This window comes from Shimia sp. (assembly GCF_049116215.1).
In the GTDB taxonomy this organism is placed as follows: domain Bacteria; phylum Pseudomonadota; class Alphaproteobacteria; order Rhodobacterales; family Rhodobacteraceae; genus Shimia.
The window spans coordinates 54,098-163,234 of record NZ_JAGDZB010000006.1; the positions used below are offsets into that span (position 1 = coordinate 54,098).

A 109,137-nucleotide genomic window follows, 5' to 3' on the forward strand; every position below is an offset into this window, starting at 1 on the left:
AATCCAGGTGTCCGGGATCGATTTTCGTACGCGGATTGGCGGGGTGCGCGGCCAGAGATCGTATGGTTCGTCAATGGCTTGCGCCTTGGCGGGCTTGGTCAGCCCGTCTTTGAGTTTCACCCCTTTACGCAATGCCTCCAGTGCGGCATCGTCTGGCGTGCCTTCAACCTGAACCCAGTAAGTCTTTGCCATTTTGTGGCGTGGATCCGCGATACGGGCCTGTAATTTCCCGTCGTCGGTAAGCACCATCAAGCCTTCGCTGTCGCGGTCTAAACGGCCGGCCGGATAGACTTTGGGCACGTCAATGAAATCCGACAGGGTGCGGCGTTTGCTGCCCTCAAGGCCTTTGTCGGTGAATTGCGACAGCACATCGAAGGGTTTGTTGAAGAGTATCACGCGGGTCATGATGACCTCCTACACGGGCGTGCGCAGGGGTTGCAAGTTTACCGTCGCTGCGATTTTGTGCGCGCAAAGACGCGAGGGAAGATCAATGGATTTCAAAGATATGTTGCCGGAAACACTGTTGGCGCAGGCTGGTGGGGCGATAGATCAGCAAAGCGGAGGCGTGGTGCCGCCAATCCAGCCTGCCACCACCTTTGCGCGGGATGAAAATTACAACCCTTTGAATGAGAACAACATTTATGCGCGCCCGCACAATGATGTGGCGCGGCAGGCCGAGGCGGTTTTGGCGCAGTTGGAAGGAGGCGTGGCGGCGTTGTTGTTCCCTTCCGGGATGGCGGCGATTGCGGCGCTGTTTCGCACCGTGCCGAGTGGCGGGCGGGTGATTGTGCAGGGTGGTATTTACTGGAACACCACCAAGTGGATTCGCGAATTTTGCGAGCGTCGTCAGATCGTTATCGACGAAGTGGATGCAAGCGACAACGACGCATTGGTGGCGGTATGTGCCAAGGGACCGGCCAATGTGGTTTGGGTGGAGACGCCTTCCAACCCGTGGCTTAAAGTCACCGATGTGGCAGCAGCCAAACAGGCGGCGGAAAGCTGTGGTGCGCTGTTGGCGGTGGACAGCACGGCGGCATCGCCGATTCTGACCAACCCTTTGAAATTGGGCGCAGATATTGTGATGCACTCGACCACCAAAGTGATCAACGGGCATTCCGATGTGTTGGGTGGCGTGCTGGTCACAAAAGAGGTCACATCGGTCTGGGAAGAGATCGAAGTGGACCGGGCCAGTGCCGGGGCAGTGATGGGTCCGTTTGAGGCCTGGCTGCTGTTGCGTGGCATGCGCACGATGGCGTTGCGGGTGGATCGCATGGTGGATAACGCTATGAAAATAGCGCGGTTTTTAGAGGATCACCCGAAGGTGGATAGCGTGCTGTTTCCCGGATTGGAAAGCCATCCGCAGCATGATCTGGCCAAGGCGCAGATGCCCGGTGGGGCGGGGTTCCTGATGTCGTTTCTAGTCAAAGGGGATAAGGATGTGGCGCTACAAGTGGCTGGAAAGATGAAGCTTTTTCATCGCGCCACGTCGCTTGGCGGGGTCGAGAGCCTTGTAGAGCACCGCCACACCATTGAACCGCACACCGGTATTCCGGAAACGTTGTTGCGGATCTCGGTTGGGACGGAAAATGCGGATGATCTGATCGCGGATCTGGGGCAGGCGTTGGGGCAGTAAAGGCCCCGATTTGCACGTCGGTATTACGTCTGTATCGCGGCTGTATTGCGACTGTGGCGATTTGGAGAGGCTGGCGCCCAAAGCTGTGCATCGACGCACCAAAAACTGCGTCGATCTGCCTCGGTCGCCAACAAATTGTTAAGGCGTTTGGAAGATTATTGGCGCAGCACGAACGGGCACAGGCCCCACGCAGCAGCGGACCAAGACCTTGAAGAAACGCATCGAAAGCCCCTCTCTGATCACTCCTGCTTATGAGGACAGTGGTCTGTTCAAGAAGCCGCCAACCGAGCTGGTGGTGAATTTGATTCCGAAGTTTTCCAAAAACTCTCGGGATGATGTGATCATCAAAGGTTTGGTTCAGAACGACGTGGAGATTGATGTGATCTTTGCTGGTCGTCGCAAGCGGGAGGCGGCGGAGTTGGTGGCGCTGCTTAAGCGGAAGTGGGAGAATGCCAATTACCGCGTGACCAAAGCGCCAAAGCGCAAAGATGTGCGGTTGCCAACGCGGGTGCAGGGCTCTTGGCGCATGCGTGTGGCCGAAGATGAGCATGAGCAGGATCTCTACACCAAGGAGTATCAACTTTTGGTCGCGCGATGGGCGTTTAACGCTGACAATGGCGAGTTTCGCAGCTTTGGCGAGCCGCCGTTTCAGCAACAGGTGAATCAAGCCGTTGGTGACACCAACGGCTAAGCCTGCTGGCGGGTGTCTGCGCCGCGCCCTTTCCTTCAAATATTTGTGTCATGCAGCGGCGTCTTAAGACGTGACCCTGCATTTTGCGGTTTGGCGACTCGCTTGACGTATCGAGTTCGGTACCGTATCTAACGATTGTTAGATGAAATCTCCCACTTGAAAGATGAACGCCATGCCCTCGAAAAATTCTATCACTGTGAAAGCCCCTGCCGCCGCTGCGTGGAAGCTGATTGGCGACGAATTTGTCGCCGTGGATCTCTGGATGGCGGCCATTCCTCGCGCAGAAGCCATTGCAGGTCCCGCGCTGCCGGGCGCGCCTGCCAAAGGGCGTAACTCCTATTTGGTGCAGAAGTTTGCGCCGATGTATCAAGAAGAGGTGCTGACCAAGTTTGATCCGGAGGCGATGACCATCTGCGTGGATGTGACCCTGCATCACGGTCCCAAGGCGATGCCGATGAAAGGCTATACGTCGACTGTGATTGTGCGGGCGATCAATGACGCGACCTGTGAGGTGACCTGGATTGGGGAGGCGACGCCGAAGTGGTTTGCCAAACCGATGCGCCGGATGTTGACGAACAGCATGGACGCCGGGTTCATTCGCAGCCTTGAGGAAATCCAGCACATTGTGGAGACTGGTCAACCGCATCCGAGGAAGGTAGAAAAAATCAGATCCGAGGCGGCATTGGCGGCCTGAGACGCGCACCAGGCGCGCAGGAGTGGGAGGTCAGATGCAGGACACATCCATCAAGGCGCGCTTGATTGACGCTGGCAAAACGCTGTTTGCGGACCGGGGCTATGCCGGGGCCTCGGTGCGTGAAATTTGCAAGGCGGCGGACGCCAGCTCGACAATGATCCACCACTACTTTGGCAACAAAGAAGGCTTGTTCAACGCCATCATCGATGAATTCACCGCCGCCACGTTTGACGTACCGCTGCGCTTGATTTCCAAACCACCCAAGACGGCGGAGGAAATGCGGCTGCGTCTCGAGATGTTTATTTCCGAGACCTTCCGGGCGTTGATCGCACAAGCGCCGGTGTTTCGCATTCTTGTGCGGGAGAGCCGCGGGTTTGTCGGCGGCGCGCGCTATCATGAAGGCTTCGCAGGCTATTTGCGCGCGGCGCAGGAGGCGGGCTTTGTGGATGCGGAGCTGGAAGTTGAGTTGATCACCGGCATGGTGTTGGACCGGCTGGGCAACCAGATTATGTATGCGGCGACGTTGAAGGGGGACGGCAAGACCGTGCTCAATGATGCGGCTTATGCGGAAGAGTGGTTGGCGGCAAATACGCGGGTGTTGCTGTTTGGTTTGGCGGGGCGGTTAGCTTAGTGGCGCGTTGATCGCTTGAAGCTGGGCCGAGTTCTGGTCTTTATGAGCGCAAAGACATTTTGTGCAGGAGCCACCCATGAAACTCGAATTTCACCACATCAATTTTGTCTCCAAAGATGTGGGCCGGCTGCACGACTTCTACACCCAAGTGTTGGGGCTGGATGACATTCCGCAAGAAGAGTTTCCGCGCACGGAGGCGGACAACGAGAGTGGCTATGACGGGCAGATCCGTTTTGCCACCGATGGGGATATGCAGATGCATCTGGCGGAGCGGCGGCTGGATGTGGCCTTTGTCAACGGGCAGGTGATCAATCCGGTGGACCGTGGGCATATTGCCTTTCGCACCGATGATCTGCCGGCGTTTCTGAAGGTGCTTGAGGAGAACGGCGTGCCGTATTCGGATTACGGCACAGCCTTTGCCAAAGAGTGGCATCAGGTGTTTTTTCAGGACCCTGAAGGCAATGTGATCGAGGTGCATCAGCAGGTGGGCGGCGCGTAAAAAGCACCGCCCGGTTGGCTCAGGTCAGCAACGCCAAGTCCGCTTGATTGGTGGGGCGACGCGTGGGCATGGTTTTGGCGTCCTTGCCAGCCATGGTGAGGGCGAGGTCTTTGTAGAAGCCGTCGTTGTCAAACCACCAGCGGTGGGAATAGACCATGGTTTGCTGTGCGTCGGGGACGTGCTTTTTGTATTGTTCGTTGCAGTAGATGTCCCAGTGTCCTTTGGTGACGGGGGACGGCATGCCAACGTGGCCCGCGCGCTCGCGGCCGCCGTTGATCAGACCTCCGGCCAAGGCGAGGACGCGGTCTCGTCCGCTGTAGTAGTTGGTGAAGCGTTTGCTGCGTTCATCCAGCACCAGCCCGCCCCAGGCGCCTCTTTCGAGCCAGGTGGCGTCGATGTCGGCAGAGCAGAACATGACCTGATCTATGCCCCAATGGCCGACGGAGTCGCCAAAGTCGGAGAAGCCGCGCAACGCAACCAGCCCGCCCATGGAGTGGGCGATGAGGTGGATTTTGGGGCGCGGCGTGAGGGCCAGTAGCGGTAAGATGCCGTCATCCACAAGATGCGGGGCGGTCTTTTTGGCGTCGCTGCGGTCTGAATTGTAGGCCAACACCGTGCCGTCACTTGGCCAGTCAAAGGCAATCACCGCGCCCTGAAAACCGTGGGCTTTCACGCCGGTTTCAATTTTTCCCAGACGGTCGAGCATGTCCTTTTGTGAAGTGTTGAAACCGTGCACGTAAACTAGGATCTCTTTGGTCCCGCCCGCCTGTTGCACCAGCTTGAGCCAGTCCGCTTTGGGGATTATGCCGCCTTTGCGCACCGCGCCATCGTTGCTTTCTTCGGTGATTGAAACATAGCGGGTGAGGGCGGCGGGGTTGTCGGTAAATTTCTTCTTTTGCGCGTTATATGTGCGGCGCGAGAAAAACAGAGCCATCGTTAATCCTTTCACTCAAAAGCCTGAGTGTGGCACGGAAGCGTGGTTTCGCAAAATGACGGTGGGACCTGGCCGAGGTGACGTGGCACTCTGGCCCTATACACTTGTGCGCGTCACCCCTAGCGTGGCGCCATGACACATCCCATTCTTGATAGCCGCTACAGTTGGATCCGCCTCGCCATCACACTTTTGATTGGCGTGTTTGCCAATGTCGGCATGTGGGCGGTGATTGTGGTGATGCCGGCAGTGCAGGAGGAGTTTGGCATCGATCGGGCCGATGCCTCATTGCCCTATGTGCTCACCATGGTTGGCTTTGCGCTGGGCAACTTTGTCATTGGGCAGGCCGTGGACCGTTGGGGAGTGACCAAAGCGTTGATTGGCGCGGCGGTGCTGAGCGCGGTGAGCTATGGCGCGGCGGCACTGAGCGGCTCGGTGCTGATGCTGTCGTTCGTGCACCTGTTTTTGGGCTTTGGTACGGCGGTGGGCTTTGGGCCGCTGATTGCGGATGTGTCGCTGTGGTTTCAGAAGCGGCGCGGGATTGCGGTGGCGGTTGCGGCGAGCGGCAATTACCTGTCCGGTGCGATCTGGCCGGTCTTGCTGAGTGGCGTGTTGAGTACCCATGGGTGGCGGGCGGTGTTTGTGGTGCTGGCCGTGATGACAGTCGCGGCGGTGGTGCCTTTGGCGTTCCTGTTGCGCCACAAGGTGCCAGCGGAGGCTTTGGCGGCACAGGACAGCGCGGCGCGGGCGCGGCAGGCCGGGGCGCCGTTCAAGCCCGCACCGTTGATGTGGATTTTGGGACTGGCAGGGATTGGCTGTTGTGTGGCGATGAGCATGCCGCAGGTCCACATCGTGAGTTTCTGTGTCGATCTTGGCTATGGTGCTGCTGTGGGCGCGGAGATGTTGGCGCTGATGTTGATGGGCGGCGTGGTGAGCCGGCTGATCAGCGGATTGGTGGCGGACAAGCTTGGCGGCGTGCTGACGCTTTTGATTGGGTCGGTGCTGCAGATGGGCGCGCTGTTTTTATTTCTGCCGTTTGACGGGTTGGTGCCATTGTATCTGGTCAGCCTGGCATTTGGGTTGGCCCAAGGCGGCATTGTGCCAGCTTATGCGCTGGTCGTGCGGGAATACATGCCTTCCAAAGAGGCAGGAAGCCGGGTGGGCTTTGTGATGATGGCCACCATTTTGGGCATGGCATTGGGCGGCTGGATGTCGGGTTGGATCTACGACGTGAGCGGCAGTTATGAACTGGCCTTTGTGAACGGCATTGCCTGGAATGCGTTGAACATTGCCATCATGGGCGTGATTTTGCTGCGCACACGAGGCGCGCGGGTGGCGGCGGCCTAGAGGGCGTTGACAGGACTCCGCTTCGCCCTGCAGACTGTCGCGCAGGAGCAGTAAGCCTGTAAAGACGCCGTGGGGGCACCTACAGAGCAGGATATTGAAGACAAATGACAAGGCTGATCAGGCATCACATCGCGCTGGCGGTTTTCTTTTTGAGCTTGGTGGTCGCCTGGGCGGCGTTTCCTGTGTGGCGCGGGTTTTGGATGAACGAAGACCAGTGGATTGAGTGGGCCTCGTTCCTGTTCTTTGCCGCTGCCGCCTTTGGGCTGTTGCTGCGCGTCAGTCCGCGCACCACCAAGGACATTTCTGTCGGCGCGCTGTGTCTGTTGGCGGCGTTGGATGAGATCAGTTTTGGCGAACGGATTTTTGGCTTTGTTGCGCCAAGTGTGGGCGGGGTGAAAATCGACGGGGCGCATGACCTGATCGAGTTCTTACGGATTGTGCCCAAAGAGGTGCTTGGCCTCGGCAAGGTCGCGCATTTGGCGCTGTTGTTGGTGTTTGTCGGACTGGCGCTCTGGGGCATTTACCACATGGCGCGCAGGTTCTCCTGGCGCTGGGACGCGGAGGACAGCCTTGGGGTTGTCGCCTGTCTGGCGGTGGCCGTGGCGATGATGATTGACGCGCATGTCTTGGGGTTCAAGCACTTGGCGGTGGAGATGGAGGAAATCCTCGAGACAAGCGCGGGGTTTGGCATGTTCCTTTATGCACGGTATCGGGCGGGGCGCACGGCGCCGGAGACGGTAGGGGCCTAACCTCTGAGGTTCACCCAACAAAAAACGCCGCCCCGAGGGAGGCGGCGTTTCTGTAACAAAGGAGAGGGTTCTTAGAAGCCCAGGCCTTCGTATTTCTTTTTGAACTTGGACACGCGGCCACCGGCATCCATCAGGCGGGTGGAGCCGCCGTTCCATGCTGGGTGCACAGATGGGTCCACGTCGAGCGCCAGTGTGTCGCCTTCGTTGCCGTAGGTGGAACGCATCTTGACGATGGTGCCGTCGGTCATTTTCACGTCGATGAAGTGGTAGTCGGGATGAGTGTCTTTTTTCATGATACCGCTCCTTACGCTTTTTTGGCTTTGTAGGTGGTGTCTTCTGCGATACGCGCGGATTTACCACGACGGGTGCGCAGATAGTACAGTTTGGCGCGACGTACACGACCGCGACGCACTACAGTGATGCTGTCGATGTTGGTCGAGAACAGTGGGAACACACGCTCCACACCTTCGCCAAAGGAAATCTTGCGAACAGTGAACGAGCCAGCGATGCCGTGGCCGTTTTTACGGCTGATGCAAACACCTTCGTAGTTCTGCACACGGGTGCGCGAACCTTCGGTCACTTTAAAGCCAACACGGATGGTGTCACCGGCTTTGAAATCGGGGATGTCTTTCCCCAGCGCAGCAATCTGCTCCGCTTCGAGCTGTGCGATCAGATCCATTGGATCATCTCCTAAATGTTGCTTGTGGTTATATCCACAAAGGTTTGATGCACCTCAGAGCTCTTGGTCTTCTTCCGGGTCCGCCGCAGCGCCCGCCAGAGGGTCAGGTCGTCTTTTCTTGTCGTAGTCTGCTGCTTCTTTGCCAACTCCAACGAAGAAACCGGAGATCATTGCAATGCACAGCAGGCCCGAACGACTCATCAGAGACGCGGACAAGCGGTGTGTAGGGCAGATGGTCCATGCGTGCAAGGGGTTTGACAGTGTGATGCGACTCAAGTAGTTAGCTTAGCGAACTATAAGGTCTCACATGTCTGATCTCGCCAAAAAACTGCAGAAAGTGCATCAATCTTGCCATCGGGCCTGGGCCAAGGCGGGGCGCGATCTCGATCTCAGTTTCAGCGAGTTTGAGTATTTGAGCGCGGTGCAAGAACAGGCGGATTTGCAGCGGTACGAGGACAAGCACGGTCAACACCTGCAGGATATTGTGGAGGCTTTGGGCGTGACCAAAGCCAGTGCCAGCACAATGGTCTCCAAGCTGGAAGCGCGGGGCTGGGTGACGCGGTTTCAATGCATGATGGACGCGCGGGCACAGCACATTGTGCTCTCGCCGGAGGGGCAGGTGAAGCTGGCCCGGGGCGCGCGGGTCTATGAGCAGATTGCGACCCGCTTGGAAAAGGATCTCGGGGACGTGCCAAGCCTGTAGTAGGGCGGAGTGTTGGCTGGTTGGACATTTTAGCCTTTTAGGTAAGTTAGCCTAACTAAATAAATGAAGAAAGGAAACTGATATGGCGATAGAAAATCTTTTGTTGGGGATCGCGATCCACCAATTGTTCTGGGAGCACCTGCCGCATTGGGGCACGTGGTTTATGCGCGCGCTCAAGTTGCTGCCGCAACCCTTCCAGACGCTTTATGAGCAGTGGCGCTGCCCCTATTGCGCTGGGTTCTGGATTGGGCTGGCCGTGCATGGAACCACGGGCAATTATCTGTTTGCAGGCTTTGCCGAGTTGCCGGCGTTCTGGGGCAGTTTGGGCACGCCGTTGGCTTGGTTCATGGATGCACTGGTGTTTGCGGCATTGAACAAACTGGGCGTCTTGACAGTGCACGCGATTGGATTGCCCGCGCTGAAAGGCCATCAAGCGAAGGAAGCGTTTTTGGCGGCAAAGAAAGCAGCATAGGCGGGGCTTTGCCTTTCAAAAAAGCTTTGCTTGCAATGAGATGCGCTCTCTCGGTTTACTGAGGGAGCGCAACAGTTTGGTTCGGGTGTGATATGCGAGTTTTTAAGACAGGTCTGTTGGCTCTACTGCTGGTGGCGGGTTGTGGCCGGTCGGTGCCGGAGGATCCGGCGGCGGCTCAAGCCGCAGCGGTTGAGGCGGCGCGGGTGCAGAGCTTGGCATCACAAGTTGTGACCTATCCCAAGTATGGCGATGCCGATCCACATGAGTGGGACCGGCGACCTCCGGAAAGTTATCCGGTGCATGGCATTGACGTGTCGCGTTGGCAGACCAGCATCAATTGGCAGGAAGCGCGGCGGTCTGGCGTCAGTTTTGCGTTTTTGAAAGCCACCGAGGGCGGCGATCTCGCGGACCCGCTGTTTGACACACATCGCGCCGGGGCGGCGAGCGCGGGTATTCCTTGGGGTGGGTACCACTATTATTATTTCTGCCGTCCGGCGGAGGAGCAGGCGGCGTGGTTCATCAAAAACGTGCCGCGTGGCGCGCCGTTGCCACATGTGTTGGACATGGAGTGGACGCCGCAGTCGCGCACATGCCGGTTGCGGCCAAGTGGCAGCAAGGTGCGCAGCGAGGCACGGAAGTTTCTGTCGATTTTGGAAGCGCACTACGGGCGGCGGCCGATTGTCTACACCACCGTGGATTTTTTCCAGGACACCGGTATTGGCTCCTTGGGCGGCACGGAGTTCTGGCTGCGTTCGGTCGCAGGGCACCCGCAAAAGGTCTATCCCGGCGCGCGCTGGACGTTCTGGCAATATACGGGGACGGGGCTGGTGCCCGGGATTGCAGGCAAGGTGGACATCAACGTATTTCGTGGCAGTCCGGAAGCCTGGGTGCGGTGGCGAGAGGGCCGGTGACCCGCTCGCCGTCTCTGTGCCTTAGTCGTCGAGTTCGACCACAGAGGCTTCTGGTGCGTTGCGCATGACGCTTTCGATGCCGTTGTCGCGGCCGGATGCGCTGGTGTAGCTTTGTGAGGTGCCGATGACCTGACCGTTGGTGGCTTTCAGGTTGAACATGAACTTGCCGGAGGCGGTTTCTTTGCGCTCGTAGCGCGCGTCGTCAGCGGCGTTTTTCTGCACCGATGCAATGCCGTTTTCACAGCTGGCTTTCTGTTTATAGCCTTCGGAAGCGAGGATGTTCTCGCCGTTGCCTGCTTTCAGGCGGAAACGGAATTCACCAGCTTTGTCGGTGTAGAGCTCGAATTTGGCGGCCATGTCTGTGGTCCCTGTTCAGAATTGTGATGCGGGAACAAAAACATGGGTTGGGGCCGGGGCGCAAGGACTTGGTTAATTGTCCTTGTCGGCCTCATAAGCGGCCCACATGTCCGGGCGGCGGGTCTTGGTGATGTCTTCGGCCATCTGATGGCGCCATTTTTCGATGTTGGCGTGGTGGCCGGACATCAGCGTGTCGGGAATTTTGAGGCCGTTCCACTCCGCAGGCTTGGTGTATTGCGGATGTTCCAGCAGGCCGTTGGAGTGGCTTTCGTCCTCGATGCTGACGGCGTTACCAAGTACGGATGGTAGCAGCCGCACGGTGGCGTCGATCATGGCTTGCGCGGCAATTTCCCCGCCGGTGAGGACAAAGTCGCCAAGACTGACTTCTTGAATATTGTAATGGTCCAGCACGCGCTGATCGACGCCTTCAAAGCGGCCGCAAAGCATGGTGATGCCGTCCGCTTCGGACCAGTCGCGGGCCATTTTTTGGTCAAACCGACGCCCACGCGGAGAGAGGTAGACCAGCGGCCAGTTGCCACGTGCGCCGCGCATGGTGTGTTCAATCGCGGGGCCAAGAACGTCGGGACGCAGCACCATGCCTGCGCCGCCACCTGCGGGGGTGTCGTCCACATTTCGGTGTTTGGTCAGGCCGAAGTCGCGCAGGTTGGTGGTTTCGATTTGCCACTTTCCGTCTTTGAGCGCCTTGCCGGTGAGGCTTTCGCCTAAGACACCGGGAAAGGCGTCGGGAAAAAGAGTGATGATCCGAGCGGACCAGACTTTGGACAGGCGGGGATTGTGGGTGACCAGCTCGCGCGGTTTGAGCGAGGCAGAGATGGACAGGCGGCCATGAGATTTGGGTTTGGAGGCATCGGTCATCAGTCAAACAAGCCTTCGGGGGGATCGGCGATGATGCGGCCTGCAGCAATGTCCACGGTGGGGACATTGGCCATGGTGAAAGGCAAAAACACGGTTTCTGAAGAATTTGGCGGCAGAACCTCCAATAGGTCCGCGGCGCCGTGGTTGAGCACGTTTTTCACTTTGCCAAGCAGGTTGCCGCCGGTGTCGCGCACCTCAAGGCCGACCAGATCGGTGTAGTAGTATTCATCGTCCTCAGTTTCTGGCAGGCGGTCACGGGGCACAAAGAGCTTCACGCCTTTCAGCGCGTCAGCCTGTTCTTTGGTCTCGATACCGGACAGTCGCGCGGCGAGGCCGTTTTTGATGGACCGCGTGATGGCGATGTCAAATTCAAATGCGCCGTCTTCGGTGAGCAGGGGGGCGTAATCCTCCAACGCGTCCGCTTCGGCGGTAAAGCTTTTGAGGCGAACGTCGCCGTGGACGCCGTAAGCGCCGCCAATGGCACCAACGCAGATGAGATCAGATGGGGTGTCGCTCATGGGACGGCCTTTGCTTTGCTTGCGCCTGTTTTCTCCGATTGCGGGCTGAGGTGCAAGGGAGTGGCACTTGTCGAGGGCCGTGATTGACCCTGGTTGGGGGTTGAAAGCGCCCTCTCGTGAGGAGGGTCGGGCGTGGGCCGGTCCAAAATCAGCGAGACTGGATGGGCAACGTGCTGTCACGCTCTTCCCAGCCAACCTTGGAGAGCTCGGGTGTGTCAGACAGCTCTTCGGGCCAACCGACACAAAGGTAGGCGACAAGCGACCACTCGGCGGGTACATCTAAATCGCGGTTCAGTTGGTCGGGATCCAAGATTGACACCCAGCCAACCCCCAGGCCAAAGCTGCGGGCGGTGAGCCAGAATTGGGTGATGGCGCCAACAACGGAATAGCGGCGCATTTCGGGCATGGTGGCGGCGCCCAGGCCTTGGCCTTTGGCGGTGGCATCGTCGCAGTAGATTGCCAGTTGCACAGGCGATTCCTGCATGCCGGAGAGTTTGAGATTGGCATACATGGCTGCGCGGTCACCATCGTAGCCTTTGAGGGCTTCAGTGTTGGCGGCTTGGAAATTTTGAAGGGCGGCGGCGCGGGCTTGGTCGCTTTCCACGCGGATCACGCGCCAGGGTTCTGACAGGCCTACGGACGGGGCCAGCAGAAACGTGTCGAGGCACTCCCGAAGAAGTGCCTCGTCCACCGGATCGGTGCGGAAGCGGCGCACGTCGCGGCGCCACCGCATGAGCCGTTGCAGATCGTCCCGGAAGGCAGAAGTGAATTCGGTCATCCCGGGACAGTCCGTCTTACTCTTCAGAAGCATCAGCTGCTTTTGCAGCTTTCTCTTCCGCGCGGTCCTTGGCTTTCTGGCCAGGCTCAGCTTTCTTAGGGTTGGAGCGCTCTTTCTTGGCAACAACACCGGCAGCTTCCAGGAAGCGGGAAACACGGTCAGTTGGCTGTGCGCCTTCGTTCAGCCAGTACTGAACACGCTCCATGTCCAGCTTAACGCGGTCTTCGCTGTCTTTTGGCAGCAGTGGGTTGTAGGTGCCGAGCTTCTCGATGAAGCGGCCGTCACGTGGCATGCGGGAGTCCGCTGCTACAACACGGTAGAAAGGGCGTTTTTTGGAACCGCCGCGGGCGAGACGAATTTTCATAGCCATGGGTGTATCTCCTATAATGGCGTGTGCACCGGGGTGCATGAGTGTTGCACCAGTGCGGTGCGGGTTGGTGTCGAAGAACAGAGGCAGCTCTGCTCAACGGTTTGTTATTCCTGATGTTTCTTGTGGTGCTGAATGACCTCAGCGATGATGAAATTCAGGAAATTCTTGGCGAATTCAGGGTCCAGATCGGCCTTCTTCGCAAGATCTTCAAGACGTGCGATCTGGTTCGCTTCGCGATCCGGATCAGACGGGGGAAGGTCGTGGGTGGCTTTTAATTTGCCAACAGCCTGGGTGTGTTTAAACCGCTCGCCCAACGTGTAGACGAGGATCGCGTCGAGGCGGTCGATGCTGTCGCGGTAGCCTTTCAGCAGGTCGGCGGCGCGTTGGGTGTCGTCAGTCAAGTGCGTAGCCTTTCGGTTTGAACATCGGGTCGGCGTAGTGGCTTATTTCCATCTCGATGGCGTCGCCAATCTGAGAGGAGGCCAGGGTTTCGGGCGAGGGGTGGCGGTAGACCACATCATGCCCGTCCACCGACGGAGCGGATTTGTCTTTCACGGCGCCGAGGCGCTCGGCCAGGCGGATCGAGTCGAGGTTTTTCGGGTCGATGTAGGACACAGCCCCGTCCCAGCCGAGCTCGTTGTAGAAATACCGGCGCACGGCGTGGGTGGATTCCAGCGCGTAGCCGTGACCGGCTTTCTCAGGCCAGATGATCCAGGCGATTTCGCGTTCTGGCCATTTGGCAGGGAACCAGCCGCCCGCCATGCCCAGGGTTTCGTCGGTCTCTTTGTCGTGGATCATCCACATGCCGTAGCCGCGGATGTTCCAGTGGCCGATTTCAGCCGCATAGAGCATCCAAGTCTCGTAAGCATTCAGCGGACCGCCCATAAACCGGGAGCGGTAGGAGGCGAAGGTGGCCTTGAAGTTCGGGTAATCTTCGGGCTCCGGGCCGCGCAAGATCAGGCGTTTGGTTTCAAGGATTGGAATGGTTTTGGTGGGCATCAGGCGGCCTCCACTTTTGGATGGCGGTAGACATGGCAGGATTTGCCATGCAGCTGATGTTCGCGCTCATATGTTGCGCCAAGGCGTTTGGCCATGGCGATGGACCGGGCGTTGGCCGGGGCCAGGTAGCTCATCAACTGGGGCATGCCGAAGTGTGCGGTTGCGTATGCGCGCGCGGCAATTGCGGCCTCAGAGGCGTAACCCTTGCCTTCGCCCGCTTCCATCACGCTCCAGCCGAGTTCTGGCTCATGCCAGCCGGGGGCGTTGATGACGCCGGTCCAGCCCATGAAGGTGCCGGTGGCTTTGTCTTCGAAGTGCCAAAGGCCGTACTCGCGCACAACCCAGTGGCCGATCCGGCTGGTCAGGCTCATGAAGGTTGTGGCTTCGTCGCGTGGGCCGCCAACATATTGGCTGCGGTCAGACGCGAAGAATTTGGTCATGGCGTCTAGATCAGAAAGCTGTGGCGCACGTAGGCGCAGGCGTTCGGTTTCGATCACAGGGATGTTCACGGAAAGACTCATGCGTAGGCCTCCATGCCGCCGTTGACGAGTTCGTCTGGAGAAAGGTGACGCCAGATTTGCACGGTGCCAAAACGCTCATGCGTGAAGTTGCCGTCATGACGTGCGCCCATGCGTTGCGCCAGCTTACGTGAGGCGGTGTTCTCTGGGTCTACCAAGCTGATGGCTGTGTTCCACCCGAGCACGTCATAGGCGTAGCTGCGGGCAGCGGCGGCAGCCTCGGTAGCGTAGCCTTTGCCTTCAAAACCTTCAAACAGGTCCCAGCCGATTTCCGGCTCAGGCCAGCCGTGCGGGAACCACAGGCCGATATTGCCAACCGGCGCGTTTGTGTCGCGCTCCGCCACAATCCAGCGGCCATAGCCGCGAAGAGCCCAATGGCCAGCTTCCAAAGCCAAGGTGCGCCAGGCTTGTTCCGCCGACATAGGGCCGCCGACAAATTTGGAGCGGTCAGAGGCAAAGAAAGCCGCAATGGCGTCAAAGTCAGACAACTGCGGGCCGCGCAGGATCAGACGGTCGGTTTCAAGCTGGGGGATCTCAATGCGCATCATGCGTAGGCCTCCAGCTGATGGCGCCAGACTTGGACCGGCTCCGGGAATATCGCTTCGGCCTGCGCATCGCGTTTGGCACCGAGGCGTTTGGCGACGGCGGCAGACTGCGTGTTGGGCAGATCGACGTAACTGACCAAGGAAGGCAGTTCCAACTGGCCCAGACCAAAGTCGCGCACGGCTTCGGCGGCTTCGGTGGCATAGCCAAAACCCTCGGCGTCCTTGGTGAGGAAATAGCCCAGCTCATGCTCCCGGTCGCCAAATTCCATGCCGAGGCCAACGAAACCAAGGATCGCACCGGTGTCGCCTTTCACGATGGCGAAGTAGCCGACGCCGCGCAGCATCCAGCCGCTTACACATTGGGTGAACTCGGCCCAGGCTGCGTCACGGTCAAACGGGCCGTCCATAAAGAGGGCTCGGTCGCTTGAGAGAATGGCGTGGAAGGTGGAGAAATCCGTCAGGCGCATCGGGCGCAGAGTCAGACGTGGGGTCTCAAGAGTGGGCACACACATTTCCACCTGCGTCGCCAGTGCGGCGGCAGGTCCGGTGGCTGGCGCCTCCCAGGGATATGTGGTGTGCAAGGTCATCAGAACGCGTCCAGAGCCTCAATCGGCGCGGCGTCCAGCACCGGGCGGGTGAAGGTGCGGTCATAGCGGCGGATGCAGCCGGTTTTCTGTGCGAAAGCAAAGGCTTTCTGGCACTCCGGGTCTTCCATCGACGCGGTGCGATAGGCTTCGTAAGCCGCCAGAGACGGATAAGAGAACATCGCATAGGCCACGTCATTGGCCCCCTCAGATGGCAGCCAATAGCCGTGATGGGTGCCGCCCATCCGGTTGACCAGACCAATCCAAACCTTGGCGTAGGCCTCAAAGGCCGCGACCTGATTTGGGTCGATCTCATATGTGAGGGTGCAGGTGATCATTACTTTTTCTTCCCAAAGCCCGACAGGCCAGGGGGCAGGCCCATGCCGCCACCCAAACCACCAAGACCGCCCGGCAGGCCGCCTTTGCCACCAAGCGCTTTGGCGGCGGCTTCAAGCTGTTTCGGGTCCATCTGGGACGGGTCCATGTTGGCCATGTCCGCGCCGCCTTTGCCAACCATGCCTTTCATGGCTTGCTTCAGCATGCCGCCTTTGCCCATTTTGCCCATCTTCTTCATCATGTCGCCCATCTGGCGCTGCATCTTCAGAAGTTTGTTGAGATCGGAGACCTCCATGCCGGAGCCTTTGGCGATCCGCTTTTTGCGCGAGGCTTGCAGCAGCTGCGGGTTGGCGCGTTCCAGCTTGGTCATGGATTGGATCATGGCGATCTGGCGCAGGATCATTTTGTCGTCAAAACCGGCGTCCTGAACGCCTTTGGCCATTTTGGCCATGCCGGGAAGCATGCCCATCATGCCTTCCATGCCGCCCATTTTCTGCATCTGCTCGAGCTGCATTTTCATGTCGTTCATGTTGAAGCGGCCTTTTTGGAAGCGCTTCATCATTTTTTCGGCTTGCTCAGCCTCGATGGTTTCCTGAGCTTTTTCTACCAGCGCAACGATGTCGCCCATACCCAGAATACGGCCTGCGATCCGGTCCGCCTCGAAGGTTTCGAGCGCATCCATCTTTTCGCCCAAGCCGACAAATTTGATCGGTTTGCCGGTTACCGCGCGCATAGACAGCGCCGCACCGCCACGGCCGTCACCGTCCATACGGGTCAGGACGACGCCGGAGATGCCGATTTTGCCGTCAAACTCTTCGGCCACTTCCACAGCGACTTGACCGGTGAGGCCATCGACCACGAGGAGCGTTTCGCGTGGGTTGACCACGTCGCGCACGTCCTCGACCTCTTTCATCAAGACTTCGTCGATCTGCAAACGACCGGCGGTGTCGAGCATGTATACGTCGTAGCCACCCAAGGTGGCCTGCTGTTTGGCACGTTTGGCAATCTGTACGGCGGACTCACCCGCCACAATCGGGAGCGTGTCGACGCCGATTTGGGTGCCGAGTACTTGCAGCTGTTGCATCGCGGCCGGGCGATAGATGTCCAAAGAGGCCATCAGCACGCGTTTGCCGTCTTTTTCGGTCAGGCGTTTGGCGAGCTTACCGGTGGTGGTGGTTTTACCAGAACCCTGCAGACCGACCATCAGGATGGGCGCGGGCGGGCTGTCAATTTTGAGCGCGCCAGTTTCGGCGTTTTCATCCCCTGCCAACACGTCTTTCAACGCGTCGTGGACAATTTTCACAACCTGCTGGCCTGGGGTCACGGATTTTGTGACGGCCTGGCCGGTGGCTTTTTCCTGTACCGCTTTGACAAAGTCACGGGCGACGGGCAGCGAAACGTCAGCTTCCAGAAGGGCAACGCGCACCTCGCGCAGGGCGGTTTTGACGTCGTCCTCAGACAGGGCACCTTGCTTGGTGAGACGATCAAAGACTCCAGAGAGGCGTTCGCTTAGATTTTCAAACATCGCTGCCGGTTCCTTTCACCGTTTCAAACATGGCCCGAACATAGGTGCGAACCGCCCATACGCCAATGTCCCCCATGGGCGCGACGCGCTGATGGGGGGCGATCCCGGCATGATGCCTGGGACCGGAAGTTTGACGGACTCCCGGAAGTGCTGCGCGTTTACGCCTGTGGGGGGGCAGAGTCAACAGGGGCGTGGTTTGCGAGCCAGGTGTTGATGGTCGCGGTGATCTCTTCGTGCAGCTTTTCTTCTGCGCCACTGAGCGCCAGGCGAAGGTAGGCTGGTGCGTGGTTGTGAAAATACAGATGAAGAAGATAGCGGCTACCGTCCTCAGTTTCCTTTCTTGAAAACTTCGCGACTTTAAGGTCCGGTAAAGGGTATTCTTCCTTTCGTTCGCCAAGCAGCGTTTTCCTTCGTAGAGCAATTTTGCCGGCATTCGGGACCAGAGACAGCGTCTTGTGTTGCAGAGCACTATAGGCACTGTGCACACCCATCGCTGAAAAAGTGAAAGCAAACCAATAGAAGGTAAGAGTCCGTTCTTCGAAGAGGCTTTTGTCAAAAGCCAGACCATCGCGAACCAAAACCCGCAAATTGGAAGGGCGCTCCAGGAAGGGCCAGCTTCAAAGCTCAAACCTTCAGAGGAATTACGGGTCACTCTCATAGGTGTAGTGTTCGCATTGAGGTTGCGGAAAATTCAAGGGTTTAGTGCGCACTGGGTTGCAAAGAAATGGAATGCGTGTTCGGACGAGAGAAGCAAATACAGCAAGGGCTTCAAAACAATGGATGCATCATCACAGTTTCAGGACAGCTTGCCGGTGAGTTCGGATGCGCTTTTGGCGCAGCTTCAGGACTGGGGGCTGGGCTATGTGCTGCACGAGCATGTGCCATTGCGCACTGTGGAGGACGCTAAGTCTGTCGAGGATGCGATGGAGGTGCCTGGCGAGGCGGCGTTTCGGGTCAAAAACCTGTATCTGCGCGACAAGAAGAAGCGTAGTTATCTGGTGACGCTGGAGCAGGACCGAGAGATTGATCTGAAGGCGCTTGGTAAGCAGCTGGATGTCGGCGGTTTGTCGTTTGGATCAGCAGACCGGTTGATGCAGAATCTGGGGGTGCGGCCCGGCGCGGTGACGCCTTTGGCGATGGTCAATGGGGCCGAAAACGGCGTGCGGTTCTTTATTGATGCTGCTGTGAAAGATGCCGAGAAGATCTACATGCATCCGCTGGTGAATGACCGCACGGTGGCGATGGATGTCAGCGATCTATGGGTGTTTTTTGTGAAACTGGATGTGGCGCCAGAGATGGTGGAGCTGGGGTAGGGGGCTTTTGCCCCCGTCACATCCAAGATGTAACTCCCCCAAGGATATTTTTGGCAAGAAGAAGTTTAGGCGGCTTTGGTAGCCACTTCTGCACCGTCTTTGTTCAGGACGGTCACATCTGTGATGCCCAGGAAACCCAGCACAAAGCGCAGGTAGTTGGAGGCGAAGTCGATGTCGGAGCCAATTTCCGTTCCGCCGGAGGCAAAGGTGACGATGACTTTTTTGCCTTCGAGCAGACCTTTGGGGCCGGTGTCGGAATAGGCAAAAGTCACACCTGCGCGGGCCACCTGGTCGATCCAGGCCTTCAGCGATGCCGGGATGGAAAAGTTGTAGATGGCGGCGCCGATGATGATGGTGTCGGCCGCTTGAAGCTCCGCAACCAATGTGTCGGAGATTTCCAGCGCGGCTTTTTGGGCGTCGGTGCGGGCTTCTGGCGGGGTGAAGGTGGCCTGGGTGAAGGCCTCGTCCAAAAATGGCAGCGTGGTTTCCGCCAGATCGCGGCGGATGACGTGGCTGGCGTCTTGCTCAGCGACCAGCGCCGCAGAGGCGGTGCGGGAGGCGGAATCGGTGAAGCGTGCGGAGCTGTCGATGTGCAGAACGGTGTGGGTCATTGTGGTTCTCCATGGGTGCGTGTCTGTGATTGAGGAGAAGATGGGGTATTGCAATTTCACACGCAATCGCAGCAAATGCGCATGAGGTGTTTGAATTTGCACAAAGCGCAGTGAGGTCAGAACATGAAGAATTGGGATGAGGTGCGCACGGCGTTTCAGGTGGCACGGCTGGGCACGGTGAGCGGCGCAGCGGAGGTTTTGGGCGTGCACCATGCCACGGTGATCCGCCACATTGATGCGCTGGAGACGCAGCTGGGGGTGAAGTTGTTTCAGCGCCATGCGCGGGGCTATACGCCAACGGAAGCGGGCGAAGACCTGATGCGTGTGGCGCAAACCACGGACGATCAGCTGGGACAATTGGAAGGCCGTATCAAAGGTCGGGGCGCGGATGTGTCCGGTGAATTGGTGGTCACAGCCTTGGGCGGGTTTGCGCCTCTGGTGGCACCGATTCTGGCAGAGTTTCAGGCTGCACATCCAGATCTGATGGTTCGGTTTTTGACTGGCGATCGTGTGTTCCGGCTGGAATATGGTGAAGCGCATGTGGCGATCCGGGCTGGAGATGGCGAGGTGCAGCCGGACAATGTGGTACAGAAACTGGCGCAATTGCCTGCCGCGCTTTATGCCGCAGATCGTTACATCGCGCAGCATGGAGCGCCCAAAGATGAAGCGGATCTTGTGAACCATCGCTTCGTTGGGCATGATAATCCAGACAGCCGTGCGCCATTTTATCGCTGGCTGAAGACGCAGGTGCCGCGGGAAAACGTGGTGTTCCGCTCAACGTCGGATCGGGCGATTGCAGCGGCCATCCGCTCTGGCGCCGGATTGGGGTTCCTGCCGGTGTGGGATGTGGATGCGGCTGAGCCGATAAAGCAGGTGTTGGCGCCCAAGCCGGAATGGGACATCAATGTGCGCCTTATCACCCATGTGGATTTGCACCGAACCATCAAAGTGCAGACGTTTTTGACGTTCCTGAAAGAGCGGTCGCAGGATTGGGTCAGCGCACGATGACGCTGCACCTGCGGGGCCATTTGGCCATGTTGCTGTTCTCCGCATTGGTGGCCGGCTCGTTTTCGCTAGGATCAATGAGCGCCAATGCAGTGGAGCCTGCGGCGCTCAATGCGGTGCGGTTTCTGATTGCAGCGGGGGTGATAGGGGTGGCGGCTCTGGTGACCAAAGGGCTGCCTAAATCCGCGTGGCAGGCGCCCTGGCGCTACCTGATTTTGGGCGGGCTGTTTGCGGGGTATTTTGTGCTGATGTTTGAGGGGTTGAAGACCGCGCATCCGGTGAGCACAGCGGCGGTGTTCACTTTGACACCTTTGATGTCGGCTGGCTTTGGCTGGGTGCTGCTGCGTCAGATCACCACCCAACGTATGTTTGTCGCGCTGGGCATTGGCGGCATTGGTGCGTTGTGGGTGATTTTTCGGGCCGACTGGCACGCGTTTCTGCGGTTTGAAGTGGGCCAGGGGGAAATCTACTATTTCTGGGGCTGCATGTTGCACGCGCTCTATACGCCGATGGTGCGTAAGCTGAACCGTGGTGAGGCGCCGGTGGTGTTCACATTTGGTACCTTGATTGCCGGGTTGGTGATCCTGACCGGTTTTGGCTGGCGAGATCTTTGGACAACAGAGTGGCTGGCGCTGGAACCACTTGTGTGGGGGACCATTGTCTATTTGGCGGTGTTTGCCTCCGCCGCAACCTTTGTGTTGTTGCAGTTTGCGACGTTGCATCTGCCCAGTGCCAAGGTCATGGCCTACACTTATTTGGTGCCCAGCTGGGTGATCTTGTGGGAGATTGGCCTGAGCCACGGCGCGCCCAGTGGCTTTGTGCTGGTCGGGATTGGCCTGACCTGTGTTGCGCTTTGGATGTTGCTTGAAAATGAAGGGTAGCGCGCTGTTTTTAGAGCGATTTTTAGGGCGCTAACACGATCTGCTTGGCAGATTTGCCTGAGAGCTGCCTTGACTCACGTCAAAGATGAAGGTGTGGCTGGCAAGTATCTTTGAGCGGGAGGTGCATTATGCCTGCAGCTACGACCAAAGCGGAATTGTTGGCCGTTGCCGACTTGGAATTTAAGAAACTTCAGAATGTGATTGCGACTGTGCCGCCGGACTTGGCGCTGTGTCAGCACGAAGACAATTGGAGTATGCGCGATGTTCTGGTGCATCGAGCGCATTGGATTGATTTGTTTTTGGGCTGGTATGCCGACGGGCAAGCGGGCAAAGCCGTGGCCTTTCCGGCGCCGGGCTATAAGTGGAACCAGCTTAAAGCGTATAACGCGGACGTGTTGGCCAAGCATAAGGATGTGGATTGGGACAGCGCTAAGACAGAATTTGAGGCTGCGCATTTGCGGTGGCATCACTTGATCGAGGGGCTGGACCAAGAGGCGCTTTATGGCAAGCCGATGAAGGGTGGCAACAACAACTGGACCACCGGGCGCTGGGCCGAGGCGGCGGCCTCGTCGCACTACCGCTCTGCGGCGAAGTTTATTCGGGCGTGTCTGCGCCAGGTGGCGTCGTAAGCTCGGTTTCCAGGAACCGTTCAAAGGCGTCCAGATTGACGGGCTCGAATTGGCCAAATCCCTGCATCCAGACAGAGGCAGCGCGCAAGGCGTCCGGCTCCAGCTTGCACCATTTTACCCGACCGCGCTTTTCCTGAGAGATCAAGCCTGCCTTGGTCAGGATCATCAGGTGTTTGGAAATCGCGGCAAGGGATATGTCAAACGGCTCCGCCACATCGGTCACAGCCATATCATCCTCAAGCAACATGTTGAGAATCTCGCGCCGTGTCGGGTCGGCGAGGGCAGAGAAGACGGTGTCTAGCGTGTTTGACATGTGTACTCTCCTAGCGGTTTGGGGGCGCAGGGGGAAGAGATCACAGATAGGGGTGTCTTTGGCGTTGGACATCAGGCGCAGTAAGATCTGCTGGCCATTGGTCTATCCCTGCGTCGCGTGCAAGGCGGGCATTGGGGATAGTCCCTTGGGGCGTCTGCGCGACCACCAGCTTTTGCATCAAGACGGCCCTAACGCGCTCCCAAAATCGAGGGGCGGGAGTTGGGGATGTGTTCGATATAGTCATGAATGCAGCTCCCAGAATGACAACTTCTTCAAATTATCTGGGACATTGACCCGAAAAAATTGCCAAGAGCGCACCAGATGTGTGCCAAAAAGGCACAGGTTTTCCTGCGAGAACCCTGTAGGGTGGTTTGGTCGCGCTGAAGCGCTGCGAGTTTGGAGTTGGGGGAGTTTAAGATGTCAGCGCGTTTGCCACCATTAAATGCACTAAAAGCGTTTGAAGTTGCGGGGCGGCACGAAAATTTCAGTCAGGCGGCCAAAGAGCTTGGTGTCAGCCATTCCGCGATCAGTCGGCATGTGCGGGGGTTGGAGCACCAATTGGGGGTGGCGCTGTTTCGCGATCTGCCGAGGGGGGTGGAATTGACCGCGGCCGGGCGGGCGTATCTGGATAAGGCAAGCGCAGGGTTGGAGTTGATTGCGCAAGCAACGGAGGAACTGGCAGGGCCGGTGCGTGGGCGCATTGTGGTGAGCTGTGAGCCTCGGTTTGCCAGATCCGTGCTGGTGCCACTGCTGTCAGAGTTTTACGCCCGCCATCCAGAGGTGGATGTGCGGTTGGAGTCTTCGCGCACACTTGTGGATGTGGAGCACTATGAGGCGGACATTGCTTTGCGGTTTGCCAAGCAGGGTCAGTTGGACGTGCCGTCTGATTTGGTGAGCAACTTGCCGATGTATGTCTATGCCGCGCCGTCCTTGCGGCCAGAAGGTTGGACAGAGGTCTCTCAATTGATGGAGTATCGTCGCTTTCGCGATCGCAATGCGGATGTTTGGCGTCTATGGGCGGAAACACAGGGGCTGGACGGCGAGCTTTGGAGCCTGACCGGCTGGCGCTTGCAGGCGGAGCTGGCGTATGAGGCATGCCTGTGCGGGCAGGGTGTGTACCTTGGCGGCTCTGACTGTGCGCAGCGGGATGTCGCGGCGGGGCGTCTGATCCGGTGCTTTGATCATGCGCTTTATGATGGTGCGATATGCCTGATCATGGGGTCACAGGCGGAGCGAAAGAAGGCGGCACGCTTGTTCCGGAGCTGGTTGTTGGAGGCAACGGAAAACCTGCGGGTGCCGGTCGAGAAAGCGAAACATCAACCAATTGGTTGAATATGTTGTTTGCCGATCTCACACCGGTCTTTCGGTATTTTGGGTGTCCGCCGAAAATTCTGAAACCAAACACTTATTTTTATTTTCAACGGCTTATGGTGTTTTTGGCATGACGCTTTCGGCTGTTGACTCAAGTCGTGCTGCACCGTAGCAATGCGCCAACGTTAGCGAGGGGTAAATTGCGCGTGAGCGAGGCCGACCACAAAGACCAAATGAAGCGTCTGGAGGAACGGATCGCAGGAGCTAAAAAAGCTCTGGACCCAAAACCCCGTGCTGATGAGCACTATTCGGCGGCCAATTTGGCCTGGCGCATGGTCATCGAAATGGTTTCCGGTCTTGGGATCGGATTTGGCATCGGATACGGGCTGGACAGCCTGTTCGGGACAATCCCGATCTTTCTGGTGCTGTTTACAATGCTTGGTCTGGCCGCTGGCGTCAAAACGATGCTGAACAGCGCCAAAGAGATCGAAAAGAAACAAGTGGCTGAGGCCACTGAGAGAGACGAGAGGGACTGAACGTGGCAAGCGAAGCACACGGCGCAGAACAAGGCGGCCTAGAATTCCACCCAATGGATCAGTTTCTGGTGAAGCCTTTGTTTGGCGGCACTGAGGTTGGTCTGTTCACCATCACCAACGTCACCCTGTGGATGGCGCTGGCTGTTGTGGCGGTTGTTGCCATGATGGTTGTGGGCACCCGTCGTCGCGCGATTATCCCAAGCCGCGGACAGTCCATCGGTGAGCTGGCGTATGGCTTCATCTACAAAATGGTCGAAGATGTGGCCGGCAAAGACGCCGTCAAGTTCTTCCCATATATCATGACCCTGTTCATGTTCATCGTGATGTCCAACTTCCTGGGTCTGATCCCTGGCTCCTTCACAACCACATCCCACTTTGCCGTGACCATCGTACTGGCGCTGCTGGTGTTTGTGACCGTGACTGTTGTTGGCTTTGTGAAAAACGGCGCTAGCTTCCTTGGCCTGTTCTGGGTGTCCAGCGCGCCGCTGGCGCTGCGTCCGGTGCTGGCCGTGATCGAAGTGATTTCCTACTTTGTTCGTCCGGTGAGCCACAGCGTTCGTCTGGCAGGCAACGTGATGGCCGGTCACGCCGTGATCAAAGTGTTCGCAGGCTTTGCCGCTGTGGCTGTGATCAGCCCGGTGTCCGTTGTCGCGATCACCGCAATGTATGGCCTTGAGGTGCTTGTTGCCTTCATCCAGGCCTACGTCTTTACCATTCTGACCTGTGTGTATCTGAAAGATGCGCTGCATCCTTCGCACTAACGGTCCCAGAACTCGAACTCTATCTATTAACTTCCAATCGTAAGGAGATACACTCATGGAAGGTCAACTCGCACACATCGGCGCAGGTCTCGCAGGCATGGGTACAGGCATCGCAGCACTTGGTGTTGGTAACGTTGCTGCCAACTTCCTGGCCGGCGCTCTGCGCAACCCATCCGCAGCTGCTTCCCAGACTGCAACTCTCTTCATCGGCATCGCGTTTGCAGAAGCACTGGGCATCTTCTCGTTCCTGATCGCTCTGCTGCTGATGTTCGCCGTCTAAGCCTAGCGGAATACATCCTTACGGCTGGGTGGGCGCCACGCGCTCACCCAGTGTAACCAGGAAGTTCCCAAGGAGGACGCTATGGCGACCAATACCAACGCCGCTGAAGCGGTACATCCAATGCCGCAGCTGGAACCCTCGTTTTGGGGCAACCAGGTGGTCTGGCTCCTGATCACACTTGTTGTGATCTACCTCGTCCTGTCGCGCATTGCGCTGCCGCGCATCGCTGCGGTTCTGGCAGAGCGTCAGGGGACCATTACAAATGACATCGCCGCAGCTGAAGAGCTGAAGGCGAAAGCCGTGGAAGCGGAAGAGGCTTACAACAAAGCTCTCGCCGACGCCAAAGCCGAAGCAGCACGTATCGTTGCCGAAGCCAAAGCGGAGATCCAGGCTGACCTGAACGCGGCCACCGAAAAGGCGGACGCAGATATTGCAGCGAAGGCTGCCGAGTCGGAGAAGGCCATTGCCGATATCCGTGCCGGTGCGCTGGAAAGCATCAAAGACGTGGCCAACACCACCACTGTTGAATTGGTTTCCGCTCTTGGCGGCAAAGCTGAAGATGCGGATGTGGCAAAAGCCGTTGATGCGCAGATGAAGGGCTAAGACACATGCGTAAACTGACCACAGTTGCAGCTGTCATGGCGCTGAGCGCCACCCCGGCGCTGGCCGCAAGCGGTCCATTCTTCTCGCTGCGCAACACAGACTTTATTGTGACACTGGGTTTCATCCTGTTTGTCGCAATCCTGATGTACTTCAAAGTGCCATCCATTCTGGGCGGCCTTCTGGACAAACGTGCAGATGACATCAAATCCGAGCTGGACGAAGCCCGCGCCCTGCGTGAGGAAGCCCAGACGGTTCTGGCGTCTTATGAGCGCAAACAGAAAGAAGTTCAGGAGCAAGCTGCACGCATCGTAGAGCACGCCAAGAGCGAAGCTCAGGCGGCAGCAGATCAGGCAAAAGTTGATCTGGAAGCCTCCATCGCGCGCCGTCTGGCTGCGGCGGAAGACCAGATTGCTTCGGCAGAAGCTGCGGCTGTCAAAGAAGTGCGGGACCAAGCGGTTGTTGTCGCTATCAGCGCAGCCCGCGACGTGATTTCCCAGCAGATGACAGCGGCGCAAGCCAACAAGCTGATCGACGCTGGTATCTCTGAAGTAGACGCCAAGCTGCACTAAGCCTGCTGACTGTCTGAACAAGTTTAAGAAAACCCGGTCCTGAATGGGCCGGGTTTTCTGCATTTTTGCCGCCTTTCAGCCGCATTCTCGTGGTGTTTCTCAGGTCAACAGAGGCACGTCCTGGGAGTTTAGGTATGCATAAAGTGGCAATTTTTCTGGTGATCGCAGCGGCGACGGGCTGTTCCGGCGGCACCACCAAAGTGTCCACCAAATCCGCGCCGTTGGAGCCGGGCGAGGTGTATTGGGCCAAAAACCAGCTGGCGGTCCAGACGGACCTCCCTGGTGAGGCACGGTTTCAGAATTTTGAGATCATGGCGCTGAGCAATGGCGATCGGGTCTATTGTGGCGAGATGAATGCCATGGCGCGCTCCGGCATCTCAGAGGGCTTTGTGCCGTTTTACATGCGCCGCAGCGCGGGGACGGTGAAAGCTGTGAACACTGGCGCAGACAGCGCGGAGTTCTCCGCACAAAAATGCGCAGAGGCCCGCAATGGCGCCCTGCGCATCAATAAGGTCTAAGGCTTAGCGGACGGGATCAAAGCGCGCGTTAGGAAGCGTGCAGTCTTTGATCACGTCGCGGCCGCAGGGCACTGGTTCCAGGTCTTTGGACAGGCACACGCGGGCTTCCTGAATGAAGCTGTCGCGGCAGGTGATGGTCAGCATGTCCGGCTCAAGCTGTGGGTTCGCTTTCAAGAAGGCGTCCTCCACCACGGAGGCAGGCAGTTTCACGGTTTTGTCGAGTTTACGGAAAACGGCCGGACGTGTGACGCTTTCATAAGCTTTGCGGGCGGTGGCGAAATAGTCTTCGCCGGACAGGCCGGAACATTTGCCGTGTTTCTTCCACTGGTACCAAGCCAGACCGGAGGTGCCCATAATATCGGCCATAGCGTTGGTCACATGGCGGGGTGGATTGCGTTCTGATGTGACGCAGTGAGACGGCCAGCCGCGGTGATATTGCGGCCAGAGGCCGTGCATGACCCAGCCGAAGTCTTCGCTGTCGTCACATTGCGGGCTGCCTTTGGCGTCACCTTCGATGGCGCACCAGTTCGGGGACCAGCTCAACGCCAGCACGTAATAGTCAAACTCTCTGGCTTTGTCGCCGTCGGCAATTGCCTGCCCAGAAACCAACAGGGCAAGGGCCATACCCAGCAATGAACGCATTCACTCTTTCCTTTTTTGTTCAGCCGCACTATATCGGGCTCAAGTTCCCCTACAACGGAAACCCGCGCCAGACCATCGGTGCCGTCTGACAAAAGTCAGACGACGGGAAATCTGTATCTTTTTTCAGGGGAAAAACGTCGTAAGGAGTAGAGATATGGCCAAGCTGCTGCACCCCAAAGCCACTGCCGTCTGGCTGGTGGACAACACCACGATCAGCTTCAAACAGATCGCGGATTTTGTTGGCATGCACGAGCTGGAAATTCAGGGCATCGCAGATGGCGATGTGGCTGCAGGCGTGAAGGGCTTTGACCCGATCACCAACAACCAGCTGGTTCAGGCGGACATCGATGCGGCGGAGAAAAACCCGCTGGCAAAGCTGAAGCTCAAGTTCAACGCTGCGGCGTCTGGTGAAGAGAAGCGCCGTGGCCCACGTTACACCCCGCTGTCCAAGCGTCAGGATCGCCCAGCGTCTATCTTGTGGCTGGTGAAGTTCCACCCGGAACTGTCTGACGGTCAGGTGAGCAAGCTGGTGGGCACCACCAAGCCAACCATCCAGGCGATTCGGGAGCGTACTCACTGGAACATTGCCAACATCCAGCCGATTGACCCGGTGGCTCTGGGCCTGTGTAAACAGTCTGAGCTTGATGCCGCGGTTCAGAAAGCCGCAGCGAAGCGCGCTGCCGAAGGCGTTGTGATGTCGGATGACGAGCGTCGCAAGCTGGTGTCCACCGAGCAATCGCTGGAGATGGACGCGGAGCCGAAGATGCCAACCTCGATTGAAGGTCTGGAGACTTTCTCCCTGGCGGATGACGACGAAGACGACAGCGACAAGCGTTCGGACGATGACTTCGCGGACGCGGACAGCTTCTTCAACCTGCCGGGTGGTGATGAGGAAGAACAGCCGCGGTAAGCGCTGCAACACAATTCAAGATTGGAAGGCCGTGCTTACCCAGCGCGGCCTTTTGCATTTTGGTGGTGGTCAGAGAGTTTTGCGGGCCATCAGAGCTGCGCTGATGGTGCCTTCGTCGAGGTAGTCCAGCTCGCCCCCTACCGGGACGCCCTGCGCCAGCGATGTCAGGCGCACCTGCTCCTCCAATTGGTCGGCAATGTAGTGTGCGGTGGTCTGACCATCCACGGTGGCATTGAGTGCGAGAATAACCTCAGAGATGCCTTCGCTGACGACACGGTCCATCAAGCGGGGGATAGAGAGCTCTTCTGGGCCGACGCCCTCCAGAGCGGAGAGGGTGCCGCCCAGCACGTGGTAGCGGCCGTCAAACACTTGCGCGCGTTCCATGGCCCAGAGGTCAGCGACGTCTTCGACCACGCAGAGCACACCGGTGGCGCGTTTCTCAGACGCGCAGATGTCACAGATATCCGAGGTGCCCACGTTGCCGCAGTTCAGGCACTCACGTGCGGTGGCAGCGACTTGTAGCATGGCGTCTGACAGCGGCGTGAGCAGCAGCGCGCGTTTGCGGATCAGGTGCAACACCGCGCGCCGCGCAGAGCGCGGGCCAAGCCCGGGGAGCTTGGCCATCATGTCAATTAAGGTATCAATTTCGGAACTGCTCATGTCCGGGCCTTTTCTGGCAACCATTTAGACTGGTTATAGCAAGAACCAACCCGGAACACACGTTTCTTAAAACGGCAGTTTCATGTCCGCTGGCAGGCCAAGCTCGGAAGTGATTTTGCCCAGCTCTTCCTGTGCGCGGTCGCTGGCTTTGGTCTGGGCGTCTTTGATGGCTGCGAGGATCAGGTCTTCGACCACTTCTTTGTCGTCGCCATTGAAGATCGACGGATCGATGTCCAATGCTTTCAGCTCACCTTTGGCAGAGGCGGTGGCCTTCACGAGGCCTGCGCCACTTTCGCCGACAACCATGATGTTGTGCAGCTCGTCCTGCATCTCGGTCATCTTGGATTGCATTTCCTGGGCTTTTTTCATCATGCCGGCCATGTCGCCGAGGTTGCCGAGTCCTTTGAGCATTGGGTCTCTCCTGAGTGTGATTGCTTGCCGCCTAGATACGGATCAGGTGGCTTATAAACAAGGGTTTGATGGCAAATAGCGTTAAGCGCCAGAGTGGCTCACTCCTCAAACGGATCCCATTCGTCTTCGACCTCGGGCAGCGCTTCTGCGAGGGCTTCGTTGGCCAACTCGCGCCGGGATTTGATCTCTTTGATCTTGGATTTGGGAAAAGCTTCCATCACGGCCTGTACCAACGGATGAGCCAGAGCCTGTTCGCGCATTTCGTTTTTCGCGGCGTCGCGGATTTCGGCAATCGAAGGCGCACCGCCTTCGTTCACCAAAATCACCGCCCAGCGGGTGCCGGTCCAGCGTTGCAGCTGGCTGCCGAGTTTTTGCGCCAGATCGTTGGGGGCACCGGGCGCGGGCTGAAACTCGATACGGCCAGGTTGGTAGTTGGCGAGGCGCACGTATTCTTCGACATGCACGCGCAGCACGCCGTCTCGGCGCTGACGGATCAGTTCTACCACGTGTTCGAAAGTTGGATATTTGGCCAGAGCGGCATCGTTCTGCACGGCCAGGGCTGTGACGGTACCGCCGCCGGCGCGAGCTGTTGGCGCACCATGCATGGGGCCATTGCCACCGCCCATTGGTCCACCCTGTGCATTGGTGCTGACCGCGCCTGGTCCACCACCGTAGCCGCCGCCACCACCGTTGGGTGGTGCGGGGGGAGGGGGCGTGTCTTGCAGTTTGCGCACCAGTTCTTCGGGGCTGGGCAGGTCGGCGACATGGGTCAGGCGGATGATGGCCATTTCTGCGGCCATCATGGCGTTCGGGGCTGCGGCCACTTCTTCCAGTGCTTTCAGCAGCATCTGCCACATGCGGGTGAGCACACGCATCGGCAGGTCAGTGGCCATGGACTGACCGCGGGCGCGTTCATCCGGGCTGACGGTGGGGTCTTCCGCGGCTTCCGGTGTGATCTTCACAACAGAGACCCAATGGGTGATCTCCGCCAAGTCGCGCAGGATGGCCATGGGATCGGCCCCGGCGGCGTATTGAGCGGAGAGTTCGTTGAGTGCCCCACCGGCATCGCCGCGCAAGATCATGTCAAACAGATCAAGCACGCGGCCCCGGTCCGCCAGCCCCAGCATGGCGCGGACCTGATCGGCGGTGGTTTCCCCAGCACCGTGAGAGATGGCCTGGTCCAGTAGAGAGGTTGCGTCTCGAGCGGAGCCTTCGGCAGCACGGGTGATCAACGCCAGCGCATCATCTGCAATTTCAGCACCTTCGGAGCTGGCAATGCGGTTGAGCAGACCAATCATGTCTTCCGGTTCAATCCGGCGCAGATCAAAGCGTTGGCAGCGTGAGAGCACGGTCACCGGAACCTTGCGGATCTCGGTGGTGGCGAAGATGAACTTCACATGGGCTGGCGGTTCTTCCAGCGTTTTCAGCAGCGCGTTGAACGCGCTGGTGGACAACATGTGCACCTCATCGATGATGTAGATTTTGTAGCGCGCAGAAGCCGCCCGGTAGTGCACAGAATCGATGATTTCGCGGATGTCGTTCACGCCGGTGCGGGAGGCGGCGTCCATCTCCATCACGTCAACGTGGCGGCCTTCCATAATGGCGGTGCAGTGCTCACAGACGCCGCAAGGCTCGGTGGTGGGGCCGGAGCCGCCATCGGGGCCAATGCAGTTCATGCCTTTGGCGATGATCCGTGCTGTGGTGGTTTTGCCGGTGCCGCGGATGCCGGTCATGACAAAGGCCTGCGCAATTCGATCGGCCTCAAAGGCGTTTTTCAGGGTGCGAACCATGGCGTCCTGTCCCACGAGATCCGCAAAGGTTTCGGGGCGATATTTGCGCGCGAGAACCTGATAGGCGGTGTCGGGAGTGTCAGTCATGGCCGTCCTGAAAGTTGCGGGGTCGCAGATTCGACTGGCCCCTGTGCGTGGTCTGGCGCAGGTTATGCGGGCGAAGGCGGCGCGTCCACCGGATATGCGGGTGGACAGGCTGGGTTGCGGGCCGCAAACAGCGCTCTGGCGCTTGAAAATGGGGGGAAGACATGGGGTTTGAGGTTTTCGCGGTGGATGTCGGTGGCGGTAAGTTGGCGTTGGCGTTGGCGCCGGTGCCGGGTGCCGCGGGCGATTTGCAGGCCGATGTGGATGCGATTGCCCAGTGGGGCGCGTCGTTGGTGATCAGCGCCACAGAGGGCGCGGAAATGCAGAATTTGGGGGCTGGAGAGCTACCAGACCTTCTCAAACAAGCAGGTATCGCGTGGGAGCATTTCCCGATCCAGGATTTTGGGGTGCCCGACAGTGCCGTCGCGCCACAGTGGGCCGTGCTGTCACAGGTTGCTCATCAGACGTTGCAAGCTGGAGGACGTGTGTTGGTGCATTGTCGTGGCGGCTGTGGGCGATCTGGGATGCTGGTGTTGCGCTTGATGCTGGAGGCGGGAGGTGCGGCTGACGAGGCACTGGCACAGCTACGTGCCGTGCGGCCCTGCGCCGTCGAGACGGATGCACAATTGGCCTGGGCGACCAAAGACTTTTAGCCTTTGGTGGTTTCTGCGGCTTTGGCGCGGCGAGCCGCTTGTTGCAGGGCGAACACCTCTCCAACCTCGGTTTTGTGGCTTTGCGCCCATCCGTGTAGGAGCGCAATTGGCTCCACGAAGGTCTGGCCCAGCGGCGTCAAAGAATACTCCACATGTGGCGGGATCACGTCGAAGACTTGCCTGTGCACGACGCCCCATTGTTCCAGATTGCGTAGCGTTTGGGTCAGCATTTTTTTGGAAAGTCCATCCAGCCTACGCAGCAACTCGCCGGGACGGTGCGAGCCGCGCGACAGCAGGTAGATCAGGCCTGGAACCCATTTGTCAGATAGGATTTCGAAGGTCTGACGGGTGGCGCACTTCAGGTCATATTCATCTCGGCTGATGGTGAAAGACGAAGTTTTTTCCATGGTTACCTCAAGGTGCCTAATTGCCATCTGGTTCCTAGATAACACATTGGTTGTGAGACTGACAAACACCAGAAAAGGAACAGATCATGCCAGCTTACCTGCTTACATTTTTGCGAGTGGAAGACGCCGAGGCCCACGCAAAGGACTACTTACCCGGTGCACATCAAGTGTTGTTGGATTTTGGCGGGCGTCCCCTTGCCGTGACCGAAGACATCACTGTGAAAGAGGGCGCATTGCCTGAGGGCAAAGTGATTTTGGTGGAGTTTCCCACCAAGGAGGCGGCTCTGTCCTATTACGACAGCCCTGAGCACAAGCCGTATAAGGATATTCTGGATCGGGTGGCCAAAAACGACATGGCGGTGTTTGCCGGGCTGTGAGCAATGGGCAATGTCCGTCGATCAAAAGAAAAGGACCGCAGCCTAAGCTGCGGTCCTAAACAATTTCCAATGTCGGTAAAACTTAGCCGCCGATGGTTGCCAGATAGGCAATCAGGTTGGCGCGGTCGGTGGCCTTCTTCAGACCAGAGAAAGACATCTTGGTGCCCGGAGCAAAGCCTTTTGGGTTGGCCAGGAAGTGATCCAGGTTTTCGTTGGACCACGTGTCGGCAACCGCTTCCAGGGCACCAGAGTAGGCGAAGCCGGGAACCGAATCCACCGCGCGGTCAACCACACCGTAGAGATGAGGGCCGGTGCCGTTCGCACCATCGTCCAGCTTGTGGCAGGCTTTACACTTGCTGAAGACCTTGGCGCCTTTGTCGACGTCCGCAGCGGCCAGCAGTTCTTCCAGAGAAGGACCTTCTTCGACTGCGGCACCGGCATCATCGCCGCCCTCCACTTCGATCACATAGGCCTGTTGGGCGTGATCGTCACCGTGGCCTTTGGGGCCGGTGTGGTACAGGATTTCAGCGGCCCAGCCGCCCAGCAGGAATACCAGCAGAGCCCCACAGAGGGCGCCTACTACCTTGGTCATTGTCATCGTGTCGAACATGCTACGTTTCCGTCTCGTGGCGTTTGTCGGCTATCTATCCGCTTCCCCTAAGCGAACGCAAGGTATAGTTACCGCGACGAAACGCCCTCGGTACAAAAATTGCGCAGAAACCGGGGAGAAGAGGGACAAAATGGACCAATTGACCAATCGGATCGCCTTTCAGGGGGAAGCGGGCGCTTACTCCCACGAAGCCTGCCGCAAAGCGCGGCCGGAGATGGAGGCGATGCCGTGCCGCACCTTTGAGGAGGTGATTGACGCGGTGAAGAGTGGTCAGGCGGATCTGGCCATGTTGCCAATTGAGAACTCGACCTATGGGCGTGTTGCGGACATTCACCGTCTGTTGCCGGAAAGCGGGCTGCACATCATTGATGAGGCCTTTGTGCGGGTGCGGATTAGTCTGATGGGATTGCCGGGCGTGCCGATGGAGGAGATCGACACGGTGCGCGCGCATCTGGTGCTGTTGCCGCAGTCAGCCAATTTCCTGAAGTCGCATGGCATGAAGGGATATTCCGCAGCGGACAGTGCAGGGGCAGCGCGGGAGCTGGCCGAGCATAAGACGCGCAACGAAGGTGTGTTGGCGTCAGAGCTGGCGGCTGAAATCTATGGGCTGGATGTGCTGGCGCGAGATGTGGAAGACCACGGTCACAACACCACGCGATTCTTGATTATGTCGCGTGAGCCGGACTATGCTCGCCGGACAGATCATAAGATGATGACCACTTTTGTGTTTGAAGTGCGCAACATCCCTGCTGCGCTCTATAAAGCGATGGGCGGCTTTGCCACCAACGGCATCAACATGACCAAGCTGGAAAGCTATATGGTCAATGGCAGCTTCACCGCGACACAGTTTTACTCCGATATTGAAGGCCATCCAGAGGATCGCTCTGTGCAGCTGGCAATGGATGAGTTGCGGTATTTCACCAATAACGTGACTGTTCTGGGTGTGTACCCAGCGGAGCGGGACGCGGTTCGGTAGGCTGCCAGCCAAGTAACAAACAAAAGGCGCCCGATGGGCGCCTTTTTCGTTTCCGGATTACATTGGGCTGGCCCTACGCCATGCGCGAGTAGCGGTCTTCCAAATCGTCGCGCATGGTGGCCATACGTTTGACCATGCGTTTGTTCAGAGAGCTGCGGGCCAGTTTCAGCGATTGCAGCAGAAGGCGGGCAGACAGGCTGTTGGCGCGCATACCGGACCAGAATTGAATGCGGGTGCGGGTGCGCGAGAGGGCGACAAGTTCGATTTTGATGTCGGTTTCCAAGCCTTGCAGGATGGCTTTCATCTCGATCTCATTGGGCGCGTCAAATCCGGTCATTTCCAGGTTTAACTCACGGGCCTTGCCGCGGAACTGGAAGCCGACTTCCCATTTGGCGCCCACACCAGGACGGGCGAGAGAGTCGACGCGGGTGACCTCTGCGCCGCGGCGCAGGGCGGAGCGTTCGTACACTTCGACATCCGTCAGCATGTCAAATGCCTGTGCAATTGGGATGTCGACGTCTTCTCTGCCGGTGAGTTCCATGGTGCCTCTGCGTCTGCTGCTGTTTTGCGGCTATAGTCGCGTTATTCGAGCCTGTCCGCAAGCCAGTTCCGCAGAAGGAAGTGTGCGATGGCGCCTTTGCGCGCGGGTTTCAACGTGGGGTGTTGGCCAGAGAACACGGTGAGCATGTCTTCGCGGCTGACCCAAAGCGCATCTTCGATTTCATTTGGGTCCAGCGTGATGTCATCGTTCAGCGCTTCGCCTGCACAGCCAAACATCAGAGACGAGGGAAACGGCCAGGGCTGGCTGGCGAGGTAGGACACGGCGCCGACGCGCACGCCTGCCTCTTCAAAAACCTCGCGTCGGACGGCGGCTTCGAGTGTTTCGCCTGGTTCCACAAACCCTGCGAGCAGGGAGTACATGCCCTCTGGCCACCCCGGAGAGCGGCCCATCAGCACCTTGTTGCCTTTGGTGATGAGCATAATCACCACCGGGTCGGTGCGGGGGAAGTGGGAGGTGTTGCAGGCGGGGCAATCCCGTTGCCAGCCGGATTGCGCCATGCGGCTTTCCTCGCCGCAGTTCGAGCAGAAGCGGTGGGAGCGGTGCCAAGCAAAAATGGAACGTGCAGTGGCCGCCAGTTCGGCGTCGCGTGGCGCGAGATGAGCCATGACACCGCGTAACTCAACAAACAGATGGTCAGCGGGCAGCGATGGATGGTGCTGTTGCGTTGGGTCAAAGAACTGCTGGAGTTGGGTTTCGTCCAGTTCTGGTGGCGTCCAAGCGGAAATGTCGTGGGCGTAGAGCGCGCTGCCGTCCTCTGAGAGGCCCAGAAAAACTGGCGGGACCGGTGGCTCCTTGGCTTCTTGAAGCAGCGGATGGTTGGTGGGGAGGTAGACCAATTGATCGCAGTGTTCGCCGCTAAACAGAGGCTTGCCACGCCAAAGGACGATGCTGCGGCTGTCGGGTTGTGTGACGCGGGCGTTGGCGTCTTCACCGCGGATTTCGGCGGCGCGGTTGAGGGCGGAACCCCCGAAGGTAACGGTTTCGGCGTGTCGCATTATGCTCTCCTGTTGGCACAGAGGTGGCACGTTGCGCGGTGGGCTGCAATCACATCTGTTTGAACAGAACGGTTTGTACTCAAAGCTGTGGTAGTTTGTGATTTACAATCATTCTAGAGTTGCGCACACTGGGCACGACTAGGGCGGCCTGCTGGCTGTGAGACTTGAATTTAGTCCCCCCTAGGCGCCGGAACGAATCTAAGGAACTGTTGTGTCACACACACGCCTGAAAGGGTCTGAAGGAGCGCGTGTTGCTCTGCGCATCATGGCGACCAGTGATGTGCATGCGACGCTGCTTGATTACGATTACAGTAAGGACTGTGCGACAGAGCTGGGGTCTTTGGCGCGAGCTGCAACGGTGATTGAGGTTGCGCGGGATGAGGTTCCGGCGACACTGGTGTTTGACAATGGCGACTTTTTGGAAGGTGCTGCGATTGCAGACCCATATGAAGGCGGTGCGGGTGTTGGGGCGGACAATCCGGTTGTGAAGGCCATGAATGCCTTGCGGTATGATGCCATCGGGTTGGGCAATCACGAGTTCAACATGCCTGCCGAGGATGTGCGGGCGGCGCTTCAGGCGCTTTTGCCCACTGTGCTCTGCGCAAACCTGCACTTGAGCCGAGACCGGGATGCGTCGGTTTACGCGGATTTGTGGCAATCTCATGCGCTGTTGACCCGCCCGGTGACAGATCAGCGCGGGCAAGTGCATGATCTGCGGGTGGGGGTGTTTTCGGTCTTGCCGCCACAAGTGGTGGCTTGGGACGCGTTGCGCATTGCCGGTCGTCTGGTTGCGGAGGACATGATGGCGGCGGCGCGGCGGCAGGTGACCGAGCTGCGCCGGATGGGGGCGGATGTGATTGTGGCCTTGGCGCATAGTGGTATCAGGGATAACCACCATGCTGAGGAGACGGAAAATGTCTCTGTGCCGTTGGCCGGATTGGACGGTGTGGATGCGGTTGTCGCTGGACATGTGCACCGGGTGTTTCCCTCGCCCAGTTTTGGGCTGACTGAGGCAATCGATCCGGTGGCCGGGACGTTGCATGGCACGCCTGCCGTGATGCCGGGCGTCTATGCGACCCACGTGGGGCAGATTGATCTGTCTTTGGTGCGCGGGGTTGAAGGGTGGCGCGTTGAGACACAAGAGGTCCAGGTGCATGACTTGCGCTCTGAAAGCGGCGCCGCGCCAGTGGAATCGCCTCGCATCGTTTCAGCGGTACAGGGGGCGCATAGCCTAACGCTGTCCAATATGCGCCGCACCATTGGTACCGTGACCGGGCCGGTGACAAGCTACTTTTCGATGGTGAAGGACGATTGCGCGTCGCGGTTGGTGGCGGAGGCAAAGCTGGCGTTTGTGCGGCGCGAATTGTCTGGCAGCGGGCTTGAGACCCTGCCGTTGATTGCGTCAGTGGCGCCGTTGAAATGTGGCGGGCGCGCGGGGCCGTTTCACTATGTGGATGTGGCGCCAGGTGCGGTGTCGGCGCGGGTCATTGCGGATATGCAGCCTTATTCTAATCATGTCAGCGTGGTTCAGACGTGTGGGCGGGATATTGTAGAGTGGCTGGAGAAGGGCTGTGCCGTTTACAACCAGTTGTTTGCCGGCGAAGAGGATCAGTTCCTTTATGATCGGGACACGCCAACCTATAATCGCGAGGCGATATACGGGCTGTCTTACACGGTCGATCTGTCGCAACCGGCGCGTTATGCGATGGATGGCAGCCTGATCAACCCGCAGGCCAGGCGGGTTGGAAATATCTGCTGGCGGGGCGTGCAAATTGCGCCTTCACAGGACTTCTTGCTTGTGACCAACGATTATCGCGGCGGCGGCGGCGGGAATTTCCCTGCCATGGGGCAAGGGCAGGTGGTTGAGATTGCGCCTGCACGGGTGCGGGATGTTTTGGCGCAGCACATCGCCGAGACATCGGGGCGGCGCGACGAGACGTTGGAGACCTGGCAGTTGCACCGGATGCAGGGCGTGAAAGCCGTGTTTGATACGGGACCTGGCGCGGCGGCGTATCTAGAGCTGGCCGGGTTGCCAATGCGCCGGCTGGGCGCGGTTGAGGGTGGATTTGCCCGCTTTGAGCTGGATATGGCGCGTCTTTGAAAAGTTAGGCAGCATTTGAGTGGGTTGGCTTGCAACTTCGATCCGTTCCGCCTATATCGCCTCTTGAGAGGTTGGCGCGGGCGAGCGCCTCGCCAACCCGGTCAGATCCGGAAGGAAGCAGCCGTAACGAGCCCCGCTTGGGTCGTTGTCCAGCCTCTCACCCAATCTCCCTGCATTTCAGAACGCGATGGATCGCCGTTTTTACGGTGGGTTTGGTGTTGGCCCACCACAGGGTCCCAGATGCTCAGAGCGTTGAAAGTGTTAAGAAAAGCAAGATTTTGCCGCCTCTGGGCGGAATCACGGCCTGTTGATACATTCCGAACTTGAATGTTGTTGCCCACCCCCTTTAGCTTGAAAGGTAAGAATTCCGCTGACAAGCGCGCGGGCGCAGGAGGGGCCAAATGAAAGAAAAGACATTCAAAATTGCCGGGCCAATGTTTGATCGCCGCGGGGCGCTGCGATTGATGGGCGGGAGTGCATTGTCAATTGGCGCCGGGCTTGGGAGTGGCATGGCATGGGCCAATGAGGATGAACTCATCCGATCCCATGGCTATTCGTTTTTTGGCGATCTGCAGTACCCGGCGGACTATCCGCATTTTGCCTATGTGAACCCCAATGCGCCAAAAGGCGGCACCATCACGATGAGCACACGCGGCACCTTTGATGGGTTCAACCGGTATTCCTGGAAAGGCGGCAACCCGGAAACCAGCGCAGGCGTTGTGGCAGAAAGCATGTTTGCCGAAATGCCTTGGGGTGGCGGCGCACCAGCGGATTCCATCACCGACAGCTATTGTTTGATTGCGAAAGAGGTGGAGTATCCTAAAAGCCAGGAATGGTGTGTGTTCCACATGCGCGATGATGTGGTTTTTAGCGACGGCTCCCCGCTTCGGGCGCAGGACGCGGCGTTTACCCACAACCTGTTTTTGGAGCAGGCCATCCGGTCTTATGCACGGTCTGTGAAAGAACGGATCACCGGCGTTGAAGTGATTGACGATCACACAATCAAATACACTTTCGCCGAGGGCATTTCACGCCGATCGTTGATCAGCCAAGTGGGCGGCACGCCCATTTTCTCAGAAGCCTGGTACAAAGAAACCGGCGAGCGGTTGGATGAACCGTCTATCTTGGCGCCAATGGCCTCCGGGCCCTATCAAGTTGGCGACTACGAGTTTAATCGCTACGTCGAATATGTCCGCAATCCAAACTACTGGGGTTGGGATCACCCGGCCAATGTAGGGCGGTTCAACTTTGACAAAGTCCGGATTGAGTATTTCACCGACGCTACCGCAGAATTTGAAGCCTTCAAGGCTGGCGAGTTCACCTACCGCTCAGAAGGCTCTACCAAGCGGTGGGCGACAGGCTATGACTTCCCTGGCATCCAGAACGGCACCGTGAAGAAAGAGGCGCTGCCCAGCGGGTCTGCGCCGACAAATTTTGGCATGTTGTATAACACGCTGCGCGCGCCGCTTGATAACCGCGATGTCCGTCATGCGCTCTCTTTGGCGTTTAACTTCGAATGGGTGCGCGAGTCGCTTCAGTATGAGCTGACCACGCAACGAAGTTCGTTTGCTGAAGGCCAGGAGTGGGAAGCCAAAGGTGTGCCGGAAGGCGCAGAACTTGAGCTTCTGCAATCACTGGGCGATGCGGTTCCAGCAGAAATGCTGACCGAACCAGCGGTTGTGCCGCACACGTCTAACCCGTCCAATCCAATTGACCGTCGCAACAAGCGTGCGGCGCTGAAGTTGTTTGAGAAAGCCGGTTGGACCGTAAATGACGCCGGTGAAATGGTGGATGGCGACGGCAAACAGATGTCGCTGGATTGTCTTGTGATTGCGACTTGGGATGAAACCCGTCTCGCGCTGATTGAAACCTACGTGAAAACGCTGGCCAACTGGGGCATCAAAGTCAAAGCCGATAAGGTTGACAGCGCGCAGGCGCAGCAGCGGTGGATCGATAAAGACTACGATATGATCTACAACCGCTATCGGTCCTTTGCGGCCGCTGGCACGGGGTTGCACCAGATGTTTGGCTCCAAAACAGCCGAGGTGTCTACCTATAATCCATCTGCACTGCGCAGTTCCGCCGTGGATGCGATCATTGATGCCGCGCTAGCAACCACAACACGCGAAGACGAAGTGGTCGCGTTGACAGCTTTGGACCGGGCTTTGCGCTATGAGCGCATCATGGCACATTCAGGATATGTCGGCGAAAGCTGGGTGTCGTATTTTGATATGTATGAGCGCCCGGAAGAGCTGCCGCCCTATGCGGTCGGTGTGTTGGATTTCTGGTGGTACAACAAAGACAAGCATGAGGCGTTGATCGCCTCTGGCGCGTTGCGGAAGTAATCCGGTGGGCGCTTATATCCTCCGACGACTGTTGCTTGTGATCCCAACCCTGCTTGGGGTCATGATCATCAACTTTACACTGGTGCAATTTGTGCCGGGCGGGCCTGTGGAGCAGGTCCTTGCCAAGATGCAGGGCGAGGGCGATGTGTTCGCGGGCTTTGCCGGTGGTGGCGAAGACATCGCCACGGAGGAGACTTTTGGCTCAGACAGTGAATACTTGGGGGCAAGGGGATTGCCCAAAGAGTTCATTGAGGAGCTGGAGAAAGAGTTTGGCTTTGACAAACCGCCGCTGGAGCGGTTCCTGACGATGATGGGCAACTACCTGCGTCTGGATTTCGGCGAGAGCTATTTCCGCAAAATCAGTGTGACGGATCTGGTGCTGGAGAAAATGCCTGTGTCGATCACGCTGGGGCTTTGGTCAACGCTCATTGCCTACATTGTGTCTATACCGCTGGGCATTCGCAAGGCTGTGAAAGATGGCACGCCATTTGATACCTGGACGTCAGGTGCCATTATTGTGGGTTATGCCATCCCGGGGTTCCTGTTTGCGATCATGTTATTGGTTTTGTTTGCCGGGGGCTCCTATTGGAAGATCTTCCCTTTGCGCGGACTGACTTCGGACAACTTTGAAGACCTGACGATGATTGGCAAAATGCTCGACTATGTCTGGCATATTGCCTTGCCGGTTCTTGCGTCCACCATTGCGGCTTTTGCCACGCTGACATTGCTGACGAAGAATAGCTTTCTGGATGAGATCAAGAAACACTATGTGATGACGGCGCGGGCCAAAGGGCTGACGGAAAAACGGGTGCTCTATGGCCATGTGTTCCGCAACGCGATGCTGATTGTGATCGCGGGCTTTCCGGCGGTGTTTATCAGCGTGTTCTTTGGCGGTTCGGTGTTGATTGAGACCATATTCTCGCTCGATGGACTGGGCAGGCTGGGCTTTGAAGCTGCGGTGGCGCGGGACTATCCAGTGATCTTTGGCACTCTGTTTGTCTTTGGCCTCATTGGGCTCGTGGTCGGGATCCTTTCTGACATGATGTACGTGTTTGTGGATCCACGCATCGATTTTGAGAAGAGGGAAGGCTGATGGCATTGTCTCCTCTGAACCAACGGCGCTTGAGCAACTTCAAGCGCAACCGGCGCGCACTTTGGTCTTTGATCATTTTCTCGGTGGTGTTTGTGCTGTCGCTGTTTGCCGAATTTCTTGCAAATGATCGGCCTATCCTGATCAACTACCGTGGCGAATTCTACACGCCGATCTTCAACTTCTATCCCGAAACCACCTTTGGTGGGGATTTCAAAACTGAGGCGGTTTACAATGATCCGGTGGTGGAGTGTTTGATCACAACCGGTGGTGTGGAAGATTGTTTTGATGTGCCTGAGGACATGTTGGAACAGGTTGCGGCTGGCACATTTGACCATGCAGTTTTCAAAAAAGGTTGGACGCTCTGGCCTCCGATCCCCTACAGCTATGACACTCCCGTGGATCGCGCAGGTGCGGCGCCATTGCCGCCTGACAGCCAGAATTGGCTGGGCACCGATGACCGCAAGCGTGATGTATTGGCGCGGGTGATTTATGGCTTCCGCCTTTCGATTATATTTACCCTTGTGGTGACCACAGCGGCGAGCATCATCGGTATCGTTGCGGGCGCGGTTCAAGGCTACTTTGGCGGTTGGGTGGATCTGATCTTTCAGCGGGTGATCGAGATTTGGGGGGCGACTCCAAGCCTGTATATCATCATCATTATGTTCGCGATTCTGGGGCGCAGCTTCTGGCTTTTGGTCCTGCTGACGGTGTTGTTCAGTTGGACGGCTCTGGTGGGTGTAGTGCGGGCAGAGTTCCTGCGGGCGCGCAACCTCGAGTATGTGCGCGCGGCCAAGGCGTTGGGCGTGAGCAATCGGGTGATTATGTTCCGCCATATGTTGCCAAACGCGATGGTGGCGACCGTGACCATGTTGCCGTTTATCGTGACGGGCACAATCAGCACACTGGCCGGATTGGATTTCCTGGGTTTTGGTTTGCCGTCTTCGGCGCCAAGCCTTGGCGAACTGACACTTCAGGCGAAGCAAAACCTACAGGCGCCGTGGTTGGCATTCACCGCGTTTTTCACCTTTGCCATCATGCTGTCGCTTCTGGTCTTCATCTTTGAAGGCGTGCGCGATGCGTTTGACCCAAGGAAGACTTTTTCATGAGCGTTTTGGAGGTCAAAGGCCTACGCGTGGCATTCCGGCAGGACGGAGAGCGGGTGGAAGCCGTGAAAGGCGTGTCCTTCACCGTGGATCGCGGCGAGACCGTGGCGCTGGTAGGCGAGTCCGGGTCCGGAAAGTCGGTCACGGCTTTGTCTACCGTGTCTTTGTTGCCGGAGAGCGCAGAGGTTGCGGGTTCGGTGACCTATGAGGGTCAGCAGATGGTTGGCGCCTCGGGAAAGCTGCTGCGCAAGGTGCGCGGCAATGACATCAGTTTTATCTTTCAGGAGCCGATGACCTCGTTAAACCCGTTGCACACCATCGATAAGCAACTGGCCGAAAGTCTGGCGCTGCACCAAGGGGTGACCGGCGACAAAGCGCGGGCGCGGGTGTTGGAGTTGCTGGAGAAAGTTGGGCTGCGAGATGCGGAGCAACGGTTGAGCTCTTATCCCCATCAGCTGTCCGGTGGGCAGCGGCAGCGGGTGATGATTGCCATGGCGTTGGCCAATAAGCCCGACATCCTGATTGCGGATGAGCCGACCACAGCACTGGACGTGACCATTCAGGCGCAGATTTTGGAGTTGTTGGCGGAGTTGAAGGCCAGCGAAGGCATGGGGCTGTTGTTCATCACCCATGATCTTGGCGTGGTGCGGCGGATTGCTGACAAAGTCTGCGTCATGAAGGATGGCGAGATTGTCGAGGCCGGACCGGTGTCCGAGATTTTCGACAATCCGCAGCATCCTTACACGCAGCTTCTGTTGAGTGCGCAGGCAAGCGGCATTCCTGAACCGGTGGAAAGCAACGCCGAAGAAATGGTGTCGACTGAGAACTTGCGGGTGTGGTTCCCGATCCAGCAGGGATTGCTCAAGCGTACAGTTGGGCATGTGAAAGCGGTTAATGATTCCAGCCTGTCCGTGCGTGCCGGAGAAACACTTGGCATTGTGGGGGAAAGTGGCTCCGGCAAGACCACGCTGGCCTTGGCGATCATGCGGTTGATTGGCAGTGAGGGCAAAATCACCTTTGACGGCCATGATGTGCGCAAGTGGAGCACCAAAGAGCTGCGAGCGCTGCGCAAAGATATGCAAATTGTGTTTCAAGACCCGTTTGGCAGCCTGAGCCCGCGCATGACCTGCGAGCAGATTATCTCTGAAGGGCTTGGTGTACACGGCAATCCAGATGGGCGCGATACGCGCACCCTGGTTGGCGAGGTCATGGTTGAGGTTGGTCTCGATCCGGCGGCGATGGATCGCTATCCCCATGAGTTTTCTGGCGGTCAACGGCAGAGGATTGCGATTGCGCGAGCGATGATCTTGCGGCCCAAGCTGGTGGTACTGGATGAGCCGACCTCGGCGCTCGACATGACTGTGCAAGTACAAATCGTGGAGTTGCTGCGCAATTTGCAGAAGAAATATGGGTTGGCCTACCTGTTCATCAGCCACGATCTGCATGTGGTGCGGGCGATGAGCCATAAGATCATGGTGATGAAAGCAGGGGATGTGGTGGAGCATGGCGACTCAGAAGCGTTGTTTGACAATCCACAGACCAATTACACCCGTGAATTGCTGGCGGCGGCTCCAGGGTGACCAGTCTGCGTTTTGATGCTGCGAAGCCAACCGATGCAAAGCGTTTGGCCAACCTACGTGTGAAGGCGATGCAGCCAAGTCTTGAAGCTGTGGGCCGGTTCAATCAGGAGCGGGCGCGGCGGCGGTTTTTGGACACGTTTGTACCCGAAGACACCACGATGGTGTTTTCGGGCAAACAATTGTTGGGCTTTTTTGAGCTGCGTGACCGCGAGGATCACCTTTACCTCGATCATTTCTATATCGCGCCTGAGGAGCAAGGGCGTGGGATTGGGAGTATGATCCTGCAATGGATTTTGCGTGATGCGGCCGAGCGAGACCTGCCAGTGCGGTTGATGGCGCTCAAAGGCAGCGCCGCCAACAAGTTCTACCGCCTGCATGGCTTTGAGGTGACGGGTCAAGAAGAGTTCGACACGCGTTATCAGTGGGTGCCAGAACCAGAATAGGCCAGCCCAGAGGGCCGGCCTATTTGTCTTCACACATCGGGGAGATCAGATCGCCGCGCTGTGCTGAGCCTTGCTCATGTCATAGGCGTCAAACGCGCGCGCAATGATGCGGGTCAGCGGGCGTGTTGCCTCAGGGATGACTAAGGCCCCGCTTTCCAGTGCCAGCACGTCCGGAAATTCTGCCATGACTTTGGAGAACATCTCGTTGAGCTCGGCGCGGGAGATGTCAAAACGGTCAACAATCTCATCCGCATCAATACGGAAGTCACACATCAGCGCCTCGATCAGGCGGCCGCGCAGACGGTCATCGTCGGTGAAGGTGTGGCCACGAGAGGTGGAGAATCGACCGTCTCGGATCGCACCGGTGTGGGCCGAGGTGGCCGGGGCGTTCTGCGCGAAGCCTTGTGGGAAACGCGCAATGGAAGACGCGCCCACGGCCAGCAACACATCAGCGGTGTCGTCGGTGTAGCCTTGGAAGTTGCGGCGCAGAGTGCCGTTGCGTTGGGCCACGGACAGGCCGTCGGTTTTGGTGGCGAAGTGGTCGATGCCAATTTCGTCGTAGTCGTCCCACAGGAAGAGTTTGCGCGCCGTTTCATAGAGCGCGAGGCGCTCTTGGGGCGTTGGCAAAGCGTCCGAGGGGATCATCTGTTGACGCTTGGCCATCCACGGCACGTGTGCATACCCATAGAGCGCCACGCGATCCGGGGAGAGCGACAGAAGCTTCTGGACGCTTTCGGTGATGCGGGCCTGGGTCTGATGTGGCAAGCCAAACAGAATATCTGCATTCACGCTTTTGACGCCATGCGCGCGGATCATATCAACCGCATCGCGGGTGATGTCGTAGCCTTGAATACGACCAATGGTTTTTTGGATCTCGTCGTCAAAATCCTGCACGCCAATGGAGGCGCGGTTCATGCCAGCTTTGGCCAGGACTGCCAAACGCGCATTGTCGATCTCATTTGGGTCGATCTCAACCGAAAACTCGCCGTCCGCCGCCATGGGCGCGACGTCGAAGATAGCGCCAGCCAGGTCTTCCATCATGCCGGGATCAAGAAGGGTTGGCGTGCCGCCGCCCCAATGAAGGCGGGAGAGCGTGACGTCTTCAGGCAGCGAAGCCTTTAGGATTTTGAGTTCGCCTTTTAACGTTTCAACATACGTGGCAACCGGGGAGAGCGTGGAAGTGCCTTGGGTGCGGCAGGCGCAGAACCAGCAAAGGCGGCGACAAAACGGCACATGCACGTAAAGTGAGACTTGCGATCCGGTTGGAATCGCTTCAATCCACGCCTTGTAAGTGTCTGGCGTCACGTCGTTGTTAAAGTGCGGGGCTGTCGGATAGCTTGTGTAACGCGGAACTTTCGCGTCAAACAGTCCGAGTTTGGCCAATTGTTTTTCCTGTTCCATAAGCGTACTCATAAAGAAATGGGAAATGCGAACCCTTGACCCAGATCAAGTCTAGGTATGAACAGGTATGAACGAGACATTGGACCTTACGGTTGGTTGTGAAAGCTGCCCGATCAAACATCGGGCCGTATGTGCGCGCTGTGACGCTGACGAACTCGAGACGTTGGATGGCATCAAGTATTACCGCAGCTTTGAAGCCGGTCAGACGGTTATTTGGTCCGGCGACCGCATGGAGTTTGTCGGCTCTGTCGTGTCTGGGATCGCGTCGCTGACACAGACCATGGAAGACGGCCGGACACAGATGGTTGGCCTGCTACTTCCAAGTGACTTTGTTGGCCGTCCGGGGCGTGAGTTTGCGAGTTACGATGTTGTCGCAACCACAGATCTTGTGATGTGCTGCTTCCGACGTAAGCCGTTTGAAAGCATGATGGTGGAAACCCCACATGTGGCGCAGCGTTTGCTTGAAATGACCTTGGATGAGCTGGACGCGGCGCGCGAATGGATGTTGGTGCTGGGCCGCAAGACAGCACGAGAGAAGATTGCCAGCCTGTTGTCGATCATTGGGCGTCGGGATGCCTCACTGAAGTTGGAAGGCACCATTGGCAGGATTGTGTTTGATCTGCCGCTGACCCGTGAGGCGATGGCGGACTACCTTGGGTTGACGCTGGAAACCGTGAGCCGCCAGATGTCTGCTTTGAAGCGGGACGGGGTGATCGAGCTTGAAGGCAAGCGTCATGTCACCGTCCCAAGTTTTGAGCGCCTGATGGACGAAGCGGGTGATGATGCCGACGGTGGGATGATGGCCTAAAGCCAGTGCACCGACAGACATAGAAAAAGGCGGGGTAGTCCCCGCCTTTTGTTTTGCCAAACCGATGCGTGTCCCACGACGCATCGACTGGCAAATAAGTGTGATTAGTGCGACAGGAACACCGGAATATTGGCCTGTTCCAACATGTTGCGGGTAGCGCCGCCCAGAATGGCTTCGCGGAACCGCGAATGGCCGTAGGCGCCCATCACGATCATATCGGTCTTGGTGTCGGTGGCGTGGCGCAGCAGCACGTCGGAAACGCGCGGTTGTGTTTTTGACAGCACGTCAACTTCGACACGCACGCCATGGCGCGACAGGAATTGCGACAGCAGGCCGCCGGGATCGGAGCGGTTTGGGCCGTGAGTTGGCGGATCTATCACCACCACATGCACCAGATCTGCAGCTTTCAGGAAAGGCAGGGCGGCGCGGGTGGCAACCAGTGCTTCGGCACTTTCGTTCCAACCAATGGAAATGTTTTTTGGCGCCGCGATGGGGGCTGCGCTTTCAGGCACCATCAAGACCGGAGCCTGACCTTCAAACAGAGCTGCTTCCAAAGTGGGCTCCAGTTCGGTGCCTTGATTCTTGCCGTAGGGCTTTGGCAGGACCACAAGGTCGGCGAATCGCGAGCGTGCGGCCACATGTCGCCCTAGGTCGGCAATCTGTGTCACGCCAGTATCGCAGGCCCAACGGACCTCGGTGTTGGACAGCGCAGCCTCTGCCGCAGCCTTGATGGCGTCAGCCTCTTCATGGGCGCGTTTGAGCATTTCCTGCATCAAAAGGGCATCTGCACCCGCGTAGAAGTAGCCTGTTTGCGAACGATCAACCCCAAGTGCCAACACGTCAAGGTGGGCATCTTGGGCTTCTGCGAGGGCAATTGCCTGCGCCAAAGGGGCGGCTGTGAAGTCGGAGTCTGTCAGAACGCACAGCAAAGATTTGTAGTTCATTGTCACTCACCCGTGTTATGGAAAGGTGTAAATTACATACGACTTTTCTTTGTAGGTGCAGATAAAGCCGTTTCTCTTGAAGTAGATACAGACAGAGATCCCAGTCAGTTTCCTTGACCCAGATCAAAGCGAAATTTTCGCTGCACCTGCAAAAGACGATTGGTCAAATCCGCCCCAAGCCCGAAGAAGAATCGGGCAGGGCAAGACGAAGGGACGCGAAATGGTAAATTACTTCAAGCTGATCGCGCTAGGCCTCATCACGTTTTTTGCGTTGATAGCGGCCAACTATGCGCGTGATTTAGCTTATATGGTACACGCCCTGATTATTTCGGGCGTGTCCTTTGGGCTGTTTATTTGGGTCCTGCGCGGCATGGGCACCGTGACGGTGCATGCGCAGGATGAATACATGGATGACGTGATCCGCTACGGCGTGATCGCAACCGCTTTTTGGGGGGTTGTTGGGTTTCTGGCAGGCGTGTTTATCGCGTTCCAGCTGGCCTTTCCAGCGCTCAACTTCGAGTGGGCACAGGGCTACGCGAACTTTGGTCGTTTGCGCCCGCTGCACACCTCGGCGGTGATTTTTGCGTTTGGCGGTAACGCGCTGATCGCGACATCCTTCTATGTTGTGCAGCGCACCAGCGCGGCGCGACTGTGGGGTGGCAACCTTGGTTGGTTTGTCTTTTGGGGCTACCAGCTTTTTATCGTTCTGGCAGCGACAGGCTACCTTCTGGGCGGTACACAGTCCAAAGAATACGCGGAACCTGAGTGGTATGTCGACCTGTGGCTGACCGTTGTTTGGGTGGCCTATCTGGCGGTGTTCCTCGGCACAGTGATCAAGCGTAAAGAGCCGCACATCTATGTGGCCAACTGGTTTTTCCTCGCGTTTATCGTCACCGTTGCGATGTTGCACGTGGTCAACAACCTGACCATTCCTGTGTCCATCTTCGGCTCCAAGTCGGTAATCGTCTGGGCCGGTGTGCAAGACGCGATGGTGCAGTGGTGGTACGGCCACAACGCTGTTGGCTTCTTCCTGACCGCGGGCTTCCTGGGCATGATGTACTACTTCATCCCGAAGCAGGCCGAACGTCCGGTGTTCTCCTACAAATTGTCGATCATCCACTTCTGGGCACTGATCTTCCTGTATATCTGGGCTGGTCCGCACCACCTGCACTACACCGCGTTGCCTGACTGGGCTTCGACCCTCGGCATGGTGTTCTCCGTGGTGCTGTGGATGCCGTCCTGGGGTGGCATGATCAACGGTCTGATGACCCTGTCTGGTGCCTGGGACAAGCTGCGTACCGACCCCGTGATCCGCATGATGGTGATCTCGGTGGGTTTCTACGGCATGTCGACTTTCGAAGGTCCTATGATGTCGATCCGCGCTGTGAACTCGCTGTCTCACTACACCGACTGGACCATCGGTCACGTGCATTCCGGTGCACTGGGTTGGAACGGCATGATCACATTCGGCTGTCTCTACTTCTTGGTGCCTGTGCTGTGGAAACGTGAGCGTCTGTACTCGTTGCAGCTCGTGAGCTGGCACTTCTGGCTCGCCACCATCGGCATCGTGCTTTACGCGGCGTCCATGTGGGTGACCGGTATCATGGAAGGCCTGATGTGGCGTGAAGTGGATGCCAATGGCTTCCTGGTGAACTCCTTTGCCGACACTGTGGCTGCGAAGAAACCGATGAACATCGTGCGTGGTCTGGGCGGGGTCATGTTCCTCACCGGTTCCATCATCATGTGCTACAACCTGTGGATGACTGTACGTAAGGCACCGGCCAAAGAAGCCAGCCTGTCCGTCGCAGTCCCGGCTGAATAAGGAGGGCCGGCAGCTATGGCTATTCTCGACAAACATAAGATCCTCGAGACCAACGCGACCCTCCTGCTTGTTTGCAGCTTCCTGGTCGTAACCATCGGTGGCATCGTACAAATCGCGCCTTTGTTCTGGCTCGAAAACACCATTGAGGATGTAGAGGGCATGCGCCCCTACACCCCTCTCGAACTCGCGGGACGCGACATTTATCTGCGTGAAGGCTGCTATGTCTGCCACAGCCAGATGATCCGCCCAATGCGTGACGAGGTGGAGCGCTACGGTCACTACTCGCTGGCAGCGGAATCCAAATACGATCACCCGTTCCAGTGGGGCTCCAAGCGGACAGGTCCTGACCTTGCCCGTGTGGGTGGCCGTTACTCCGATGATTGGCATCTGGACCACATGCGCAACCCGCAGTCCGTGGTACCTGAATCGATCATGCCGAAGTATGGCTTCCTCGAGAAGAAGATGATCGATGGCAAGTACATCGGTGACGTGATGAAAGCGAACGCGATTGTGGGTGTGCCTTACACCGAAGACATGCTGGAAAATGCCCAGTCTGACTTCATGGCGCAGGCCGATCCGGACAGCGATTATGACGGTCTTCTGGAGCGCTACGGCGAAGTGAGCGTGAACGTGCGCAACTTTGACGGTCAGCCTGGTGTGTCCGAAATGGACGCGATGATTGCGTATCTTCAGATGTTGGGCACGTTGGTTGATTTCTCGACCTTCACGCCGGCGGCGTCGCGGTAAGGAGGGGATCTAATGGAAACCTATTCCTTCCTGCGAGAGTTCGCGGACAGCTGGATGCTTCTGTTCCTGTTCTTGTTTTTCCTTGCGATCGTGCTGTGGGTGTTCCGCCCTGGCGCCAGCACAGAGTACAAAGACACGGCCAGCATTCCGTTCCGTCATGAAGATAAACCGGCCACGACTGAGGAGGCACGGACATGAGCAAGCCATCAAAAAAGTTTGACAGCGATCCAAACACCACCGGCCACGTTTGGGATGGGATTGAGGAATTTGACAATCCGATGCCGCGTTGGTGGTTGTGGGTGTTCTACGTCACCATCATCTGGGGCATTGGCTATGTCATTGCGTATCCAGCATGGCCGGGCATCACTGGCGCCACCAAAGGCGTTTTGGGATGGTCGACACGTGCCAATGTTGCAGCGGACATTCAGGCGGCTGAAGACAAGCTGGCGCCAATCAACGCCAAATTGGAAGCTGCTGAGCTGACCCAGATCACCACTGATCCTGAGTTGGGTTCTTATGCAGTGTCTGCGGGCGGCGCGGTGTTCAAGACTTGGTGTGCGCAGTGTCACGGCTCTGGTGCTGCTGGCGCGGTTGGCTATCCCAACCTGCTGGACAACGACTGGCTCTGGGGCGGTGACATCGAGAACATCTACCTGACGGTCAACCATGGTATCCGTAACACGGAAGACGACGATGCGCGGTATTCCGAGATGCCTGCCTTTGGAGATGACTACCTCGAAGACGATCAGATCGATGCGGTTGTGAACTATGTGATGTCGCTGTCCGGTGAGGCAAAAGATGCCTCCGTTGTGGCGGCAGGTGCAGAAGTCTTTGCGGATGAATGCTCCTCTTGTCACATGGAAGATGGCACCGGTGACCGCGCTCAGGGGGCGCCAAACCTTGCGGATGCGATCTGGCTGTTTGGTGGGGACTACGACTCCATCAAAGAGACTGTCACCTACAGCCGCTTTGGGGTGATGCCGTCTTGGGGTAACCGTCTGACCGAAGCACAAGTGCGTGCTGTGTCGGCCTATGTGCACCAGCTGGGTGGCGGCGAATAACTTCGCCCACTTTGGAAACACAGACCGCTCCGGGAAACCGGGGCGGTTTTTTGTGCTTTTGTTCCGGAAAATTTTGCCAATTTGACAAAGATCAAGTTTTAGACCGCGCCGCCCTGGTAAAACTGTTTTAAGGGCAGCACGCCGCAACCGGAGCTGCTCGTTGGGTGTCGATCTTTCCGTCCTGTTCGCGCGTTTCCTGGAAAGATTGGCACCCACAATTATCCCACCTCAAAATCTCTTGCATTTTGCGCCATCTGGTTGGCGAATTGCGCCATCTCACATATGTTGAGTTCACGTAAAGGGAGGCGCAAATGCACAAGCAGGTTCGGTATCCGGTCCACAAATCGACAGGTGGTCTGTTGCGGTCTTCCGGGATTTCTCCGGAACGGGTGCTGCGGCGCGCCCAAATGCCGGTTGATCTCTTCGATACGGAGAACCGTGGTGTCACCGCGCAGCAGTTCTTCACGCTATGGGAAGCGATTTCTGAGGAAATCGACAATCCCAAAGTGGTGGTGGAAATGGCCAAAGCGATGGCGCGTGGACCGTTTATTCCCGCCGCCTTTGCCTTTTCGTGCAGCCCCAACATTGCCACCGGCTTGCGACGCAAAGCGGTTTTTAAGCCCTTGGTCGCGCCGATCAAACTGTTGGTGTCCGAAACCGAGTCGCATCTTGTTTTGGATATCGATGTGGCTGAACCAAATCTGGATGTGCCGAAATGTATGGCGGCGTTTGAGATGGTGTATTTCCTCGAGATGTGCCGCACGTTTACCGGTGTGGATTTTTTACCGGTAGAGGTAGGGGTGCCCGAGTTTATGGAAGACCAGGCGGTCTTTGATCGCCATTACGGGCGCAAAGCGGTGATCACCCCGCGGCCCAGACTGACGATTACACGAGAGGACGCGTACCGACCGCTGATCTCGGAAAACCCACAGTTGTGGGCCGGATTCGAGCGGGAATTGACGCGACAGCTGGCCGAGCATCGCCGGAACTTGACGATGGCGGTGCGGGTGCGCAATGCGCTTTTGGAACTCTTGCCTGCTGGTCAGGCTTCGGTGGATGCGGTGAGTGATCGGCTTGTGACAAGCCGCCGCAGCCTGCAACGACATCTGAGCAAAGAAGGGCAGACCTTCCAATCGGTGCTGGATGACACGCGGTCCGATTTATCCTTACATTACCTGCGCCAAGCGGACATGAGCGTTGAGGAAATCTCTTATTTGCTGGCTTATCGTGACCCAAATTCCTTCTATCGTGCTTTCCAAAATTGGACCGGCCGCACCCCTGCGCAAATGCGCGCAGAGCTACTCTGACGCAGGGAGGTTCCAATCGCGAGGGTGTAAAAGGTGAGTCACAAATGTGAGATTTGACACAGGTCAATGTTCTGGCGTCCAATCGTTGGGACAAGATCGAAAAAATCTCCTCTCCAAACATGTGAGTGATTCCGTGAGCAAAAGTCCTGCACCGTCGCTGTACGAGGCACGCGAGCCAATCTTTCCGAAACGTGTTTACGGGCCGTTTCGCAATCTAAAATGGATCATTATGGCGATCACGTTGGGTATTTATTACCTGACGCCGTTGCTGCGTTGGGACCGAGGACCCAGCTTGCCAGATCAGGCCGTGCTGATTGACATCGCCAACCGCCGGTTCTTCTTTTTCATGATCGAAATCTGGCCACATGAGTTCTACTTTGTGGCTGGCCTTCTGATCATGGCTGGTCTTGGGTTGTTTCTGTTCACCTCTGCCTTGGGGAGGGTGTGGTGTGGCTACGCCTGTCCGCAAACCGTTTGGACAGATTTGTTCATTCTGGTGGAGCGCTGGATCGAAGGGGACCGCAACGCGCGTCTGCGTTTGCATCGGCAGAAGAAGTTGGATTTCCGCAAAATCCGCCTGCGGATCACCAAATGGGTGACCTGGCTTCTGATTGCGATGGCAACCGGCGGAGCGTGGGTTTTCTACTTCGCCGATGCACCGACCCTAGCTGTGGATCTCGTCACCGGAAACGCGCATCCAATTGCGTACACCACTATTGCGGTTTTGACTGGTACCACCTTTCTTTTTGGTGGCTTCGCGCGGGAGCAGATTTGTATCTATGCCTGCCCATGGCCGCGTATCCAAGCCGCGATGATGGACGAGGACACGCTGACCATTGGCTACCGCGATTGGCGGGGAGAAAACCGCGGAAAAGGCAAACGCACCGAAGATTCCGATCTGGGCGACTGCATCGATTGCATGGCATGCGTGAACGTTTGCCCGATGGGGATCGACATCCGTGATGGGCAGCAAATGGAGTGTATCACTTGTGGTCTGTGTATTGATGCCTGTGATGACATCATGGACAAGATCGGCAAGCCACGTGGCCTGATCGATTATCTTGCACTGTCGGATGAAGACAACGAACGTGGTGGCAAGCCGCCAAAAAGCGTCTGGACCCACATCTTCCGTCCGCGCACGATCATGTACACCTCTCTATGGTCGCTGGTTGGCATTGGTTTGGTTGTCGCGCTGTTTATGCGGTCTGATATCGAGGCGACGGTTGCGCCGGTGCGCAACCCAACCTTTGTGACGCTGTCAGATGGCTCTATCCGCAACACCTATGAGGTGCGTCTGCGCAACAAACATGGCGAAGACCGCATGTTCCGGATATCGTTGAAAGGTGAACCTGATCTGCGGGTGCAGCTTGAAGGCACGCCATATGAAGCGGTAAATGTCCCTGCTGACCAAATGAAAAACCAGCGTGTTTACGTCATTGCCCCTCCAGGGTCGGCGCCGGCCAATGGCAGTTTGACCAACTTCCGCTTCTGGTTTGAGGACACAGGCAACGGTGACCGCGTGCACAAAGACACTGTATTTAATGGAAAGGGCCACTGATGGCTGAGAAAAAATTCACCGGCAAACACTTCTTGATGGTGTTTGTAGGAGCGTTCGGCATCATCATCTCCGTGAACCTGTTTTTGGCATGGAATGCGGTGGCAACCTTCCCGGGGTTGGAAGTCAAAAATTCTTACGTCGCCAGCCAGAGTTTTGATGCGCGTCGCGACGCGCAAGAGGCTCTGGGCTGGGACGTCAGTGCCCGGGCCAAAGGCGGCTTGTTGATCCTGTCGATCACCGATGAAGATGGTGCGCCGGTGCAGGTCACCAATCTGGATGCGGTTCTGGGGCGGGCGACCCATGTTCAGGATGACCGCACTCCGGACTTTCAGTTTGATGGCAAAGCTTATGTCGCGCGGGAAGAACTGGCGCCGGGCAATTGGAACATTCGTATGAATGCCACTGCGCTGGACGGCACGCCGTTTGAGCAGCGAGTGATCCTGCGTGTGGAGAAGAGCTAAGCCATGACTGCGGCGATGCGCCCAAATATCTCGGCTTGTCCAGCCTGTGATGCCGCTCCGGCAGCGGAAGCGCTGGCGGAACAGGCGTTGCAGGAAGATGCGCGCATTGCTTTGTCGGTGCCCAGCGTGCACTGCGCGGCGTGTATTTCCACCGTGGAAACTGCGCTGGCTGATCACCCTGGGGTGCATTCGGCGCGGGTGAACTTGACGCTGAAACGTGCGTCGGTGGAAGCGGCGCCTGACGTGACTGCAGAAGAGCTCGCAACGGTTCTGGAAAAAGTGGGCTATGAGGCGCACGAGTTAGATGCAGGCACGTTGAGTGCGACGCAAAACGACAAGGCGGGACGTGATCTGTTGATGCGGCTGGCGGTGGCTGGTTTTGCGTCGATGAACGTGATGCTGCTGTCCGTGTCGGTTTGGTCCGGTGCCGAGGCGGCCACGCGAGATATGTTCCACTGGATCTCTGCGGCCATTGCGCTGCCGACAATTGCCTTTTCCGGCAAGCCGTTTTTTGTACACGCCTGGAGCGCGTTGAAGCACAAGCGTCTGAATATGGATGTGCCAATTGTGCTGGCAATTGTGCTGGCGGTGGCCACGTCGCTTTGGGAGACAACGCTGTCAGGCGAACACGCCTATTTTGATGCGGCTCTGACATTGGTGTTTTTCTTGCTTGCGGGTCGCTATTTGGACCACCGCACACGCGCGGTGGCGCGATCGGCGGCAGAGGAGCTGGCAGCGTTGGAAGTGCCGCGTGCTGTTCGGGTTATAGATGGACAAGACCAGACAGTTGCGGTGAAAGAGCTGGCTGTAGGCGATCTGATCCGAGTGAAGCCGGGTGGGCGTATGCCGGTGGATGGTGAGATTGTTGAGGGACGCTCGGAACTGGACCGGTCTTTGCTAACAGGGGAGACCCTGCCGGTGTTTGCGGAGCCAGGTCAAGATGTGAGTGCGGGGGAAGTGAACCTGACAGGGCCCTTGATGATCCGAGCCACTGCTGTGGGCGAGCAGACAAGTCTACATCGCATGGCGGATTTGGTGGCCGTCGCGGAGTCCGGCCGGTCAAATTACACATCCCTGGCAGACAAAGCGGCAAAGCTCTATGCACCGGGTGTGCATATCTTGTCTGCGCTGAGCTTTCTTGGTTGGTATCTCTTTACATTCGACATGCGCACGGCGCTGAACATTGCGGCGGCTGTGCTGATCATCACCTGTCCCTGTGCGCTTGGTTTGGCCGTACCTGCGGTGACAACCGCCGCCTCAGGACGTCTGTTTCGCAAAGGCATGTTGATCAAACACAGCACTGCGCTGGAGCGTTTGGCGGAGGTCGACACAGTTGTGTTTGACAAAACCGGGACTCTAACAGCGGGCGCGCCGGAGCTGATCAATCTTGAGACACTTGAAGAAAAAGACCTCTCCGTAGCACTCGCTCTGTCCATGGCCTCGGCCCATCCGCTGAGCACGGCGATTACCAAAGCCGCGCAGGCGGCCGGTGTGCGCCCTGCGCGGGTGAGCGAGATTGAAGAGGTGCCGGGCTATGGCACACAAGGAAATCTGGATGGTGTATTGGTGCGGCTGGGACGCCCGGCTTGGGTTGGCGCAGAGGCTGGTGCGCAGACAGCTGCGTTTTTGAGCGTTGGGGAAGAAACACCGGTTGAGTTCATTTTTGCCGACACGTTGCGCGAGGGTGCAGAGGCCTGTGTTGATGCGCTGAAGGCAGCGGGCAAAGAGGTGATCCTGATGTCAGGGGACACCACCGGCGCGGTGGAAAGCCTTGCCAACCGTTTGGGTATTGCCAAATGGGTGGCGGAAGCGCTGCCAGAAGACAAAGCCAAGCGGGTGCAAGCTCTGACCACCGACGGCTGTCACGTGTTGATGGTGGGCGATGGTCTCAATGACACCGCAGCTCTGGCCTCGGCGCATGTGTCGATTTCGCCAGCCTCAGCGCTGGATGCGGCACGTGTGGCATCTGACATTGTGCTATTGGGGGGCGACCTCTCGCCGATCCCGGATGCGGTGGATGTTGCCAAGAGCGCGACCAAACGTATCCGTGAAAACTTCCAGATTGCGACGGTCTACAACATCGTTGCGGTGCCTTTGGCCGTGGCTGGTCTGGCAACGCCGTTGATTGCCGCGTTGGCGATGTCCACGTCTTCCATTACAGTATCCCTAAACGCCCTGCGCCTGAGAGGATGACATGCAAGTTCTGTCTTATCTGATTCCCATCTCTTTATTCCTAGGGGGCATTGGTTTGGTCGCGTTTGTCTATACGGTGCGGTCTGACCAATATGATGATCCGGAAGGAGACGCGCAGCGCATCTTGTCCGGGCAGTATGATGACAAACCGAAGATGTGAGCTCAGCTTACTCCGTGCTCAAAATAAAAGCCCGTCGCAGGAGACTGCGACGGTTTTTTTATTGGAGTGTGTTGCGAGGCTTAGCTAGGGCCAAGCGTGTAACATGTGACTTGCCGCGCTTGCAGGCGACGGCAGGCCAAATCTGCGGTTTCTTTGGACATGCCGAGGAAGTTGGCCTCAAAACCGCGAGAATTTTTAACAACCTTGCGCAAGCTGCCATCCAACGTCGCCATTTCTGCAAGAGCAGTTTTGAGCAACATCTTTTCAGCGGCAAAGCGGCTGTTGTAACGCCCGACGTTGATGCCCCAGTGGCGTCCTCCCGCGGTGGAGATACGGGTCACGACCTTGGGCTGCGGCGGTGGGGTCGGCTCTTCCTTCAGGCTGACCAGAGTCACACCGGTGTTGTCCTGCGCTTGCAACAGTGCGGATTGAATGTCGTGCTCGATGATTGTGGCTTCGGCCACAACCGAGGTTTCTGTGGAGACCGTGGCCTCTGACATGGCCGCAGCCACAACTGTGGAGGGTTGGTCCGCTGTGGCGGCGGTTGGGCGCAGCACGGGGCGCAACGATTTCTTCACGGCGGTTGCCACGCGGATTGTTTTTCCGACAGGTGCTGTTTTGCCTTGGTAGGCAGGCAAGCCTGGCTTGCGCAAAGCGACACGGTTGGCGGAGCGGTTAAATCCTAGATCCAGTAATTCGGCCACTTTGGCATTGCGGGTGGCGGTCGAGCGGCCGCCAAACACAGTGGCAATCACGCGCTTGTTGCCGCGTTCCGCGGAGGCCACTAGGTTGAAACCTGCGGCACGGGTGTAGCCGGTCTTAATACCATCAGCGCCCTTGTAGGCGGCCAGAAGACGGCGATTGGTGTTGTTGACGGTCTTGATGCCAGCACTGGTCGAACGGCGGGAGAAGAGGTTGTAATAGTCCGGGTAGTCATAAAGCACGTGGCGTCCCAGAGTGGTCATGTCACGAGCAGTTGACATGTGCCCGCTTTGGGTCAAGCCATGCATGTTTTTGAACGTGGTGTTGGACATGCCAAGCGCCTTGGCGGTGCGGTTCATGCGACGGGCAAAAGCCGCTTCGGAGCCTTCGATGGCCTCGCCAATGGCCGTGGCAGCATCGTTTGCGGATTTTACTGCAGCCGCACGGATGAGATAGCGCAGTGCGATGCGTTGACCAGCCTGCAAGCCCAGTTTGGAAGGTGGCTCGGCGGCGGCATTCTTGGAGATTTTGACCTTGGTGTCCAAGCTGATCTCACCGTTTTCCACCGCTTCCATGGCAATGTATAGCGTCATCATCTTGGTCAGCGAGGCGGGATGCAATCGGGTGTCGGCATTACGACTGTGCAGGACTTTGCCGTCCCGCGCGTCAATCACCATAGCTGCGTAAGGTGCCGCCAAAGACACCATGGGGGTCAACACCGAACAGAATGCCAGTGTCGCCAAAAATAGCCCGAAACGGGCCGGCTGAATGCGCCGCGCCTTCATATGAACTGCTCTTTTTTCTGCCTCAGGCCGCCGGTTTTCCGGTCTGACCAATTATTATTACAGTGAGCGTAACACAGGGTTGGAAACGAATAAAGCGTGTGTTTCTGGCGATTTGGAAAGGTTTGTTCAGGTCGGGGCGTAGATGTTGTGGCTAAAGTGGGCCTGGCCGCTACACCTGCTTTGTGAGGGGCTCAGCCAATCTCTTCAACCAGTGGCAAAATTTCTGAAAGTGACGAAAGCGCCACAAATCGCGGGTTGTCTGTTGGTGTTTCCGCCTGCTCCAATACCCAAGCAGGGCCATTGGGAACGTGTGCGGCCCAGCTGCCAACAGACAGGGAAGGTACAATATCGGATTTCATTGAGTCGCCAACCATCAGGGCGCGGTCCGGACCGTCGGCGTAGGAGTGAAACGCCTTGGTATAGGTGTCGGAGTTTTTGTGACTGACGATCTCGACCCAGTCAAACAGGTCGCCCAAACCGGATTGGGCAACCTTGCGTTCCTGGTCGAGCAGGTCGCCCTTTGTGATGAGCAGCAATCGATGGGTTTTTGACAGAGTTTCAATTACTTCTCTGGCGTGCGGAAGCAACTCAATGGGATGCTGCAGCATGTCTCGACCACAGGCCATCAGCTCGGCAATCACCGATGCCGGGACACGTTCTTCGGTGACCTCAATGGCGGTTTCGATCATTGAGAGGACAAATCCCTTGGTGCCAAACCCGTAGTGACCCACATTGCGCCGCTCTGCGGCCAAAAGGCGGTCCTCGAGGTGGTCTGGCTCCGTAAAGTCCGCGAGAAGTTCGGCAAACTTGGCTTGGGTCAGGCGGAAAAACCGGTCTGTGTGCCAAAGTGTGTCATCTGCATCAAAGGCAACCGTTGTGAGGGTCTTGGGCATGAAAAAGATCCGATTGTTCCTGACCTCTTTTCTATGGCCAACTTCAGGCTATATAAACAGCAAACCACAAACCGGATTCTTGTGAATATGCCATTGCAGACGATGAACATGAGCATGGGTGACGATGATGGCGGCGACCTGGGTGTCGCGCTGGAAACACGTACCCGCACCAAAAAGCCGCCCCTTTACAAGGTGATGTTGCTCAATGACGATTACACACCAATGGAGTTTGTGGTGCTTGTGCTCGAGCGGTTCTTCTCGATGACCCATGCGCAAGCGTTTGAGATCATGCTCACCGTGCACAAAAAAGGTGTGGCGGTAGTGGGTGTGTTCAGCCACGAAATTGCAGAAACCAAGGTCACACAGGTGATGGATTTGGCGCAGCGCCATCAGCATCCCCTGCAGTGTACGATGGAGAAGGAGTGACCGGGCTGCCCGGTTCACCGCATAAAATGTCCCATTCCCGATTGTCACTGGCTGTAGAAGACTACGGCCTGTCGTTGCCGTCTGACGGGCGGATTGCTGTATTTGCGCCGCGTGTTGGCTTTGACCTGAGCGCTTTACCGCGTGCCCAAGTGCACGTGGTTCAGCACCTGAAGCCAGATTTTGATGCCTTCTCCGACGCAGGCTTTGACGCTGATGTTGTCGAAAGTGGCCGCTACGCGGCGGCTGTCGTTGTGTTGCCACGCGCCAAAGCTCTTGCACGGGACTTGATTGCTCGGGCTTCCAAATGTGCAGATCTGGTCATCGTTGATGGGCAAAAAACCGATGGCATTGATGGACTTTATAAGGAATGCCGCAAGCGGGCCGATGTTTTGGGCAGTTTTGCCAAATCTCATGGGCGCTTGTTTTGGTTTGAAGGTGGTGCGTTTGACGACTGGTTGGCCGGCGCTCCCGCAAGAGTAGAAGATCGCTTTGTCACCCGTCCGGGAGTGTTCAGCGCGGATGGTGTGGACCCTGCATCCAAGATGTTGGCGGAAGCATTGCCGCCAAAACTTGGTCGGGTTGTGGCGGACCTTGGGGCTGGTTGGGGCTACCTCTCCTGTCAGATGGCGGCGCGTCAGGCGTTTGATGTGTTGCACCTGGTTGAGGCGGATCATGTGGCGCTTGAGTGTGCCAAGGAAAACCTGACAGACCCTCGGGCGCAGTTTCATTGGGCGGACGCCACCAATTTCAAGCCGGGCCACCGTGTGGACACGGTTGTGATGAACCCGCCGTTTCACACCGGACGCAAAGCGGAGCCCGCTTTGGGGGAGAGTTTCATTCGGGCTGCGGCCAAGATGCTGGCGCCGTCCGGGCATCTTTGGTTGGTCGCGAACCGGCACCTGCCTTATGAGGCCACGCTTCAGGATGCGTTCCAGTCTGTCGAGGCCGTTGCCGGGGACACCCGTTTCAAGGTATTGCATGCACAGCGCCCGACGCGGGCAAGAGGGTGACACAGAGCTGGTGTAGGCTCACGGACAGTGTGATGGGGATCGTAGATGTCTTTTAATATTGCGGGTAAGACCGCCATAATCACCGGCTCTGCCAACGGCATCGGCCTGGCTGTTGGGCGGCACTTTGCGGATCATGGCGCAAATGTCATGTTTGCCGACGTGGATGAAAAGAGCCTGTGCGCCGAATTTGGAGAGCGCCCGGAAGAGGGCAATGTGCGGTATTTTGCCGGCGACCTGCGCGAAAAGCTCACGATCAACAATCTGATCTCCGCCACGATTGATGCCTTTGATCAGGTCGATATTTTGATCAACGGCTGCCGGCAAGTGACCACCAGTGATCCGCTCAATCCGGATGACACCTCGGTGGATCTGATGATCCAGCAGAACCTGATGACCTCGCTGCGGTTGAGCCAAATTGTGGCCAAGCGTATGATTAAGCAGGCGGAGGGGCGTGAGGAGGGCTCTGCTGGAGCGATTGTGAACCTCAGCTCAATTGCGGCGCAGCGCTCGCAGCCAGATTTGCTGGGTTACTCGATTGCAACGGCAGCCTTGGATCAGATGACCCGTGCGATGGCGGTGGCTTTGGCGCCGGAGCGTATCCGGGTGAACGCGGTGGCGATTGGCTCAGTGATGTCGGCAAGTCTGCAGACCGCGTTAAAAGACAACCGGGATTGCCGCAACGAGATTGAGCAGCATACGCCTTTGGGCCGGATTGCGGCGCCAGGTGAATTGGCGGATGCGGTTCAGTTTTTGGCTTCCGAAGCGTCGGGATTCATGACCGGTCAAATTGTGACTGTGGATGGTGGCCGCTCGCTTCTGGATACGGTGAGCACGCCGGCGCACTAAGCCGCGCTGTTCTGCCGCTGGCGTCTGTTCTGTGCCGATGATAGGCAATGCGGAACACAACGGAGGGGCAGGCATGTCTGATCAGATGGACACCGAAAAGCAACGCGCCAGCGCATGGTTTCGTGAATTGCGGGATCAGATTGTGGCCGCTTTTGAAGGGTTGGAGGACAGCCATTCCGAGGGTCCGTTTGCAGATCAGGACGCTGGCCGATTTGAGGTGACAGAGACCAAGCGCAGCAGTGCCGATGGATCGGATGCTGGCGGTGGGTTGATGTCGGTGATGCGCGGCGGGCGTGTTTTCGAGAAAGTCGGCGTGAATGTGTCCACCGTCTACGGCGAGCTGGGAGAGCGTGCGCAGAACGCCATGGCGGCGCGCAAAGGTCTGCCAGGCATGAAAGAAGATCCGCGATTTTGGGCCTGTGGCATCAGTCTTGTGGCGCATATGCAGAATCCGCATTGCCCGGCCGTGCATATGAACACACGGATGTTCTGGACCCCACATGGTTGGTGGTTTGGCGGCGGGTCTGATTTGAACCCGTGTCTCGAATATGACGAAGACACAGCGCACTTCCACGGTGTGCAAAAAGCGCATTGTGACAGCCATGGGGAAGACCACTACCCACGTCTAAAGGCCTGGGCGGACGAGTATTTTTATATTCCGCACCGCAACCGGGCACGTGGGGTTGGAGGTATTTTCCTGGATGACCACAACACCGGGGATTGGGCGGTGGATTTTGGCTTTATTCAGGACATTGGCAAAGCCTTCCTGCCAGCCTTTGTGCCGTTGGTTGAGAAACGTCGGGTGGATGATTTTGGCGCGGCGGAGAAAGATGCGCAACTGGTGCATCGTGGGCTCTATGCGGAATACAACCTTGTTTATGATCGCGGCACCAAATTTGGGCTGGAAACCGGCCATGATGCCAACGCCGTGCTGATGAGCCTGCCACCCATGGCAAAATGGGTGTAACGGCAGCAGGTTAGCCCTGCTGCGCTTTGCGGATTTTGCTGCAAAGTAAGGCGTGGACAGCTTCAACTTCGGCGAGATCGCCGCGTAGGGCGGTGAGCTCTGCATCGCCGGACTTCAGGCGGATGCGCAGGGCGGCTTTGCCCGTCGCCATGTCGGTGCGCCGCACGTAGATGCTGGTGATGTCACGGAGCGGCAGTTTGCGGGCGCCCTTTTGTTGATCCCGGCGGTTCAGGGCGCAGAGCATTAGGGTGCGTGATTTGGCCTCAAACCGGATTTCGGCGCGATGGCCTTTCATGGCAAAGCGATACGCGGCCATCCCGATCAGCGCACAAGCGATGGAGAGCAGCGATTTGGATATCATCGGGTTGCCAACAAAATTGGCGTCCGGGAAGCTCCATTGCACCAATGAGCTGAGCACAAACACCACGCCGATGAAGCGCAGTAGCGTCTCTTTCAAAGAAGAGTGACGGAAGTCGCCCACGGTTTCCCGGACGCAGTAGCCGGCCTTTGATGGCCGAGGCTGTAAAGTATCCCAGTGATAATCGTCGATAGTGCCCAGTTGTCCCAACGCGTGCATGGCTTGGTCCTCTGATCCCTGTTGATGGGATCAGAGTGTCTTAAAAACATGGCCGAAACATGCCGGGAATGGCACGGTTAAGGGGAAATTAACCGTAAATCGCTGCTAGCTGCGCCAGTCAAAGAAGCCCGCGCCGCCGCGTTCCAGCAAGTATTTGGCCATGCCTTCGCCAAGCGCCGCGCCGTCTTCAATCGGTGCGGTTTGATCGTCACGCAGGCTTTCAGAGCCATCCGGACGCAGCACTTCACCGCGTAGGCGAATGGTGTTGCCGACAAGTTCCGCGAGGCCCGCAATGGGGGTTTCACAAGAGCCGTCCAGAGCTGCAAGAAAAGCGCGCTCGGCATTGAGGCGTTGGCCGGTGGGGCCGTCGTGAATAGCCTCCAATAGGGCAGCAGTGCTCATGTCGTCCGCGCGACGCTCGATGCCGATGGCACCTTGCGCGACTGCCGGCAGCATTTCCTCTGGCGCGATGGCGGAAGAGGCCACATGAGACATTTCCAGGCGGTTTAGGCCAGCCATAGCAAGGAAGGTGCAATCTGCCACCTTGTCTTCCAGCTTTTTCAAGCGGGTTTGCACGTTGCCGCGGAATTCTACCACTTTGAGATCACTGCGGTAATTCAGAAGTTGCGCACGACGGCGCAGGCTGGAGGTGCCTACGGTGGCGCCTTCCGGTAGGTCTGCTAAAGACGCGTGACTTGGCGAGACAAAAGCGTCACGGGTGTCTTCGCGCGGCAAGTAAGTATCGAGCAATAGGCCGTCAGGTTGAAGGACCGGCATGTCTTTCATCGAGTGCACGGCAATGTCAATGCCGCCAACCAGCATGGCCTCTTCAATTTCCTTTGTGAACAGGCCTTTGCCGCCAACTTCCTTGAGAGGCTTGTCCTTGGCAATCAACTGCGCATTGTCACCCGACGTGGTGATCACCACGATCTCGAAGGCTTCTTCTGGCAGATCAAACGCTTCCATCAGACGACGGCGGGTTTCATAGGCCTGCGCAAGTGCGAGCGGAGAGCCACGGGTGCCGATTTTCAGCGGAGAAGCGGGGGTTGGCAAAGTCACTGTCATGGCGACGGTCTAATCCTGAGTGGCGGGTCTGGCAAGCGTCCTAAGGGTTGACAACAGGAGGTGCGCGCGAGACCTAGCGTAGAGAAGCCTCGCCAAATTGGCAGGGCGGGTGAGTTGGGTTGAAAAGGCACGGAAAGCCGGTTGGCTTCCTTGACACAAATCAACGAGCGGCGAATTGGGCAGGACTAAGAGGAACGCATGACACAGACCAAGAAAATTCTGCGGGCTTTGGCCGGCGAGACACTCGACACTCCCCCCATCTGGATGATGCGCCAGGCTGGCCGCTATCTGCCGGAATACCGCGCGACACGTGGCGAAGCGGGTGACTTCCTATCCTTGTGCTACAACAGTGAGCTGGCGGCTGAGGTGACCCTGCAACCGATCCGGCGTTATGGCTTTGATGCGGCCATCTTATTTGCGGATATTTTGCTTTTGCCACAAGCGCTTGGCGCGGATTTGTGGTTTGTCACAGGTGAAGGGCCACGGCTGTCGACCATTGAAAATCAAGCGGATTTTGACAAGCTGAAGCCGGTCAGCGAGATCCATGAAACGCTCAATCCGGTGTATGAAACCGTTCGGATTTTGAGCCGGGAATTGCCGAGCGAGACCACATTGATTGGTTTTGCCGGCATGCCGTGGACCGTGGCGACCTATATGGTGGCTGGGCGTGGGACACCTGATCAGGGGCCAGCACACAAACTGAAGGATGAAAATCCGGAAGTATTCGATCAGATCATTGATATTCTGACCGAAGGTACCGTGGAATATCTGTCCAAACAGATCGAAGCTGGGGCCGAGGTTGTGAAGTTGTTTGACAGCTGGGCAGGTTCGCTTAAAGGCGATGATTTTGATCGTTATGCTGTTGAACCTGCAAAGAAAATTATTGCCGCTTTGAAAGAGCGTCACCCGGATACGCCGATCATCGCCTTCCCGCGTGGTGCAGGTGAGCGCTATGTTGGGTTCGCGGAAGCCACCGGTGCGGATTGCGTCGCGTTGGATGATGGTGTGACGCCGGAGTGGGCTGCCGCCAACGTGCAGACATCTTGCTGTGTTCAGGGCAACTTGAAGTCCAGCCATATGGTGACCGGCGGGCAGGATCTGGTGGATGAGACCCGCAAGATTGTCGCAGCCTTCGGCAAAGGGCCGCATATCTTCAACCTGGGTCATGGAATCACCCCGGACGCCGATCCGGAAAATGTGCAGCTGATGATCGACACGGTGCGCGGCAGTTAACCACCGATTTTGACGTCGGTATTCTGTCGGTATTGCGACTGTTTCACGGAGGTGCGCCTTAGGCGCGCCTCTGTTGCGTTAACGGATCGGGCGTTGCGGGAAGGTTGAGTTCAGACAAGATTTCTTCCGTGTGTTCCCCGCGTCGCGGCGCGGGCTGAATGTCTTCGACAAACCCATCAAAGCGCGGTGCCGGGCTGGCCTGAAGATTGCCGTGGGTGTGGTGCCAGACGTCACGGGCGGTCATGTGCGCCGATCGGGCGCTTTCTTCCGGGGAGAGCACAACCGCGACGCAGGCGTCAGAGCCTGTAAACAGATCATCCCAATGCAGGCGTGGTTCGCGCACAAAGATGTCGGTTAGGCGGGCGGTGAGTTTGGGCCAGAGGGCGCGGTCATGCTGCTTGGCAAATTCGGGGTCGTCGGCCAGTCCAAGTTTATCGAGGAAGGCGGCGTAGAATTGTGGCTCCAGCGCTTGCACGGAGACGTAGCCACCATCGGAGCAGACATAGCTGCGAGACCAATGCGGACCGTCGAGCAGGCTGTGACCGCGCTCCATAGCCAGTCCACCGGCTTGGCGTAGGGCCATCAAGAGCGTCATCATGTGAGCGGAGCCATCGACAATGGCAGCGTCAACCACCGTGCCTTGACCAATTTCTTGCGCGTTGAGGATGCCGGTCAGGATGCCGATCACCAGATAGAGCGCGCCGCCGCCGATGTCGCCCACGAGGGTCGCCGGGGTGATCGGAGGGGAGCCGGGCTCAGAAGCGTACCAGAGCGCGCCGGATTGGGCGATGTAGTTGAGGTCGTGACCGGCTGTTTCTGCGCGAGGCCCGCTTTGGCCCCAACCGGTCATGCGGCCATAGACAAGCCTTGGGTTGGTGGCATGGCAGTCGGCCGGACCAAGGCCGAGCCGCTCCATGACGCCGGGTCGGAAGCCTTCGATCAGCGCATCTGCGGAGTCGATGAGCTTTTTGGCTACGACGAGGTCGTCCGGGTCTTTGAGATCCAGAGCAATGGAGCGTTTGCCGCGGTCGAGCACGGATTGATCGGCGGTGATGGACCCGCCACCTTTGCGATGGATGGTGATCACATCCGCGCCAAGGTCTGCCAGATGCATGGCGGCAAACGGGCCGGGGCCGAGGCCTTCGATTTCTACGATACGGATGCCTTGCAGCATGGGCTTGGTCCTCTGGGTCATCGCAGATGCTCCATCGCGCTAGGGAAGCTACGAATCTGCAAGCCCATACAGCCAGAGTTTTGTGTCAGAATTAACAAGGCGCGGGTGCGCAGTTTGGCGTTTTGGCTTTGCATTGGTTACAGCCCGTTCAACCCGCCGCCGACCGTGAGTACTTGAGCGGAGACGTAATTGCTTTCGGGGCAGCACATCAGATAAACGCCGTCGGCCGCTTCTTCGGGTGTTCCGGGGCGACCAAGGGGCACCATGGCGGCAAAGCCGCCAGCCACTTTGGTTGGGATGCCGATGCCCACGGTGTTGCCGTCCACGGTGATGGATTTCTTGTCGTCTGTGGCCTGGGTCAGACGGGTTTCGATATAGCCAAAGGCGACGCAGTTCACGTTGACCTTGTAGCGGCCCCATTCTTTGGCCAGGGATTTGGTCAGGCCCAGCACGGCGGATTTTGCGGAGGAGTAGTTGGCTTGGCCCACGTTGCCGCCCGTGCCCGCGATGGACGAGATGTTGACCACCTTGCGGAAGACTTCGCGGCCCTCTTCAGCTTCATGCTTGGCATGGCCTTTGATGAAGCCCGAGGCGGCGCGCAGGATTTGGAAGGGCGCTTTGACGTGCACGTCCATCATGGCGTCAAACTGATCGTCGGTCATATGGCCAATCAGGCTGTCCCATGTGTAGCCGGCGTTGTTGACGATGATGTCGATGGCGTTCCATTTTTCAACGCCCGCGCCGATGAAGCGCTCGGCAAAGCCGTTTTCCGTGACAGAGCCGACAACCGCGATGGCGTTGCCTCCAGCGGCGGTGATTTCGTCGACTACAGTTTGGGCGGGGGCGTCCTCGAGGTCGTTGAGCACGATGTTGGCGCCCTCGGAAGCGAGTTTCAGCGCGACGGCACGGCCGATGCCGTTGCCTGCGCCGGTGATGTAGGCGGTTTTTCCAGTGAGTTTCATTGTACGGTCCTCAGTCGATGTCCAGCGAGCGGGCGATCACTTCTTTCATGATCTCGTTGGTGCCGCCGTAGATCTTTTGCACGCGGGCGTCGGTGTAGAGTTCCGAAATTGGATATTCGGACATGTAGCCGTAGCCGCCGTGCAATTGCAGGCATTCGTCGACAATCTCACACTGGGTTTGCGTGCCCCACCATTTCACCATGGCGGCCTTTTCTGCAGTGAGTTGCCCCGCTTCGAGTTCGGTCAGGCAGGTGTCACAGAAGGACGCTAGCAGTTCGATTTTGGTGGCGCATTCGGCGAGTTTGAATCGGGTGTTCTGGAAATCCATCACCCGTTTGCCGAAAGCTTTGCGCTCTTTCACGTAGGCGAGCGTGTGTTCGAGTGCGCATTGGGAGGCGCCAAGGGCCATGTAGCCGAGGATCAAGCGTTCCCAAGGGAGCTGTTTCATCAGTTGGATAAAACCTTGGCCTTCCTCGGTGCCGATGAGATTTGTGAGGGGCACGCGCACATCGGTGAAGCTGAGTTCTGCCGTGTCGTTGCGCTTCATGCCCATTTTCTTGAGGCAGCGGCCCACGGCAAAGCCTTCGAGGTCTTCGGTTTCCACCACAATCAGCGACACACCCCGGCCTTTGGCAGTCGGGTCGGTTTTGGCGACCAATACAATCAGGTCGGCGGAGCCGCCGTTGGTGATGAAGGTTTTGGAGCCGTTGATCAGATATTCGTTGCCGTCGCGGATGGCGGTGGTTTTGACCGCTTGCAAGTCGGAACCAGTGCCGGGTTCGGTCATGGCGATGGCGGCGACTTTCTCGCCGGTGGCCAGATCAGGCAGCCAGCGGGCTTTCTGTTCGTCGGTGCCAAAGGCGGTGATGTAATGCGCGGCGATGTTGTGCACCGAGACGCCCCAGCCGCTGTCACCGGCTTTGCCTTGCTCCAGGAAGGTCACGGCGTCGAAGTGGCGCGAGAGGCCAAGCCCGCCGTGTTCCTCGGGGAAGGTGGCGCCGAGGAGTCCGAGATTTCCCGCCTTTTTCCAAAGGGATTTGGGGATGACGCCCGCTTCAGTCCAGGCGTCTTTGTTGGGGGTGACCTCTTCGTCAAAGAAGCGTTTGACGGTGTCAGCGAAGGCGGTGTGGTCTTCGCTCATCCACATGTGATTGGGCATGGGGTATCCTATTGTGAGGTTAGGGCGTGCCGCAGATTTTGGCTTCGCCGCGCAGGGTTTGGGTGCCGTCGTCTATGTGAGCGGCCAGTTTGATGGTGAGCAGGACACGGCCGTGTTCTTCGTGGCGGTCCACAACCGTGCCGGTGCAGGTGATGGTGGCCCCAACGGGGGTGATCGCGGTGAAACGGGTGGAGAGCGCGCGCATGCGGTCTTGGCCGGCCCAGTCGGTGGCGAGGCGGCCCAGCTGCGCCATGGACAACATGCCGTGGGCAAAGACGTCGTCCATGCCGGCGTTTTTGGCAAAGTCGAGGTCGATGTGGATCGGGTTGTGATCCCCGGAGGCGCCAGAGTAGAGCGCCAATGTGGTGCGGGAAATTGGGCCGAAGGTCAGCTCTGGGAGTGTGTCGCCGACTTGGGCATTGGTAGGTGTGACAGTCATGATCTCTCTCCCTCAGCCCAGACGGTGGATGATGCCGCGGGTGGCCTCAACCAAGAGGCCGCGCGTGGGGTGGGTGATGCGGGTGGTGATGTGAGCGATTTCCAGTTTTCCGCCTTTGGCGTCGGTGAAATCTGTCACCTCGTTTTCGACCGTGACCACATCACCGGCAAACATCGGGCCGTGGTAGGTGTAGGCCTCGGTGCCATGCAGCAGCACACGCAGGTCGCCGTTGATCAGTTCCAAAATGTCGGGCTGACCCTGACGTTTGGCCTGATGGCCTGCGAAGGTGCCGACAACCACGGCAAAGGTGGCGGGCGCCATTATGTCGGGGTGGCCTGCATCTTGGGCGGCGTCGGGATCGAGGTAGGCGGGGTCGGTCTCGCCGATGGTTTCGGAGAAAAACGCCAACGGGCCGCGCTCGATGGTGACCTCGACAGGCGGGGTTATGTGGCCTTTGGTGGATCGGTTGAAGATGCCCATGGAGTTATGCCGCCTGATAGAGGGTCACGACACACGCGCCGCCGAGGCCGAGGTTATGCTGGAGTGCTGTCTTCGCACCTTCTACCTGGCGAGCGTCTGCCGTGCCGCGCAATTGGTGGGTCAGTTCGTAGCACTGGGCAAGACCAGTGGCCCCAAGGGGGTGGCCTTTGGAGAGCAGGCCGCCGGAGGGGTTGGTGACAAACTTGCCGCCGTAGGTGTTGTCGCCGTCGGCAATGAATTTTTGGGCGGTGCCTTCGGGGGTGAGGCCGAGACCTTCGTAGGTGATGAGTTCATTGTGGGCGAAGCAGTCGTGTAATTCGACCACGTCGACATCGTCGATGGCGATGCCGGAGGCTTCCTGCACCTGTTTTGCGGCGGCGGCGGTCATGTCGTAGCCAACCACTTGCATCATGTCTTGGGCGTCAAAAGTGGAGGCGTAGTCGGTGGTCATGGATTGGGCTTTGATTTTCACAGTGGTGTCGATGCCGTGTTTGGCGGCAAAAGCTTCAGAGCAGAGAATGGCGGCGGCACCGCCGCAGGTGGGTGGGCAGGCCATCAGGCGGGTCATCACGCCGTCCCACATGACCGGCGCGGCCATGACTTCTTCGGTGGTGACCTCTGTTGCAAACAGGGCAAGAGGATTCTTGGTGGCATGGCGGGAGGCTTTGGCGCGGATTTTGGCAAAGTCGGCTAGCTCGGTGCCATATTTCTCCATGTGCGATTTGCCAGCGCCGCCAAAATACCGCAGCGCCAGAGGCACTTCTGCATGGCCCACAAGCGTGTCGCAGGCAGTGTCGAAGTCATCAAACGGAGTGGGGCGGTCGGTCCAATGGCTGGTCAGCGCGCCGCGTTGCATTTGTTCAAAGCCAACCGCCAGCACACAGTCGACCATGCCGCTTTCGATGGCCTGGCGCGCCATGTAGAGCGCGGTTGAGCCGGTAGAGCAGTTGTTGTTCACATTGATGATGGGAATGCCAGACATGCCCACATGATAGAGAGCCTTCTGACCACAGGTGCTGTCACCATAGACATAACCTGCGTAGGCCTGTTGCACGTCTTTGTAGCTGAGGCCCGCATCTTTCAACGCGGCCTGCACGGCGGCGGCGCCCATTTGATCATAGCTGTCGGATGCCCCCGGTTTGGCAAATTTGATCATGCCGACGCCGGCAACAATGGTCTCTGTGCTCATGTGAAAATCTCCTCGCTTGCGCGAAGTATCGGATTGACGGAGGTATCTGGCAAATTCAATATTCTCTCAAGCTATTCTTTGGAGGAATGGATGAACCTGACCAAGCTGCGCTATGTGGTGGCGGTGGACCGGCAAGGGGCGATCTCTGCGGCAGCGCGGGCACTCAATGTCACGCAATCGGCGGTGACCAAGGCGGTCGCCGATGTGGAACAGGATGTGGGGGCGGCGTTGTTTGAGCGGCACGCACGGGGGGTGACAGCCACGGCAGAGGGGCGGGCGTTTATTGATCGCGCGGCGCGGATACTGGCGGATGTGGATCAACTGGTTTCGGATGTGGATCAGGGGCGACAAACGCGGGAGCAGGTGTTGCGGATTGGTGTGTCACCCAGTTCGATGGAAGGGCTGATGAGCCGGGCGATCTGGGCTTTGGTGGGGGCGCATCCGGAGGTCCGTATTCATTTGCGTGGCGCCCCGTTTGAGACGGCGGTGCAGCTATTCCGACAAGGCGATTTGGATGCGGTCATTGGCCCGTCGCGGCCTTTGCTGGCCGAGGCTGGGGTGCGCTGTGATCCGTTGCCACCGCTCAATGCACTGTTTTTTGTCCGGCGGGGGCATCCGTTGGTGGGGCGTCCAGTGAGCAGTGAGGATTTGGCTGGGTTGCCGTTGATTGTACCGGAACCCAGCGGACCTTATGCGGAGCCGATCCAGCATTTGGTGCAAGCGGGGGAGGTGGATCCGATGCGACGGCTGCACATCATGCCAAGTTTCACCATGGCCGCCGGAGTGATTGAGCGCAGTGAGGCGGTGGGGGTTGTTGTGGACAGCTATGCTCAGAGTCGCCATTTCCGCAGTCGGTTTGAAATTCTGGACTTCCCGCAGCAGACCTCTTTGCCAATGGCGGTGGCCTATCGCAGTGGCGGGCAACGAGGGCGGGCGCTGGGCTGGTTTTTGAAAGCGGTGCAGGAGTTCCCACCTACGCTGGGGGCGGAGATGCCCTAGCGGTTATTCGGCGGCGTCCGGCGCGTTCAGGTCAATGCGTGTGGCGCGCCACAGGGCGGGAATTTGGGTAATCAGCTCTTCAAACAGGCGTTTGTTGCCCTGTTTGGCGGCGGTGTCGGCCTGCGCCAGAATGTCGTGCAGCGCGTGGGCGCCAAAGATTGCGGCGGCGCCGGAGAGGTCATGGCAGCGTTTGGCCACATCCTGAACATCGCGGTATGGCGCAGTGACCGCGGCTAAAAGAGCGTCGCCTTCGTTAAGAAACCGGGCTTGCAGGCGGTTGTAGGTGTCTTGTGGTAGACCGGCGCGGGTGGTTGGTTCGGGCGTGGACATCTCCGTCGTGCCGAAGCTTTCGTGCAGCATCTGTTGCAATGAGGGGCGGCTGATTGGTTTGGCCAGGAAGGCGCTCATGCCGGCGGAGAGGAAGCGGTCGCGGTCTTCGGGCAGGATGTTGGCGGAGACAGCCACGATCGGTGTGTCCTTGTTGGGGCCTGAGCCTGCGCGAATTTGTTTGGTGGCGGCAAGGCCGTCCATGACAGGCATGGCAATGTCCATCAGGATCATGTCGAAGGCTTTGACCTCCGCCAATTGCACGCCTTCGGCGCCATTGGACGCCAGGGTGACCCAGTGGCCTTCGCGTTGCAGCAGTTCTTGGGCCAGCTCGCGGTTGATCTCGTTGTCTTCGACCACCAGCATGTGCAGGTGGGTGACATCCGGTGTAGGCTCAGTGATTTGGGATGCGGGAGGTTGGCGGCCTTCCTCCATGGGCAGGCGCACCCAGAAGGTGCTGCCGACGTCCGCTGTGCTTTCCACACCAATTTCGCCGCCCAGAGCAGTGACGATGCGGCGCGCGATACCGAGGCCGAGCCCGGTGCCACCGGGGACGCGGCCCAACGTGGGGGCATTGGTGACAAAATCGTCAAATACTTTGGGCAGGCGGTCTTCGGAGATGCCGATGCCAGTGTCGCTGACCCGCAGTTCTACCGCGGGATGGCCGTTGATGGTTTCGGGCAGGGCCTCAGCCTCGATGGTGATGGTGCCGTTGTCGGTGAATTTGATGGCATTGCCCAGGAGGTTGAGCAGTATTTGCTCAAGTGCGGCGCGGTCTGTGCGGACCCAGGCGCGGGCGCGGCCTTCCCAACGCCAACTGAGCGTGGTGCCGTGGCGGTTGGCGGCGGAAAGTTGACTGTCGACCAACTCCTGCAGGAGTTTGGAGAGGTCGGTGCAGGCGATGTTGATATCGAGCTTGCCGGCCTCAAAGCGGGTGATGTCGAGCACCGTGTCGACATGGCGCATCAGCACGCGGCCGGAGATTTCCATATTGCGCACATAGCGGGTCTGGATCGGGCCGAGGGCTGTGTCATTCAACAGGCTGAGATTGCCAAGGATGCCGTTGAGCGGGGTGCGGATTTCGTGGCTCATCACGGCGAGGAACTCGGCCTTGGCACGCTCGCCTGCCAAGGCGCGGTCACGGGTTTCGAGCAGCTCCTTTTCCGCGGCGACACGGTCTGAGATGTCATGTAAAAAGCCGATGAGGATTTGTTCGTCGTTGTCCTCGGCCATTTCGATGGCGATCTCAATGGGAAAGATGGTGCCATCAGAGCGCTTGGCGTCCATGCGCACGCGGCCTTTGCCTGCGGCGTGACGGTCCTGACCGGTGAGGATGCGTTCCATGGCGCGGTAGTGGGAATCGCGCAGGTCAGGGGGGGCAATCAGATCTTGAATGTTCTTGCCGCGGATGTCTTCGTAGCGGTAGCCAAAGATGGCCTCGGACGCCTTGTTGAATTCGAGCACCGCGCCTGTGCCATCGACCACCAGTACCCCGTCCATCGAGGTGGAGAGGATGGTACTCATACGGCGGTTCGCTTGGGACAAGGCGTGCCCTTTCTGGCGGGCGGCGCGGTTGGCGTAAAGCAAGTTGATTAGCAGGCCGATCACGGCGACGATCAGCAAGAGCGCGATGGTGGCCAGTCGATACAGTGTGTTGGTGATGCGCTGACGGGCGGCGTCGTTTTCGGCGGCATAAAGCGCGATGCCGGAGAGCGACATGGCACGGGCATCTGAGCGCAAGTGGGCGGATCGCACAGAGAGCAACGAGAGAGCGTCCGTCAAATCCTCATCGGAGCTGTCGATGAGTGGGATGGCTTCGTCCATAAACGTGTTCATGCGTTTTAGAGCGGCGTCAAAGTCGGGCACCACAGCCAGGCGTAGGTACGCCGGTGCCGTGGCCATGGAGCCGACGCGGCTGTAGAGGATGTCAAACCGCAGGCGGAGGCGGTCAAGATCCGGATCCGGTGTGAGCCTTGCGGCTTCTAGCGCGCCTGCAAAGTCTCGCGTTTCCAATTCGATCTGCGCCAGCGACCATTCCATGTCATTGGAAGCCAATAGCTTGATGTTGCGCAGGTTGGTGAAGACTTGTGACGCGGTGACAAAAGCGAACACCAGCAAGATCGCGATGAGGGCTGTGAGGACGAGGCCGAGAATGCGCAACGGTCGGCTTTTGCGCTGGGAGCTTGGCAGGCCCACTGCAAAGGCGGATGTGGGCAGGCGGTTCACAGCAGCGGGCCGGTGGCACGACATGGCGTCGACAGTCGAGCCGGAACGGCGAAGAGCGAATTGTAAGAAGGTACGCGCATGAGTGTCATGCGCAAACTTTAGTCGACGACTTCGATCCTGTCGAGTTGCCAGACAGCACGGGAGTGCACCTGCGACGTGCGGTATTTAGGATCGGAATCAAAGGGGTAGATCACCCACAGAGGGCCTTTGTCACGGCGGTGCATGGGCACGCCGTTCATTTCGTAGGCCAAGATCGGTGCCTCGCCTTCCAGTGAGTCGACCGGAATTTCAATGGTGTAGTCGTTGATGGCGGAAGCCCGCAGCGTGCTGCCGGAACTCCCCAGAGAATCCAGCAGCGACGCTAGCGGTACACCCGTGAACATAAGAACCCCATCGGTCCATATGGTCGTGGTTGAAATGGAGACTGCGGGTAATGTGCGCAGCATCTCCAAATCGTACTGAGCCGTGTCGTCGACGTTTGTGGCGTCGATCGTGCCCGACACGGTCAGGATGACATCGCCGGACGGTGTGTCCATTGCGTCAGATGCCCAAACTGGGCCTGTGAGTGGTAGCAAAAGCCAAGCAGCAAACGCGAAAACTGATTTGGTGGTTTTTCGCATGTTCTGCCGCCTCGTTATGCTTAACTTCTTTATAAGACCGAACACGTTTGACGCGCATCTGGTCAAGGGGATAAACACCCTATACAAAAGGGTAGGTTTGCCGTTAGGTAAAGCTTGGAATTTGTTTAAAATTTTCCGTATCTTCCTTAGGGGAGGCGGGACAACAGGAGACACTTGGGCCGCAGTGTTGGGTATAAGTCGCCATTGGTATGGTAATATGTGGCCTTAGTAGGGTGCGATTTACGCGCTGATTTCCGGCCCCTTGGAGGACCGCTTTGAAAATTTTGATCGCTGACGACCATGATTTGCTGTTGGACACGGTGACTGCGTTTGTAGATGCCACTGGGACAATGGGGTCCGTGGGAGTGTCTAATTTGGATCAAGCGATGCAGGCGCTGGACAGCAAAGGGCCGTTTGATCTTGTTTTGCTGGATTACAATATGCCGGGGATGCAAGGCGTCGAAGGCGTCAAGCGCGTGTTGGCGCATACATCGTCACCGCGTGTTGCGTTGATCTCCGGGGAAGCCAGCCGTGAGATTGTGCAAAAGGCGATGGCGGTTGGGGCCTCAGGGTTTGTGCCCAAAACATTGCCTGCGTCATCGTTGGTCAATGCCATAAAATTTATGGCGGCCGGTGAGCAGTTTATTCCAGCGGAGTTGATGCAGGCCGCAGAGGCGGTGGAGCCACATCCAATTGCACAAAAGCTGACTCGCCGTGAAATGCAGGTTTTGGAAGGGCTGTCAGTGGGCAAGTCCAATAAGGAAATTGCCCGGGACCTTGATCTGTCAGAGCCGACGATCAAGTTGCACGTGAAAAACCTCTACCGGAAAATTGACGCCGGCAATCGCACCCAAGCGGCGCTGATTGCCAAAGAAGCCGGCCTGTTCTGACCGTATAATATGTCTGGCGTGCGAGGGGCTTGCGGCTGCAGGCCAGCTGCGCGGCGTCGAGCTTTCCCGTCCCTTAATGAATTAAGGACAATTTTTACGGCATTTACCATTATGTCAGTCTTTCGCTGACGCGGGTATCCTGTGCGCGCTATCAGAACCTAGCCGGGGGGCGTTATTGGGGACTGACTATGCTGCGTCGTATTGCTGCTTTGTTTTTTGTTTGGGTGCTTTCCGTTCATGCTGTGGCAGCGGAAGACAGTGACGCGTCTTTCTCGCCATTTGGCGAGCGGGAGTACCTCGGGTTTGGCAGTCTGTTTGTGAATGACTTCCTTGGGGATGGTTATGACCGCTGGCGGTCTGGCTCTTATGGCACCAGCCGTTTCTGGGGTTACGGCTGGAATGGCGCGTTGCCGCAGTCGGCAGGTGACCTTCTGGAGTTGCGTGTCGGCGGCGAGATCATGGCCCCGGCGTGCCTGAGTTCACATATCCCGTTGGACCGCCCCTGGGCTGGCATGTTGACCGCTGGCCTGCACACGCAGTTTCAGCGGCATGGCACCGAGTTTGCCTTTGGTGGCGATGTGTTGATGATTGGTCCGCAGACTGGGCTGAACAGCCTGCAAAAGGCGATCCATGATGTGATAGGCATTGAAGGGCCTTCAGATGAGGTTCTGGCGCATCAGATCCCAAATCAGTGGCGCCTGCGCTTTGTGGGCGAAACCGGGCGTAATTTTGACCTGGGTGGCCAGGCCAGCATGCGTCCCTTTGTGGAAGCCCGCGCGGGCGATGAAAATCTGGTGCGCGCCGGTGTGGATTTCACCTTTGGCCGGTTTGGTCGCGGCGAGTTGGTGTCGCGTGATTGGGTCACTGGCCACCGCTATCGCTCCGGTGCGCGGCAGGAAAAGGGCTTGAGTTTTGTTGTGGGTGCAGACATCGCCAAAGTGTTCAGCAGTATCTATTTGCCCGAAGATCGCGGTTATCGGCTGACCGATACGCGCCGTCGTGTGCGCGCAGGTTTGCACTGGCAAGGCAAGAACCATCACCTGTTTTATGGTCTCACCTATTTGGGTGAAGAGTTCGATATGCAGTACCAGGGACAACTAGTTGGCGCGGTACGATTGGATATTCGCTTTTAAGGTGAGGTGAGGTGTTTTTTGCAACACACTGAGCTGCCACAGTATTTTTGAAACTTCCGGCTAGGCAGCTGAACTTCGCTTTGTTAACCTGTCCGTAATAAAAAAACTACTAGGCAGGTAATCAGGCAATGAAAACGGGCTTTCGTGGCACGTTTGTCATCTCCTGGTCACAGACAGAAATAGATGGTCAGAAGGCCGCACCGTTGCAGGCGCTGGAAACAGGCGTGGTGTGGTCCTGGTCGAGGGACGCCGTCCGTGTGGACGGCCCCAATGGGTTATTGCGTCTGGACCGTGGGGAAGAAGGGGCAAACATCCGCAAGCGTGCGGCGCATATGGTGCGCAAGCTGGTTGGGGCGGCAGTGAATCATCAAACGGGCATTCAGAACTTGGATGCTGTCGATATTGAACTGCCCTTGATGGAGGGCGGTTTTGTGGTGACCGATGGGGCGGAAAGCTACACTGCAACCGTGATTGAGGTGGATGGCAGTGCGCCATTGCTGATGTTTCTGGACGAACTTCCGCCAAAGAATAAGGACTTATGGGTGGTGCATTGTGCCATGAGCACGTTGCAGCGGCCCAAATCAGTACAAGAGGGTAACGGGGTGATTTGTTTTACACCAGGCACGCGGATTGCAACGCCGCAGGGGCCACGTTTGATTGAAGAGCTGCGCGAAGGCGATCAGGTGCAGACGCGGGACAATGGTGCGCAGGAGGTCCAGTGGATCGGGGCGCGGCGTATGACCGGGGCGCGATTGTTTGCGATGCCAAAGTTGCGGCCAATCCGTATTCGTCCCGGGGCGCTGGGCATTGAGCGGCCGGATCAGGAACTGTTGGTCAGCCCGGAGCATCGGATGCTGGTGCGCGGTGCCACGGCGCGGGCGCTGTTTAACGAAGGCGAAGTTCTGGTGGCGGCGCGGGATCTGGTGAACGGCAATAGCATCAGTGTGGATACGGCGCTTAAGGAGGTGACCTATGTGCATCTGCTGTTGCCGTGCCATGAGGTGATCTGGGCCAATGGTGTGGAGACCGAGAGTTTCCATCCGGCCAATGCGGCGCTGGATGCGTTAAAAGAAGAAGATCGGGTGCGTTTGTTTGAGCGCCAGCCAGAGTTGGCGCAGAACCCGCACAGCTACGGGCCGCACGCGCGGCGCAATCTGACTGCCAGCGAGGCGGCGATTTTGATGCACGACGCGGCCTAGTCGGAACGAAATGAAAAAGCCCCGGATGATCTCCGGGGCTTTTGCTTTGTGGGCTACTCGGCAGCGGCGTTGGTGGTTAGGACGTGGGGTAGCCAGTTGGCCAGCTCAGCGCCAATCAGATGCGGGTTGTCCTCCTGCAGGTAGTGGATGCCTGCGCCAATATCGACAGTGGTCAAGTTCTTGATGGTGTTGCGGCACCAAGTTAACTCGTCGGCTTGGATAGTACCGCCCGGCGTCGCATAGAACAGCAGCATGGGCAGATCGGTTTGCCCGAGCCATTGGCTGTAGCTTTGCACGACGTCAAAGACATCCTTGGGGCTGCCGTCGATGGGGATTTCTGTGGGCCACATGCGCAATGGTTTTCGGCTGCGGGCAGTGGGGTAGGGCGCGCGGTAGGCGGCCATTTCTGCTTCTGTCAGTTTGCGGATCATGGCGCTGGGCAGGATCTTGTTCACAAACATATTGGCGGCGGAAACCATCAACCAGCCGAGGACCGGCGTGCGCATCATCTTGAAGCCGATGCGGAAGTCGCGGGAGAAGCTGTCCCAGGTCATCGGGCGGATGACGGCTTCCATGAAGGCGATGCCGCGCACGTTTTCTGGATGGCGGCGGGCGTAATGAAACCCGAGAGCGGAGCCCCAATCGTGGATCACCAGCACCACATCCTTAAGCCTAAGCGCCTCGATGAAGCCGTCAAGATACGGAACGTGATCCTCAAAGCGGTAGGCCAGGTCCGGTTTGTCGGATTTGCCCATGCCGATCAGATCAAGCGCGTGGCGCGGCCGTGCGGCGTGACGTGCGGGATGATGTTGCGCCAGAGATAAGAGCTGGTGGGGTTGCCGTGGATGAAGAGGACGGGCTGACCTTCGCCTTCATCGACGTAGTGGATTTTGTGGCCGTTCACCTCAACAAAGCGGGATTGAAAGGGGAAATCGGCGGAGATCGGTTGGGAGTTTGTCATTTGGGGCCTCTCAGAAGGACTTAGGCGCGGTAGGCGAAAAAGGCGCGCACTGGGGCGGAGAAGGATAGTGCCATGCTGATCGCAAAGGTCAGGAAGCCAATGGGGGCGCCGACGTAAAGCGAGATGCCGAGGTCGGCCAGAAGGGCGACGCACAGGCCAAGCATGTGGCGTTTCAGGATTGAACGGACGAGGCCTGCAAAGGCCAGCACGTAGCCACCAAGCGCGAGCAGCATCAGGGTGGCGGCGCTGTTGCTTTCAAGGCCATGCACGGACAGGCCGTAGAATTTGAAGGCTACGAAGAAACCGACGGTCAGCAGAATTTTCAAAGCGTTCAGGATGAAGATCACCCGAAGCAGGATGGGTTTTGTGGCGCCGAGCTGTGGGTCGAGTGTGGTCATGGTGATCTCCTTTGGGCGTTTGGTGCGGCGCATTGAGGGACGTCGCGGAATATGCTAGTCGTGTGGATAGAAACAAAACTATCCACACGGATAGAAAAGGCATGGAGAATTCTGTGGCGCGCAAACGAAAGGCCGATCACGAGACCGCGATTGCGGGTGCGTTGGCGCTCTTCTGGGAGAAGGGATACACCGGCGCGAGCACGCGGGAGATTGAAGAGAAAACCGGGCTGACGCGGTTTACGTTGCAGACGGCCTATGGTGGCAAGGAGGCGTTTTTCCTCGCAACGTTAGACAGTTACCTCAACAACGCCGAAGCACAGCATTTCCCGGATGCGGAGACGTTTACGTTGTCGGATTTGGCGGAGTGGTTTGAGAGCATTGCCTCGGAGCAGAAAATCCCACGGGTCGAGGACGCGGGGTGTTTGGCGTTTAACTCGATTAGTCAGTTTGACCGCTCTGACCCGGAGGTGAATGCCCGGATTTCCCGTTACCTCGAAACCTTGGAGGGCAGATTCGCAGCGATTCTGACACGGGCGGCGCAGGCTGGAACAGTGCAACTGCCGCAATCCCCGGAAGCAGCGGCGCAGGTTCTGGTGGGGCTTTTGTTGGGGCTACATTCCGTCATAAAGGCGCGCACCGAGGACTCAATGGCGCGGTCTTATGCGGCGGCCGCGGCAGGGCTGATGCGCAGCTGGGAAGTGTCCTAGTGCGGGCTTAAAGCGGCGACAAAAAGAAACCCCGCCGGACTGGCGGGGTTTCTTAGTTTAGCCGGCTAGGTCTTCGGCCAACATGAAGGCGTTGTCGTCCGGATCATAGAAGGTCGCCAGTTTGACCATCTCCGGAATGACTTGTGTCGGGCCGTCGAACTTTACGTTCGCCGCCTCAAGCGCGCTGCGGGCGGTGTCGATGTCGTCGACGCCAAACACCGGGACGCAATTGCCAGGTTTGGGCTCGGATTGCTCGCCCAAGCCAAGGATCACGCCCTCGGTTTTGGTGTCAAGTTCGCTCCAGCCGGCTTCGTCAATGTGATAGCGCAGCTCAAAGCCCAGTTTCTCTTTGAACCAGGCGGCGCTGGCGTGGCGATCACTCACAGAAATTGAGAGCGTGATGATGTTGGTCAATGCGGCAAGAGCCATGATGCGGTCCTTAGTGGTTGTTGTTTTCACAAAATGTAGTTACTATACTTTATGGACATTAAGTTGCTTGTCAAGATCACCTCTCGGGCCTGGGCGCTCGACATTCTGGCGCAGATGCATCGTGGCGTACCGGGGCGGCAGGCGACGTTGATTGCAGCCACAGGGGCGGGGCGCACGGCCTTTGGTGCCAGTCTAGCGCACCTGATGGAGCTGGGGGTGGTGATGCGAAATCCCGGACACGGGCATCCGTTGCGGCCGGAATTTGTTTTGACGGACCTGGGCGCAGTGGCGGCGGCTAAGGCAGATGAGATTTTGCGGGTGGCGGAAGAGAGCGACACCAAGCTGTTGCGCAAAAGCTGGACCGTGCCAGTGTTGGCGTTGGCGACGCGGCCGCAGCGGTTTTCTGGCTTCAAGGCGGGATTGGGCGCGATCACGGATCGGGCGCTCTCCACCTCGTTGCAGAAATTGGAGGCCCAGGAGTGGGTGGCACGGGAGATTGATCTGTCCGAACGGGTGCCGTTTCCGACCTATCAGGCGGTGAACGCCGGGGCGCGGATCAGCCAGGTGATTGGGTTGGCGGGTTAGGTTCCCGGTAGGTGCGGTTCCCGGAAGAAAATGTTATTTGCCGACATGGTGGCGGTGTCGTCGCCTATGGCAGCAGTGCGGGACAGAACGGCCCTTCACTCTGATCGATTCAACTGGCGCATTGGGCCCAAACCGGACATCCTGATTGGAAGGATTGTTCGGCAACGACTCAATCCAGAGATTGGTCGTCTAGGGCTCAGTAGAATAGCGCGTTCCAGGATTGAATGTGTCGGCTTCAAACACCTCTTCGACCACATCAAAAGTGTTATCGTATACAACATCTCCACCGATAACTGTTCTGGCTACATTAGTAGTCCACAATTGCTCAATTGGAGCTTCGAAGGGATTGCGATCAAGAACAATGAAGTCAGCGAGCTTGCCTGCCTCTATCGATCCAAGACGATCTTCCCAACCACTTCCAAGGCAATGCGCTCCACCTTGCGTAAAGCCGTAAATCGCCTCTTCCAGATTTATCGATTGATTAGGGTTCAAAGATGGACCAGTTGGGTTTTCCGGGTCTGTGCGCATGATCCAGGATTGCATTTGATGAAAGCCGTTGGGCTCTGGAATCAGGGCAGAGGCCCAGTCACTGCCGAAGCCCACAGGAATTCCCATGTCGAGGGCGCGGGCGGTTTGAAACGCCTTGATTGAATCGCTGACATTAAAGAAGGACTGATATCGATCACCAACAGGCGGCGCCATGCTGCCTTCGATTTCCGGTGCTGGATATGATAGTGCAGGCGAGAAATCCATGCACAAACCGTCGATCTCTGCCAGGACCTCAAAGTCTTCCTTTCGTGTCATCCATGCGTGAGAGAAATGCAATAACGGGCCATCGGGGCCGATTTCATTGCGCACCCTTTTGAACAGTTGCGCAAGTTCCTTACCGCCTGCGTCCCCTATCACGTGAACGATAACCCCAAGGCCTTTTTGATTAAAGTCTAAAACCTCAGCTTCGAACTGTTCAACCGGCATTGTGGTTTGGCCTCGCTGACCGGGGAGATCTTCGTAATCGTCTAGCAAATACGCGGTAAAGCTGTCGGGTCCGCCGTCAAAGAACATTTTCACAGTGTTTGGCTTTACTAGGCGTGTTTCATAAGACGCCCAGTCAGCAATTGTGACCGCCTGCTCTTCAGCGACCTTTTCCATATAATGACTGCGCCAATCCCAGGATGGAAACAGGCGCATTGTGAGGTCACCTCGTCGGTCAAGAATGTTTGCGGCCTCAACAGGAACTGCGTGCCCTTCCGCAGCTTTGATCGCGGTGAACCCAAAGGAATTCCACTCGGCAAATATCTTGGCTTGCGCAGTGGCCACGGCATCAACAGGTACTTCGGGCAAGGCTTGGGCAATCACGCCCATTGCATATTCTCTAGCTGTTCCACTGGGTTCGTTGGTGATCGGGTCTCTATCAAAAAGAACTTTTTTTGTGTTTTCGTAGTCTGCCGTGACCCCCGCAAGCTCTAATGCCTTTGAATTGACCCAGGCAGAATGTCCGGTTTGGCTGATCAGATATACAGGCCTGTCGGATACGATGGCATCCAAAAGCTCTTTGTTTGGGCTGTCGTTTTCAAAAACCCCCAGATTCCATTGACCACCCCGGATCAGCTCGACATCCGGATTGGCCTCTGCATAGGCCTTGATGTCAGCCAACATTTGGTTGGCATCAGTGGGGTTTGAAAAAATCACGCCTGCGCGGTCAACACCGACTGAAAGCGGGTGTGCGTGGACATCTATCAGGCCCGGCATGACAAATGCGCCTTCCAGATCAATTATTTTTGTGGTCTCTCCGGCGGCGGCCATAGCATCTTCGTTGGAGCCGACTATTTCAAAGCTGCCATTGTTTATGGCGACTGCTTCGGCCCAAGGGTTGGCGCCGTCAACTGTGTAAACCTTACCATTCAAATAGACGGCATCGGCATCCTGAGAGAATGCTGCAGTACCCGCAAGTACAATGGCGAGGCATGATGACGTAAAAAGTTGCATGACCGATCTCCAAAATTCCTATGACCTAGCGATTTTTTTAGCACGGCGCTGGATGAATGTAACGTTACGAGTACTCAAGAATGACCCGAAGGTCGGCTAACCGCCCCAAAAAAACGAATTGTGCTTGCAGCGGCATAAGTCACTATGGGCTCAATGTAGACATAGCCCACTCCTCGCTTGACTCCCCCAGAATCCCCCGTATAAGCGCGGCTTCATTGGTGTTGGTGGCCCTCGCAAGAGGATGCCTGTCATGTCGGCAAAATCCGGCAAGAGGACAACGCCCTTCGAAACCTAAACGAAGGAGATCAGCAGATGACAAAAAGAACTGCTGCCAAGTACAAAATTGACCGCCGGATGGGCGAAAACATCTGGGGTCGTCCAAAATCCCCAGTCAACCGTCGTGACTATGGCCCAGGCCAGCATGGTCAGCGCCGCAAGGGCAAGCTGTCCGACTTCGGTACGCAGCTTCGCGCCAAGCAGAAGCTGAAAGGCTACTACGGCGACATGACCGAGAAAATGTTCCGCCGCATCTATGCGGAAGCGGAGCGTGTTAAAGGCGACACCGGTGAAAACCTGATCGGCCTGCTGGAGCGCCGCCTGGATGCGGTTGTGTACCGCGCCAAGTTTGTGGCCACCGTGTTTGCTGCCCGTCAGTTTGTGAACCACGGCCACGTTCTGGTGAACGGCAAGCGCGTGAACATCGCGTCTTACCGCGTTAAAGAAGGCGACGTGATCGAAGTTCGTGAGAAGTCCAAGCAGCTCGCAGTTCTGCTGGAAGCCACTCAGCTGAACGAGCGCGACGTGCCTGACTACATCGACGCCGACCACAACAAAATGACCGCAACTTTTGTACGCGCACCTGGCCTGTCCGACGTGCCATACCCAGTTGTGATGGAACCAAACCTGGTCGTGGAATTCTACGCGAAGAACTAATCTTCGCCGACCTAGGTTACAGAATACGAAGAGGGCCGCGAGTGTATCGCGGCCCTTTTTATTTGCGCGGGTTTTGGAAGTTGCTGCGGCGCTGGGTGGGCTTAGCCTTTGGCCAGCGTGTCGCCGAGTTTTTCCAGCAGCTTCAGGCAATCGGACAGTTGATCCAGCGCGATGAATTCGTCGGCCTTGTGGGCCTGCTCGATTGAACCGGGGCCGCAGACCACCACGTCCATACCCATCGACTGAAACAGGCCTGCCTCGGTGCCAAAGGGCACAAGGTCTGCGCCGTTGGCGCCGGTGAGCTCCATCAGCAGTTTGCGCGCGGCGTTGTCGTCCACGGGCACAAGGCCTGCGACCTCCCCCACAACTTCGGTGTCGATCTGCGCGTCGGGGAAGACCTTGCGCATGGCGGGCAGCAGCTCGTCTTCGCAGTAGGCTTTCAGGGCCTCTTTTACAAAGCTGGCGTCGCTGGCCTGTACCGGGCGCATTTCCCAATCCACCTGCGCCTTGGGGGCAATGACGTTGTGCACGCTGCCGCCGTGCAGCGCGCCGACGTTCACGGTGGTCCAGGGGGGCTCAAAGCGGCTGGTATCTGGCGCCATGGTGGTGAGCTTGGCTTTCAGTTCCAGCAGGCGGGAGACATAGCGGGCGGCGTATTCGACGGCGTTGACACCCAGATCGGGTGCGGAGCCGTGGCCTTCCAACCCCTGAAAACGGGTGCTGTACTCGTGGCAGCCTTTGTGGCCTTCGATGATGCGCATGGAGGTCGGCTCGCCAATGATGGCCAGCCGGGGATTAATGTTGCGCTCTTTCAGGGCCTCAACCAGATGGCCTGCGCCAATGCAGCCGGTCTCCTCGTCATAGGTGAAGGCAAAATGCACCGGCGTGTCGGTGACTCGCTGGGCAAAGTGGGGCGCCATAGCGACGGTGGCGGCGATGAAGCCTTTCATGTCGCAGGTGCCGCGCCCGTAAAGACGGCCGTCGCGCTGCTCCATGACAAAGGGGTCGGAGGTCCAGTCCTGATCGGTGACCGGCACCACATCGCTGTGACCTGAGAGCACAATGCCGCCGTCGACCGCAGGGCCAAGGGTGGCAAAGAGGTTGGCCTTTTTGCCAGTCTCGTCGTGGAAGATCTCCACCTTGGCGCCGCAGTCTTTTAGACGTGCGGCAAGGTAGGAGATCATGTCGAGGTTGCTGTCGACTGAAACGGTCGGGAAGGCGATTAGGTCGGACAGGATCTGTTTGGTGGTCTCCAGCATGGGTCAGCCTTTGACAATGAGCTTGCGTTCCAGGTCACAAAGCGGCTCAGCGGCCCCATCTGCGCGGATCAGGATGGTTTCGGTGGTCTCCAGCCCCCAGCTGTCCATCCAGAGGGCGGGCATGAAGTGGAAGACCATGCCGGGTTGCAGCACGGTTTCATCTTCAGAGCGGATCGAGGCGGAGCGTTCGCCCCAGTCTGGCGGGTAGCTGAGGCCGATGGGGTAGCCCATGCGGCCGGAGCGTTCGATGCCGTGTTTGGCGAGCACATCCATAAAGGCATCGGCAATGTCGCAGGTGCGGTTGCCAGCGCGTGCGGCTTCCAGACCGGCGGAGATGCCCTCGAGCTGGGCCTCTTCGGCGTGCAGCATGTCATCGGAGGGTGTGCCGAGGAAAACGGTGCGGCTGATCGGAGCATGGTAGCGGCGATAGCAGCCCGAGAGCTCAAAAAACGTCGCTTCGCCTTCGCGCATTGGCGTGCCGTCCCAAGTGAGGTGGGCGGCGGTGGCGTCCAGACCAGACGGCGTGAGAGGCACGATGGCGGGGTAGTCGCCCCAATCGTCGCCGATGCCTTCGATGCCGGCCTTCATGATGTCGGCCACCACATCGTTTTTGCGCACGCCGGGGGCGGCGCGGTCGATGGCGGTCAACATGACCTTTTCGGTGATGCGGGCGGCCTTGCGGATGAACTCCACCTCGACATCGGATTTCACCAGACGCTGCCAGTTCACCAGTGCGGTGGCGTCCACCAGCGTGGCCTCAGGCAGCTCGTCGGTGAGGACAGCATGGGCTTTGGCGGAGTAGTAATAGTTCTCCATTTCCACGCCGATACGCGCGGCCGTGAAGCCGCGCGCTTTGAGTTGTTCTGCCAGGTCCTGCATGGGGTGCACGACCGTGGATTGCACGAAATGATCTGCGTAGCCGAGGATATTGGCGTGATCCATCCAGCAGGTACGGCGACCGCCCATCATGTCCATGTAGCGACCCCACCAAATGGGCTCGCCTTCCATGGTCACAATCACACCTTGGTGGACGTAAAATGACCAGCCGTCATATCCGGTCAACCAGGCCTGGTTAGAGGGGTCGGTGACAAAGAGAACCGCCAGACCCGCCTCTGCCATAGCGGCACGGGTTTTGGAGAGACGGCGTTGATATTCAGCACTGCTGAACGGGGCTTTGGACAGGGTCATCTCATGCTCCTTGGGCTTACGGCAGAACGGTTGCGACGGCGCGCACGGTGGCGGCGACCACCAAATCGGCTTCTTTGCGGGTCAGGCAGAACGGTGGGGCAAAGCCCAGAATGTCGCCTTGTGGCATGGCGCGGGCAATCACATTGTCCTGCTCCAGCAGTTTGGCGGCAATCTGTGGGCCAATCTTGTCCGCAGCGTCAAAGAAGGTGCGGCTGTCTTTGTCGGCGACAAATTCCACGGCACACATCATGCCTTCGCCCCGGATGTCCCCCACATTGGCGTGTGCGCCGAGCGCCTCAGACATGGTTTTGTTGAAGTAAGCGCCTACGGTGCCTGCGTTTTCCACGAGGTTGAGCTCGTCGATCAGCTTGAGGTTGGCCACACCTGCGGCGGCACCAATTGGGTGGGCGGAGTAGGTCCAGCCGTGGCCGATGGGGCCGTTGTCATCGGTGCCTTTTTCCAGCACGGACCACATTTTGTCAGACACAATGGAGCCCGAAAGTGGCGCGTAGGCGGAGGTCAGGCCTTTGGCGATGGTGATCAGGTCCGGCTTCAGGCCGTAGTGGTCGGAGCCAAACATCGAGCCAAGGCGGCCAAAGCCGGTGACAACTTCATCCGCAACCAGCAGGATGTCGTGTTTGTCCAGAACTGCTTGAATGGCAGGCCAGTAGCCAGCAGGGGGCGGCACAATGCCACCGGTGCCCAGAACCGGTTCGCCAATGAAGGCGGCAATGGTGTCAGCGCCTTCGCGGGCAATGGTTTCTTCCAGTGCAGCTACGCAATGGGCGACAAACTGCTCCTCAGACTGGCTCTGATCTTCGCGGCCGAAGTAGTAAGGCGCCTCTGTGTGCACAACTTGGGCCAGCGGCAAGTCAAACTTGTTGTGGAACAGCTCCAGGCCGGTGAGGGAGCCGGTCATCAGGCCGGAGCCGTGGTAGCCGCGCCAGCGCGAGATGATTTTCTTCTTCTCAGGACGACCCAGGATGTTGTTGTAGTACCAGATCAGCTTGATGTTGGTTTCATTGGCGTCTGAGCCGGAGAGTCCGAAATAGACCTTGGACATGTGGTTGGGTGCGCGGTCGAGCACCATTTTGGCCAACGTGATGGAGGCTTCGGTGCCGTGCCCCACGTAGGAGTGGTAGTAGGCCAACTCTTTGGCTTGGTCAGCAATTGCATCCGCAATGTCGTTGCGGCCGTACCCGACGTTGACGCAATAAAGTCCAGCAAAGGCGTCCAGCAGGCGGTTGCCATCGCGGTCTTCGATGTGACAGCCGGTGCCGCCGGTAATCACGCGATGGGGCACATTGCCCCGCGCAAATTCCGCGAGGTGGGTGGATGGGTGGAAGAAGTTTTCACGATCCCATTGTTCAAGTTTGTCGTTATGCAGCATGGCAAAACCCTCGTGCTTGTGGCGGCGCGCCGCCTAAAAAGTGACATGAAGGGAGCCAAATGCACGCGCGAGACCGGCTTAGGTCTCTGATGAGCGAAGTGGCTCCGCTCTCCCAGACAGCAGCGCGCAATGCCTTTATTGCCGGGGTTCGTGACTCGGTTTGAGCATATTTGATCAAACAAAAGCAATACGGATGTTGCGAGCGGTGGCGAAAAAACGCTGCTACGGGCTGCGTTGTGGGCAAGGGGAGTTGGCGGCAAATGTCCAGCACTATTGGGTTAAGAAAGTCAGAATTTTATGAGCAATTTTAGAGGTTTGGTTGCTTTAATGTTAAAAACATGGCAAGCTTTTTGAACCTTGCGCACGGCTGCAATTGGGGGCGGCACCGTTTATGCGGGTAAGTGCAAGAAGGAGACATCGTTATGGTAGAAGCGGTAGGCATATTGGGAGAGACCACCGGGTGGTCTGGATTGAGCGCAACGCAGAACGCGATGTTGCACGCAGCGCTGGCGAAATACGCCGGGCAGGCCGTGCCGGAGCCAAAAGCGGCTCCAAAAACAGAAAAAATCGAACCTGTGCAGGAAGCCTCGCGCAGTCAGTTGCACGGCCATGAGCCGCAGCGGCAGAATGCGATGGATGGCGCAGTGATGAGCGCGATCCGGTCGGCGGTGGCCAGCCATAGGGCGTCTGGCGGGGATGACTTTGCGCAGGTGCTGCGCAGTAAGTTGGATGCGGCGGGCATTGATAGCTCCAAATCCGTGGTGGATTATTACGCATAAGTCGGATGCCTTGCGGGCCTGGGGTAAAAGGCTCGCCTGAAGGCAAGTGAGCAGGGCGCCTGCGGCGTGCTGTTGACATGCAGCCAAAAGGGCTGCGTGGTGCGAGGCGCTGCCTCGCGCTCCGGAGTATTTGAAGTCGGAAGAAACGGGGCGTGCCGGGCATGCCGCCGACGGTACGCGTGAGTGGAGGGTGGACATTTTGTCTACGTGACGCCCGTTTGCAACAGCCTGAGGGGTTTTGTTGAGGCAATTCCCCACGTCACAGGCTTCCTACCTTTCCAAGACCCCGGTGCCTCGCTAAACAGCAGGCAACGAGGGAGTAACGTGATGTCACGAATAGAGCCGCAGCCCGGTGTCATGGATATTGAGTTGTATGTGGGCGGCAGTGCGACAGTGGACGGCGTCAAAGACGTTGTGAAACTGTCGTCAAACGAAAACCCGATGGGATGCAGTGACGTGGTCACCGACATGCATGCCAAGACCGGGTTGAACCTGCATCGCTATCCCAACACCGACCATGCAGACCTGCGCGCGGCGATTGCCGAGGTGCACGGGCTCGACGCCAATCGCATCATTTGTGGTGTGGGCAGCGACGAGGTCTTGCAGTTTATTACCCAGGCCTATGCCGGTGTGGGCGACGAGATTGTCTATCCCGAACACGGCTTCTCGATGTACCCGATCCTGGCCAAGATGGTGGGCGCAACGCCGGTTGTTGCCAAAGAGCGCGAGCGGGTTGTGGATGTGGATGCCATCTTGGCGGCCTGTACCGAGAAAACCAAGATTGTATTTTTGGCCAACCCAGCGAACCCGACCGGCACGATGATTGGCGGCAATGATCTTGCGCGTTTGGCGGATGGTTTGCCTGACGGCTGTATTCTCGTGCATGATGGTGCCTACACAGAATATGTGCAGGGGTTTGATGGGGGCGCGAGCCTGGTGGAAGCGCGTGAGAACGTGGTGATGACGCGGACCTTCTCCAAGATCTACGGTCTTGGCGGATTGCGTGTGGGCTGGGGCTATGCGCCTCAGGCGATCATTGATGTGCTGAACCGCGTGCGCCAGCCGTTTAATCTAAATGACATCCAGATGAAGTTGGCCATGGCTGCTGTGCGTGATCAGGAATGGGTCGCCAAGTGCCGTGCCGATAACACACGTTTGCGGGCCTGGCTGGCGGAAGCGCTGATGGAACATGGCGTGCCGTCTGACACCTCTTGCACCAATTTCATTCTGGCGCGGTTTGCCGATCAGGCGGAAGCAGAAGCCTGCGACGATTACCTGAAGTCCCAAGGGCTGATTGTGCGGCGTGTGGCGGGCTACGGCCTGCCAAATTGTCTGCGGATCACCGTTGGCGATGAGCCAAGCTGTCGTCGGGTGGCACATGCGATTGGTCAGTTCAAAGGCGGCGCGCGATGAGTGCACCGGTCTACAACCGTGTGGCTTTGATTGGCCTCGGGTTGATTGCCTCCTCGATGTTTTGGGCAATGAAACGCGGTGGGCTTGCGGGCGAAGTGACTGGATATGCCAAGTCTGACGCGTCGCGGGAAACTGCGCGCCGGATCGGATTGTGTGATCGGGTGTGTGACAGTGCAGCTGAAGCTGTGGCGGATGCCGATTTGGTGGTGCTCTGTGTGCCGGTGGGCGCAATGGGAGCAGTGGCCAAAGAGATCGCGCCACATCTGAAAGCGGGCGCGACGGTGACCGATGTGGGCTCCGTGAAGCGTGATGTTATTGATACCGTTGGGCCGCATCTGCCGGATGGCGTGCATTTTGTCCCCGCGCACCCTTTGGCGGGCACCGAGCATTCCGGACCGGAAAGTGGGTTTGCGGAGCTGTTTGACAACCGCTGGTGTCTGTTGGTGCCGGTGGAAGGCAGTGACCCAACGGCGGTGGCACAGCTGCGAGCCCTGTGGGAAGGCATGGGCGCCAATGTCGATGAGATGGATGCGGACCACCATGATTTGGTGCTGGCCGTGACCAGCCACACACCCCACTTGATTGCCTATACTATGGTGGGCGTGGCGGATGACCTGCGTCGTGTGACAGACAGCGAAGTGATCAAATATTCGGCGGCGGGTTTTCGGGATTTCACCCGGATTGCGGCGTCTGACCCAACTATGTGGCGCGATGTGTTTTTGACCAACAAAGACGCGACGCTGGAGATTTTGGGGCGGTTCACCGAAGAGCTGTTTGCGCTTCAACGGGCGATCCGCACTGGAGATGGGGAGCATCTGCATCAGTATTTCACCCGCACGCGGGAAATTCGCCGCGGGATTATTGAGGCGGGACAAGATACGGCCGCGCCAAACTTTGGTCGAGAGGCGCCTAAGGCATGAAACGGTCGGCGGCATATTTGGCGATTGCGGTGACGGTCGGGGCGGGTGCGTTGAGCACTGCACTGGCCAATGCACCGGAGCGCAGTCTGCGGCCGGTTTTGCGCGTGGTCTATCCGGTGGCGTTGCCAAGCTTTGCGCCGGACCACTCATTGCGGCCAGTGTTGCGCCCTGGCAGAAATGACGCAACGGTCACCCGTGTGGCCGCCGTGGCACCTGCCACAGCTGCAGACGCGATTGAGATGGCCGAGCCGGAGCCTGTGCGCGTGACACGGGCTGAGCGAAAGGCACGTAAGGCAGCGGGCATTGGCAAAGTGTGTCGCAATAAACGCCTGATTGGCAAAGAGGTGCCGCCGGTGCCCGCCAAACTGCGCGGCTGTGGCATTAAGAAGGGCGCGATCAAGCTTTATGAAGTGGACGGCGTGAAGCTGTCGACACCTGCGGTGATGACCTGTGACACAGCCAAGGCGCTGGAAAAATGGGTTGGCAAAGGCCTGAAGAAATCCGTGCGCAGCTTTGGTGGTGGTGCTAAAGAAATCAAGGTGGCAGCAGGTTATTCCTGCCGCACACGCAACAACCGGCCCGGTGCGAAGATCAGTGAGCACGGCAAAGGCAAAGCAATTGATATCTCTGCGATTACACTGAAGAACGGTGAGAGCATTTCGGTTCTGAAAGACTGGAACAACGGCAAGAAAGGCCGCATTCTGAAGAAGATGCACAAACAGGCTTGTGGGCCGTTTGGCACGGTTTTGGGCCCCAATGCGGATCGCTATCACAAAGATCACTTCCACTTTGACACTGCGAAACATCGCGGCGGGCCGTACTGCCGCTGAGAGCTAAGTTCAGCGAAGAAAAATGCGAGGGGCCGGGCCGATGGGCAGCGGCCCCAATTTTGTTGCGCCGTTTGAAAATGTGAGCGGAATGTCGAGTTCGTTGGCGTTTCCGGACAGTTGGGCAATGAAACCAAGGGCCTGTTCCACTGTGTCGAGCACGTTGGCTGGCAGGTGACCTGATTGACGGGCGACGTTCAGGATGTCACGCCAGTTGACGGCGCGTATGGTGACCTCGCCAGTTGGATAGCCGGAAGTGTCAATGGAGACTTTGCCAGCGGCGTGTAATTGCAAATCGCCCCAGATGACTTCCGCCAATGTGAGATCAAGTGCCGTTGGTTGAGGGCGTGACTGTTCGATGGCTGAGCGGTCCCAGGGGCGGTCAAAGCTGGCAGTTAGATCGGCCCGGAAACTGGAAAAGCTGCGCGGCAGGTCGATGCCATCGGGCAAGGCATATCCGGCAGGCGGCGTGAGGTCGTCCGCTTTGAAGGCAAGGCGGTAAGTGCTGGTGTCAGCGGCATCGCGATGCATGGCGAGGTTCACCGCGCTGGCGGCCAATTGCCAATTGGCGGTGGACGTCACACCAAGGCTCTCAATGGCGACATTTGCGCGATTAAGTGTGAGGTCCGTGCCTGGGTCAAGCACCAGGGAGGCGCGCATGTCGCCGGTGGTGACAGAGAGTTTTTCGCCTGGAATGGCAATGGATTGGCTGTTCGGCCACACGGAAATCACGTGGTTTGGGCGGTAGGTCAGCGCGTGCAGGTTGAAAAACGGTGCGTCCCAGGCGACTCCGGTTTGTGGATCGGCCAGCGTGAGGTTCTCAAAGGTGCTGTCCAGACGTGAGGGGAAGCCGGAAACAGAGAGATCGTCATACTCGGCAACCCAGCCCTCTGCGCGACGGTCTTCGAACCATTGAGGTACGGCCGTTGTGAGCGCCCCGTAACCGAGAAGCCAGAAGCCGGACCACGCCAAAGCGGCCAAAAGCACAAGCAGGGTTAGCAATCTCATCATGGTGGAGCCTTTCTCACAGAGTCAGTTTGGTGTTTAACGGCGCAAAGCCAGCAGGACCAGAGGCAGACTATGTGGGTATTTGGATACGGATCGCTATTGTGGAATCCGGGATTTGAGGTCTCGGAACAGGCGGTTGCACGTCTGGATGGGTGGCATCGCAGCTTTTGTATGCGCTCGATTCACCACCGGGGCACGGTGGAGGATCCGGGGCTTGTTTTGGCACTGGATGCAGAGGTTGGCGCCCATTGTCAGGGGCTGGCGTTGAAGGTGGCTGACGGGCATGAGGCGCGGACCTTGGACTACCTGCGGGAGCGGGAGCTGGTGAGCTCGGCCTACCTGGAAGAGACATTGCCGTTGACCCTGCGCGATGGGCGCGAAGTGGAGGCGGTGACCTATGTGATTGACCCGGATCACGTGCAGTATTGTCATCTGTCGCTGGACGAGCAGGCAAGGATCATTTCAACGGCTGTTGGAGGGCGCGGGCCTAACACAGAGTACTTGCACAACACCGCCAGCCATCTTTTTGAACTGGGCATTGAGGATGCGGATCTGAAGTGGCTGTCTCAAGAAGTGCGCAGATTGACCACTGCCTGAAAGTGGTGGTGTCAAAGGCGGTGAAATTCCTTGGCAGAGCAGGGACATGGCAGTAGGGTGAGCGCAGAAAAACAAAGCGTCAGGACCCATCTGAATGGATCAGCCGGACCGTACAGTCGAGCCGCATTTCTCTAAACCGACCTTCCAGATTCTTCAGATGCTGGTTGTCCTTGGGCTTGTGGCCGCCGTGGGCTATGTGGCCTTGCCGCAGGTGTTGCCGGTGTTCACCGCCAACCCTGAGCTCAACGGCTTTATCTTTTTGGTGTTTTTGGTTGGTGTGGCTGCGACCTTTGCTCAGGTGCTGTCGCTGTTCCGCTCGGTGCGCTGGATCGAAGGTTTTGCCGGAAGGGTGGAAGGCCATGACGCCGCCAATCCGCCGACCTTGTTGGCCCCTCTTGCCAGCCTTTTGCGTGAGCGCGGGATGCATGGGCAAATTTCCTCGACCTCGACGAGTTCCATTTTGGAGTCGGTTGCGACACGGATTGATGAAGGGCGTGAGATCACGCGATATATCGTCAACCTGTTGATTTTCCTCGGACTTTTGGGTACTTTTTATGGTCTAGCGACCACGGTTCCGGCGGTGGTGGACACCATCAAAAGCCTCGATTTGGGCGGCGGTGAATCCAGTATCGACGTGGTGAGCCGGCTGATGGACGGTTTGGAAAGCCAATTGGGCGGCATGGGGGTGGCGTTTGCATCGTCGCTTCTGGGGCTGGCAGGCTCGCTTGTTGTGGGGCTCTTAGAGCTGTTTGCGAGCCACGGACAGAACCGGTTTTACCGTGAATTGGAAGAGTGGTTGAGCTCGTTCACACGTGTTGGCTTTTCCAGCGGAGACGGAGATGGCGGTGACATCTCGGTGCTGGGGGCTGCGTTTGAACATATGTCTGGCCAGTTGGATCAGCTGCGCGAAACCATGGTACAAACGGCGCAAGTGCGCGGCGAAAGCGGTGGTGACATGGCCGCGTTGCTGGAGGCGATGCACCGCATGACCGACCGTCTTGAAACACAGGATGCGGCGACGCAGGCCTTGCTGCGGATTGCGGAAGGGCAGGAAAAACTGGTTGCCCAACTGTCTGATGGCGGTGGCCTGGATGGCGGCATGGATGCGGAAAGCCGGATGCGTCTACGCTCGATTGATGTTCAAATGTTGCGCATTCTGGAAGAGATTTCGGCCGGCCGTCAGGAAAGCATGACCGAGTTGCGCACCGAGCTGAATGGGATTGCCCGGGTGTTGCGCCGGGTTGGTAGCGCGATGGACGGCGAAACCAAGGGGCCTGTGACCAAGGTGCAATTGAAACGTCCACCGGCGCCCAAGGGCGGCAAGGAGGGCTAAACCATGGCCCTGTCCCGACGCACCGGACAACGCTTTCAAGCCAGTATCTGGCCTGGTTTTGTAGACGCAATGACCGGTCTTTTGCTGGTTTTGATGTTTGTACTGACGATCTTTATGATTGTGCAGTTCGTGCTTTCAGAGACCATCACAGAAAAAGACTCGGAGCTGAACACGCTGCAATCTGAGGTGGCGGCTTTGGCGGATGCCTTGGGGCTGGAGAGGACGCGCACGCGGGAGCTTGAAACAGAGCTTGGCGGATTGGCGGCCACCTTGGGAGATCGCGAAACGCAGTTGCGGGAACAGGATGCGTTGATTTCTGCGCTGACAGCCACACGTGATGCGCAAGCCGCGGCGCTGGATGCGGCCCGGACGCAGATCACCAGCTTTGAAGCGCAAGTGGCCACCTTGCTGGCCCAACGGGATGAAGCGCGGGCTGACATTGCCACGTTGGAGGGCGAGCGTGAGACGTTGATTGATGAGCGCGAAGCGTTGAATTTGGCACTTGCGCAGGCGCGCAGTGAAATTGATGCCGGAGCTGAAGCCGCCCGATTGGCGGCGGCAGAAGCAGATGCCATGCAGGCTTTGATTGACAGTTTGCGCACGGAAGCGGCGGCCAACAAACAGCAGATTGATGCGTTGGCAGCAGAAGCGGATCAGTTGGACAAAGCATTGACCGCTGAGGAACAGCGGCGTGTGTTGGAAGCGGCGGCGGCAGAAGAACTGCGCAAGCGGCTTGAGAACGCTGATGCGGAACTGACGGCGATGACGCTGGCGCTTGAGGCGCAGCGCAAAGAGGCCGAGGACACGCTGACCTTGTTGGCGGCTGCCGAGGCAGCGCGGGATGATCTGGACCTGAAGCTGGCGGCGGCGTTGGTGGCGGGGCAAAGCGTGGATGCCAATTTGGAAGAAACCGTGCTTTTGCTGGCCACCGTAGAAGCAGAGCGCGATGCCCGTGAAGGTGAACTTGCCTCTGTGAAAGCGGAACTGGCGGCGGCACTGTTGGGATTGGAAGAAAACCGGCGCACGGTGAGTGAGTTGCAGAGCCAATTGGTCGCTGAGGTGGCCGCGCGCGCAACAGCAGAAGCGCAGGTGGGCGAGCGGCGGTCCGATTTGCAAGAGCTTGAGGCGCAGTTGGCAGAGGCTTTGGCGGCGAAACTTGCGGCGGAAACAGAGGGTGCGGAAGCGGCGGCGAAGGTAGATGGCCTTGCTTTGCAGGTGGCGGACCTGGAAGAACAACTGGCTGCGGCGGTTGCGGCGCAGGTTGAAGCCGCGGAAGGCGGGTCTTCGTTGCGCGAGCGTTTGGCAACCGCGCTGGCGGCTAAGCTGGCGGCGGAGCAGAAGCTGCGTGATACGTTGAACGTGGAAGAAGAGCTTGCCAAGGCTTTGGCGGCGCAGAAGGCGGCGGAGAATGCGCAGGCCGACGCGTTGACCGAAGCGGAGCGGCGGGATGCCTTGTTGGCAGAGGCCAACAAAGCGTTGTCGGAAGAAGAGGCGAAATCGGCAGAGAGCCTGCGCCAGATTGCGGCGCTTAACCAACAGATTGGCGCGTTGCGCACACAGTTGGGGCAATTGCAGACCATTTTGGATGAATATGCGGAGCGGGATGCGGCGGCAAATGTGCAGCTGGAGGCGCTGGGGTCAGACCTCAACGCTGCGTTGGCACGCGCCGCAGCGGAAGAGCGCAAACGCCGTTTGCTTGAAGAGGCCGAACGCATCCGGTTGGAGCAGGAAAAGATTGCGCTGCAAAATCAAACCAAGGATTTGGAACAGTATCGCTCTGAGTTCTTTGGACAGTTGCGGAGCCTGCTTGGGGCGCAGGAAGGTGTGCGCATTGTGGGCGACCGCTTTGTGTTCTCCTCAGAGGTATTGTTCCCGCCCGGTGGCGCGGACCTGTCCTTTGAAGGGCAGGCCGAGGTCGCCAAGGTGGCCGGTATCCTTCAGAGCGTGATTGATGACATCCCGAGCAACATTAATTGGATTTTGCGCGTCGATGGCCACACCGATGACGTGCCGATTTACGGCGGCGCATTTGCGGATAACTGGGAACTGAGCCAGGCGCGGGCACTGTCTGTTGTGCGGTACATGATTGACGTGCTGGGCTTGCCGCCGCAGCGGTTGTCGGCCAATGGGTTTGGGCAGTTTCAGCCGGTTGATCCGGCCGATACGGCCGAGGCGCGGGCGCGCAACCGCCGGATTGAGCTGAAGTTTACCGAAAAATAAGCGCTCTATTCGACCTTCAGGGTGATGACCTCTTGGTCGAGTCGAGCGCCATCGCGGGTGATGGTGACCTCGCCACGATAAGTGCCCTTGGGCCACCCGCCCATCGGAGTGCGCTTGCCACCGGCGCGGAAATACTGCGCCTGGGTCTTCTCCAGGGTGACCGTGTGGTCAAACACTGATCCTTGCGGTCCAGTGATGGTGAGTGTCATTTGGTCGTCAGGCCGGCTGCCAAAGGCGTAGCCAAACAGGACCAAGGCTTTGGCTTGGGACGGCACGCGGACGCGCCCGGCCATGCCGGATTTTACCGAAGCAAATTTGGGCACACCGACGTCAAAACCAACTCGGATCAGTCCGCCGCCAATGTAGTCTATGCCATCGTCCCAGAGCGTGTCTTGGGCTCCACCGCAGATCCCGAATTGGTCGGGAGCAAAGGGATCCACGACGCGATTGCCTTCGCGGATGGAAATGTGAAGATGCGGAAACTGCGTGCGTCCCGAGAGGCCGATTTGCCCCAGCACCTGACCGCGGGCGATTTTATCCCCTTGAGACACCGACACGGAGCCTTGTTTCATGTGGCAATATTGACTGACCCAACCGTCGCCGTGGTCGATAGACACGCCATTACCGCAGTCTTTGCCGTTGAGTTTTGGAATGTCTTTGGTGGCGATCACCTTGTCGATCATGCCGTCCCGCGTGCCAAGCACCACGCCATCTGCCGACGCCAGCACGTTAACACCGGCGTCCATGGCATCGGTGGTGGGCAGGGCAAAATCGGTGCCTTTGTGACCGTCATACGAGAGCGGACCGCATGTGTGGTCGCGGTGACCAACCGTTTCGTCGTGGTCGACGTAGTTTTGAATGAAACAGGTCTCACCCAACTCGCAGTCGACGGGAAGCGAAAACGTCGGCGCGCCCGCAGCCGGGAAAGCTGCGAGCGCGCCAATCAGTGCCAAGCTGTGTGTCCGCATCACTCCGCCGTCAGCAGCGGCGGCTTGTCACCGGTGATGCGCGGGCTGTCAGGTCCGGCCAGATCGAGCAGCAACTCGCCGTTCTTGACCTTCACTTTGACCACGCCGCCTTTGGACAGTTTGCCAAACAGCAGCTCTTCGGCCAGTGGCTTTTTGATGTGCTCCTGGATGACACGGCCAAGTGGACGTGCCCCCATGCGATCATCATAGCCTTTGTCTGCAAGCCATTGTGCGGCTTTGGGGGTCAGCTCAATGGTCACGTTGCGGTCCATAAGCTGTGCTTCAAGCTGCAACACAAACTTCTCGACCACCTGCAAGATGACCTCTTTGGGCAGTGGAGCAAAGGAGATCACAGCGTCCAAACGGTTGCGGAATTCCGGTGTGAAGGTGCGCTCAATCGCGGCGGTGTCTTCGCCTTCGCGGCGGTCACGGCCAAAGCCAATGGCGGCTTTTGCCTGCTCCGATGCGCCCGCGTTGGAGGTCATGATCACAACCACGTTGCGGAAGCTGACGGTGCGGCCGTTGTGATCGGTCAACTCGCCGTTGTCCATCACCTGCAAGAGGATGTTGTAGACGTCGGGATGGGCCTTCTCCATCTCGTCGAGCAACAGCACGCAGTGTGGGTGTTGATCCACGCCATCTGTGAGCAGACCGCCTTGATCAAAGCCAACATAGCCGGGAGGCGCGCCGATCAAACGGGAGACCGCGTGTTTCTCCATGTACTCGGACATGTCAAAGCGCAGCAGTTCCACACCCAGCGTGTCAGCCAGCTGTTTGGCCACTTCGGTTTTGCCTACACCGGTTGGACCGGCGAAAAGGTAGTTGCCGATGGGTTTTTCAGGCTCACGCAGACCGGCGCGGGCCAGTTTGATGGCAGAGCTGAGCGACTCGATGGCGTTGTCCTGACCAAACACCACGCGCTTGAGGGACTTTTCCAGATCCTTGAGCACTTCGGCGTCGTCTTTAGAGACACTTTTGGGTGGGATGCGCGCGATCTTGGCCACGACGGCCTCGATTTCTTTCACGCCAATGGTTTTGCGGCGCTTGGAGGCGGCCACCAGATGCTGCGCGGCGCCAGCCTCGTCGATCACGTCGATGGCTTTGTCTGGCAGCTTGCGGTCATTGATGTAGCGCGCGGAGAGTTCGACGGCGGTTTTGATTGCATCAGCGGTGTATTTCACGCTGTGATGCTCTTCAAAGTACTCTTTGAGACCGCGGAGAATTTTGATGCTGTCCGGCACATTGGGTTCGTTCACGTCGATCTTTTGGAAGCGACGGGCCAATGCGCGGTCTTTCTCAAAGTGCTGACGGAACTCTTTGTAGGTGGTGGAGCCCATGGTGCGCAGCTTGCCACCCTGTAGTGCAGGTTTGAGCAGGTTGGAGGCATCCATCGCGCCGCCGGATGTGGCACCAGCGCCAATCACGGTGTGGATTTCGTCGATAAACAGCACCGCGTCCGGGTGGTCTTCGAGTTCAGTCACGACAGCTTTCAGGCGTTCCTCAAAATCACCGCGATAGCGGGTGCCTGCCAGCAGTGCGCCCATGTCGAGCGAGTAGATTGTGGTTTCAGACAGAACCTCGGGAATGTCACCCTGCACAATTTTGCGCGCGAGACCTTCGGCAATGGCTGTTTTACCCACACCGGGGTCCCCCACCAAAAGCGGGTTGTTTTTGCGGCGGCGGCACAGAACCTGAATACAGCGCTCGACCTCGTGATCGCGGCCAATCAGTGGGTCGACGTCGCCTTTGTTGGCTTTCACGTTCAGATCAACGCAGTATTTTGCCAGCGCACTTTCCTTGGCTTCGCCGCCGTCCGCGGTGCCTTCGATGCGCTGGTCTTGTTCATCGTCCGCGCCGCTTACGGGGCGGGCTTCGCCGAAGGCGGGGTCTTTGGCCACGCCATGGGCAATGAAATTCACCGCATCATAGCGGGTCATGTCCTGTTCTTGCAGGAAGTAAGCGGCGTTGGACTCGCGTTCGGCAAAAATCGCAACCAGCACGTTGGCGCCAGTTACTTCTGTTCGGCCTGAGCTTTGAACATGGATCGCCGCGCGCTGGATCACGCGTTGGAACGCGGCCGTTGGCACGGCCTCGGAGCCTTCGATGTCGGTGACCAGATTGGACAGGTCATCGTCAATGAAGTCTTCAAGATCCTTGCGCAATTCGTCGATGTTCACGCCACAAGCCTGCAACACGCGCAGGGCATCGGGCTCATCCAGCAGCGACAGGAGCAAATGCTCCAGCGTGGCAAATTCATGTTTGCGCTGGTTGGCCTGCGCGAGCGCGGCGTGGATAGCTTGTTCTAGTGAGTTCGAAAATGACGGCACGGTGTGACTGCTCCCTCCGGGTTTCGATGAAGGCGGGTGGCCCTGCCTTCACATTAGGGTCTTATGGTTAAAGTTTGGTCGATTGACGGCGGTCTTCAAGGACTTTCTGCAAAATTTGATACAGATTTCTCTCTATTCAGCCTCTGGTTGGGTCACTCTCTCGTGAGCCGCCGTCCCGTTGGGCACGTGTGTTAAGGGTTTACGCCAGTTTTCTGACAGCGGATCAAAAGGTGTCTTTTCTTTTGCGGACTTCGGTGAAGACGTCCACGGGCGCGGCCCCCTCCATGCCGAGGGCCTTTTGCAGGGCGGGATCAGCGCTGCGCAGGAAAGGGTTGGTTTGTTTTTCCAAACCCAGATGGGACGGCACGGTTGCGATGCCTTTGGCGCGCATATCGGTTATGTCGGCAATGCGTTGGGCCACGGAGGCGTTGTCTTCGCCAAGGGACGTGGCAAAGGCGCAGTTGGCGGCGGTGTATTCGTGACCGGAACACACGGTGGTGGCGTTTGGCAAGTCGGCAAGTTTTGCGAGGCTATCAAACATCTGCGCTGGGGTGCCTTCGAACAGGCGGCCACAGCCCATAGCCATCAGGCTGTCACCGGTGAACACGGCGGCGGTGTCAGGGAAGTGGAAGGCGATGTGCCCAACCGTGTGACCGGACACGTCTAGGACCGAGACGGACTCGCCAGCAAACTCGAAGGTCTCGCCTTCGGTTACGGCCTGATCGAGAGTCGGCAGGCGATGGGCGTCCGCCTTAGCGCCGATGACTTTGGCTGGGTGGGCGGCGAGGATGTCGGGCAGGCCATCAATGTGGTCCCAGTGATGGTGCGTGAGCAACACGTGGGTGAGCGTCCAATTTCGGCGTTGGAGTTCCGCCAAAATCGGGGCAGGCTCCGGTGCATCCACCAGCGCGGTGGCGCCCGAGGCGTCGTCGTGGATCAGAAACGCGTAGTTGTCGGACAGGCAGGGAATGGTGACAATCTGATGGGGCATGGAAATCCGCCTCTGCATTGTTATGTTAGATCTAGATTTGCCGATCGGGGAGCCGGGCGCAATGCATCTTGACGTACAGGATCTTCGAAATTTTTATTATCGCAGCACCTTGGGGCGAGCGGCCCAAAAGGCAGTGCGGGATGAGGTGTTGGAGCTTTGGCCTGAAGCCGAAGTCAAGGGCCAGACCGTGGCGGGGTTTGGCTTTGCCGTGCCTTTGCTGCGGCCCTATTTGTCGGAGGCGCGACGGGTGATTGGCCTGATGCCGGGGCCACAGGGAGTGATGCCCTGGCCGGCGGGGATGGCCAATGTGTCGGTGCTTTGTGAGGAAACGCTTTGGCCGTTAGATACGGGGCGTGTGGACCGGCTGGTGCTGATGCATGGGTTGGAAACCAGTGAGCGGCCCAGTGACGTGTTGGCGGAAGCGCATCGCGTGTTGGGGCCGGGTGGTCGGGCGTTGTTTGTGGTGCCGCACCGCACCGGCATGTGGTCAAGCAGTGACAAAACCCCGTTTGGGTTCGGCCGGCCGTATTCAGCAGGGCAGTTGGAGACACAGCTGCGGGAGCATGGGTTTATGCCAGAGCGTCATCGCGCAACGCTGTATCAACCGCCGAGCCACAAGCGGTTTTGGCGCAAGACTGGCGCGCTTTGGGAAAGCATTGGCAAAACCGTCTCGCCTGTCATGGCAGGCGGGGTGCTGATTGTCGAAGCCAGTAAGCGGGTGCACGCGCCAACCGGACCAGGGGTTTCGGCGCGTGTTAGGAAACCATTAAGTGTGTTAAACCCCAAGCCGGAGGTGGCTCCGGCTTAAGGGGGAACGCCTTAGGCTGCTCGGAGGATCTCCAAGCGGGGATCTTCTTCGGCAATACCAACGCCAGTGGCAAAGTCTTCTTCCATGATTTTCAGGATCGAGACATCACCAACAAAGATCTCGGAGTAGGCCACTTCAAAGCCGTTGCTGTAGGTGTGGTTCACCACGTCCACTTCGCCTTCCAAATCCGCAGGGATGTTGATGGTCAGGTGGTTGCCGGAGAGCTGTTTCAGAACCGCAGGGCCTTGCTCCATTGCGTCTTCATGCAGGTTCAGCACCAGTGTGTCGTTGCCTTCGCCACCTTCGACATAATGGCCCATGCCAAAGGTGATAGTGTCGTCGCCATCGCCGCCTATTAGTGCGGTGTCAGTGTTTTGTACCAGATCGGCGGTCAGTACATCTTCGCCTTCGCCACCAAACAGCTGCGTTACGCCGTCACTGGCTTCGGTGACTTCGATACTGTCGTTGCCTTCTCCGCCGTAGACAAGATGGGATCCACCGGTGATCTCAACGCCGTCATCGCCGTCTTTCAAAACCGTCGCGGAGTTTTCGCTGAGGGTCAGGTTGTCGGCGTTAGCCGTGCCTTCCGTTGGTGTAAATGCCATTGGGCGATGTGCCGATGCCTCTGCGGTGTCCTCTTCGTTGAGATGGCTGTCCGGATCAAATATGCTGGTCAGTTGCACGTCATCGGTGTCGAACTCCGTCAAGCCTTCAAGGCGTACTGTCCGGGTTTCCACATTGTCTTCGTTTAGCGGGTTGGTCCAGCTGAAGTGGACATCCACGTAGCCGCCATCGGGATCTTCGGTGGTGGAAACCTCAGGCAGGGGTAACTCGTCAACGTCGTCAAAGCTGGGTTTTGCACCAATGTCGAGCAGCAGCATGTCTTCGTCGGGATCAAAGTCCGTGATGGTGGCGATGATCTGATTGTCTTCTTCGTCCCCGTCGCGGATCGCGGTGGCACCGTCGATGTCAAAGGCGTAGACGTCTGCGCCTTCGCCACCGGTTAAGACGTGAGACACGGTTTCTTCCGGTAGGCCGGAGAGAGCTTTCATAATGAAGGTGTCATCGCCGTCGCCGCCGTCTGCGGTTGCCGCGCCATCGTCACTTGAGTTGTTGTGCTTCAGGAAGAAGGTGTCATCACCCTCCCCGCCAAAACCGGCGGCCGCGTCGGAGATGTACATGTAGTCTTCGCCTGCGCCGCCTTGGCCTTCGGCCGTGCCGCCCAGGGTAAAGACATCGTTGCCTTCGCCGCCAAGGATCATGCCGTCGCCAAAGGATTTCAGGCTGTCGTTGCCAGCGCCGGCGTCGATGTTTTCTGCGCCGCGTGCATAAAGCGTGTCGGCCTCCTCGGTACCATGGAGAGTGGGCCCGTCTAGCGCGACATTCTCACTGGTCACGTCCGGGTCTTCCAGCGTCTCTGTGTCGCCGGTCTCCGGTGTGCCAAGCATCTCAACCAGGTTGGCGGCTTGTTGCGCCTCGGATTGCGTTTCATCTGTTTCGGAATCGGTGTTGTCGCGCACCGGATCCTCGGCGGTCTCTTCTTCACCTACGTCGACAAAGGCAGTGGCTGCGCCGAGGCCCAGCAATGACAGTAGAATTAATGGTCCCATAATGTCCCCACACTTAGAATCAGGTACTAAACCCCCACATGTCATAAGGGCCGATTTGCATTGAGATTGTGTTGACGAAGTCGGTTCACGGTGCTGAGTGGGCGTGTTTTCAGCCCTTGAAGTAGAAAAAATTGTCTCTACGTCAGGTTTTTGTCAGGTTCGTTTGGCAGGCGGGATTCGACAAAAACGGATGTTTGGGAAACACTTTTTGCCCTAGAGTTAACAGGCAAAGGGTCGCACTTAGACCAAAGCCTTATAAAATAGGCCTTTCCCGCCATGGGCGATTACACCAAACAATGTTGCTAGCTGCGCAAGCCTCTGCTACACCCGCGACGGATTTTAACGCCTCGTTAGTCCCGAGGTAATGAAACGTCCTTACGCGATGCATACAATTGTATGCAGAGTGTGAGGCAAGCAAGCGGAAGGGTGGACGTGTCCGAACCAGCTTCGATCTCCTCCGGCATTGCGGAACGCTATGCCACTGCGGTCTTTGAGATCGCACAAGAGAACAAGGCGCTGACCAAATTGGAAAGCGGTCTTGTAGACCTCAACGCAGCTTTGGGCGAAAGCGCCGAGCTGCGTGATCTGATTCATTCGCCGCTGATCAGCCGCGATGAGCAGGAAGCTGCAATCAGTGCAGTCGCCACCAAGCTTGATTTGCAGCCAGTGCTGAGCAAGTCGTTGGCACTGATGGCGCAGAAGCGCCGTCTGTTTGTGCTGCCGCAGCTGATTGAGCACCTGCAGGCAATGATTGCCGAGAACAAAGGCGAAGTGACCGCAGATGTCACCACCGCCAAAGCTTTGACCAAAACCCAAAGCGACAAGCTGGCCAAAACGCTGGCAGCTCGTGTGGGCAAAGACGTCAAAATCAACGCGACCGTCGACGAGAGCCTCGTCGGTGGTCTTGTAGTTAAAGTGGGCTCGAAGATGATCGACACGTCGATCCGCTCCAAGCTTGCTTCCCTCCAGAATGCAATGAAAGAGGTCGGATAATGGGTATCCAAGCAGCCGAAATCTCTGCGATCCTTAAGGAGCAGATTAAAAACTTTGGCCAGGAGGCCGAAGTGGCCGAAGTCGGCCGTGTGCTTTCCGTCGGTGACGGTATTGCGCGCGTCTACGGTCTGGACAATGTTCAAGCCGGTGAGATGGTTGAATTCCCTGGTGGTATTCAAGGCATGGCGCTGAACCTTGAGAATGACAACGTTGGTGTTGTTATCTTTGGTTCTGACCGTGACATCAAAGAAGGTGACACAGTTAAGCGCACCAACTCCATCGTGGACGTGCCAACCGGTGACGGCCTGCTGGGCCGCGTTGTTGACGGTCTGGGCAACCCGCTGGACGGCAAGGGCCCGATCAAATCGGACACCCGTGGCGTTGCGGACGTAAAAGCGCCGGGCATTATCCCACGTAAATCCGTTCACGAGCCAATGGCCACCGGCCTGAAGTCCGTTGACGCGATGATCCCAATTGGTCGTGGCCAGCGTGAGCTGATCATTGGTGACCGTCAGACCGGTAAAACTGCCGTTGCTCTGGATGCGATCCTGAACCAGAAATCCTACAACGACGCCGCCGGCGACGATGAGAGCAAGAAGCTGTACTGCGTATACGTTGCGGTTGGCCAGAAGCGCTCCACTGTTGCTCAGCTGGTGAAAAAGCTGGAAGAAACCGGTGCGATTGAATACTCGATCGTTGTGGCCGCAACCGCGTCCGACCCGGCTCCAATGCAGTTCCTGGCGCCATACGCCGCGACCGCGATGGCAGAGCACTTCCGCGACAACGGCCGTCACGCGCTGATCATCTATGATGATCTCTCCAAGCAAGCTGTGGCTTACCGTCAGATGTCCCTGCTGCTGCGTCGTCCACCCGGACGTGAAGCGTACCCAGGTGACGTTTTCTACCTTCACTCCCGTCTGCTCGAGCGTTCCGCGAAGCTGAACGAAGACAACGGTTCCGGCTCGCTGACCGCGCTGCCGATCATTGAAACCCAAGGTGGCGACGTTTCCGCGTTTATTCCAACCAACGTGATTTCGATCACCGACGGTCAGATCTTCCTGGAAACCGAACTGTTCTACCAAGGTATCCGTCCAGCGGTGAACACCGGTCTGTCGGTTTCCCGTGTGGGTTCCTCGGCGCAAACCAAAGCGATGTCTTCGGTTGCCGGTCCGGTTAAGCTGTCTCTGGCTCAGTACCGCGAAATGGCTGCGTTTGCGCAGTTTGGTTCCGACCTTGATGCCGCAACCCAGCAGCTGCTGAACCGTGGTGCGCGTCTGACCGAGCTGATGAAACAGCCTCAGTACTCGCCGCTGACCAACGCCGAAATCGTCTGCGTGATCTTCGCCGGTGTGAACGGATACCTCGACAAGATCGACGTGTCCGAAGTTGGCCGCTACGAAGAAGCAATGCTGACACACCTGCGCACCAAAAACGCTGACCTGCTTGAGTGGATCACCAACGAAGATCCGAAAATCAAGGGCGACGCCGCAGACAAAGTGAAAGCCGCGCTGGACGCATTCGCCGCTGACTTCGCATAAGGGGTTCGGACCATGCCTAGTCTGAAGGACCTAAAAAATCGGATCGAGAGTGTGAAAAACACTCGGAAGATCACCAAAGCCATGCAGATGGTTGCCGCGGCGAAACTTCGCCGCGCGCAGGAAGCTGCTGAGCAGTCACGGCCTTACACAGAACGGTTTAACGCCGTTCTGGGTGGGCTCGCGGCCTCGGTTGGCGGCTCCGACACTGCTCCGAAGTTGCTTGCGGGCACCGGAAGCGATCAGACCCACCTGTTGGTGGTGATGACCGCGGAACGTGGCCTGTGCGGCGGCTTCAACTCAAACATTGCTAAGTTGGCGCGTGCGAAAGCTGCGGAACTGAAAGCCGAAGGCAAAACCGTTAAGGTTCTGACCGTTGGCAAAAAGGGCCGCGACGCAATCAAACGTGAATTGGGTGATGACTTTGTAGGCCACGTTGACCTGACTGAGGTTAAGCGCGTGGGTTACGACGACGCTCAGGGCATTGCCCGTGACATTCTTGTGCGCTTTGATGCGGGCGAGTTTGATGTTGCAACGATCTTCTACGCGAAGTTCGTGAACGTTGTGAGCCAGATCCCAACCGCACAGCAGATCATCCCAGCCGCGTTTGAAGCGGAAGAAGATGGTGCAAGCACTCTGTATGACTACGAGCCCAGCGAAGAGGCCATTCTGGCTGACCTGCTGCCGCGTGGTGTCGCAACACAGATCTTTGCCGCTCTGCTAGAAAACGGTGCCTCGGAGCAGGGTGCGCGGATGTCCGCAATGGACAACGCCACACGCAACGCAGGCGACATGATCGACAAGCTGACCATCGAGTTTAACCGCTCGCGTCAGGCTGTGATCACCAACGAGCTTATTGAAATCATCTCGGGCGCGGAAGCGCTCTAAGAACCGGAGACGAAACATGGCCAACGCAAAAGGCAAGGTGACACAGGTCATCGGCGCTGTTGTCGACGTGCAGTTCGACGACTCTCTGCCAGAGATCCTGAACGCACTGAACACCGTAAACAACGACAAGAAACTGGTTCTGGAAGTTTCCCAGCACCTCGGCGAAAACACTGTTCGCTGTATCGCAATGGACGCGACCGAAGGTCTGGTTCGTGGCGCCCCAGTAGAAGACACTGGCGCTCCGATCTCGATCCCGGTTGGCAACGCGACACTGGGTCGTATCCTGAACGTCATCGGCGAGCCGGTTGACGAAGGTGGTCCGGTTAACGCAACCGAAACCCGCTCCATCCACCAGCCGGCGCCGGAATTCTCCGAGCAGTCGACTGAATCCGAAGTGCTGGTTACCGGCATTAAGGTTATCGACCTTCTCGCTCCTTACTCCAAAGGTGGTAAGATTGGTCTGTTCGGTGGTGCCGGTGTTGGTAAAACCGTTTTGATCATGGAACTGATCAACAACATCGCAAAAGTGCACTCCGGTTACTCGGTGTTCGCGGGTGTTGGTGAACGTACTCGTGAAGGTAACGACCTTTACTGGGAAATGATCGAATCCAACGTGATTAAGCCAGACAACCTCGAAGAGTCCCAAGTGGCTCTGGTTTACGGCCAGATGAACGAGCCTCCCGGTGCGCGTGCCCGTGTTGCTCTGACAGGTTTGACCCTGGCGGAACAGTTCCGTGACCAGTCCGGTACCGACGTTCTGTTCTTCGTGGACAACATCTTCCGCTTTACTCAGGCTGGTTCCGAGGTGTCTGCGCTTCTGGGTCGTATCCCGTCTGCTGTGGGCTACCAGCCAACACTGGCAACCGACATGGGCGCGATGCAGGAACGCATTACATCCACAAAATCTGGTTCGATTACCTCGATCCAGGCTGTGTATGTACCTGCGGATGACTTGACTGACCCTGCACCAGCAACCACCTTTGCGCACTTGGATGCGACCACGGTTCTGAACCGTGCTATCTCCGAGTTGGGCATCTACCCAGCGGTTGACCCACTGGACTCCTCCTCCCGTCTGATGGATCCATCGGTTGTGGGCGAAGAGCACTACAACGTGGCGTTCGAAGTTCAGGGTATTCTCCAGCGCTACAAGTCGCTGCAGGACATCATCGCCATCCTCGGCATGGACGAACTGTCTGAAGAAGATAAACTGACCGTTGCGCGTGCGCGTAAGATCCAGCGTTTCCTCTCCCAGCCGTTTGACGTTGCGAAAGTGTTCACCGGCTCTGACGGTGTTCAGGTTCCGCTGGAAGACACCATCTCGTCGTTCAAAGCCGTTGTGGCTGGCGAATACGACCACCTGCCAGAGGCAGCCTTCTACATGGTTGGCGGCATCGAGGAAGTGATCGCAAAAGCCGAAAAGATGGCTGCTGAAGCGGCTTAAGCGTTGTCGATTTGAAATGACTCGCCTGGCGCTGCCTGAAATCGCAGATTTCAACGCGCCAGACGAGACAGTCACTTTCAAGCAATCGAAACGCTATTAGGAGGCCCGAAATGGCAAACGTGATGCAATTTGATCTGGTTAGCCCTGAGCGGAGCCTTGCTTCGCTTGAGGCAACCGCTGTGAAGATCCCTGGCGCGGAAGGTGACTTGACCGCCATGCCAGGTCACTCTCCGCTGCTGACCTCGCTTCGCCCTGGCGTTGTGCGTGTTCAGACCGCAGAAGGTGAAAAGGATTTTGTGGTGACCCGCGGGTTCGCGGAAATCTCCGCAGAGTCGATCTCGGTGATCGCGGAACATGCGCACAAAGGCGAAGATGTGACCAAGGCAGATTTGGAGGACGTCATTGCTGACGCTCGCAAAGCCGCTGCGGAAGCGCCTGAAGAGCACAAGGACGGGGCAGAGA

Annotated in this window: 120 protein-coding genes and 1 other RNA gene (2 of these 121 only partly in view); 67 read left to right on the top strand and 54 right to left on the bottom strand. The window is 57.9% G+C overall.

Annotated features, from left to right (window positions below; translation table 11 throughout):
• On the bottom strand, positions 1-405 hold the 5' portion of the coding sequence (locus JXR15_RS16750; protein ID WP_422054348.1) for an rRNA large subunit pseudouridine synthase E. The gene continues 144 nt to the left of window position 1, outside the view; only the first 405 of its 549 coding nucleotides appear in the window; its start codon is at positions 403-405; the stop codon falls past the left edge of the window.
• Between the two features lie 85 nt (positions 406-490).
• Between JXR15_RS16750 and JXR15_RS16755 the strand changes: the two genes are divergently transcribed.
• From JXR15_RS16755 to JXR15_RS16775, 5 genes are all read left to right on the top strand, one after another.
• Positions 491-1,633 (top strand): trans-sulfuration enzyme family protein, encoded by a 1,143-nt coding sequence (locus JXR15_RS16755; protein WP_422054349.1) that lies wholly within the window; start codon positions 491-493, stop codon positions 1,631-1,633.
• Between the two features lie 208 nt (positions 1,634-1,841).
• Positions 1,842-2,324 (top strand): hypothetical protein, encoded by a 483-nt coding sequence (locus JXR15_RS16760; RefSeq protein ID WP_422054350.1) that lies wholly within the window; start codon positions 1,842-1,844, stop codon positions 2,322-2,324.
• 172 nt (positions 2,325-2,496) lie between these two features.
• The gene (locus JXR15_RS16765) at positions 2,497-3,018 is read left to right on the top strand and encodes an SRPBCC family protein (protein ID WP_422054351.1); all 522 of its coding nucleotides are present in this window, start codon (positions 2,497-2,499) and stop codon (positions 3,016-3,018) included.
• Between the two features lie 34 nt (positions 3,019-3,052).
• A complete protein-coding gene (locus tag JXR15_RS16770; RefSeq protein ID WP_422054352.1) occupies positions 3,053-3,649 on the top strand; it encodes a TetR/AcrR family transcriptional regulator in 597 nt (198 codons plus the stop codon).
• 76 nt (positions 3,650-3,725) lie between these two features.
• Positions 3,726-4,148, top strand: coding sequence for a VOC family protein (locus tag JXR15_RS16775; protein WP_422054353.1), 423 nt, complete (start codon positions 3,726-3,728; stop codon positions 4,146-4,148).
• A 19-nt stretch (positions 4,149-4,167) separates the two neighbouring features.
• Here JXR15_RS16775 and JXR15_RS16780 read toward each other — a convergent pair whose 3' ends face one another.
• Complete coding sequence (locus JXR15_RS16780) at positions 4,168-5,082, bottom strand: alpha/beta hydrolase (protein ID WP_422054354.1); 915 nt, start codon at positions 5,080-5,082, stop codon at positions 4,168-4,170.
• Between the two features lie 132 nt (positions 5,083-5,214).
• Here JXR15_RS16780 and JXR15_RS16785 point away from each other — a divergent pair, with 132 nt between their 5' ends.
• Positions 5,215-6,426, top strand: a complete 1,212-nt coding sequence (locus tag JXR15_RS16785; RefSeq protein ID WP_422054355.1) for a CynX/NimT family MFS transporter — start codon at positions 5,215-5,217, stop codon at positions 6,424-6,426.
• Between the two features lie 104 nt (positions 6,427-6,530).
• Entirely contained in the window at positions 6,531-7,175 is a 645-nt protein-coding gene (locus JXR15_RS16790) for a hypothetical protein (protein WP_422054356.1), read from the top strand.
• Between the two features lie 71 nt (positions 7,176-7,246).
• Here JXR15_RS16790 and rpmE read toward each other — a convergent pair whose 3' ends face one another.
• The gene (rpmE, locus tag JXR15_RS16795) at positions 7,247-7,468 is read right to left on the bottom strand and encodes a 50S ribosomal protein L31 (RefSeq protein WP_422054357.1); all 222 of its coding nucleotides are present in this window, start codon (positions 7,466-7,468) and stop codon (positions 7,247-7,249) included.
• Between the two features lie 11 nt (positions 7,469-7,479).
• Positions 7,480-7,854 carry a 50S ribosomal protein L19 gene (rplS, locus tag JXR15_RS16800; protein WP_422054358.1) on the bottom strand — a complete coding sequence of 125 codons (375 nt, stop codon included), beginning with the start codon at positions 7,852-7,854 and terminating at the stop codon, positions 7,480-7,482.
• A gap of 307 nt (positions 7,855-8,161) precedes the next feature.
• On the opposite strand from rplS, the gene JXR15_RS16805 reads away from it, so the two are divergent.
• From JXR15_RS16805 to JXR15_RS16815, 3 genes are all read left to right on the top strand, one after another.
• Complete coding sequence (locus JXR15_RS16805; protein ID WP_422054359.1) at positions 8,162-8,557, top strand: MarR family winged helix-turn-helix transcriptional regulator; 396 nt, start codon at positions 8,162-8,164, stop codon at positions 8,555-8,557.
• A gap of 82 nt (positions 8,558-8,639) precedes the next feature.
• The gene (locus JXR15_RS16810; protein ID WP_422054360.1) at positions 8,640-9,029 is read left to right on the top strand and encodes a hypothetical protein; all 390 of its coding nucleotides are present in this window, start codon (positions 8,640-8,642) and stop codon (positions 9,027-9,029) included.
• A 92-nt stretch (positions 9,030-9,121) separates the two neighbouring features.
• Positions 9,122-9,940: a glycoside hydrolase family 25 protein gene (locus JXR15_RS16815; protein WP_422054361.1), complete on the top strand. Its 819-nt coding sequence runs from the start codon at positions 9,122-9,124 to the stop codon at positions 9,938-9,940.
• 21 nt (positions 9,941-9,961) lie between these two features.
• Here the strand turns inward: JXR15_RS16815 and JXR15_RS16820 are convergent, their stop codons facing one another.
• The 13 genes from JXR15_RS16820 to JXR15_RS16880 all read right to left on the bottom strand — a co-directional run bounded on the left by JXR15_RS16820 (position 9,962) and on the right by JXR15_RS16880 (position 17,933).
• Positions 9,962-10,297, bottom strand: coding sequence for a YegP family protein (locus JXR15_RS16820; protein WP_299425590.1), 336 nt, complete (start codon positions 10,295-10,297; stop codon positions 9,962-9,964).
• Positions 10,298-10,369: 72 nt separating this feature from the next.
• Complete coding sequence (gene trmD / locus JXR15_RS16825) at positions 10,370-11,173, bottom strand: tRNA (guanosine(37)-N1)-methyltransferase TrmD (RefSeq protein WP_422054362.1); 804 nt, start codon at positions 11,171-11,173, stop codon at positions 10,370-10,372.
• On the bottom strand, positions 11,173-11,691 hold the full coding sequence (gene rimM, locus JXR15_RS16830) for a ribosome maturation factor RimM (protein ID WP_422054363.1): 519 nt from the start codon (positions 11,689-11,691) through the stop codon (positions 11,173-11,175). Before rimM ends, trmD begins: the two co-directional genes overlap by 1 nt.
• A gap of 148 nt (positions 11,692-11,839) precedes the next feature.
• Positions 11,840-12,469 carry a 5,6-dimethylbenzimidazole synthase gene (bluB, locus tag JXR15_RS16835; protein WP_422054364.1) on the bottom strand — a complete coding sequence of 210 codons (630 nt, stop codon included), beginning with the start codon at positions 12,467-12,469 and terminating at the stop codon, positions 11,840-11,842.
• A gap of 16 nt (positions 12,470-12,485) precedes the next feature.
• Entirely contained in the window at positions 12,486-12,839 is a 354-nt protein-coding gene (rpsP, locus tag JXR15_RS16840) for a 30S ribosomal protein S16 (protein ID WP_422054365.1), read from the bottom strand.
• 104 nt (positions 12,840-12,943) lie between these two features.
• Positions 12,944-13,240 (bottom strand): chorismate mutase, encoded by a 297-nt coding sequence (locus JXR15_RS16845; protein ID WP_422054366.1) that lies wholly within the window; start codon positions 13,238-13,240, stop codon positions 12,944-12,946.
• Positions 13,233-13,838, bottom strand: coding sequence for a GNAT family N-acetyltransferase (locus JXR15_RS16850; protein WP_422054367.1), 606 nt, complete (start codon positions 13,836-13,838; stop codon positions 13,233-13,235). Before JXR15_RS16850 ends, JXR15_RS16845 begins: the two co-directional genes overlap by 8 nt.
• Positions 13,838-14,359, bottom strand: a complete 522-nt coding sequence (locus JXR15_RS16855) for a GNAT family N-acetyltransferase (RefSeq protein ID WP_422054368.1) — start codon at positions 14,357-14,359, stop codon at positions 13,838-13,840. Before JXR15_RS16855 ends, JXR15_RS16850 begins: the two co-directional genes overlap by 1 nt.
• Positions 14,356-14,901 (bottom strand): GNAT family N-acetyltransferase, encoded by a 546-nt coding sequence (locus tag JXR15_RS16860; RefSeq protein ID WP_422054715.1) that lies wholly within the window; start codon positions 14,899-14,901, stop codon positions 14,356-14,358. Before JXR15_RS16860 ends, JXR15_RS16855 begins: the two co-directional genes overlap by 4 nt.
• Positions 14,901-15,488: a GNAT family N-acetyltransferase gene (locus JXR15_RS16865; protein ID WP_422054369.1), complete on the bottom strand. Its 588-nt coding sequence runs from the start codon at positions 15,486-15,488 to the stop codon at positions 14,901-14,903. The genes JXR15_RS16860 and JXR15_RS16865 overlap by 1 nt, the downstream gene beginning before the upstream one ends.
• Positions 15,488-15,823 (bottom strand): NIPSNAP family protein, encoded by a 336-nt coding sequence (locus JXR15_RS16870; protein WP_422054370.1) that lies wholly within the window; start codon positions 15,821-15,823, stop codon positions 15,488-15,490. Before JXR15_RS16870 ends, JXR15_RS16865 begins: the two co-directional genes overlap by 1 nt.
• The gene (gene ffh, locus JXR15_RS16875; RefSeq protein ID WP_422054371.1) at positions 15,823-17,346 is read right to left on the bottom strand and encodes a signal recognition particle protein; all 1,524 of its coding nucleotides are present in this window, start codon (positions 17,344-17,346) and stop codon (positions 15,823-15,825) included. Before ffh ends, JXR15_RS16870 begins: the two co-directional genes overlap by 1 nt.
• Before the next feature lie 158 nt (positions 17,347-17,504).
• Entirely contained in the window at positions 17,505-17,933 is a 429-nt protein-coding gene (locus JXR15_RS16880; protein ID WP_422054372.1) for a hypothetical protein, read from the bottom strand.
• Between the two features lie 189 nt (positions 17,934-18,122).
• Between JXR15_RS16880 and JXR15_RS16885 the strand changes: the two genes are divergently transcribed.
• Entirely contained in the window at positions 18,123-18,659 is a 537-nt protein-coding gene (locus JXR15_RS16885; protein ID WP_422054373.1) for a prolyl-tRNA synthetase associated domain-containing protein, read from the top strand.
• Between the two features lie 65 nt (positions 18,660-18,724).
• Here the strand turns inward: JXR15_RS16885 and JXR15_RS16890 are convergent, their stop codons facing one another.
• The gene (locus JXR15_RS16890; RefSeq protein WP_422054374.1) at positions 18,725-19,270 is read right to left on the bottom strand and encodes an FMN-dependent NADH-azoreductase; all 546 of its coding nucleotides are present in this window, start codon (positions 19,268-19,270) and stop codon (positions 18,725-18,727) included.
• 123 nt (positions 19,271-19,393) lie between these two features.
• Here JXR15_RS16890 and JXR15_RS16895 point away from each other — a divergent pair, with 123 nt between their 5' ends.
• The 3 genes from JXR15_RS16895 to JXR15_RS16905 all read left to right on the top strand — a co-directional run bounded on the left by JXR15_RS16895 (position 19,394) and on the right by JXR15_RS16905 (position 21,785).
• Complete coding sequence (locus tag JXR15_RS16895) at positions 19,394-20,278, top strand: LysR family transcriptional regulator (protein ID WP_422054375.1); 885 nt, start codon at positions 19,394-19,396, stop codon at positions 20,276-20,278.
• Positions 20,275-21,156, top strand: a complete 882-nt coding sequence (locus JXR15_RS16900; protein WP_422054376.1) for a DMT family transporter — start codon at positions 20,275-20,277, stop codon at positions 21,154-21,156. Before JXR15_RS16895 ends, JXR15_RS16900 begins: the two co-directional genes overlap by 4 nt.
• Positions 21,157-21,284: 128 nt before the next feature.
• Entirely contained in the window at positions 21,285-21,785 is a 501-nt protein-coding gene (locus tag JXR15_RS16905; RefSeq protein WP_422054377.1) for a ClbS/DfsB family four-helix bundle protein, read from the top strand.
• Here the strand turns inward: JXR15_RS16905 and JXR15_RS16910 are convergent.
• Entirely contained in the window at positions 21,751-22,098 is a 348-nt protein-coding gene (locus JXR15_RS16910) for an ArsR/SmtB family transcription factor (RefSeq protein WP_422054378.1), read from the bottom strand. The two genes, JXR15_RS16905 and JXR15_RS16910, sit on opposite strands and share 35 nt — an antisense overlap.
• Positions 22,099-22,515: 417 nt before the next feature.
• On the opposite strand from JXR15_RS16910, the gene JXR15_RS16915 reads away from it, so the two are divergent.
• From JXR15_RS16915 to JXR15_RS16945, 7 genes are all read left to right on the top strand, one after another.
• Complete coding sequence (locus tag JXR15_RS16915; RefSeq protein ID WP_422054379.1) at positions 22,516-23,430, top strand: LysR family transcriptional regulator; 915 nt, start codon at positions 22,516-22,518, stop codon at positions 23,428-23,430.
• 185 nt (positions 23,431-23,615) lie between these two features.
• Complete coding sequence (locus tag JXR15_RS16920) at positions 23,616-23,945, top strand: AtpZ/AtpI family protein (protein ID WP_422054380.1); 330 nt, start codon at positions 23,616-23,618, stop codon at positions 23,943-23,945.
• Positions 23,946-23,998: 53 nt separating this feature from the next.
• On the top strand, positions 23,999-24,706 hold the full coding sequence (locus JXR15_RS16925) for a F0F1 ATP synthase subunit A (protein WP_422054716.1): 708 nt from the start codon (positions 23,999-24,001) through the stop codon (positions 24,704-24,706).
• Between the two features lie 55 nt (positions 24,707-24,761).
• The gene (locus tag JXR15_RS16930) at positions 24,762-24,986 is read left to right on the top strand and encodes a F0F1 ATP synthase subunit C (protein ID WP_299425534.1); all 225 of its coding nucleotides are present in this window, start codon (positions 24,762-24,764) and stop codon (positions 24,984-24,986) included.
• Positions 24,987-25,067: 81 nt separating this feature from the next.
• Positions 25,068-25,589, top strand: a complete 522-nt coding sequence (locus tag JXR15_RS16935) for a F0F1 ATP synthase subunit B' (RefSeq protein WP_422054381.1) — start codon at positions 25,068-25,070, stop codon at positions 25,587-25,589.
• A 5-nt stretch (positions 25,590-25,594) separates the two neighbouring features.
• Positions 25,595-26,158 (top strand): F0F1 ATP synthase subunit B, encoded by a 564-nt coding sequence (locus JXR15_RS16940; protein ID WP_422054382.1) that lies wholly within the window; start codon positions 25,595-25,597, stop codon positions 26,156-26,158.
• A gap of 134 nt (positions 26,159-26,292) precedes the next feature.
• The gene (locus JXR15_RS16945; protein WP_422054383.1) at positions 26,293-26,676 is read left to right on the top strand and encodes a hypothetical protein; all 384 of its coding nucleotides are present in this window, start codon (positions 26,293-26,295) and stop codon (positions 26,674-26,676) included.
• Between the two features lie 3 nt (positions 26,677-26,679).
• Here the strand turns inward: JXR15_RS16945 and JXR15_RS16950 are convergent, their stop codons facing one another.
• Positions 26,680-27,318, bottom strand: a complete 639-nt coding sequence (locus tag JXR15_RS16950; protein ID WP_422054384.1) for a ribonuclease T2 family protein — start codon at positions 27,316-27,318, stop codon at positions 26,680-26,682.
• 154 nt (positions 27,319-27,472) lie between these two features.
• Between JXR15_RS16950 and JXR15_RS16955 the strand changes: the two genes are divergently transcribed.
• The gene (locus JXR15_RS16955; protein WP_422054385.1) at positions 27,473-28,228 is read left to right on the top strand and encodes a DUF1013 domain-containing protein; all 756 of its coding nucleotides are present in this window, start codon (positions 27,473-27,475) and stop codon (positions 28,226-28,228) included.
• 69 nt (positions 28,229-28,297) lie between these two features.
• Here the strand turns inward: JXR15_RS16955 and recR are convergent, their stop codons facing one another.
• The 3 genes from recR to JXR15_RS16970 all read right to left on the bottom strand — a co-directional run bounded on the left by recR (position 28,298) and on the right by JXR15_RS16970 (position 31,176).
• On the bottom strand, positions 28,298-28,888 hold the full coding sequence (gene recR / locus JXR15_RS16960; protein ID WP_422054386.1) for a recombination mediator RecR: 591 nt from the start codon (positions 28,886-28,888) through the stop codon (positions 28,298-28,300).
• A 66-nt stretch (positions 28,889-28,954) separates the two neighbouring features.
• A complete protein-coding gene (locus JXR15_RS16965) occupies positions 28,955-29,299 on the bottom strand; it encodes a YbaB/EbfC family nucleoid-associated protein (RefSeq protein WP_422054387.1) in 345 nt (114 codons plus the stop codon).
• Positions 29,300-29,397: 98 nt separating this feature from the next.
• Positions 29,398-31,176 (bottom strand): DNA polymerase III subunit gamma/tau, encoded by a 1,779-nt coding sequence (locus JXR15_RS16970; RefSeq protein ID WP_422054388.1) that lies wholly within the window; start codon positions 31,174-31,176, stop codon positions 29,398-29,400.
• Positions 31,177-31,337: 161 nt separating this feature from the next.
• Between JXR15_RS16970 and JXR15_RS16975 the strand changes: the two genes are divergently transcribed.
• Positions 31,338-31,826 carry a dual specificity protein phosphatase family protein gene (locus JXR15_RS16975; protein ID WP_422054389.1) on the top strand — a complete coding sequence of 163 codons (489 nt, stop codon included), beginning with the start codon at positions 31,338-31,340 and terminating at the stop codon, positions 31,824-31,826.
• Here JXR15_RS16975 and JXR15_RS16980 read toward each other — a convergent pair.
• Positions 31,823-32,233 (bottom strand): winged helix-turn-helix transcriptional regulator, encoded by a 411-nt coding sequence (locus tag JXR15_RS16980; protein WP_422054390.1) that lies wholly within the window; start codon positions 32,231-32,233, stop codon positions 31,823-31,825. The two genes, JXR15_RS16975 and JXR15_RS16980, sit on opposite strands and share 4 nt — an antisense overlap.
• Before the next feature lie 86 nt (positions 32,234-32,319).
• On the opposite strand from JXR15_RS16980, the gene JXR15_RS16985 reads away from it, so the two are divergent.
• Entirely contained in the window at positions 32,320-32,610 is a 291-nt protein-coding gene (locus JXR15_RS16985) for a DUF1330 domain-containing protein (RefSeq protein ID WP_422054391.1), read from the top strand.
• A gap of 82 nt (positions 32,611-32,692) precedes the next feature.
• On the opposite strand, the gene JXR15_RS16990 is transcribed toward JXR15_RS16985, so the two are convergent.
• Positions 32,693-33,220, bottom strand: a complete 528-nt coding sequence (locus JXR15_RS16990; RefSeq protein ID WP_422054392.1) for a c-type cytochrome — start codon at positions 33,218-33,220, stop codon at positions 32,693-32,695.
• Positions 33,221-33,359: 139 nt separating this feature from the next.
• On the opposite strand from JXR15_RS16990, the gene JXR15_RS16995 reads away from it, so the two are divergent.
• A complete protein-coding gene (locus JXR15_RS16995; RefSeq protein WP_422054717.1) occupies positions 33,360-34,196 on the top strand; it encodes a prephenate dehydratase in 837 nt (278 codons plus the stop codon).
• A gap of 73 nt (positions 34,197-34,269) precedes the next feature.
• On the opposite strand, the gene JXR15_RS17000 is transcribed toward JXR15_RS16995, so the two are convergent.
• Positions 34,270-34,737, bottom strand: a complete 468-nt coding sequence (locus JXR15_RS17000; protein WP_422054393.1) for an SRPBCC family protein — start codon at positions 34,735-34,737, stop codon at positions 34,270-34,272.
• 41 nt (positions 34,738-34,778) lie between these two features.
• Positions 34,779-35,753, bottom strand: a complete 975-nt coding sequence (nudC, locus tag JXR15_RS17005; protein WP_422054394.1) for an NAD(+) diphosphatase — start codon at positions 35,751-35,753, stop codon at positions 34,779-34,781.
• Positions 35,754-35,964: 211 nt separating this feature from the next.
• Between nudC and JXR15_RS17010 the strand changes: the two genes are divergently transcribed.
• The 7 genes from JXR15_RS17010 to JXR15_RS17040 all read left to right on the top strand — a co-directional run bounded on the left by JXR15_RS17010 (position 35,965) and on the right by JXR15_RS17040 (position 44,418).
• Positions 35,965-37,854, top strand: a complete 1,890-nt coding sequence (locus JXR15_RS17010; RefSeq protein WP_422054395.1) for a bifunctional 2',3'-cyclic-nucleotide 2'-phosphodiesterase/3'-nucleotidase — start codon at positions 35,965-35,967, stop codon at positions 37,852-37,854.
• Positions 37,855-37,919: 65 nt separating this feature from the next.
• An RNA gene (gene ffs, locus JXR15_RS17015) (signal recognition particle sRNA small type) lies at positions 37,920-38,016 on the top strand.
• 239 nt (positions 38,017-38,255) lie between these two features.
• Entirely contained in the window at positions 38,256-40,199 is a 1,944-nt protein-coding gene (locus JXR15_RS17020) for an extracellular solute-binding protein (RefSeq protein ID WP_422054396.1), read from the top strand.
• Positions 40,200-40,203: 4 nt separating this feature from the next.
• The gene (locus JXR15_RS17025; RefSeq protein ID WP_422054397.1) at positions 40,204-41,292 is read left to right on the top strand and encodes a microcin C ABC transporter permease YejB; all 1,089 of its coding nucleotides are present in this window, start codon (positions 40,204-40,206) and stop codon (positions 41,290-41,292) included.
• Entirely contained in the window at positions 41,292-42,398 is a 1,107-nt protein-coding gene (locus JXR15_RS17030; RefSeq protein ID WP_422054398.1) for an ABC transporter permease, read from the top strand. Before JXR15_RS17025 ends, JXR15_RS17030 begins: the two co-directional genes overlap by 1 nt.
• Positions 42,395-43,975, top strand: a complete 1,581-nt coding sequence (locus tag JXR15_RS17035) for an ABC transporter ATP-binding protein (protein ID WP_422054399.1) — start codon at positions 42,395-42,397, stop codon at positions 43,973-43,975. The genes JXR15_RS17030 and JXR15_RS17035 overlap by 4 nt, the downstream gene beginning before the upstream one ends.
• Positions 43,972-44,418, top strand: a complete 447-nt coding sequence (locus tag JXR15_RS17040) for a GNAT family N-acetyltransferase (protein WP_422054400.1) — start codon at positions 43,972-43,974, stop codon at positions 44,416-44,418. The genes JXR15_RS17035 and JXR15_RS17040 overlap by 4 nt, the downstream gene beginning before the upstream one ends.
• A 45-nt stretch (positions 44,419-44,463) precedes the next feature.
• On the opposite strand, the gene hemN is transcribed toward JXR15_RS17040, so the two are convergent.
• Positions 44,464-45,819: an oxygen-independent coproporphyrinogen III oxidase gene (hemN, locus tag JXR15_RS17045; protein ID WP_422054401.1), complete on the bottom strand. Its 1,356-nt coding sequence runs from the start codon at positions 45,817-45,819 to the stop codon at positions 44,464-44,466.
• Between the two features lie 67 nt (positions 45,820-45,886).
• Between hemN and fnrL the strand changes: the two genes are divergently transcribed.
• Complete coding sequence (gene fnrL, locus JXR15_RS17050; RefSeq protein WP_422054402.1) at positions 45,887-46,627, top strand: transcriptional regulator FnrL; 741 nt, start codon at positions 45,887-45,889, stop codon at positions 46,625-46,627.
• A 104-nt stretch (positions 46,628-46,731) separates the two neighbouring features.
• On the opposite strand, the gene JXR15_RS17055 is transcribed toward fnrL, so the two are convergent.
• A complete protein-coding gene (locus JXR15_RS17055; RefSeq protein WP_422054403.1) occupies positions 46,732-47,571 on the bottom strand; it encodes a universal stress protein in 840 nt (279 codons plus the stop codon).
• 220 nt (positions 47,572-47,791) lie between these two features.
• Here JXR15_RS17055 and ccoN point away from each other — a divergent pair, with 220 nt between their 5' ends.
• The 9 genes from ccoN to ccoS all read left to right on the top strand — a co-directional run bounded on the left by ccoN (position 47,792) and on the right by ccoS (position 56,880).
• Positions 47,792-49,393, top strand: a complete 1,602-nt coding sequence (ccoN, locus tag JXR15_RS17060) for a cytochrome-c oxidase, cbb3-type subunit I (RefSeq protein ID WP_422054404.1) — start codon at positions 47,792-47,794, stop codon at positions 49,391-49,393.
• A 15-nt stretch (positions 49,394-49,408) separates the two neighbouring features.
• A complete protein-coding gene (gene ccoO, locus JXR15_RS17065) occupies positions 49,409-50,140 on the top strand; it encodes a cytochrome-c oxidase, cbb3-type subunit II (RefSeq protein ID WP_299425472.1) in 732 nt (243 codons plus the stop codon).
• 12 nt (positions 50,141-50,152) lie between these two features.
• On the top strand, positions 50,153-50,338 hold the full coding sequence (locus JXR15_RS17070) for a cbb3-type cytochrome c oxidase subunit 3 (RefSeq protein WP_422054405.1): 186 nt from the start codon (positions 50,153-50,155) through the stop codon (positions 50,336-50,338).
• On the top strand, positions 50,335-51,201 hold the full coding sequence (gene ccoP, locus JXR15_RS17075) for a cytochrome-c oxidase, cbb3-type subunit III (protein ID WP_422054406.1): 867 nt from the start codon (positions 50,335-50,337) through the stop codon (positions 51,199-51,201). Before JXR15_RS17070 ends, ccoP begins: the two co-directional genes overlap by 4 nt.
• Positions 51,202-51,512: 311 nt before the next feature.
• Positions 51,513-52,508: an AraC family transcriptional regulator ligand-binding domain-containing protein gene (locus JXR15_RS17080; RefSeq protein ID WP_422054407.1), complete on the top strand. Its 996-nt coding sequence runs from the start codon at positions 51,513-51,515 to the stop codon at positions 52,506-52,508.
• 121 nt (positions 52,509-52,629) lie between these two features.
• Positions 52,630-54,066 (top strand): cytochrome c oxidase accessory protein CcoG, encoded by a 1,437-nt coding sequence (ccoG, locus tag JXR15_RS17085; protein WP_422054718.1) that lies wholly within the window; start codon positions 52,630-52,632, stop codon positions 54,064-54,066.
• Complete coding sequence (locus JXR15_RS17090; protein ID WP_422054408.1) at positions 54,066-54,527, top strand: FixH family protein; 462 nt, start codon at positions 54,066-54,068, stop codon at positions 54,525-54,527. The genes ccoG and JXR15_RS17090 overlap by 1 nt, the downstream gene beginning before the upstream one ends.
• A gap of 3 nt (positions 54,528-54,530) precedes the next feature.
• The gene (locus JXR15_RS17095; RefSeq protein WP_422054409.1) at positions 54,531-56,720 is read left to right on the top strand and encodes a heavy metal translocating P-type ATPase; all 2,190 of its coding nucleotides are present in this window, start codon (positions 54,531-54,533) and stop codon (positions 56,718-56,720) included.
• Position 56,721: 1 nt separating this feature from the next.
• The gene (gene ccoS / locus JXR15_RS17100; protein WP_422054410.1) at positions 56,722-56,880 is read left to right on the top strand and encodes a cbb3-type cytochrome oxidase assembly protein CcoS; all 159 of its coding nucleotides are present in this window, start codon (positions 56,722-56,724) and stop codon (positions 56,878-56,880) included.
• Between the two features lie 80 nt (positions 56,881-56,960).
• On the opposite strand, the gene JXR15_RS17105 is transcribed toward ccoS, so the two are convergent.
• Positions 56,961-58,367, bottom strand: coding sequence for a D-alanyl-D-alanine carboxypeptidase family protein (locus tag JXR15_RS17105; RefSeq protein WP_422054411.1), 1,407 nt, complete (start codon positions 58,365-58,367; stop codon positions 56,961-56,963).
• A 191-nt stretch (positions 58,368-58,558) separates the two neighbouring features.
• Entirely contained in the window at positions 58,559-59,260 is a 702-nt protein-coding gene (locus JXR15_RS17110; RefSeq protein WP_422054412.1) for an HAD family hydrolase, read from the bottom strand.
• A gap of 108 nt (positions 59,261-59,368) precedes the next feature.
• On the opposite strand from JXR15_RS17110, the gene clpS reads away from it, so the two are divergent.
• The 4 genes from clpS to hemF all read left to right on the top strand — a co-directional run bounded on the left by clpS (position 59,369) and on the right by hemF (position 62,509).
• Positions 59,369-59,686 (top strand): ATP-dependent Clp protease adapter ClpS, encoded by a 318-nt coding sequence (clpS, locus tag JXR15_RS17115; protein WP_422054719.1) that lies wholly within the window; start codon positions 59,369-59,371, stop codon positions 59,684-59,686.
• 26 nt (positions 59,687-59,712) lie between these two features.
• Positions 59,713-60,696 (top strand): class I SAM-dependent methyltransferase, encoded by a 984-nt coding sequence (locus JXR15_RS17120; protein WP_422054720.1) that lies wholly within the window; start codon positions 59,713-59,715, stop codon positions 60,694-60,696.
• 45 nt (positions 60,697-60,741) lie between these two features.
• On the top strand, positions 60,742-61,542 hold the full coding sequence (locus JXR15_RS17125) for an SDR family NAD(P)-dependent oxidoreductase (RefSeq protein ID WP_422054413.1): 801 nt from the start codon (positions 60,742-60,744) through the stop codon (positions 61,540-61,542).
• Between the two features lie 73 nt (positions 61,543-61,615).
• Positions 61,616-62,509: an oxygen-dependent coproporphyrinogen oxidase gene (hemF, locus tag JXR15_RS17130; RefSeq protein WP_422054414.1), complete on the top strand. Its 894-nt coding sequence runs from the start codon at positions 61,616-61,618 to the stop codon at positions 62,507-62,509.
• A gap of 10 nt (positions 62,510-62,519) precedes the next feature.
• On the opposite strand, the gene JXR15_RS17135 is transcribed toward hemF, so the two are convergent.
• Together JXR15_RS17135 and hemC are read right to left on the bottom strand one after the other, a co-directional pair.
• Positions 62,520-63,086 (bottom strand): hypothetical protein, encoded by a 567-nt coding sequence (locus tag JXR15_RS17135; RefSeq protein ID WP_422054415.1) that lies wholly within the window; start codon positions 63,084-63,086, stop codon positions 62,520-62,522.
• Positions 63,087-63,191: 105 nt separating this feature from the next.
• Positions 63,192-64,151 carry a hydroxymethylbilane synthase gene (gene hemC / locus JXR15_RS17140; RefSeq protein ID WP_422054416.1) on the bottom strand — a complete coding sequence of 320 codons (960 nt, stop codon included), beginning with the start codon at positions 64,149-64,151 and terminating at the stop codon, positions 63,192-63,194.
• A 198-nt stretch (positions 64,152-64,349) separates the two neighbouring features.
• Here hemC and hemE point away from each other — a divergent pair, with 198 nt between their 5' ends.
• The gene (gene hemE / locus JXR15_RS17145; RefSeq protein ID WP_422054417.1) at positions 64,350-65,384 is read left to right on the top strand and encodes a uroporphyrinogen decarboxylase; all 1,035 of its coding nucleotides are present in this window, start codon (positions 64,350-64,352) and stop codon (positions 65,382-65,384) included.
• A 58-nt stretch (positions 65,385-65,442) separates the two neighbouring features.
• Here hemE and JXR15_RS17150 read toward each other — a convergent pair whose 3' ends face one another.
• The 6 genes from JXR15_RS17150 to JXR15_RS17175 all read right to left on the bottom strand — a co-directional run bounded on the left by JXR15_RS17150 (position 65,443) and on the right by JXR15_RS17175 (position 70,787).
• Positions 65,443-66,558 (bottom strand): CaiB/BaiF CoA transferase family protein, encoded by a 1,116-nt coding sequence (locus JXR15_RS17150; protein WP_422054721.1) that lies wholly within the window; start codon positions 66,556-66,558, stop codon positions 65,443-65,445.
• Positions 66,559-66,695: 137 nt separating this feature from the next.
• A complete protein-coding gene (locus tag JXR15_RS17155) occupies positions 66,696-67,520 on the bottom strand; it encodes an SDR family NAD(P)-dependent oxidoreductase (RefSeq protein ID WP_422054418.1) in 825 nt (274 codons plus the stop codon).
• Between the two features lie 10 nt (positions 67,521-67,530).
• On the bottom strand, positions 67,531-68,679 hold the full coding sequence (locus tag JXR15_RS17160; protein WP_422054419.1) for an acyl-CoA dehydrogenase family protein: 1,149 nt from the start codon (positions 68,677-68,679) through the stop codon (positions 67,531-67,533).
• A gap of 19 nt (positions 68,680-68,698) precedes the next feature.
• Complete coding sequence (locus JXR15_RS17165) at positions 68,699-69,118, bottom strand: MaoC family dehydratase (RefSeq protein WP_422054420.1); 420 nt, start codon at positions 69,116-69,118, stop codon at positions 68,699-68,701.
• Between the two features lie 12 nt (positions 69,119-69,130).
• Entirely contained in the window at positions 69,131-69,598 is a 468-nt protein-coding gene (locus JXR15_RS17170) for an FAS1-like dehydratase domain-containing protein (RefSeq protein ID WP_422054421.1), read from the bottom strand.
• Positions 69,599-69,602: 4 nt separating this feature from the next.
• Positions 69,603-70,787 carry a lipid-transfer protein gene (locus tag JXR15_RS17175; RefSeq protein WP_422054422.1) on the bottom strand — a complete coding sequence of 395 codons (1,185 nt, stop codon included), beginning with the start codon at positions 70,785-70,787 and terminating at the stop codon, positions 69,603-69,605.
• Between the two features lie 90 nt (positions 70,788-70,877).
• On the opposite strand from JXR15_RS17175, the gene JXR15_RS17180 reads away from it, so the two are divergent.
• Complete coding sequence (locus JXR15_RS17180; RefSeq protein WP_422054423.1) at positions 70,878-71,786, top strand: LysR family transcriptional regulator; 909 nt, start codon at positions 70,878-70,880, stop codon at positions 71,784-71,786.
• Positions 71,787-71,789: 3 nt separating this feature from the next.
• Here the strand turns inward: JXR15_RS17180 and JXR15_RS17185 are convergent, their stop codons facing one another.
• Both JXR15_RS17185 and JXR15_RS17190 read right to left on the bottom strand, forming a co-directional pair.
• Positions 71,790-74,363, bottom strand: coding sequence for an ATP-binding protein (locus tag JXR15_RS17185; protein ID WP_422054424.1), 2,574 nt, complete (start codon positions 74,361-74,363; stop codon positions 71,790-71,792).
• 74 nt (positions 74,364-74,437) lie between these two features.
• Positions 74,438-74,959 (bottom strand): molybdopterin-dependent oxidoreductase, encoded by a 522-nt coding sequence (locus JXR15_RS17190; protein WP_422054425.1) that lies wholly within the window; start codon positions 74,957-74,959, stop codon positions 74,438-74,440.
• A 275-nt stretch (positions 74,960-75,234) separates the two neighbouring features.
• Between JXR15_RS17190 and JXR15_RS17195 the strand changes: the two genes are divergently transcribed.
• From JXR15_RS17195 to JXR15_RS17205, 3 genes are all read left to right on the top strand, one after another.
• Entirely contained in the window at positions 75,235-75,849 is a 615-nt protein-coding gene (locus tag JXR15_RS17195) for a response regulator transcription factor (protein WP_422054426.1), read from the top strand.
• A gap of 188 nt (positions 75,850-76,037) precedes the next feature.
• Positions 76,038-76,982, top strand: a complete 945-nt coding sequence (locus JXR15_RS17200; protein WP_422054427.1) for a lipid A-modifier LpxR family protein — start codon at positions 76,038-76,040, stop codon at positions 76,980-76,982.
• Between the two features lie 128 nt (positions 76,983-77,110).
• Entirely contained in the window at positions 77,111-78,181 is a 1,071-nt protein-coding gene (locus JXR15_RS17205; protein ID WP_422054428.1) for a Hint domain-containing protein, read from the top strand.
• 53 nt (positions 78,182-78,234) lie between these two features.
• Here JXR15_RS17205 and JXR15_RS17210 read toward each other — a convergent pair whose 3' ends face one another.
• The 3 genes from JXR15_RS17210 to JXR15_RS17220 are packed head-to-tail and all read right to left on the bottom strand — an operon-like array spanning position 78,235 to position 79,540.
• Positions 78,235-78,936, bottom strand: a complete 702-nt coding sequence (locus tag JXR15_RS17210; RefSeq protein ID WP_422054429.1) for a haloalkane dehalogenase — start codon at positions 78,934-78,936, stop codon at positions 78,235-78,237.
• 5 nt (positions 78,937-78,941) lie between these two features.
• Positions 78,942-79,142: a hypothetical protein gene (locus JXR15_RS17215; protein WP_422054430.1), complete on the bottom strand. Its 201-nt coding sequence runs from the start codon at positions 79,140-79,142 to the stop codon at positions 78,942-78,944.
• Positions 79,143-79,162: 20 nt separating this feature from the next.
• Positions 79,163-79,540, bottom strand: a complete 378-nt coding sequence (locus JXR15_RS17220) for a hypothetical protein (RefSeq protein ID WP_422054431.1) — start codon at positions 79,538-79,540, stop codon at positions 79,163-79,165.
• A 113-nt stretch (positions 79,541-79,653) separates the two neighbouring features.
• Between JXR15_RS17220 and JXR15_RS17225 the strand changes: the two genes are divergently transcribed.
• Positions 79,654-80,247, top strand: coding sequence for a TetR/AcrR family transcriptional regulator (locus JXR15_RS17225; RefSeq protein ID WP_422054432.1), 594 nt, complete (start codon positions 79,654-79,656; stop codon positions 80,245-80,247).
• 57 nt (positions 80,248-80,304) lie between these two features.
• Here JXR15_RS17225 and JXR15_RS17230 read toward each other — a convergent pair whose 3' ends face one another.
• Positions 80,305-80,676, bottom strand: a complete 372-nt coding sequence (locus JXR15_RS17230) for a VOC family protein (RefSeq protein ID WP_422054433.1) — start codon at positions 80,674-80,676, stop codon at positions 80,305-80,307.
• Positions 80,677-80,739: 63 nt separating this feature from the next.
• Here JXR15_RS17230 and JXR15_RS17235 point away from each other — a divergent pair, with 63 nt between their 5' ends.
• Complete coding sequence (locus JXR15_RS17235) at positions 80,740-81,261, top strand: winged helix-turn-helix transcriptional regulator (protein ID WP_422054434.1); 522 nt, start codon at positions 80,740-80,742, stop codon at positions 81,259-81,261.
• Between the two features lie 189 nt (positions 81,262-81,450).
• Here JXR15_RS17235 and JXR15_RS17240 read toward each other — a convergent pair whose 3' ends face one another.
• Positions 81,451-83,247, bottom strand: coding sequence for an amidohydrolase (locus tag JXR15_RS17240; RefSeq protein ID WP_422054435.1), 1,797 nt, complete (start codon positions 83,245-83,247; stop codon positions 81,451-81,453).
• A 312-nt stretch (positions 83,248-83,559) separates the two neighbouring features.
• On the opposite strand from JXR15_RS17240, the gene rpsD reads away from it, so the two are divergent.
• Positions 83,560-84,180 (top strand): 30S ribosomal protein S4, encoded by a 621-nt coding sequence (gene rpsD / locus JXR15_RS17245; RefSeq protein ID WP_422054436.1) that lies wholly within the window; start codon positions 83,560-83,562, stop codon positions 84,178-84,180.
• A gap of 101 nt (positions 84,181-84,281) precedes the next feature.
• Here rpsD and argE read toward each other — a convergent pair whose 3' ends face one another.
• Genes argE through JXR15_RS17260 form a run of 3 tightly spaced genes read right to left on the bottom strand, consistent with a single transcriptional unit; the run spans position 84,282 to position 88,017 of the window.
• The gene (gene argE / locus JXR15_RS17250; RefSeq protein ID WP_422054437.1) at positions 84,282-85,439 is read right to left on the bottom strand and encodes an acetylornithine deacetylase; all 1,158 of its coding nucleotides are present in this window, start codon (positions 85,437-85,439) and stop codon (positions 84,282-84,284) included.
• A gap of 3 nt (positions 85,440-85,442) precedes the next feature.
• Positions 85,443-86,627 (bottom strand): M24 family metallopeptidase, encoded by a 1,185-nt coding sequence (locus tag JXR15_RS17255; protein ID WP_422054438.1) that lies wholly within the window; start codon positions 86,625-86,627, stop codon positions 85,443-85,445.
• Positions 86,628-86,643: 16 nt separating this feature from the next.
• Positions 86,644-88,017 carry an aspartate aminotransferase family protein gene (locus JXR15_RS17260; protein WP_422054439.1) on the bottom strand — a complete coding sequence of 458 codons (1,374 nt, stop codon included), beginning with the start codon at positions 88,015-88,017 and terminating at the stop codon, positions 86,644-86,646.
• Between the two features lie 422 nt (positions 88,018-88,439).
• Here JXR15_RS17260 and JXR15_RS17265 point away from each other — a divergent pair, with 422 nt between their 5' ends.
• The 4 genes from JXR15_RS17265 to JXR15_RS17280 all read left to right on the top strand — a co-directional run bounded on the left by JXR15_RS17265 (position 88,440) and on the right by JXR15_RS17280 (position 91,959).
• A complete protein-coding gene (locus JXR15_RS17265) occupies positions 88,440-88,796 on the top strand; it encodes a hypothetical protein (RefSeq protein WP_422054440.1) in 357 nt (118 codons plus the stop codon).
• A 327-nt stretch (positions 88,797-89,123) separates the two neighbouring features.
• Positions 89,124-90,209, top strand: a complete 1,086-nt coding sequence (gene hisC / locus JXR15_RS17270) for a histidinol-phosphate transaminase (RefSeq protein ID WP_422054441.1) — start codon at positions 89,124-89,126, stop codon at positions 90,207-90,209.
• Entirely contained in the window at positions 90,206-91,129 is a 924-nt protein-coding gene (locus JXR15_RS17275; RefSeq protein WP_422054442.1) for a prephenate/arogenate dehydrogenase family protein, read from the top strand. The genes hisC and JXR15_RS17275 overlap by 4 nt, the downstream gene beginning before the upstream one ends.
• Positions 91,126-91,959, top strand: a complete 834-nt coding sequence (locus JXR15_RS17280; RefSeq protein ID WP_422054443.1) for an extensin family protein — start codon at positions 91,126-91,128, stop codon at positions 91,957-91,959. Before JXR15_RS17275 ends, JXR15_RS17280 begins: the two co-directional genes overlap by 4 nt.
• A gap of 9 nt (positions 91,960-91,968) precedes the next feature.
• Here the strand turns inward: JXR15_RS17280 and JXR15_RS17285 are convergent, their stop codons facing one another.
• Positions 91,969-92,967, bottom strand: a complete 999-nt coding sequence (locus JXR15_RS17285) for a DUF2125 domain-containing protein (protein WP_422054444.1) — start codon at positions 92,965-92,967, stop codon at positions 91,969-91,971.
• 69 nt (positions 92,968-93,036) lie between these two features.
• On the opposite strand from JXR15_RS17285, the gene JXR15_RS17290 reads away from it, so the two are divergent.
• The 3 genes from JXR15_RS17290 to JXR15_RS17300 all read left to right on the top strand — a co-directional run bounded on the left by JXR15_RS17290 (position 93,037) and on the right by JXR15_RS17300 (position 97,114).
• Positions 93,037-93,561 carry a gamma-glutamylcyclotransferase gene (locus JXR15_RS17290; RefSeq protein ID WP_422054445.1) on the top strand — a complete coding sequence of 175 codons (525 nt, stop codon included), beginning with the start codon at positions 93,037-93,039 and terminating at the stop codon, positions 93,559-93,561.
• Positions 93,562-93,655: 94 nt separating this feature from the next.
• Positions 93,656-94,894: a biopolymer transporter ExbB gene (locus JXR15_RS17295; RefSeq protein WP_422054446.1), complete on the top strand. Its 1,239-nt coding sequence runs from the start codon at positions 93,656-93,658 to the stop codon at positions 94,892-94,894.
• A 3-nt stretch (positions 94,895-94,897) separates the two neighbouring features.
• A complete protein-coding gene (locus tag JXR15_RS17300; protein WP_422054447.1) occupies positions 94,898-97,114 on the top strand; it encodes a peptidoglycan -binding protein in 2,217 nt (738 codons plus the stop codon).
• A gap of 5 nt (positions 97,115-97,119) precedes the next feature.
• Here JXR15_RS17300 and JXR15_RS17305 read toward each other — a convergent pair whose 3' ends face one another.
• The 3 genes from JXR15_RS17305 to gloB form a co-directional block, all read right to left on the bottom strand.
• Complete coding sequence (locus JXR15_RS17305; protein ID WP_422054448.1) at positions 97,120-98,082, bottom strand: M23 family metallopeptidase; 963 nt, start codon at positions 98,080-98,082, stop codon at positions 97,120-97,122.
• Positions 98,082-100,409 carry an ATP-dependent Clp protease ATP-binding subunit ClpA gene (gene clpA / locus JXR15_RS17310; RefSeq protein ID WP_422054449.1) on the bottom strand — a complete coding sequence of 776 codons (2,328 nt, stop codon included), beginning with the start codon at positions 100,407-100,409 and terminating at the stop codon, positions 98,082-98,084. Before clpA ends, JXR15_RS17305 begins: the two co-directional genes overlap by 1 nt.
• Positions 100,410-100,632: 223 nt before the next feature.
• The gene (gene gloB / locus JXR15_RS17315; RefSeq protein ID WP_422054450.1) at positions 100,633-101,400 is read right to left on the bottom strand and encodes a hydroxyacylglutathione hydrolase; all 768 of its coding nucleotides are present in this window, start codon (positions 101,398-101,400) and stop codon (positions 100,633-100,635) included.
• Between the two features lie 61 nt (positions 101,401-101,461).
• Here gloB and JXR15_RS17320 point away from each other — a divergent pair, with 61 nt between their 5' ends.
• Positions 101,462-102,208 (top strand): class I SAM-dependent methyltransferase, encoded by a 747-nt coding sequence (locus JXR15_RS17320; protein WP_422054451.1) that lies wholly within the window; start codon positions 101,462-101,464, stop codon positions 102,206-102,208.
• An 11-nt stretch (positions 102,209-102,219) separates the two neighbouring features.
• On the opposite strand, the gene JXR15_RS17325 is transcribed toward JXR15_RS17320, so the two are convergent.
• Complete coding sequence (locus JXR15_RS17325) at positions 102,220-103,818, bottom strand: hypothetical protein (RefSeq protein WP_422054452.1); 1,599 nt, start codon at positions 103,816-103,818, stop codon at positions 102,220-102,222.
• Between the two features lie 432 nt (positions 103,819-104,250).
• Between JXR15_RS17325 and JXR15_RS17330 the strand changes: the two genes are divergently transcribed.
• The 5 genes from JXR15_RS17330 to JXR15_RS17350 all read left to right on the top strand — a co-directional run.
• Entirely contained in the window at positions 104,251-104,811 is a 561-nt protein-coding gene (locus JXR15_RS17330) for a F0F1 ATP synthase subunit delta (protein ID WP_422054453.1), read from the top strand.
• Positions 104,811-106,349 (top strand): F0F1 ATP synthase subunit alpha, encoded by a 1,539-nt coding sequence (atpA, locus tag JXR15_RS17335; RefSeq protein ID WP_422054454.1) that lies wholly within the window; start codon positions 104,811-104,813, stop codon positions 106,347-106,349. The genes JXR15_RS17330 and atpA overlap by 1 nt, the downstream gene beginning before the upstream one ends.
• Before the next feature lie 12 nt (positions 106,350-106,361).
• The gene (locus JXR15_RS17340; protein ID WP_422054455.1) at positions 106,362-107,234 is read left to right on the top strand and encodes a F0F1 ATP synthase subunit gamma; all 873 of its coding nucleotides are present in this window, start codon (positions 106,362-106,364) and stop codon (positions 107,232-107,234) included.
• A gap of 16 nt (positions 107,235-107,250) precedes the next feature.
• The gene (atpD, locus tag JXR15_RS17345) at positions 107,251-108,675 is read left to right on the top strand and encodes a F0F1 ATP synthase subunit beta (protein ID WP_422054456.1); all 1,425 of its coding nucleotides are present in this window, start codon (positions 107,251-107,253) and stop codon (positions 108,673-108,675) included.
• A gap of 110 nt (positions 108,676-108,785) precedes the next feature.
• Positions 108,786-109,137 carry the 5' portion of a F0F1 ATP synthase subunit epsilon gene (locus tag JXR15_RS17350; RefSeq protein WP_422054457.1) on the top strand. 44 nt of this gene lie beyond the right edge of the window, so only the first 352 of its 396 coding nucleotides appear in the window; it begins with the start codon at positions 108,786-108,788; the stop codon falls past the right edge of the window.

Excerpts from the sequence above, each read along its gene's own strand:
- JXR15_RS16865 (WP_422054369.1), bottom strand. The coding sequence starts at position 15,488 with ATGACCTTGCACACCACATATCCCTGGGAGGCGCCAGCCACCGGACCT.
- clpS (WP_422054719.1), top strand. The coding sequence starts at position 59,369 with ATGAGCATGGGTGACGATGATGGCGGCGACCTGGGTGTCGCGCTGGAA.
- JXR15_RS17155 (WP_422054418.1), bottom strand. The coding sequence starts at position 67,520 with ATGAAACTCACTGGAAAAACCGCCTACATCACCGGCGCAGGCAACGGC.
- JXR15_RS16950 (WP_422054384.1), bottom strand. The coding sequence starts at position 27,318 with ATGCGTTCATTGCTGGGTATGGCCCTTGCCCTGTTGGTTTCTGGGCAG.
- atpD (WP_422054456.1), top strand. The coding sequence starts at position 107,251 with ATGGCCAACGCAAAAGGCAAGGTGACACAGGTCATCGGCGCTGTTGTC.
- JXR15_RS17210 (WP_422054429.1), bottom strand. The coding sequence starts at position 78,936 with ATGGGCAAATCCGACAAACCGGACCTGGCCTACCGCTTTGAGGATCAC.
- JXR15_RS17200 (WP_422054427.1), top strand. The coding sequence starts at position 76,038 with ATGCTGCGTCGTATTGCTGCTTTGTTTTTTGTTTGGGTGCTTTCCGTT.
- JXR15_RS17095 (WP_422054409.1), top strand. The coding sequence starts at position 54,531 with ATGACTGCGGCGATGCGCCCAAATATCTCGGCTTGTCCAGCCTGTGAT.
- JXR15_RS17080 (WP_422054407.1), top strand. The coding sequence starts at position 51,513 with ATGCACAAGCAGGTTCGGTATCCGGTCCACAAATCGACAGGTGGTCTG.
- JXR15_RS17255 (WP_422054438.1), bottom strand. The coding sequence starts at position 86,627 with ATGACCCTGTCCAAAGCCCCGTTCAGCAGTGCTGAATATCAACGCCGT.
- hemN (WP_422054401.1), bottom strand. The coding sequence starts at position 45,819 with ATGGAACAGGAAAAACAATTGGCCAAACTCGGACTGTTTGACGCGAAA.
- JXR15_RS17275 (WP_422054442.1), top strand. The coding sequence starts at position 90,206 with ATGAGTGCACCGGTCTACAACCGTGTGGCTTTGATTGGCCTCGGGTTG.
- JXR15_RS17020 (WP_422054396.1), top strand. The coding sequence starts at position 38,256 with ATGAAAGAAAAGACATTCAAAATTGCCGGGCCAATGTTTGATCGCCGC.
- JXR15_RS17290 (WP_422054445.1), top strand. The coding sequence starts at position 93,037 with ATGTGGGTATTTGGATACGGATCGCTATTGTGGAATCCGGGATTTGAG.
- rpsD (WP_422054436.1), top strand. The coding sequence starts at position 83,560 with ATGACAAAAAGAACTGCTGCCAAGTACAAAATTGACCGCCGGATGGGC.
- JXR15_RS16980 (WP_422054390.1), bottom strand. The coding sequence starts at position 32,233 with ATGGAAAAAACTTCGTCTTTCACCATCAGCCGAGATGAATATGACCTG.
- atpA (WP_422054454.1), top strand. The coding sequence starts at position 104,811 with ATGGGTATCCAAGCAGCCGAAATCTCTGCGATCCTTAAGGAGCAGATT.
- JXR15_RS17285 (WP_422054444.1), bottom strand. The coding sequence starts at position 92,967 with ATGATGAGATTGCTAACCCTGCTTGTGCTTTTGGCCGCTTTGGCGTGG.
- JXR15_RS16755 (WP_422054349.1), top strand. The coding sequence starts at position 491 with ATGGATTTCAAAGATATGTTGCCGGAAACACTGTTGGCGCAGGCTGGT.
- JXR15_RS17135 (WP_422054415.1), bottom strand. The coding sequence starts at position 63,086 with ATGCACGCGTTGGGACAACTGGGCACTATCGACGATTATCACTGGGAT.
- JXR15_RS16970 (WP_422054388.1), bottom strand. The coding sequence starts at position 31,176 with ATGACTGACACTCCCGACACCGCCTATCAGGTTCTCGCGCGCAAATAT.
- JXR15_RS16930 (WP_299425534.1), top strand. The coding sequence starts at position 24,762 with ATGGAAGGTCAACTCGCACACATCGGCGCAGGTCTCGCAGGCATGGGT.
- JXR15_RS17205 (WP_422054428.1), top strand. The coding sequence starts at position 77,111 with ATGAAAACGGGCTTTCGTGGCACGTTTGTCATCTCCTGGTCACAGACA.
- JXR15_RS17180 (WP_422054423.1), top strand. The coding sequence starts at position 70,878 with ATGAACCTGACCAAGCTGCGCTATGTGGTGGCGGTGGACCGGCAAGGG.
- JXR15_RS16770 (WP_422054352.1), top strand. The coding sequence starts at position 3,053 with ATGCAGGACACATCCATCAAGGCGCGCTTGATTGACGCTGGCAAAACG.
- JXR15_RS16855 (WP_422054368.1), bottom strand. The coding sequence starts at position 14,359 with ATGAGTCTTTCCGTGAACATCCCTGTGATCGAAACCGAACGCCTGCGC.
- JXR15_RS16820 (WP_299425590.1), bottom strand. The coding sequence starts at position 10,297 with ATGGCCGCCAAATTCGAGCTCTACACCGACAAAGCTGGTGAATTCCGT.
- JXR15_RS17090 (WP_422054408.1), top strand. The coding sequence starts at position 54,066 with ATGGCTGAGAAAAAATTCACCGGCAAACACTTCTTGATGGTGTTTGTA.
- nudC (WP_422054394.1), bottom strand. The coding sequence starts at position 35,753 with ATGCGACACGCCGAAACCGTTACCTTCGGGGGTTCCGCCCTCAACCGC.
- JXR15_RS16915 (WP_422054379.1), top strand. The coding sequence starts at position 22,516 with ATGTCAGCGCGTTTGCCACCATTAAATGCACTAAAAGCGTTTGAAGTT.
- JXR15_RS16765 (WP_422054351.1), top strand. The coding sequence starts at position 2,497 with ATGCCCTCGAAAAATTCTATCACTGTGAAAGCCCCTGCCGCCGCTGCG.
- JXR15_RS17230 (WP_422054433.1), bottom strand. The coding sequence starts at position 80,676 with ATGGCTCTTGCCGCATTGACCAACATCATCACGCTCTCAATTTCTGTG.
- JXR15_RS16790 (WP_422054356.1), top strand. The coding sequence starts at position 6,531 with ATGACAAGGCTGATCAGGCATCACATCGCGCTGGCGGTTTTCTTTTTG.
- JXR15_RS16975 (WP_422054389.1), top strand. The coding sequence starts at position 31,338 with ATGGGGTTTGAGGTTTTCGCGGTGGATGTCGGTGGCGGTAAGTTGGCG.
- JXR15_RS17125 (WP_422054413.1), top strand. The coding sequence starts at position 60,742 with ATGTCTTTTAATATTGCGGGTAAGACCGCCATAATCACCGGCTCTGCC.
- ffh (WP_422054371.1), bottom strand. The coding sequence starts at position 17,346 with ATGTTTGAAAATCTAAGCGAACGCCTCTCTGGAGTCTTTGATCGTCTC.
- rpmE (WP_422054357.1), bottom strand. The coding sequence starts at position 7,468 with ATGAAAAAAGACACTCATCCCGACTACCACTTCATCGACGTGAAAATG.
- JXR15_RS17265 (WP_422054440.1), top strand. The coding sequence starts at position 88,440 with ATGGTAGAAGCGGTAGGCATATTGGGAGAGACCACCGGGTGGTCTGGA.
- JXR15_RS16785 (WP_422054355.1), top strand. The coding sequence starts at position 5,215 with ATGACACATCCCATTCTTGATAGCCGCTACAGTTGGATCCGCCTCGCC.
- hemC (WP_422054416.1), bottom strand. The coding sequence starts at position 64,151 with ATGACAGTGACTTTGCCAACCCCCGCTTCTCCGCTGAAAATCGGCACC.
- JXR15_RS17320 (WP_422054451.1), top strand. The coding sequence starts at position 101,462 with ATGCATCTTGACGTACAGGATCTTCGAAATTTTTATTATCGCAGCACC.
- JXR15_RS16925 (WP_422054716.1), top strand. The coding sequence starts at position 23,999 with ATGGATCAGTTTCTGGTGAAGCCTTTGTTTGGCGGCACTGAGGTTGGT.
- hemF (WP_422054414.1), top strand. The coding sequence starts at position 61,616 with ATGTCTGATCAGATGGACACCGAAAAGCAACGCGCCAGCGCATGGTTT.
- JXR15_RS16810 (WP_422054360.1), top strand. The coding sequence starts at position 8,640 with ATGGCGATAGAAAATCTTTTGTTGGGGATCGCGATCCACCAATTGTTC.
- JXR15_RS16815 (WP_422054361.1), top strand. The coding sequence starts at position 9,122 with ATGCGAGTTTTTAAGACAGGTCTGTTGGCTCTACTGCTGGTGGCGGGT.
- JXR15_RS16850 (WP_422054367.1), bottom strand. The coding sequence starts at position 13,838 with ATGCCCACCAAAACCATTCCAATCCTTGAAACCAAACGCCTGATCTTG.
- JXR15_RS16985 (WP_422054391.1), top strand. The coding sequence starts at position 32,320 with ATGCCAGCTTACCTGCTTACATTTTTGCGAGTGGAAGACGCCGAGGCC.
- JXR15_RS16910 (WP_422054378.1), bottom strand. The coding sequence starts at position 22,098 with ATGTCAAACACGCTAGACACCGTCTTCTCTGCCCTCGCCGACCCGACA.
- JXR15_RS16955 (WP_422054385.1), top strand. The coding sequence starts at position 27,473 with ATGGCCAAGCTGCTGCACCCCAAAGCCACTGCCGTCTGGCTGGTGGAC.
- gloB (WP_422054450.1), bottom strand. The coding sequence starts at position 101,400 with ATGCCCCATCAGATTGTCACCATTCCCTGCCTGTCCGACAACTACGCG.
- JXR15_RS16860 (WP_422054715.1), bottom strand. The coding sequence starts at position 14,901 with ATGCGCATTGAGATCCCCCAGCTTGAAACCGACCGTCTGATCCTGCGC.
- JXR15_RS17175 (WP_422054422.1), bottom strand. The coding sequence starts at position 70,787 with ATGAGCACAGAGACCATTGTTGCCGGCGTCGGCATGATCAAATTTGCC.
- argE (WP_422054437.1), bottom strand. The coding sequence starts at position 85,439 with ATGCTGGAGACCACCAAACAGATCCTGTCCGACCTAATCGCCTTCCCG.
- JXR15_RS16965 (WP_422054387.1), bottom strand. The coding sequence starts at position 29,299 with ATGCTCAAAGGACTCGGCAACCTCGGCGACATGGCCGGCATGATGAAA.
- JXR15_RS17220 (WP_422054431.1), bottom strand. The coding sequence starts at position 79,540 with ATGACCACACTCGACCCACAGCTCGGCGCCACAAAACCCATCCTGCTT.
- ccoS (WP_422054410.1), top strand. The coding sequence starts at position 56,722 with ATGCAAGTTCTGTCTTATCTGATTCCCATCTCTTTATTCCTAGGGGGC.
- JXR15_RS17260 (WP_422054439.1), bottom strand. The coding sequence starts at position 88,017 with ATGCTGCATAACGACAAACTTGAACAATGGGATCGTGAAAACTTCTTC.
- JXR15_RS17190 (WP_422054425.1), bottom strand. The coding sequence starts at position 74,959 with ATGCGAAAAACCACCAAATCAGTTTTCGCGTTTGCTGCTTGGCTTTTG.
- JXR15_RS16775 (WP_422054353.1), top strand. The coding sequence starts at position 3,726 with ATGAAACTCGAATTTCACCACATCAATTTTGTCTCCAAAGATGTGGGC.
- JXR15_RS17160 (WP_422054419.1), bottom strand. The coding sequence starts at position 68,679 with ATGCCCAATCACATGTGGATGAGCGAAGACCACACCGCCTTCGCTGAC.
- hisC (WP_422054441.1), top strand. The coding sequence starts at position 89,124 with ATGTCACGAATAGAGCCGCAGCCCGGTGTCATGGATATTGAGTTGTAT.
- rpsP (WP_422054365.1), bottom strand. The coding sequence starts at position 12,839 with ATGGCTATGAAAATTCGTCTCGCCCGCGGCGGTTCCAAAAAACGCCCT.
- JXR15_RS16890 (WP_422054374.1), bottom strand. The coding sequence starts at position 19,270 with ATGACCCACACCGTTCTGCACATCGACAGCTCCGCACGCTTCACCGAT.
- trmD (WP_422054362.1), bottom strand. The coding sequence starts at position 11,173 with ATGACCGATGCCTCCAAACCCAAATCTCATGGCCGCCTGTCCATCTCT.
- JXR15_RS16905 (WP_422054377.1), top strand. The coding sequence starts at position 21,285 with ATGCCTGCAGCTACGACCAAAGCGGAATTGTTGGCCGTTGCCGACTTG.
- JXR15_RS17280 (WP_422054443.1), top strand. The coding sequence starts at position 91,126 with ATGAAACGGTCGGCGGCATATTTGGCGATTGCGGTGACGGTCGGGGCG.
- JXR15_RS17070 (WP_422054405.1), top strand. The coding sequence starts at position 50,153 with ATGGAAACCTATTCCTTCCTGCGAGAGTTCGCGGACAGCTGGATGCTT.
- ccoN (WP_422054404.1), top strand. The coding sequence starts at position 47,792 with ATGGTAAATTACTTCAAGCTGATCGCGCTAGGCCTCATCACGTTTTTT.
- hemE (WP_422054417.1), top strand. The coding sequence starts at position 64,350 with ATGACACAGACCAAGAAAATTCTGCGGGCTTTGGCCGGCGAGACACTC.
- JXR15_RS17120 (WP_422054720.1), top strand. The coding sequence starts at position 59,713 with ATGTCCCATTCCCGATTGTCACTGGCTGTAGAAGACTACGGCCTGTCG.
- JXR15_RS17240 (WP_422054435.1), bottom strand. The coding sequence starts at position 83,247 with ATGCAACTTTTTACGTCATCATGCCTCGCCATTGTACTTGCGGGTACT.
- JXR15_RS17295 (WP_422054446.1), top strand. The coding sequence starts at position 93,656 with ATGGATCAGCCGGACCGTACAGTCGAGCCGCATTTCTCTAAACCGACC.
- ccoP (WP_422054406.1), top strand. The coding sequence starts at position 50,335 with ATGAGCAAGCCATCAAAAAAGTTTGACAGCGATCCAAACACCACCGGC.
- JXR15_RS17110 (WP_422054412.1), bottom strand. The coding sequence starts at position 59,260 with ATGCCCAAGACCCTCACAACGGTTGCCTTTGATGCAGATGACACACTT.
- JXR15_RS17185 (WP_422054424.1), bottom strand. The coding sequence starts at position 74,363 with ATGTCGTGCCACCGGCCCGCTGCTGTGAACCGCCTGCCCACATCCGCC.
- JXR15_RS16945 (WP_422054383.1), top strand. The coding sequence starts at position 26,293 with ATGCATAAAGTGGCAATTTTTCTGGTGATCGCAGCGGCGACGGGCTGT.
- recR (WP_422054386.1), bottom strand. The coding sequence starts at position 28,888 with ATGAGCAGTTCCGAAATTGATACCTTAATTGACATGATGGCCAAGCTC.
- JXR15_RS16940 (WP_422054382.1), top strand. The coding sequence starts at position 25,595 with ATGCGTAAACTGACCACAGTTGCAGCTGTCATGGCGCTGAGCGCCACC.
- JXR15_RS16870 (WP_422054370.1), bottom strand. The coding sequence starts at position 15,823 with ATGATCACCTGCACCCTCACATATGAGATCGACCCAAATCAGGTCGCG.
- JXR15_RS17305 (WP_422054448.1), bottom strand. The coding sequence starts at position 98,082 with ATGCGGACACACAGCTTGGCACTGATTGGCGCGCTCGCAGCTTTCCCG.
- JXR15_RS17055 (WP_422054403.1), bottom strand. The coding sequence starts at position 47,571 with ATGAACTACAAATCTTTGCTGTGCGTTCTGACAGACTCCGACTTCACA.
- ccoO (WP_299425472.1), top strand. The coding sequence starts at position 49,409 with ATGGCTATTCTCGACAAACATAAGATCCTCGAGACCAACGCGACCCTC.
- JXR15_RS16900 (WP_422054376.1), top strand. The coding sequence starts at position 20,275 with ATGACGCTGCACCTGCGGGGCCATTTGGCCATGTTGCTGTTCTCCGCA.
- JXR15_RS17170 (WP_422054421.1), bottom strand. The coding sequence starts at position 69,598 with ATGGGCATCTTCAACCGATCCACCAAAGGCCACATAACCCCGCCTGTC.
- fnrL (WP_422054402.1), top strand. The coding sequence starts at position 45,887 with ATGAACGAGACATTGGACCTTACGGTTGGTTGTGAAAGCTGCCCGATC.
- JXR15_RS16780 (WP_422054354.1), bottom strand. The coding sequence starts at position 5,082 with ATGGCTCTGTTTTTCTCGCGCCGCACATATAACGCGCAAAAGAAGAAA.
- JXR15_RS17000 (WP_422054393.1), bottom strand. The coding sequence starts at position 34,737 with ATGGAACTCACCGGCAGAGAAGACGTCGACATCCCAATTGCACAGGCA.
- JXR15_RS16935 (WP_422054381.1), top strand. The coding sequence starts at position 25,068 with ATGGCGACCAATACCAACGCCGCTGAAGCGGTACATCCAATGCCGCAG.
- JXR15_RS16895 (WP_422054375.1), top strand. The coding sequence starts at position 19,394 with ATGAAGAATTGGGATGAGGTGCGCACGGCGTTTCAGGTGGCACGGCTG.
- rimM (WP_422054363.1), bottom strand. The coding sequence starts at position 11,691 with ATGAGCGACACCCCATCTGATCTCATCTGCGTTGGTGCCATTGGCGGC.
- JXR15_RS17165 (WP_422054420.1), bottom strand. The coding sequence starts at position 69,118 with ATGACTGTCACACCTACCAATGCCCAAGTCGGCGACACACTCCCAGAG.
- JXR15_RS17215 (WP_422054430.1), bottom strand. The coding sequence starts at position 79,142 with ATGACAAACTCCCAACCGATCTCCGCCGATTTCCCCTTTCAATCCCGC.
- JXR15_RS16990 (WP_422054392.1), bottom strand. The coding sequence starts at position 33,220 with ATGTTCGACACGATGACAATGACCAAGGTAGTAGGCGCCCTCTGTGGG.
- JXR15_RS16805 (WP_422054359.1), top strand. The coding sequence starts at position 8,162 with ATGTCTGATCTCGCCAAAAAACTGCAGAAAGTGCATCAATCTTGCCAT.
- bluB (WP_422054364.1), bottom strand. The coding sequence starts at position 12,469 with ATGACCGAATTCACTTCTGCCTTCCGGGACGATCTGCAACGGCTCATG.
- JXR15_RS16885 (WP_422054373.1), top strand. The coding sequence starts at position 18,123 with ATGGATGCATCATCACAGTTTCAGGACAGCTTGCCGGTGAGTTCGGAT.
- JXR15_RS17340 (WP_422054455.1), top strand. The coding sequence starts at position 106,362 with ATGCCTAGTCTGAAGGACCTAAAAAATCGGATCGAGAGTGTGAAAAAC.
- JXR15_RS17035 (WP_422054399.1), top strand. The coding sequence starts at position 42,395 with ATGAGCGTTTTGGAGGTCAAAGGCCTACGCGTGGCATTCCGGCAGGAC.
- JXR15_RS17325 (WP_422054452.1), bottom strand. The coding sequence starts at position 103,818 with ATGGGACCATTAATTCTACTGTCATTGCTGGGCCTCGGCGCAGCCACT.
- rplS (WP_422054358.1), bottom strand. The coding sequence starts at position 7,854 with ATGGATCTGATCGCACAGCTCGAAGCGGAGCAGATTGCTGCGCTGGGG.
- JXR15_RS17105 (WP_422054411.1), bottom strand. The coding sequence starts at position 58,367 with ATGAAGGCGCGGCGCATTCAGCCGGCCCGTTTCGGGCTATTTTTGGCG.
- JXR15_RS17030 (WP_422054398.1), top strand. The coding sequence starts at position 41,292 with ATGGCATTGTCTCCTCTGAACCAACGGCGCTTGAGCAACTTCAAGCGC.
- JXR15_RS17150 (WP_422054721.1), bottom strand. The coding sequence starts at position 66,558 with ATGCTGCAAGGCATCCGTATCGTAGAAATCGAAGGCCTCGGCCCCGGC.
- JXR15_RS17300 (WP_422054447.1), top strand. The coding sequence starts at position 94,898 with ATGGCCCTGTCCCGACGCACCGGACAACGCTTTCAAGCCAGTATCTGG.